This is a genomic window from Alishewanella maricola (assembly GCF_016343785.1).
Classification (GTDB): Bacteria; Pseudomonadota; Gammaproteobacteria; order Enterobacterales; family Alteromonadaceae; genus Alishewanella; species Alishewanella maricola.
Genome location: NZ_JAEINI020000001.1, coordinates 114,959 through 230,301, shown reverse-complemented (window position 1 = coordinate 230,301; position 115,343 = coordinate 114,959). Strand labels below are relative to the sequence as shown.

112 protein-coding genes and 1 tRNA gene (2 of these 113 running past the window's edge) are annotated in these 115,343 nt (G+C 46.2%); 44 read left to right on the top strand and 69 right to left on the bottom strand.

The annotated features are described in order from the left end of the window. The 10 genes from JAO78_RS01140 to tsaE form a co-directional block, all read right to left on the bottom strand. A protein-coding gene (locus JAO78_RS01140) for an adenylosuccinate synthase (RefSeq protein WP_226749515.1) crosses the window boundary here: on the bottom strand, positions 1–1,171 show its 5' portion. The gene continues 125 nt to the left of window position 1, outside the view; only the first 1,171 of its 1,296 coding nucleotides appear in the window; its start codon is at positions 1,169–1,171; the stop codon falls past the left edge of the window. 115 nt (positions 1,172–1,286) lie between these two features. Further along, positions 1,287–2,450 carry an aminotransferase class V-fold PLP-dependent enzyme gene (locus tag JAO78_RS01135; protein ID WP_226749514.1) on the bottom strand — a complete coding sequence of 388 codons (1,164 nt, stop codon included), beginning with the start codon at positions 2,448–2,450 and terminating at the stop codon, positions 1,287–1,289. Positions 2,451–2,555: 105 nt separating this feature from the next. Beyond that, positions 2,556–3,437 (bottom strand): protease modulator HflC, encoded by an 882-nt coding sequence (gene hflC, locus JAO78_RS01130; protein ID WP_226749513.1) that lies wholly within the window; start codon positions 3,435–3,437, stop codon positions 2,556–2,558. Positions 3,438–3,443: 6 nt separating this feature from the next. Further along, positions 3,444–4,601 (bottom strand): FtsH protease activity modulator HflK, encoded by a 1,158-nt coding sequence (hflK, locus tag JAO78_RS01125; RefSeq protein WP_226749512.1) that lies wholly within the window; start codon positions 4,599–4,601, stop codon positions 3,444–3,446. A gap of 54 nt (positions 4,602–4,655) precedes the next feature. After that, positions 4,656–5,936, bottom strand: a complete 1,281-nt coding sequence (hflX, locus tag JAO78_RS01120) for a ribosome rescue GTPase HflX (RefSeq protein ID WP_226749511.1) — start codon at positions 5,934–5,936, stop codon at positions 4,656–4,658. 18 nt (positions 5,937–5,954) lie between these two features. Beyond that, on the bottom strand, positions 5,955–6,212 hold the full coding sequence (hfq, locus tag JAO78_RS01115) for an RNA chaperone Hfq (RefSeq protein WP_226749510.1): 258 nt from the start codon (positions 6,210–6,212) through the stop codon (positions 5,955–5,957). A 90-nt stretch (positions 6,213–6,302) separates the two neighbouring features. Continuing rightward, positions 6,303–7,232 (bottom strand): tRNA (adenosine(37)-N6)-dimethylallyltransferase MiaA, encoded by a 930-nt coding sequence (gene miaA / locus JAO78_RS01110; protein WP_226749509.1) that lies wholly within the window; start codon positions 7,230–7,232, stop codon positions 6,303–6,305. Beyond that, positions 7,222–9,009: a DNA mismatch repair endonuclease MutL gene (mutL, locus tag JAO78_RS01105; RefSeq protein WP_226749508.1), complete on the bottom strand. Its 1,788-nt coding sequence runs from the start codon at positions 9,007–9,009 to the stop codon at positions 7,222–7,224. The genes miaA and mutL overlap by 11 nt, the downstream gene beginning before the upstream one ends. 1 nt (position 9,010) lies before the next feature. Further along, positions 9,011–10,387, bottom strand: a complete 1,377-nt coding sequence (locus JAO78_RS01100; protein WP_226749507.1) for an N-acetylmuramoyl-L-alanine amidase — start codon at positions 10,385–10,387, stop codon at positions 9,011–9,013. Beyond that, positions 10,374–10,847 carry a tRNA (adenosine(37)-N6)-threonylcarbamoyltransferase complex ATPase subunit type 1 TsaE gene (gene tsaE, locus JAO78_RS01095; protein ID WP_226749506.1) on the bottom strand — a complete coding sequence of 158 codons (474 nt, stop codon included), beginning with the start codon at positions 10,845–10,847 and terminating at the stop codon, positions 10,374–10,376. Before tsaE ends, JAO78_RS01100 begins: the two co-directional genes overlap by 14 nt. A 232-nt stretch (positions 10,848–11,079) precedes the next feature. Here tsaE and queG point away from each other — a divergent pair, with 232 nt between their 5' ends. Further along, positions 11,080–12,207 carry a tRNA epoxyqueuosine(34) reductase QueG gene (gene queG, locus JAO78_RS01090; RefSeq protein ID WP_226749505.1) on the top strand — a complete coding sequence of 376 codons (1,128 nt, stop codon included), beginning with the start codon at positions 11,080–11,082 and terminating at the stop codon, positions 12,205–12,207. Here queG and JAO78_RS01085 read toward each other — a convergent pair. The 3 genes from JAO78_RS01085 to orn form a co-directional block, all read right to left on the bottom strand. Next, the gene (locus JAO78_RS01085; RefSeq protein WP_226749504.1) at positions 12,176–12,379 is read right to left on the bottom strand and encodes a DUF1289 domain-containing protein; all 204 of its coding nucleotides are present in this window, start codon (positions 12,377–12,379) and stop codon (positions 12,176–12,178) included. The genes queG and JAO78_RS01085 overlap by 32 nt on opposite strands. Positions 12,380–12,504: 125 nt before the next feature. Continuing rightward, a tRNA-Gly gene (locus JAO78_RS01080) sits at positions 12,505–12,580 on the bottom strand. A gap of 74 nt (positions 12,581–12,654) precedes the next feature. Then, positions 12,655–13,203, bottom strand: a complete 549-nt coding sequence (orn, locus tag JAO78_RS01075) for an oligoribonuclease (RefSeq protein ID WP_226749503.1) — start codon at positions 13,201–13,203, stop codon at positions 12,655–12,657. Positions 13,204–13,331: 128 nt separating this feature from the next. On the opposite strand from orn, the gene rsgA reads away from it, so the two are divergent. The 3 genes from rsgA (at position 13,332) to JAO78_RS01060 (ending at position 16,149) form a co-directional block, all read left to right on the top strand. Then, on the top strand, positions 13,332–14,366 hold the full coding sequence (gene rsgA, locus JAO78_RS01070; RefSeq protein ID WP_226749502.1) for a small ribosomal subunit biogenesis GTPase RsgA: 1,035 nt from the start codon (positions 13,332–13,334) through the stop codon (positions 14,364–14,366). A gap of 21 nt (positions 14,367–14,387) precedes the next feature. After that, positions 14,388–15,245: an archaetidylserine decarboxylase gene (asd, locus tag JAO78_RS01065; protein WP_226749501.1), complete on the top strand. Its 858-nt coding sequence runs from the start codon at positions 14,388–14,390 to the stop codon at positions 15,243–15,245. 202 nt (positions 15,246–15,447) lie between these two features. Further along, the gene (locus JAO78_RS01060) at positions 15,448–16,149 is read left to right on the top strand and encodes a glycerophosphodiester phosphodiesterase (protein WP_226749500.1); all 702 of its coding nucleotides are present in this window, start codon (positions 15,448–15,450) and stop codon (positions 16,147–16,149) included. A gap of 74 nt (positions 16,150–16,223) precedes the next feature. On the opposite strand, the gene JAO78_RS01055 is transcribed toward JAO78_RS01060, so the two are convergent. Further along, on the bottom strand, positions 16,224–16,652 hold the full coding sequence (locus JAO78_RS01055) for a MerC domain-containing protein (RefSeq protein WP_255654319.1): 429 nt from the start codon (positions 16,650–16,652) through the stop codon (positions 16,224–16,226). Between the two features lie 132 nt (positions 16,653–16,784). Between JAO78_RS01055 and JAO78_RS01050 the strand changes: the two genes are divergently transcribed. After that, positions 16,785–17,090: a primosomal replication protein PriC gene (locus JAO78_RS01050; RefSeq protein ID WP_226749498.1), complete on the top strand. Its 306-nt coding sequence runs from the start codon at positions 16,785–16,787 to the stop codon at positions 17,088–17,090. A 70-nt stretch (positions 17,091–17,160) separates the two neighbouring features. Here JAO78_RS01050 and JAO78_RS01045 read toward each other — a convergent pair whose 3' ends face one another. From JAO78_RS01045 to JAO78_RS01015, 6 genes are all read right to left on the bottom strand, one after another. Continuing rightward, positions 17,161–17,661, bottom strand: coding sequence for a DUF3016 domain-containing protein (locus tag JAO78_RS01045; RefSeq protein ID WP_226749497.1), 501 nt, complete (start codon positions 17,659–17,661; stop codon positions 17,161–17,163). 656 nt (positions 17,662–18,317) lie between these two features. Further along, positions 18,318–19,277 carry a carbohydrate kinase family protein gene (locus tag JAO78_RS01035; RefSeq protein ID WP_226749496.1) on the bottom strand — a complete coding sequence of 320 codons (960 nt, stop codon included), beginning with the start codon at positions 19,275–19,277 and terminating at the stop codon, positions 18,318–18,320. Positions 19,278–20,292: 1,015 nt separating this feature from the next. Beyond that, a complete protein-coding gene (locus JAO78_RS01030; protein ID WP_226749495.1) occupies positions 20,293–20,532 on the bottom strand; it encodes a hypothetical protein in 240 nt (79 codons plus the stop codon). Positions 20,533–20,564: 32 nt separating this feature from the next. Further along, the gene (gene ltrA, locus JAO78_RS01025; protein ID WP_226749494.1) at positions 20,565–22,223 is read right to left on the bottom strand and encodes a group II intron reverse transcriptase/maturase; all 1,659 of its coding nucleotides are present in this window, start codon (positions 22,221–22,223) and stop codon (positions 20,565–20,567) included. Positions 22,224–23,355: 1,132 nt separating this feature from the next. Beyond that, on the bottom strand, positions 23,356–24,993 hold the full coding sequence (gene groL / locus JAO78_RS01020; RefSeq protein ID WP_226749493.1) for a chaperonin GroEL: 1,638 nt from the start codon (positions 24,991–24,993) through the stop codon (positions 23,356–23,358). 49 nt (positions 24,994–25,042) lie between these two features. Next, positions 25,043–25,333 carry a co-chaperone GroES gene (locus JAO78_RS01015; protein WP_226749492.1) on the bottom strand — a complete coding sequence of 97 codons (291 nt, stop codon included), beginning with the start codon at positions 25,331–25,333 and terminating at the stop codon, positions 25,043–25,045. Positions 25,334–25,504: 171 nt separating this feature from the next. Between JAO78_RS01015 and cutA the strand changes: the two genes are divergently transcribed. The 6 genes from cutA (at position 25,505) to prmA (ending at position 31,322) form a co-directional block, all read left to right on the top strand. Continuing rightward, a complete protein-coding gene (cutA, locus tag JAO78_RS01010) occupies positions 25,505–25,831 on the top strand; it encodes a divalent-cation tolerance protein CutA (protein WP_226749491.1) in 327 nt (108 codons plus the stop codon). Next, positions 25,824–27,758 (top strand): protein-disulfide reductase DsbD, encoded by a 1,935-nt coding sequence (locus JAO78_RS01005; protein ID WP_439647497.1) that lies wholly within the window; start codon positions 25,824–25,826, stop codon positions 27,756–27,758. Before cutA ends, JAO78_RS01005 begins: the two co-directional genes overlap by 8 nt. A gap of 259 nt (positions 27,759–28,017) precedes the next feature. Then, on the top strand, positions 28,018–28,476 hold the full coding sequence (gene aroQ / locus JAO78_RS01000) for a type II 3-dehydroquinate dehydratase (protein WP_226749489.1): 459 nt from the start codon (positions 28,018–28,020) through the stop codon (positions 28,474–28,476). A gap of 18 nt (positions 28,477–28,494) precedes the next feature. Then, positions 28,495–28,959, top strand: coding sequence for an acetyl-CoA carboxylase biotin carboxyl carrier protein (accB, locus tag JAO78_RS00995; RefSeq protein ID WP_226749488.1), 465 nt, complete (start codon positions 28,495–28,497; stop codon positions 28,957–28,959). A gap of 15 nt (positions 28,960–28,974) precedes the next feature. Continuing rightward, complete coding sequence (accC, locus tag JAO78_RS00990) at positions 28,975–30,318, top strand: acetyl-CoA carboxylase biotin carboxylase subunit (protein ID WP_226749487.1); 1,344 nt, start codon at positions 28,975–28,977, stop codon at positions 30,316–30,318. A 122-nt stretch (positions 30,319–30,440) separates the two neighbouring features. Next, on the top strand, positions 30,441–31,322 hold the full coding sequence (gene prmA / locus JAO78_RS00985; RefSeq protein ID WP_226749486.1) for a 50S ribosomal protein L11 methyltransferase: 882 nt from the start codon (positions 30,441–30,443) through the stop codon (positions 31,320–31,322). A gap of 12 nt (positions 31,323–31,334) precedes the next feature. Here the strand turns inward: prmA and JAO78_RS16825 are convergent, their stop codons facing one another. Then, positions 31,335–31,385 (bottom strand): AgrD family cyclic lactone autoinducer peptide, encoded by a 51-nt coding sequence (locus JAO78_RS16825; protein ID WP_226749953.1) that lies wholly within the window; start codon positions 31,383–31,385, stop codon positions 31,335–31,337. Positions 31,386–31,574: 189 nt separating this feature from the next. Between JAO78_RS16825 and dusB the strand changes: the two genes are divergently transcribed. From dusB to purH, 3 genes are all read left to right on the top strand, one after another. Beyond that, positions 31,575–32,546 (top strand): tRNA dihydrouridine synthase DusB, encoded by a 972-nt coding sequence (gene dusB / locus JAO78_RS00975; protein WP_226749485.1) that lies wholly within the window; start codon positions 31,575–31,577, stop codon positions 32,544–32,546. An 18-nt stretch (positions 32,547–32,564) separates the two neighbouring features. After that, entirely contained in the window at positions 32,565–32,855 is a 291-nt protein-coding gene (gene fis, locus JAO78_RS00970; protein WP_068228306.1) for a DNA-binding transcriptional regulator Fis, read from the top strand. 145 nt (positions 32,856–33,000) lie between these two features. Continuing rightward, positions 33,001–34,587: a bifunctional phosphoribosylaminoimidazolecarboxamide formyltransferase/IMP cyclohydrolase gene (gene purH, locus JAO78_RS00965; protein WP_226749484.1), complete on the top strand. Its 1,587-nt coding sequence runs from the start codon at positions 33,001–33,003 to the stop codon at positions 34,585–34,587. Between the two features lie 58 nt (positions 34,588–34,645). Here purH and JAO78_RS00960 read toward each other — a convergent pair whose 3' ends face one another. Further along, entirely contained in the window at positions 34,646–35,062 is a 417-nt protein-coding gene (locus JAO78_RS00960) for a gamma-glutamylcyclotransferase family protein (protein ID WP_226749483.1), read from the bottom strand. 222 nt (positions 35,063–35,284) lie between these two features. Beyond that, positions 35,285–35,623 (bottom strand): tRNA-binding protein, encoded by a 339-nt coding sequence (locus JAO78_RS00955; protein WP_226749482.1) that lies wholly within the window; start codon positions 35,621–35,623, stop codon positions 35,285–35,287. A 57-nt stretch (positions 35,624–35,680) separates the two neighbouring features. Here JAO78_RS00955 and JAO78_RS00950 point away from each other — a divergent pair, with 57 nt between their 5' ends. After that, entirely contained in the window at positions 35,681–36,424 is a 744-nt protein-coding gene (locus JAO78_RS00950) for a ferredoxin--NADP reductase (protein WP_226749481.1), read from the top strand. Positions 36,425–36,463: 39 nt separating this feature from the next. On the opposite strand, the gene traT is transcribed toward JAO78_RS00950, so the two are convergent. Both traT and JAO78_RS00940 read right to left on the bottom strand, forming a co-directional pair. Beyond that, entirely contained in the window at positions 36,464–37,285 is an 822-nt protein-coding gene (gene traT, locus JAO78_RS00945; RefSeq protein WP_226749480.1) for a complement resistance protein TraT, read from the bottom strand. Further along, positions 37,286–38,014, bottom strand: coding sequence for a complement resistance protein TraT (locus tag JAO78_RS00940; protein ID WP_226749479.1), 729 nt, complete (start codon positions 38,012–38,014; stop codon positions 37,286–37,288). It lies immediately after the preceding gene. A gap of 225 nt (positions 38,015–38,239) precedes the next feature. On the opposite strand from JAO78_RS00940, the gene suhB reads away from it, so the two are divergent. Both suhB and JAO78_RS00930 read left to right on the top strand, forming a co-directional pair. Next, positions 38,240–39,043: an inositol-1-monophosphatase gene (gene suhB / locus JAO78_RS00935; protein WP_226749478.1), complete on the top strand. Its 804-nt coding sequence runs from the start codon at positions 38,240–38,242 to the stop codon at positions 39,041–39,043. 149 nt (positions 39,044–39,192) lie between these two features. Continuing rightward, on the top strand, positions 39,193–40,479 hold the full coding sequence (locus JAO78_RS00930) for a mechanosensitive ion channel family protein (RefSeq protein ID WP_226749477.1): 1,287 nt from the start codon (positions 39,193–39,195) through the stop codon (positions 40,477–40,479). Positions 40,480–40,540: 61 nt separating this feature from the next. Here the strand turns inward: JAO78_RS00930 and JAO78_RS00925 are convergent, their stop codons facing one another. From JAO78_RS00925 to JAO78_RS00860, 14 genes are all read right to left on the bottom strand, one after another. Further along, positions 40,541–40,912 (bottom strand): rhodanese-like domain-containing protein, encoded by a 372-nt coding sequence (locus JAO78_RS00925; protein ID WP_226749476.1) that lies wholly within the window; start codon positions 40,910–40,912, stop codon positions 40,541–40,543. A gap of 59 nt (positions 40,913–40,971) precedes the next feature. After that, a complete protein-coding gene (gene secF, locus JAO78_RS00920; RefSeq protein ID WP_226749475.1) occupies positions 40,972–41,919 on the bottom strand; it encodes a protein translocase subunit SecF in 948 nt (315 codons plus the stop codon). Between the two features lie 10 nt (positions 41,920–41,929). Then, the gene (gene secD, locus JAO78_RS00915) at positions 41,930–43,786 is read right to left on the bottom strand and encodes a protein translocase subunit SecD (protein ID WP_226749474.1); all 1,857 of its coding nucleotides are present in this window, start codon (positions 43,784–43,786) and stop codon (positions 41,930–41,932) included. A 28-nt stretch (positions 43,787–43,814) separates the two neighbouring features. After that, the gene (gene yajC / locus JAO78_RS00910; RefSeq protein ID WP_226749473.1) at positions 43,815–44,150 is read right to left on the bottom strand and encodes a preprotein translocase subunit YajC; all 336 of its coding nucleotides are present in this window, start codon (positions 44,148–44,150) and stop codon (positions 43,815–43,817) included. A 26-nt stretch (positions 44,151–44,176) separates the two neighbouring features. Beyond that, on the bottom strand, positions 44,177–45,307 hold the full coding sequence (tgt, locus tag JAO78_RS00905; RefSeq protein WP_226749472.1) for a tRNA guanosine(34) transglycosylase Tgt: 1,131 nt from the start codon (positions 45,305–45,307) through the stop codon (positions 44,177–44,179). Positions 45,308–45,416: 109 nt separating this feature from the next. Continuing rightward, on the bottom strand, positions 45,417–46,442 hold the full coding sequence (queA, locus tag JAO78_RS00900; protein WP_226749471.1) for a tRNA preQ1(34) S-adenosylmethionine ribosyltransferase-isomerase QueA: 1,026 nt from the start codon (positions 46,440–46,442) through the stop codon (positions 45,417–45,419). A 425-nt stretch (positions 46,443–46,867) separates the two neighbouring features. Then, positions 46,868–47,788: a hydrogen peroxide-inducible genes activator gene (locus tag JAO78_RS00895; protein ID WP_226749470.1), complete on the bottom strand. Its 921-nt coding sequence runs from the start codon at positions 47,786–47,788 to the stop codon at positions 46,868–46,870. Positions 47,789–47,946: 158 nt separating this feature from the next. Beyond that, a complete protein-coding gene (locus JAO78_RS00890) occupies positions 47,947–49,212 on the bottom strand; it encodes an inorganic phosphate transporter (protein WP_226749469.1) in 1,266 nt (421 codons plus the stop codon). Between the two features lie 18 nt (positions 49,213–49,230). Further along, on the bottom strand, positions 49,231–49,908 hold the full coding sequence (locus JAO78_RS00885) for a TIGR00153 family protein (protein WP_226749468.1): 678 nt from the start codon (positions 49,906–49,908) through the stop codon (positions 49,231–49,233). 142 nt (positions 49,909–50,050) lie between these two features. Next, complete coding sequence (gene phoU / locus JAO78_RS00880) at positions 50,051–50,764, bottom strand: phosphate signaling complex protein PhoU (RefSeq protein WP_226749467.1); 714 nt, start codon at positions 50,762–50,764, stop codon at positions 50,051–50,053. Between the two features lie 47 nt (positions 50,765–50,811). Next, a complete protein-coding gene (gene pstB, locus JAO78_RS00875) occupies positions 50,812–51,585 on the bottom strand; it encodes a phosphate ABC transporter ATP-binding protein PstB (RefSeq protein WP_439647494.1) in 774 nt (257 codons plus the stop codon). Positions 51,586–51,629: 44 nt separating this feature from the next. Next, complete coding sequence (gene pstA / locus JAO78_RS00870; protein ID WP_226749466.1) at positions 51,630–52,982, bottom strand: phosphate ABC transporter permease PstA; 1,353 nt, start codon at positions 52,980–52,982, stop codon at positions 51,630–51,632. Continuing rightward, the gene (locus JAO78_RS00865) at positions 52,982–54,844 is read right to left on the bottom strand and encodes an ABC transporter permease subunit (protein WP_226749465.1); all 1,863 of its coding nucleotides are present in this window, start codon (positions 54,842–54,844) and stop codon (positions 52,982–52,984) included. Before JAO78_RS00865 ends, pstA (JAO78_RS00870) begins: the two co-directional genes overlap by 1 nt. Then, positions 54,841–55,812, bottom strand: coding sequence for a PstS family phosphate ABC transporter substrate-binding protein (locus tag JAO78_RS00860; protein WP_226749464.1), 972 nt, complete (start codon positions 55,810–55,812; stop codon positions 54,841–54,843). The genes JAO78_RS00865 and JAO78_RS00860 overlap by 4 nt, the downstream gene beginning before the upstream one ends. A 264-nt stretch (positions 55,813–56,076) precedes the next feature. On the opposite strand from JAO78_RS00860, the gene JAO78_RS00855 reads away from it, so the two are divergent. The 4 genes from JAO78_RS00855 (at position 56,077) to JAO78_RS00840 (ending at position 60,933) form a co-directional block, all read left to right on the top strand. Next, on the top strand, positions 56,077–56,574 hold the full coding sequence (locus JAO78_RS00855; RefSeq protein ID WP_226749463.1) for a glycine cleavage system transcriptional repressor: 498 nt from the start codon (positions 56,077–56,079) through the stop codon (positions 56,572–56,574). Between the two features lie 92 nt (positions 56,575–56,666). Continuing rightward, a complete protein-coding gene (gene ppk1 / locus JAO78_RS00850; RefSeq protein ID WP_226749462.1) occupies positions 56,667–58,799 on the top strand; it encodes a polyphosphate kinase 1 in 2,133 nt (710 codons plus the stop codon). Beyond that, positions 58,796–60,349, top strand: coding sequence for a Ppx/GppA phosphatase family protein (locus JAO78_RS00845; protein ID WP_226749461.1), 1,554 nt, complete (start codon positions 58,796–58,798; stop codon positions 60,347–60,349). The genes ppk1 and JAO78_RS00845 overlap by 4 nt, the downstream gene beginning before the upstream one ends. Beyond that, a complete protein-coding gene (locus JAO78_RS00840; protein ID WP_226749460.1) occupies positions 60,349–60,933 on the top strand; it encodes a DNA-3-methyladenine glycosylase I in 585 nt (194 codons plus the stop codon). Before JAO78_RS00845 ends, JAO78_RS00840 begins: the two co-directional genes overlap by 1 nt. A 33-nt stretch (positions 60,934–60,966) precedes the next feature. Here the strand turns inward: JAO78_RS00840 and phoR are convergent, their stop codons facing one another. From phoR to JAO78_RS00825, 3 genes are all read right to left on the bottom strand, one after another. Further along, positions 60,967–62,298, bottom strand: a complete 1,332-nt coding sequence (gene phoR, locus JAO78_RS00835; RefSeq protein ID WP_226749459.1) for a phosphate regulon sensor histidine kinase PhoR — start codon at positions 62,296–62,298, stop codon at positions 60,967–60,969. A gap of 6 nt (positions 62,299–62,304) precedes the next feature. Beyond that, a complete protein-coding gene (gene phoB, locus JAO78_RS00830; RefSeq protein ID WP_226749458.1) occupies positions 62,305–62,994 on the bottom strand; it encodes a phosphate regulon transcriptional regulator PhoB in 690 nt (229 codons plus the stop codon). A 61-nt stretch (positions 62,995–63,055) separates the two neighbouring features. After that, entirely contained in the window at positions 63,056–63,259 is a 204-nt protein-coding gene (locus JAO78_RS00825; RefSeq protein WP_226749457.1) for a hypothetical protein, read from the bottom strand. Positions 63,260–63,330: 71 nt separating this feature from the next. Here JAO78_RS00825 and JAO78_RS00820 point away from each other — a divergent pair, with 71 nt between their 5' ends. Together JAO78_RS00820 and JAO78_RS00815 are read left to right on the top strand one after the other, a co-directional pair. Continuing rightward, positions 63,331–66,015 (top strand): beta-helix domain-containing protein, encoded by a 2,685-nt coding sequence (locus JAO78_RS00820; protein ID WP_226749456.1) that lies wholly within the window; start codon positions 63,331–63,333, stop codon positions 66,013–66,015. A 102-nt stretch (positions 66,016–66,117) separates the two neighbouring features. Further along, a complete protein-coding gene (locus JAO78_RS00815) occupies positions 66,118–68,778 on the top strand; it encodes a TonB-dependent receptor domain-containing protein (protein WP_226749455.1) in 2,661 nt (886 codons plus the stop codon). Between the two features lie 130 nt (positions 68,779–68,908). Here JAO78_RS00815 and JAO78_RS00810 read toward each other — a convergent pair whose 3' ends face one another. From JAO78_RS00810 to JAO78_RS00780, 7 genes are all read right to left on the bottom strand, one after another. Next, a complete protein-coding gene (locus JAO78_RS00810; protein ID WP_226749454.1) occupies positions 68,909–69,127 on the bottom strand; it encodes a hypothetical protein in 219 nt (72 codons plus the stop codon). A gap of 271 nt (positions 69,128–69,398) precedes the next feature. Then, positions 69,399–70,310, bottom strand: coding sequence for a porin (locus JAO78_RS00805; protein WP_226749453.1), 912 nt, complete (start codon positions 70,308–70,310; stop codon positions 69,399–69,401). Positions 70,311–70,578: 268 nt separating this feature from the next. Next, a complete protein-coding gene (gene pstB / locus JAO78_RS00800) occupies positions 70,579–71,367 on the bottom strand; it encodes a phosphate ABC transporter ATP-binding protein PstB (protein ID WP_226749452.1) in 789 nt (262 codons plus the stop codon). Positions 71,368–71,410: 43 nt separating this feature from the next. Next, positions 71,411–72,781, bottom strand: a complete 1,371-nt coding sequence (pstA, locus tag JAO78_RS00795; protein WP_226749451.1) for a phosphate ABC transporter permease PstA — start codon at positions 72,779–72,781, stop codon at positions 71,411–71,413. 6 nt (positions 72,782–72,787) lie between these two features. After that, positions 72,788–74,182 carry a phosphate ABC transporter permease subunit PstC gene (gene pstC / locus JAO78_RS00790; RefSeq protein WP_226749450.1) on the bottom strand — a complete coding sequence of 465 codons (1,395 nt, stop codon included), beginning with the start codon at positions 74,180–74,182 and terminating at the stop codon, positions 72,788–72,790. A gap of 203 nt (positions 74,183–74,385) precedes the next feature. Then, positions 74,386–75,414: a substrate-binding domain-containing protein gene (locus JAO78_RS00785; RefSeq protein ID WP_226749449.1), complete on the bottom strand. Its 1,029-nt coding sequence runs from the start codon at positions 75,412–75,414 to the stop codon at positions 74,386–74,388. 327 nt (positions 75,415–75,741) lie between these two features. Next, entirely contained in the window at positions 75,742–76,032 is a 291-nt protein-coding gene (locus JAO78_RS00780; protein WP_226749448.1) for a high-potential iron-sulfur protein, read from the bottom strand. A 319-nt stretch (positions 76,033–76,351) separates the two neighbouring features. On the opposite strand from JAO78_RS00780, the gene JAO78_RS00775 reads away from it, so the two are divergent. Beyond that, on the top strand, positions 76,352–77,590 hold the full coding sequence (locus tag JAO78_RS00775; RefSeq protein ID WP_226749447.1) for a DUF819 family protein: 1,239 nt from the start codon (positions 76,352–76,354) through the stop codon (positions 77,588–77,590). A 62-nt stretch (positions 77,591–77,652) separates the two neighbouring features. Here JAO78_RS00775 and typA read toward each other — a convergent pair whose 3' ends face one another. Next, positions 77,653–79,488 carry a translational GTPase TypA gene (gene typA / locus JAO78_RS00770; protein WP_226749446.1) on the bottom strand — a complete coding sequence of 612 codons (1,836 nt, stop codon included), beginning with the start codon at positions 79,486–79,488 and terminating at the stop codon, positions 77,653–77,655. A 345-nt stretch (positions 79,489–79,833) separates the two neighbouring features. Between typA and glnA the strand changes: the two genes are divergently transcribed. The 4 genes from glnA (at position 79,834) to glnG (ending at position 84,439) form a co-directional block, all read left to right on the top strand. Further along, positions 79,834–81,243 carry a glutamate--ammonia ligase gene (gene glnA / locus JAO78_RS00765; RefSeq protein ID WP_226749445.1) on the top strand — a complete coding sequence of 470 codons (1,410 nt, stop codon included), beginning with the start codon at positions 79,834–79,836 and terminating at the stop codon, positions 81,241–81,243. Between the two features lie 131 nt (positions 81,244–81,374). Then, complete coding sequence (locus tag JAO78_RS00760) at positions 81,375–81,881, top strand: DUF4124 domain-containing protein (protein ID WP_226749444.1); 507 nt, start codon at positions 81,375–81,377, stop codon at positions 81,879–81,881. An 87-nt stretch (positions 81,882–81,968) separates the two neighbouring features. Next, complete coding sequence (gene glnL, locus JAO78_RS00755; protein ID WP_226749443.1) at positions 81,969–83,030, top strand: nitrogen regulation protein NR(II); 1,062 nt, start codon at positions 81,969–81,971, stop codon at positions 83,028–83,030. Beyond that, the gene (glnG, locus tag JAO78_RS00750; protein ID WP_226749442.1) at positions 83,027–84,439 is read left to right on the top strand and encodes a nitrogen regulation protein NR(I); all 1,413 of its coding nucleotides are present in this window, start codon (positions 83,027–83,029) and stop codon (positions 84,437–84,439) included. The genes glnL and glnG overlap by 4 nt, the downstream gene beginning before the upstream one ends. 32 nt (positions 84,440–84,471) lie before the next feature. Here the strand turns inward: glnG and JAO78_RS00745 are convergent, their stop codons facing one another. Next, positions 84,472–84,999: a Spy/CpxP family protein refolding chaperone gene (locus tag JAO78_RS00745; protein WP_226749441.1), complete on the bottom strand. Its 528-nt coding sequence runs from the start codon at positions 84,997–84,999 to the stop codon at positions 84,472–84,474. A gap of 138 nt (positions 85,000–85,137) precedes the next feature. Between JAO78_RS00745 and JAO78_RS00740 the strand changes: the two genes are divergently transcribed. The 3 genes from JAO78_RS00740 to JAO78_RS00730 are packed head-to-tail and all read left to right on the top strand — an operon-like array spanning position 85,138 to position 88,279. Then, entirely contained in the window at positions 85,138–85,836 is a 699-nt protein-coding gene (locus tag JAO78_RS00740) for a response regulator transcription factor (RefSeq protein WP_226749440.1), read from the top strand. Next, on the top strand, positions 85,833–87,236 hold the full coding sequence (locus tag JAO78_RS00735) for an ATP-binding protein (RefSeq protein ID WP_226749439.1): 1,404 nt from the start codon (positions 85,833–85,835) through the stop codon (positions 87,234–87,236). The genes JAO78_RS00740 and JAO78_RS00735 overlap by 4 nt, the downstream gene beginning before the upstream one ends. Further along, positions 87,236–88,279 carry an alpha/beta fold hydrolase gene (locus tag JAO78_RS00730; RefSeq protein ID WP_226749438.1) on the top strand — a complete coding sequence of 348 codons (1,044 nt, stop codon included), beginning with the start codon at positions 87,236–87,238 and terminating at the stop codon, positions 88,277–88,279. The genes JAO78_RS00735 and JAO78_RS00730 overlap by 1 nt, the downstream gene beginning before the upstream one ends. A 3-nt stretch (positions 88,280–88,282) precedes the next feature. On the opposite strand, the gene JAO78_RS00725 is transcribed toward JAO78_RS00730, so the two are convergent. Beyond that, the gene (locus tag JAO78_RS00725; RefSeq protein ID WP_226749437.1) at positions 88,283–88,747 is read right to left on the bottom strand and encodes a tRNA (cytidine(34)-2'-O)-methyltransferase; all 465 of its coding nucleotides are present in this window, start codon (positions 88,745–88,747) and stop codon (positions 88,283–88,285) included. A 169-nt stretch (positions 88,748–88,916) separates the two neighbouring features. Between JAO78_RS00725 and JAO78_RS00720 the strand changes: the two genes are divergently transcribed. Then, positions 88,917–90,800, top strand: a complete 1,884-nt coding sequence (locus tag JAO78_RS00720) for a putative bifunctional diguanylate cyclase/phosphodiesterase (protein ID WP_226749436.1) — start codon at positions 88,917–88,919, stop codon at positions 90,798–90,800. Here JAO78_RS00720 and gpsA read toward each other — a convergent pair. The 4 genes from gpsA to JAO78_RS00700 are packed head-to-tail and all read right to left on the bottom strand — an operon-like array spanning position 90,790 to position 93,005. Further along, entirely contained in the window at positions 90,790–91,803 is a 1,014-nt protein-coding gene (gene gpsA / locus JAO78_RS00715) for an NAD(P)H-dependent glycerol-3-phosphate dehydrogenase (RefSeq protein WP_226749435.1), read from the bottom strand. The two genes, JAO78_RS00720 and gpsA, sit on opposite strands and share 11 nt — an antisense overlap. Next, positions 91,803–92,291: a protein-export chaperone SecB gene (gene secB / locus JAO78_RS00710; protein ID WP_226749434.1), complete on the bottom strand. Its 489-nt coding sequence runs from the start codon at positions 92,289–92,291 to the stop codon at positions 91,803–91,805. Before secB ends, gpsA begins: the two co-directional genes overlap by 1 nt. Before the next feature lie 19 nt (positions 92,292–92,310). After that, on the bottom strand, positions 92,311–92,568 hold the full coding sequence (gene grxC / locus JAO78_RS00705) for a glutaredoxin 3 (protein ID WP_226749433.1): 258 nt from the start codon (positions 92,566–92,568) through the stop codon (positions 92,311–92,313). Positions 92,569–92,570: 2 nt separating this feature from the next. Beyond that, positions 92,571–93,005, bottom strand: a complete 435-nt coding sequence (locus JAO78_RS00700; RefSeq protein ID WP_226749432.1) for a rhodanese-like domain-containing protein — start codon at positions 93,003–93,005, stop codon at positions 92,571–92,573. 191 nt (positions 93,006–93,196) lie between these two features. Here JAO78_RS00700 and gpmM point away from each other — a divergent pair, with 191 nt between their 5' ends. The 3 genes from gpmM to JAO78_RS00685 all read left to right on the top strand — a co-directional run bounded on the left by gpmM (position 93,197) and on the right by JAO78_RS00685 (position 96,771). Continuing rightward, the gene (gene gpmM / locus JAO78_RS00695) at positions 93,197–94,741 is read left to right on the top strand and encodes a 2,3-bisphosphoglycerate-independent phosphoglycerate mutase (RefSeq protein WP_226749431.1); all 1,545 of its coding nucleotides are present in this window, start codon (positions 93,197–93,199) and stop codon (positions 94,739–94,741) included. Then, a complete protein-coding gene (locus JAO78_RS00690) occupies positions 94,742–95,899 on the top strand; it encodes a murein hydrolase activator EnvC family protein (RefSeq protein WP_226749430.1) in 1,158 nt (385 codons plus the stop codon). A 98-nt stretch (positions 95,900–95,997) separates the two neighbouring features. Then, the gene (locus JAO78_RS00685) at positions 95,998–96,771 is read left to right on the top strand and encodes a divergent polysaccharide deacetylase family protein (RefSeq protein ID WP_226749429.1); all 774 of its coding nucleotides are present in this window, start codon (positions 95,998–96,000) and stop codon (positions 96,769–96,771) included. 111 nt (positions 96,772–96,882) lie between these two features. Here JAO78_RS00685 and JAO78_RS00680 read toward each other — a convergent pair whose 3' ends face one another. After that, positions 96,883–97,254, bottom strand: coding sequence for a VOC family protein (locus JAO78_RS00680; RefSeq protein ID WP_226749428.1), 372 nt, complete (start codon positions 97,252–97,254; stop codon positions 96,883–96,885). Between the two features lie 69 nt (positions 97,255–97,323). Next, positions 97,324–98,655: a sodium-dependent transporter gene (locus tag JAO78_RS00675; protein WP_226749427.1), complete on the bottom strand. Its 1,332-nt coding sequence runs from the start codon at positions 98,653–98,655 to the stop codon at positions 97,324–97,326. A gap of 519 nt (positions 98,656–99,174) precedes the next feature. Between JAO78_RS00675 and JAO78_RS00670 the strand changes: the two genes are divergently transcribed. The 3 genes from JAO78_RS00670 (at position 99,175) to JAO78_RS00660 (ending at position 101,304) form a co-directional block, all read left to right on the top strand. Further along, positions 99,175–99,474, top strand: coding sequence for a hypothetical protein (locus JAO78_RS00670; RefSeq protein ID WP_226749426.1), 300 nt, complete (start codon positions 99,175–99,177; stop codon positions 99,472–99,474). Between the two features lie 216 nt (positions 99,475–99,690). Beyond that, the gene (locus JAO78_RS00665; protein WP_226749425.1) at positions 99,691–100,149 is read left to right on the top strand and encodes a DIP1984 family protein; all 459 of its coding nucleotides are present in this window, start codon (positions 99,691–99,693) and stop codon (positions 100,147–100,149) included. A 768-nt stretch (positions 100,150–100,917) separates the two neighbouring features. Further along, entirely contained in the window at positions 100,918–101,304 is a 387-nt protein-coding gene (locus JAO78_RS00660) for a hypothetical protein (RefSeq protein WP_226749424.1), read from the top strand. A 772-nt stretch (positions 101,305–102,076) separates the two neighbouring features. Here the strand turns inward: JAO78_RS00660 and rpoH are convergent. The 4 genes from rpoH to ftsY all read right to left on the bottom strand — a co-directional run bounded on the left by rpoH (position 102,077) and on the right by ftsY (position 106,098). Continuing rightward, positions 102,077–102,928 (bottom strand): RNA polymerase sigma factor RpoH, encoded by an 852-nt coding sequence (gene rpoH / locus JAO78_RS00655; RefSeq protein ID WP_226749423.1) that lies wholly within the window; start codon positions 102,926–102,928, stop codon positions 102,077–102,079. A gap of 127 nt (positions 102,929–103,055) precedes the next feature. Then, a complete protein-coding gene (ftsX, locus tag JAO78_RS00650; protein WP_226749422.1) occupies positions 103,056–104,036 on the bottom strand; it encodes a permease-like cell division protein FtsX in 981 nt (326 codons plus the stop codon). Beyond that, on the bottom strand, positions 104,033–104,716 hold the full coding sequence (gene ftsE, locus JAO78_RS00645) for a cell division ATP-binding protein FtsE (RefSeq protein ID WP_226749421.1): 684 nt from the start codon (positions 104,714–104,716) through the stop codon (positions 104,033–104,035). The genes ftsX and ftsE overlap by 4 nt, the downstream gene beginning before the upstream one ends. Positions 104,717–104,721: 5 nt before the next feature. Beyond that, complete coding sequence (gene ftsY, locus JAO78_RS00640; protein ID WP_226749420.1) at positions 104,722–106,098, bottom strand: signal recognition particle-docking protein FtsY; 1,377 nt, start codon at positions 106,096–106,098, stop codon at positions 104,722–104,724. A gap of 81 nt (positions 106,099–106,179) precedes the next feature. Here ftsY and rsmD point away from each other — a divergent pair, with 81 nt between their 5' ends. Then, entirely contained in the window at positions 106,180–106,770 is a 591-nt protein-coding gene (gene rsmD, locus JAO78_RS00635; protein ID WP_226749419.1) for a 16S rRNA (guanine(966)-N(2))-methyltransferase RsmD, read from the top strand. Here rsmD and JAO78_RS00630 read toward each other — a convergent pair. Further along, the gene (locus JAO78_RS00630; protein ID WP_226749418.1) at positions 106,759–107,385 is read right to left on the bottom strand and encodes a YjaG family protein; all 627 of its coding nucleotides are present in this window, start codon (positions 107,383–107,385) and stop codon (positions 106,759–106,761) included. The genes rsmD and JAO78_RS00630 overlap by 12 nt on opposite strands. A 350-nt stretch (positions 107,386–107,735) precedes the next feature. Here JAO78_RS00630 and JAO78_RS00625 point away from each other — a divergent pair, with 350 nt between their 5' ends. Then, positions 107,736–108,323: a DUF4136 domain-containing protein gene (locus JAO78_RS00625; protein ID WP_226749417.1), complete on the top strand. Its 588-nt coding sequence runs from the start codon at positions 107,736–107,738 to the stop codon at positions 108,321–108,323. Positions 108,324–108,340: 17 nt separating this feature from the next. On the opposite strand, the gene JAO78_RS00620 is transcribed toward JAO78_RS00625, so the two are convergent. Further along, complete coding sequence (locus JAO78_RS00620; RefSeq protein ID WP_226749416.1) at positions 108,341–108,916, bottom strand: DUF3833 domain-containing protein; 576 nt, start codon at positions 108,914–108,916, stop codon at positions 108,341–108,343. 105 nt (positions 108,917–109,021) lie between these two features. Between JAO78_RS00620 and JAO78_RS00615 the strand changes: the two genes are divergently transcribed. Beyond that, a complete protein-coding gene (locus JAO78_RS00615) occupies positions 109,022–109,639 on the top strand; it encodes a 2OG-Fe(II) oxygenase (RefSeq protein ID WP_226749415.1) in 618 nt (205 codons plus the stop codon). A gap of 3 nt (positions 109,640–109,642) precedes the next feature. On the opposite strand, the gene JAO78_RS00610 is transcribed toward JAO78_RS00615, so the two are convergent. Genes JAO78_RS00610 through JAO78_RS00600 form a run of 3 tightly spaced genes read right to left on the bottom strand, consistent with a single transcriptional unit; the run spans position 109,643 to position 111,482 of the window. Next, positions 109,643–110,083 carry a DUF192 domain-containing protein gene (locus tag JAO78_RS00610; protein ID WP_226749414.1) on the bottom strand — a complete coding sequence of 147 codons (441 nt, stop codon included), beginning with the start codon at positions 110,081–110,083 and terminating at the stop codon, positions 109,643–109,645. A gap of 5 nt (positions 110,084–110,088) precedes the next feature. Next, on the bottom strand, positions 110,089–110,967 hold the full coding sequence (gene ubiA, locus JAO78_RS00605; protein ID WP_226749413.1) for a 4-hydroxybenzoate octaprenyltransferase: 879 nt from the start codon (positions 110,965–110,967) through the stop codon (positions 110,089–110,091). Next, positions 110,964–111,482, bottom strand: coding sequence for a chorismate--pyruvate lyase family protein (locus JAO78_RS00600; protein WP_226749412.1), 519 nt, complete (start codon positions 111,480–111,482; stop codon positions 110,964–110,966). Before JAO78_RS00600 ends, ubiA begins: the two co-directional genes overlap by 4 nt. 153 nt (positions 111,483–111,635) lie before the next feature. Between JAO78_RS00600 and JAO78_RS00595 the strand changes: the two genes are divergently transcribed. Then, the gene (locus JAO78_RS00595) at positions 111,636–112,034 is read left to right on the top strand and encodes a flagellar basal body-associated protein FliL (protein ID WP_226749411.1); all 399 of its coding nucleotides are present in this window, start codon (positions 111,636–111,638) and stop codon (positions 112,032–112,034) included. A gap of 7 nt (positions 112,035–112,041) precedes the next feature. On the opposite strand, the gene glpG is transcribed toward JAO78_RS00595, so the two are convergent. Both glpG and glpE read right to left on the bottom strand, forming a co-directional pair. Continuing rightward, positions 112,042–112,851, bottom strand: a complete 810-nt coding sequence (gene glpG, locus JAO78_RS00590; RefSeq protein WP_226749410.1) for a rhomboid family intramembrane serine protease GlpG — start codon at positions 112,849–112,851, stop codon at positions 112,042–112,044. Beyond that, positions 112,838–113,161, bottom strand: coding sequence for a thiosulfate sulfurtransferase GlpE (gene glpE, locus JAO78_RS00585; RefSeq protein ID WP_226749409.1), 324 nt, complete (start codon positions 113,159–113,161; stop codon positions 112,838–112,840). The genes glpG and glpE overlap by 14 nt, the downstream gene beginning before the upstream one ends. Positions 113,162–113,312: 151 nt before the next feature. Between glpE and JAO78_RS00580 the strand changes: the two genes are divergently transcribed. Both JAO78_RS00580 and JAO78_RS00575 read left to right on the top strand, forming a co-directional pair. Beyond that, a complete protein-coding gene (locus JAO78_RS00580; protein WP_226749408.1) occupies positions 113,313–113,903 on the top strand; it encodes a LemA family protein in 591 nt (196 codons plus the stop codon). A gap of 3 nt (positions 113,904–113,906) precedes the next feature. Beyond that, positions 113,907–115,343, top strand: partial view of a M48 family metallopeptidase gene (locus JAO78_RS00575; RefSeq protein WP_226749407.1) — the 5' portion only. 372 nt of this gene lie beyond the right edge of the window; only the first 1,437 of its 1,809 coding nucleotides appear in the window; its start codon is at positions 113,907–113,909; the stop codon falls past the right edge of the window.

Here is a 115,343-nt window from a genome sequence, read left to right as displayed (position 1 = left end):
CCGATAACTGCTGTACACCAAAGGTGCTTTCTGACCAGCCAGGCATTTCTTCTAATACCGGCGTTACCTGCTCATAACCTTCAGCAGCATAAGGAGGTGTTTGTAACACTGAACCATCGGGTTGGCGATAGCCGACACAGATTTTCACGGTTTCAAGGCCATCCATCACATCCAGCTTGGTTAAACAGAAACCTGAAATACTGTTTAACTGAACTGCACGGCGCACAGCAACGGCATCAAACCAACCACAACGACGTTTACGACCTGTAGTCGCACCAAACTCGTGGCCTTTAACACCAAGGTGTTCGCCGATGGCGCAATCTAACTCGGTTGGGAACGGACCTGAACCCACACGTGTCGTGTAAGCTTTCACAATACCCAGAACATAATCTAAGTAACGCGGGCCAAAACCACAACCCGTAGCAACACCGCCCGCCGTAGTATTAGAAGAAGTGACATAGGGATAAGTACCGTGATCAATGTCTAATAAAGTGCCTTGAGCACCTTCAAACATGATCTCATCACCATTTTTGCGCGCTTGATCTAATAACTCAGTCACATCAACAACCAGCGATTTTAATAAATCAGCCATGGCTAAGGCGTTATCTAAGGTGGTTTGATAATCAACCGCATCAACTTTGTAATATTCGGTCAGCGTAAAGTTATGCAGATCCATCACTGTTTTCAGCTTTTCAGCAAACAAAGTAGGATTGAACAAGTCACCGACTCGTAAACCGCGACGGGCAACTTTATCTTCGTAAGCTGGGCCAATACCGCGACCTGTAGTACCGATAGGTTTATCGCCACGCGCAACTTCGCGCGCCACATCTAAGGCAACATGAAATGGCAGAATAAGAGGACAAGCTTCACTGATTAACAAGCGCTCTTTAACCGGAACACCACGCTGCTCTAGCATGGTCATCTCTTTTAAAAAGGCTTCTGGCGATAACACCACACCATTACCAATGACACATTTTACGTTACTACGTAAAATACCTGACGGGATAAGATGTAATACAGTTTTTTCACCGTCTATCACCAAGGTATGACCGGCATTGTGGCCGCCCTGATAACGCACCACATAACTGGCTTTATCGGTTAATAAATCAACAATCTTACCTTTACCTTCGTCACCCCATTGAGTGCCGAGCACAACGACGTTTTTGGCCATGGTTCCCACATCACACAAAAAATTAGGCGTGAATTTTAGCAAATTGACTGACAAGTTTCAGCCGTCCAGACGAAAAAAAGGCCAAATTTTTATTTGGCCTGAATAACTTGTTTATTTACAGTGCTTTAAGGCATGATAAATCAAACTGCTCGAGATTTTGATACAGGGCAAAACCAAAACGTAGCCGATCCCCACGAAAATCTGTTTCAATTTTGTGCTGTTTTAGCAAACCTGCCAGCTCTGCTACCTGACTACTGCTGCCTAATCGAAATGTAAAAAAGTGGCCATGATGCGCCTGATTGTGCATAAGCAAGTGCTCACGATTTAATAGCGGATGCTGTAACTGATCTAGCAACTGTAAGAAGCCCTGCTGTAATTGCTGCACATAACGATGCATGCGTCCTACCGTAATACCTTGCTGCTTATAAAGCAGTAGCGCCGCTTCTAATCGGTACAAGGCCGTGAAGTCCATCGTGGCACCGGCAAAGCGATAACCATCTTCACTGTATAACACCAACGCCGATTTGTCGGCGGCTAAGGTGCCAAACTCGGCAAACCAACCGGTATAAAGCGGTCGTTGTTCACTGCCCGCAGGCACTGCCATAAAACAGCACCCCTCACCACCTTGCGCATATTTATAACTGCCTGAAATATAAAAAATCCGCTCAGCAATCGTAGATAAGTCTGTCGGCAAAGCCATAAAGCCGTGATAACCATCAATTGCAATCATCGCCTCAGTAACGGCAGCCAATTGCTTTACAAAGTGGCTCAAATCAGCAATCGCATAACCTGAATTAAAGAAGACCTGACTGCAAAACACCATATCGTGGCCACCTTTTGCGGCCGCCTCAATAAAGCGCTGCTCAAAGCTAGCAAAAGGTTCAGTGGCAATCACCTCGACTTCAACACTCTCCCACTCGGCTAAACGTTTAACTTGCCGTTGAAAGCTATAAAACTCGCTGTCAGTAGTCAGAATTTTTAAGGGTTTTTGCCAATCGAAACAACTGAGTAAACGCATCACTAATTCATGGGTGTTAGGTGCAAATACTAGTTGTTCGGGCAACGGCAAATTCAGTACATCGGCAATTAATTGCTGGGTATACGGGATCTTAGTACCAAAAATGTAATGCCATTTTTGGTCAACTAAGCGGGCACTGTCATCCCAATAAGCGAGGGTTGCAGCGCGGGTCACATCAGGCCAGTAATGATGTGAATGACAGGCAAAATGTTGAGTACCTTGGTTCGCTTGTAAAAAATGCGAAAAAAACTGTTGATACATAATTGACCCCTAACGTGTATAAACGCGCTGCCGCTTTAGTTGAACAAAAGGCCCTTTCGGGCCTTTAAATGTTACGCAATATGTGTGGCTAAAGTAGCACAGCCATTAGTTTTGCGGCTCTTCAGTACGCATGTATTTGAAGAACTCGTTATCTGGTTGCACAACCAGGATATCGCTCTTCGAATTAAAGCTATTCCGATAAGCCTCTAAACTACGTACAAAAGAATAGAACTCGGCATTCTTGTTGTACATATCTGCATAGACCTTCGCTGCGACTGCATCGCCTTCACCTCGCACTGAACGAGAATTACGTTCTGCATCCGCGATCATGACCGTGACACGCGCATCGACATCAGCACGAATGATTTCAGCTTGCTCACGACCACGAGCACGGTGCTCATCGGCTACCGCTTTACGCTCAGCGCGCATCCGCGCAAAGATCGAATCGCTGATTTCAGTCGGTAAGTTAATTTGCTTAACTCGCACATCGATGACTTCAATGCCTAATTCATTTGCTGCTTGCGCGGCTTGTGATAGTGCACTTTGCATTAACTGGGTACGTTCACCTGAAACGATCTCTTGGATCGTTCTGGCACCGAACTCAGTACGTAAGCCGTTATTGATGTACTGTTTTAACAACACTTCAGCTTGAGACTTTATGCCACCCGTAGATAAGAAATAAGCACCAAAATCTTTGATACGCCATTTCACATAGCTATCAACTAATAAGTCTTTTTTCTCTGCGGTAACAAAACGGTCAGCCTGATCATCCAAGGTTTGGATACGCGAATCTAACAACCGCACCACTTGAATAAAAGGAATTTTGAACTGTAAACCCGGTTCATAAACGCGCACCTGGTTTTCAGCATCACGTTGGATCTTACCGAATTGAATCACGATCGCACGCTCACCTTCAGGCACTACAAACAGCGCTGAAGTGGCAACGATACCAAGCACGACGGCAATGGCAATAATAAAATTCTTCATTGGCGCTTATCTCCCACTTCCGGTTCGAGGCGAACTAGCGCGACTGGTTTCAGGGAACACTGGCGCGGTCGACACATCTTGGCTATTGCGCGCAGGTAATGGCGTCACGGCTTTACCTTGCGTTGCAGCTGCACCTTGATTTATCAACTTATCTAGCGGCAGATACATCAGGTTGTTGCTGTTTTTAACATCAACCAAAATTTTAGAGGTATTCGAGTACACGTATTCCATGGTCTCTAAATACATCCGATCACGTGTAACCTTAGGTGCAGCGAGATACTGCGGCAGTAATTGTTCAAAGCGTGACACTTCACCTTGAGCCCGTAATACGATTTGTTGCTTGTATGCTTCAGCTTCTTGCATCACCCGATTGACCTGACCACGAGCACGCGGTTCAATCTCACGAGCATAAGCGGTTGCTTCTTGCACAAAACGCTCTTGATCTTCTTGCGCTTTAATCGCGTCATCGAAGGCGTCACGCACTTCTTCTGGCGGTCTAGCATCGCGGAAGTTAACATCTACTAAGGTTAAACCCATGTTGTAAGGGTCGATGATGCTTTCTAACTCGATCCGCGTATCTTGACGAACCACTTCACGACCACGCGTTAACACATCATCCATAATAGAGTGACCGATAACAAAACGTAGCGCCGCATCGGTGGCTTCGCGCAAACTACTGTCGGCATCAACCACAGAGAACAAGTATTGGCGAGCATTGAAGATACGATATTGCACTTCAAAGGTCACTCGAACCAAATTTTGATCTTGCGTTAGCATAAAGCCATCTGCACGTAATGAACGTACTTCTTGGGTGTTCACTGGTGTTACAGTATCAATAAAAGTAGGTTTCCAGTGAATACCCGCGCCCACTTCTTCATGATATTGGCCGAAGCGTAAAATCACACCACGTTCTGCATCTTTAATGGTGTAAAAACCACTTAAAGCCCAAACCGCAATCGCAACAATTAACACCACTATCATCAAGATAGAGCTGCCACCGCTACCTGCGTTGCCAGAGCCACCGCCTTTACCACCAAAAACTCCGCCTAGTTTTTTACCTAAATTGCGGAATACTTCATCTAAATCGGGCGGGCCTTGATCACGACCGCCTTGTTTCCAAGGGTCGTTATTCTTGCCGTTATTGCCCGGCTCGTTCCAAGCCATGCTTAACTCCATTACCGTAAGTTGTCATTAAGGGTTAATGTATCAAAAAAGTGTCTAGCTGACGATATAGTTTTCGAGTTGCTGCTCACTTTGTTTTAACAAACGAGCCCACTGTGCTGCCGACAGCTGAATTTTTAACTGGCAACGGCCATCACTCAAAAAGGTTTCCTCTAACACAGCTTGCAGTTGATAAAGCCGTGCTCGCCAATTACCCGCCTCTGGCGGTAATAATAAGGTTAATTGCAAATGTTGTTGCGACAATAACATCGCTAAAGCTTGCTCAAGTAAGTCGAGCCCCACGCCGGCTAATGCCGATAGATAAACGGCAACCGGTAAACCGTCATCGTTGTATTCTATACGGGGCTGCTGGCCTAATTGGTCAATTTTGTTGAAAACCAATAACTGTGGCACATCTGCTGCGTCAATTTCTTGCAACACCAATTGAACCTGACGCATATTCTCGTCGCGCCGAGCGTCTGCCGCATCAATCACGTGCAATTGAATATCAGCATCCCGTGTTTCTTGTAAGGTTGATTTAAACGCAGCCACCAGATCATGCGGTAAATGGCGGATAAATCCTACTGTGTCAGCCAGAATCGCTTCACCAAAATTCGGCAAGTTAATTTTACGTAAGGTAGGATCCAGTGTCGCAAAAAGCTGATCAGCAGCATACACACTGGCACTGGTTAGCCGATTAAACAGCGTCGACTTACCGGCATTGGTGTAACCTACAATCGACAGCACAGGTTGTTCAGAACGTTGTCTAGCCCGCCGCCCTTGCTCCCGCTGCCGTGACATTTTTTGCAAACGCTGTTTTAACGCTTTAACCCGCTCACGCAATAAGCGTCGATCGCTTTCAAGCTGCGTTTCACCCGGCCCGCGTAAACCAATACCACCCTTTTGCCGTTCGTTGTCAAAACCACGGATCAGACGCGAAGCAAGATGCTGTAATTGGGCCAGTTCGACTTGCAGCTTACCTTCGTAGGTGCGAGCCCGCTGCGCAAAAATATCGAGGATCAAGCTGGTGCGATCAATTACTCGAACCTGACAATGTCTTTCTAGGTTGCGAGTTTGGCCAGGCGACAGCTCGTGATTAAAAATCACCACAGTGGCCGCGAGTTCTTCTACCAGCGCAGCCAATTCATCTGCTTTGCCGGTGCCAATAAAAAACTTTGCATCTGGCGCAGGCCGATTGCTTGAGAGGATTTGCAAGGTGGCAACGCCCGCAGACGACACCAACATCTGCAATTCTTGCAAATCTTCAGTTGACGCTTCCTGCGGAAAATTAACGTGCACTAATACGGCTTGTTCTGCAAGCTCAGAGAGTTCAAACAAGCGCTGCTACTCCGCTAATTATTCCGTTTCCTCGTCGTCATCACCTTGGCTACCGTGAGCAACCATAGTGTTAACCGCACGAGCAGGTACAACGGTAGAAATAGCGTGTTTATACACCATCTGACTTACCGTGTTTTTCAGCAAAATGACGAATTGGTCAAATGATTCAACCTGACCCTGTAATTTAATCCCATTCACCAAATAAATTGATACAGGAATACGTTCCCGTCTTAAGGTGTTCAAAAATGGGTCTTGTAAAGATTGCCCCTTTGCCATGTCGCGCTTTCCTTTTTTATTAATTAGGCTTTATATTGGTATTATTATTTTTATTTCAAGTTGTTAAACCTGAAATATTTGCTGCCTCTGTTAGCTTAGCGAAGAAATGACAGCTTGCAAGTTTTCCTCAAGTTTCACTTCACTTTTTAACCAATGTAATTCTGGCCAACTGCGCAGCCAAGTTAATTGGCGCTTCGCTAATTGCCGCGTTGCAGCAATGCCTTGAGCTTCCATCTCCTGATAAGTAAGCTTTCCAGCGATATAATCCCACATTTGCCGATAACCAACGCATCTTATTGATGGTAAATCAGCGTGTAAATCTGTGCGCTGTGTTAACGCACGCACTTCCTGCTCAAAACCTTGCGCTAACATTTGCTCGAAGCGTAATGCTATACGTTGATGTAATACCGCACGATCGGTCGGCGCAATGGCAAATTGGTGCACTTTATACGGAAAAGGTTCAGGTTTTTCCGCAGTTAATTCCGTTAAGCTGCGCCCGGTTAAGCGATAAACTTCTAAAGCACGATTAATCCGCTGTGGATCATTCGGATGGATCCGTTGTGCGGCTGCAGGATCCACGGCTGCAAGCTGTTGATGCAAATAAGACCAGCCATGTTCGGCCGCTTCAGCTTCCAGTGTAGCACGAATGGCCTTGTCAGCAGCGGGTAGCTCCGAAATCCCTTGGAGTAAGGCTTTAAAATACAACATGGTACCGCCGACTAAAATCGGCACATTGCCACGCTGCTGGATCTGCGCAATCAACTGTAACGCATCAGCACGAAAATCGGCTGCAGAATAACTTTCTGCCGGATCGCGAATATCTAACAAAAAATGTGGGGCTTGCGCCAACTCTGCAGGGGTGGGCTTAGCCGTGCCAATATCCATACCGCGATAGACTAAAGCGCTGTCTACGCTAATCAGCTCTGCGTTAACCAGTTGTTGCTTTAAAGCGATAGCTAAAGCGGTTTTGCCCGACGCCGTGGGGCCCATTAAACAAATGACCGGTAAATCAGTGGGCATCGTTAGCCTTCCGTATTTGCAGCGTTGCCGCATCAAAACTGAGCGCCAGCGCCCGGCGTTGCGCTTTGCTCAGTGCTGCGGGATACACACCTAACAATAAATCGGCTTGTAAAAAGCCTTGGCGCAACAACACATCGAGTAATGCTTCGGCTAAGCCGTCAGTTTGCACAGTAATTAGTGTAGACAAAAACTCACCGAACCATTGGCCTATTGCCGTGTGTCTTAGCCAAATGGGCACTGCGCGAATAATCACCGTGCGATCTTTTAACAGTAAATCGAAACCTAAAGCCGAAAAGTTGTCAGCCGCCGCGAGCAAGGGTTCAAATTCAGCCGACGCCACGGTTAAGCGCACCGGTAATAATAATGGGGCACTTTGTACCTTTAACTGCCACTGAATAGCAATACTGGCGGGCAAATCAACCATAAATAATTGCTCAGCCTCCTGACAAAGTGCAAACCGATTCTCTAACAAAAAGTAATGCGGTGTAGGGCTGGCAACTTGCTCAGTCGCGGCTTGCAACGTTGCTGCCTGATAATTGATTTGCGCTCGTACTGAAGCCACAGCAGGTTTAGCAGCTACGCTGTCATGAACAGCACGCGCCGTGACACGGCCTTGTTGCGGCTGATACAACGGCGCTTTCGTATATCCCGTTGCAGCATGTCGCGTGGCATAAGCGGCTTGTGCCGCTGCTGAGTTTGGCTGCGGCGATGCGACCTGCGTTTGCGAAGTAGTCATGCTAGGTGATTCAGCCGCTAAAGCAGGCTTAGGCTCGCTGTCTTGCCCTTGCGTTAAGGCATCGGCTAAAGCACTCACCACAAAATCATGCACCAAACGTGCTTGATGAAAACGGACTTCGTGTTTAGCGGGGTGCACATTGACATCCACGTCGTTAGCCGGCAGCTCTAGATAAAGTACAAAAGCCGGTTGTAGTTCAGCGGCTAACCAGTCACCGTAGGCTTGTCGGATCGCATGATTTAACAATTTATCGCGCATCATACGACCATTCACATAACTGTATTGGCCGCTACTGACCGCTTGGCAGGCCATCGCCGGTAAAATCCAACCACTGAGTTTGATCTCACCATATTGATTTTCAATCCACAGTGCTTGCTCAGCAAAGTTACGACCACAGATCAGCGCTAAGCGTTTTTGCTTGGCCGCAGCCGTATCAGCAACCGGTAAACGACGCACCACTTGGCCGTTATGGCTCAGTTGCCATGCCACATCAAAACGACTTAAGGCTAAGCGTTTGATTAACTCATCAATATGCGTAAATTCGGTTTTATCGCTTCTTAAAAAACGCCGACGAGCTGGGGTGTTAAAAAATAAATCAACCACGTCGATGCTCGTGCCATCGGGATGGGCGGCAGGTCGCAATTCTACTGCCATATCGCGGCCTTCAGCACTGGCTTGCCAAGCAGCGGCTTGCTGCGCCGGTTTTGATGTGAGGGTTAAACGCGCCACTGAACTGATACTGGCTAGCGCTTCACCGCGAAAGCCTAAACTCTCAATCTGTTCCAGATCCGCTAAGCTGCTAATTTTACTGGTGGCATGTCGACTTAGCGCCAGCACTAATTCCGCTTCAGCGATGCCCACACCATTATCGCGGATCCGGATCAGCTTGCTGCCACCCTTTTCTAATTCAATATCTATTTGAGTGGCTTGCGCATCCAAACTGTTTTCAACCAATTCTTTTACGACGGAGGCGGGGCGTTCCACCACCTCACCAGCCGCAATTTGGTTAGCTAATTGCGCGGGTAATAATTGAATGGGCATATTAGGGGATCCGCAACACCTGACCAATGCGAATGCTGTCGTTACGCAGTTCGTTATGGCGGCGTAACTCGTCTAGTGACACATTATAACGCTGTGCTAATAACGATAAAGACTCCCCTGCTTGCACGCGGTGCTCTTTCGAACGACGCTGCGCAAATAACGAATCGGCTGGAGGCGATAACTCAAAGTGACGGCGCAAACCATTAAATAATGACTGCACTAATTTTTGCTGATGCGAACTACTGCGCAATAAACGCTCTTCTTGCGGGTTAGAAATAAAACCGACTTCAACTAAGATGGACGGAATATCCGGCGCGCGCAACACCCCTAAGCTAGCAGCTTGCGGCTCTTTTTTGTGGAGAGTCGTCACTTTGCCCAATTCAGACAAGACCTGGTTAGCCACTTGATGTGCCGTTACCATCGAATGATTCATTGATAAATCGAGTACCGTTTGCGCTAAATAGCGCTCATTGGCCGAGTCTTTAATCACTTCCGCAACACCGCCTAACAACTCACCGTGTCGCTCCGTTTGCTCTAGCATGCGACCGACCTCTGAGGTCGCTCGACGTAACGATAACACCCATACTGAAGCCCCTTTAGGCTGAGGTGAAGTAAAGGCGTCCGCGTGAATGGATACTAACAAATCTGCTTGCATACGCCGCGCAATATCAGTGCGGCTATTCACATGCACATAGTAATCACCGGTCCGCACCATGGTGGCTTTCATACCGGGCTCACGGTTAATGGTTTCCAGTAATTGCTTGGCAATAGGCAGGGTTAAGTTTTTTTCATAAATGCCGCTGGGGCCAATGGAACCGGGGTCTTCACCACCGTGTCCGGCATCGATAGCAATGATGATATCGCGAGCGGCACGCACCGTCGCAGGAATCGCCTGGCGACTACTGGCGGTGTTTGCGCTGCTGTTCGTCACAGGGCGAGTCTCAACCGGCGCGCTACTGGCACTGCTGCTACTGGCTTTACTATCGGGTAAATCCACCACCAAACGATGGCCATAAGGCGGTGTCGGGGTCAGTGCAAAAATCGTCGGTTTAACTGCGCTGCTTAAATCGAGCACAATGCGCATGGTGTTTTTAGTGCCACTGCTGCGAATATCTCGGATCAGCGGGGCTTCACCGCTGATCGCTGGCAGTGTGGTCGCGCCCGTGACGCGACTTAAGTCAATGACTAAGCGTTCTGGGTTTTCTAAGGTGAAATATTTATATTCTGGGGCAGCAGCCAAATCAAATACCACGCGGGTATTGTCTGGCGAGGGCCAAATACGAATATTCTGCACCTGATTACTGGCAAACGCCACCGCACTTTGCAGTAACAGACAATACAAGATGAGATGAGCAAGCAGCGCGTTAGTTTTTTTCATTATCCGTCAATGCTGTCAATAAAGTTTGAACATGTGCGTTATGCGCCGTGATAACCAAATGACGCGAAGTGGCATCCAGCGAAAAAGCCAGCGTTAAATCAGGTTCAGGCAAACAGCCAAAACCACGTTCAGGCCATTCAATTAAACATAGGCTATCAGCATTAAAATAATCTCTGATCCCCATAAATTCCAGTTCTTCTGCATCATGTAACCGATACAAATCAAAATGATAAACTTGTAGGCCTAGCAAATCATAGGGTTCAACTAAGGTATAAGTTGGGCTTTTTACTTTACCCGAGTGGCCTAAGCTTTGAATTAAACCTCGAGAAAAAGTGGTTTTGCCCGCGCCTAAAGGCCCTTGCAGAAACAGAACTAAACCACCGTGCAGTTGCGCCGCCAGTTTTGCCGCGAACGCTGCCGTTTGCGCTTCGCTATCAATTTGTACCTTAAGTTCTACCACAGTAATAACTCAACACCCATCTTTAATTGCCGTTGGCTATGTTAACAAACTTGTAGGGCATGCAGGAAGAAAAACCGCTCAAGCGTGTGGTCAGACTGAGTAAATTGCTTCAAGTTCCCGCTAGTTAGCCACTTATAGCCATCGAGGTGAAGTCTAAATGCCAAAAGACCACTGACAATTTATGTTAAAGTAGCGCCTAGAAAAGCGCGATATGACAAATACAGAGTTCAGTATGGAAAAACAGCAGCTAGCAGATCAAATTAAACAATGGGCCGCTGAATTAGGTTTTCAGGCCTGTGGTATTACTAAACCTGACTTAGCTGAGCATGAAGCGCACTTACAGCAATGGTTAGACGCTGGCTTCCATGGTGAAATGCATTATATGGCGCAACACGGCATGTTGCGTGCCAGACCCACTGAATTACAACCCGGTACGCTCAGTGTCATTAGCGTACGCCTAGATTATTTACCGCAGCAAGCAGGTTTTGCCACTAACTTAGCCGATCCTAACTTGGCCTATATCAGCCGTTATGCGCTGGGGCGAGATTATCATAAATTAATGCGCCAACGTTTAAAGCAACTGGGCCAGAAGATTGCCACACTCAGTGCTGAATTAGCCGGCCGCCCTTTTGTCGACTCGGCACCCATTTTAGAACGGCCTTTAGCACAAAAAGCCGGTATAGGCTGGGTTGGCAAGCATAGCTTGGTGTTAGCCGAGCAAGCCGGTTCGTGGTTTTTCCTTGGCGAATTACTGGTGAATCTCGATTTGCCCATCGACACGCCACACAACGGCGATTGCGGTAGCTGCGTGGCTTGCATAACCAGTTGCCCAACTGGTGCCATAGTGGCGCCTTATGTTGTTGATGCCCGCCGCTGTATCTCGTATCTCACTATTGAATTAGCCGATGCGATCCCTGAACAGTTTCGAGCGCAAATCGGCAATCGTATTTATGGCTGTGATGATTGCCAATTAGTCTGCCCGATAAATCGAGCCGCGCCATTGAGTCAGGAAAGCGATTTTCAACGTCGTCCACACTGGCAAGATCAGTCACTGTTAGCACTTTTTCAATGGGATGAGGCGACCTTTTTGCAGTTAACCGAAGGCAGCGCCATTAGGCGGATTGGCTTTGAACGCTGGCTACGAAACATTGCCGTTGCGCTGGGCAATGCGCCTTATGACCCTGCTATTAGTGAGATATTACAGCAACGGTTGGCTGACGCCAGTGAGTTAGTAAAAGAGCATATTCGCTGGGCGCTAGCACAGCAAAAACAAAAAAGCTGGCAACAAGCCAATTTATTACCAAGAAGTACCGAACGTTTAGTACGGATTATTCAGAAGGGTCTGCCGCGAGATAGTTAAACTGATTAACAGGCCGCTCTGCTCGTCGTGCTGCCGCCTGCTCGACAATTTCCGTTTTTCGTTGCTCATTAGCCTGATGCCATTCGGTAATTTCAGCCAATAAACGGCCACATCCCAAACAGCAGTCGTGTTGGTCTAGACAGCAGTTTCTAACACATGGGGAGAGCGCCATTGCAAATCCTTAGCACTGTGTCTCAACATAACATTTTGCTAAGAATTGTTGTCTAAAAAAAGATATTTGGCAATATCGCAGATTCAGAAAAGCGAAAAGCAGCCACTAGGGCTGCTTTTCTAATTTGGAGCGAGTTACGAGATTCGAACTCGTGACCTCGACCTTGGCAAGGTAGCGCTCTACCAACTGAGCTAAACTCGCATCATGCTTGCAACCGAAGTTGCTTACTGATGGCGCGCATTTTACAAAACTGGCCAATCGATGCAAGCATTTTTTTAAGGAATTCGAAAAAAATGTGTGCGATAGGTCACTAATTCAGCAATTGACTCACGAATGTCGTCCATCGCCAAGTGGCTGTTGGTTTTTTGTACGTGTTTAATCACTTCAGGCGCCCAGCGTTTCGCTAACTCTTTTATCGTGCTGACATCGACATTTCGATAATGAAAGAAGCTTTCGAACTCAGGCGCATATTCTGCCAAAAAACGCCGGTCTTGCCCTATACTATTGCCACACATCGGCGATTTACCCGGGCTAACATAGCGACTTAAAAAGGCCAGTGTTTGCTCAACCGCGTCGGCTAGCGTGACGTCACTGGCACGACAACGAGCCGTTAAGCCACTCTTACCGTGTTGCTCAACACACCAAGGGTTCATATTCGCCAACACATCATCCGCGGTTTTAATGGCAAAGACCGGACCTTCGGCTAAGATATTTAACTCGCTGTCCGTCACAATAGTGGCCATCTCTAAAATAACATCGGTTTTTGGTTCCAGCCCCGTCATTTCTAAATCAAGCCAAACCAAGTTGCTATCATTCACTGTCATAATTATTCAGTACCTTTCTGAAGTGAGTGGGCTGAAACGTTTGCTGCTTTGTTACAACCCAGATTGCAGGTATGATACACGTCCTAAGCTTAACAGTAATAGCATCCTTTACAGAAAAACGGTAACCAGTGACCAAGAAAAAACATCTAACACAGCGCCAGCACGATCGAATTGCCAAAAATGAGCAGCGACGTTTACAACGTAATGCTAAAAAAGGTGCCGTCGACTGGGATGAACAACTCTTATTAGCGCCTGAGCCAGGTTTGGTACTCAGTCGCTTTGGTCAGCATGCCGACGTTGAAGATGCCCAAGGTAAGGTGATCCGTTGCAGTATGCGGCGCACCATCAGTTCGGTGGTTACGGGCGACACCGTAATATGGCGGCGCAGCACCCAGGCTACTGGCAGTATTGATGGCGTGATTGAAGCAGTCGAAGAACGCCGTTCGGTTTTGTTACGTCCTGATTTCTATGACGGCCTAAAACCTGTGGCAGCCAATATTGACCTGATGATTATTGTCTCTGCCATTCTTCCGGCATTGTCTTTTAATATTATTGACCGCTATTTAGTCGCGGCAGAGATGACCGGCATTAAACCCTTGCTCGTCATTAATAAAGCCGATTTACTCGATGAGACCGCGCAAGCAGAATTAGAACAGCAACTTGCACTTTATCGCCAACTCAATTACACCTGTTTGCTATTAAGCGCCAACAGCGGCCAGGGTATGAGTACACTGCAAGAGTATATTCACAGTGGTACCAGTATTTTTGTTGGTCAATCTGGCGTGGGTAAGTCGTCGTTGATGAATGCATTGATGCCAGGTTTGGCGGCAGTAACGCGTGAAGTGTCAACGCTTTCAGGGCTGGGACAGCACACTACAACCGTATCGCGGTTATATCATTTGCCAGAAGGTGGTGAACTGATCGACTCGCCAGGGATCCGCGAATTTGCTTTATGGCACTTATCACCTGAAGAAGTAACGCAAGGTTTTATTGAATTTCGACCTTGGCTGGGGCGCTGTAAATTCCGCGACTGTAAACATATCACAGACCCCGGCTGCGCCATTCAACATGCCGTAGCTGAAAACGCGATCAGCCAAGAACGTTACGACAGTTATTTAAAAATCCTGACCAGCATGACGCAGGATAAACCGAATCATTTTTAATTTTAAGAGTATCGACCCGCTATGGATAAACTAAAAATCACCCTGCAATATATGCTACCAAAGCATTTAATTTCCCGCTTAGTGGGTAAATTGGCCGCTGCCCGTTTAGGCTTTATCAGCCATGCGCTGATTAAACTGTTTATCAAAGCCTATAACATCAACATGCAGGAAGCTAAATTTGAACGCGCCAGTGACTATGCCAGTTTTAATGAGTTTTTTACTCGGCCGTTAAAAGACGGTATTCGCCCGCTGGACAGCGATCCGGCGATTATCGCCCATCCAGTGGACGGCGCCATTAGCCAGCTGGGTGAAATTGTCTCAGGCCAACTGGTGCAAGCTAAAAACCATAACTACAGCTTACAAAGCTTATTAGGGGGTAAAGAACAAACCGCCGCGCCTTTCTTAGGTGGTGAATTTGCGACCATTTACTTAGCACCGAAAGACTATCACCGTATTCATATGCCGGTAACTGGCGTATTACGTGAAATGATCTACGTGCCCGGCGAGTTGTTTTCGGTTAATCCATTAACGGCTGAAAACGTGCCTGATTTATTTGCCCGTAACGAACGCGTGGTAACGATTTTTGATACCGAGTTTGGCCCAATGGCCTTGGTATTAGTCGGTGCTACGATCGTTGCTAGCATTGAAACCGTCTGGGCCGGTACCGTCACGCCACCAGCGGGCAGCAGTATTTTCCGTTGGAATTATCCGGCGAGCGGTTTAAACAGTGTTCGTTTAGAAAAAGGCGCCGAAATGGGCCGCTTTAAACTCGGCTCAACGGTTATCTTAGCTTTCCCTGCTGGCAAAGTTGCATTTTTAGCCGATCAGCAACCCGGCACCGTCACTCGCATGGGTACGCCATTTGCTAACATAACCTAAACAGTCATACCTGAGCAGGATATACGGATGTCCTGCTCTTCTCTTCTTTCTCGTCACAACGCCCTTTTTCACTGCCTCCTCAGCTAAACCTCTCTAATCTTGGCTATTTACTTTCAGTTGCCCCGTCAAGCTGATGAAAAAAATCCGCAACCGGCCCTTTATCTGCAGTAAACTAAGTAAAAAGAGTTTTTAAGGAATGAGTATGCAAATCATCGCGCATCGTGGTGCCAGTGGTGAGTATCCAGAAAATACACTATTGGCGATTGAGCAAGCGATAGCTCAAGGCGCAGATGCTATTGAGATAGATGTGTTTGCACTGCAAGGTGAGTTGATCGTTATCCATGATCATCATGTGGCACGCACCACGAATGGGCAAGGCAGCTTATATCAGTTTTCTTTAGCCCAATTACAGCAGCTTGATGCCGGGCGCGGTGAGCGCGTACCGACACTGTGGCAAGTATTACAACAATTACAGCCATCTAAAGTCTGGTTAAATATTGAGTTAAAAGGCGCAGATACTGCCGAACCCTTAGTTAAGTTACTGCAGCGCGCCGAGCAAGAATTGGCTTTCGATTGCCAACGCTTGCTGATTTCTTCGTTTAATCACCATTTACTGCATACCATTAAACGCACGCAACCTAGTTTAAAACTGGGGGCGTTAACGGCCAGCTTACCGCTTGATTATGCGGCTTTTGCAGAGCAACTAGGGGCTTACTCGGTGCATTGTGATGTTAGCTTTACTAACCAAGCGTTTGTCGATGACGCCAAAACCCGTGGCTTAAAAGTCTATGTGTATACCGTGGATCAAGCCGATGATATTGCGCGGCTGCAGCACTATGGCGTAGATGGGATCTTTAGCAATTATCCGGCGCGCAGCCGACAGCGCCTTTCAGCGTCAAACTAAACGGCGCAAAAAGCAGTAAATCGTCAGAAACAAAAATCCCGCCGTAGCGGGATTTTAAAGATGCGTTTGCAGAATTAAGACGGTTGATGTTCGTCTTCGCAGCTATTGCAACTGTTACATAAGCGCATATTCATAACATGCGCTGACACCACTAAGGTGGCACCGACAATCAAAATAAGGTGTTCGTATTCGCTACCCCAAGCACCACGTTGCCAATAAATAAAACCACCTAAAAACAACGCATAAAATGGGTAAAGTTTACGATGATAACGATGAAAACCCACAAATAACGTGAAGAAACCTAAGGCCATGGTCAGCAGTAACACTATGCCTTCAAACGCATGGTTGTGGCCGGCAGTTAAACCTAACAAAGGTAGGATAGGCAGAATGACAGGTAGCATAATGCAATGAATGGCACATAACGATGTGACCATTATTCCTACCTTATCAAACAACACTCTCGCTTTGGCAATCACTGCGATATCCTTAAAACACGAAATCATATAAAAGATATAGTATAACAAAACATTTTATAATGGAATGGCTCGGCACAAATTATCTCTGTTTTGGACTCTGCTACCACAGCCTTTATGGCATAATAGCTCGCTAATTTTAATGATTTGAAAAGATGCGTTATGGATACTCTACTGGAACAACTGGATGACAATCTAAAAGAGCTTTATCGTAAAGCCCTCGATGCCGATGCACTGCTAGAGCAATTGCAACAAGAGGGTAAGGCTAATCATCAGGCGGTATTTGCTAAAGAAGCAGGATTTAGTGCGCAAAGTAATCGTTTTATGCCTTACTTAGCTGAAACTGCAGAACACATCGCGGCGATGCGGCAAAGCCAGCAATTCAATACCGCAACTTTAGAGCGTGTGGTTCGACAACTCAAACTGTTACACAAAACCTTGGCTGAGTTTCGACACATCATCAAATAACAAAAAAGGGGTAACCGCTTAGCCGTTACCCCTTTCACACATGGTTTGTGATTGACTACCGATACCGGTACTAGTCATTCAAAGCAGGCTTTACCGTTTTCTTAAACCAGTCTTCCAGCATTTTATGCTCAAATTCAAATTCTTTACGCGAATTGGCTCGGCCTAAGCGCTGCAAAAAGCCCATATCACGCTCCTTTACCTCGCCACTTAACACCGTCTGACCACTGGCATCGAGTAATTGGTGTGTAAAGCGAATAGCAGGCGAATGAATATCTTTAACAATGCGTAAAGCTTGACCGGCTGGCCCAGCAAAATAGTCAACATCACCCGCTAAATCAATATCGGTTACCGTGACTTGCCATTTATATCCGGCTGGCATTTCTGCGGCCAACTCGTTAAAGGAGTCAGTAAATGCCGCGACCACTCTTTCAGAATAGCGACTACGGGTATCATTAGTCGGCCTTACATCAGTAAAACCTTTGGGATCATCAAAGTTTAGTGTTAGCTCGGCTGCTGCGACACTAAGCCCTGACCACGCTAGCAGCGTCATTGCTAATATACTGTTACGCATTTTAACCTCCTCGAATAACTGATGAGTTATTACAACATTTAAAAGGTATAGGCTAAGTTAGCTTTATGCAAGCTGAACACAGCAACTGACAAACGGTATGCTGTTGCTTAACCGCATAAAATGGCCACACAAACTGACACTCCGCCTAAATAAAAGCGCTTCTCTTCATTCGAGCAAGCGTATCGCTCTGTAATTAGGCCACACTTTGACATGGTTACAGCCTCTTTCAAAGTTGGCTGCCAACACCTGACTTTACTTAATTACTATGCCACAGCGCTGCTAAGCACTAAATAATTCACCATCTGATGATCAAGTGAAAAGGATGGCCGAGCATATCCATGCAAAACACTATCCGATGCCAATACCTGTAATACCTACCAGCAAGCAAGAAAAAGAACAACTGTATTCACAGCGCGATGTGGCCAGTACGCTATTGCTGCGAGTGAATATAAAGTGTTGTCACTTTAAGGTGCTTTACGTTCAACCATGATCAACGGGTTGATCACCAACGAGTATACTGCGGAGCCTTTGCTAAGTAGCGACTAACCGCTTTGCCAATCAAGGTGATGCCATCACCGCCATTCACCGTGTTCCCCGCGCTGATGTTCATTACCCAGCAAGCACTGCCTGATGCAGGCTTGCGAGGTTACGCCTACTTACTTTTTAACAATAAAAGTACCGGCTTCTACTTCAGCCAATGTGGGTAATGCAGCCATTGCACCAATAGTGGCACAGACCAAACCACTCACTTTACCGGCAAAAGCCACGAAATCGGCAATTTGCTCACGATAAAAATGGTCGCCAGCCGCCGTTTTCGACATCTTAAACAATACCGCACCAATAAAAGAGTCACCCGCCCCTGTGGTGTCGATGGCGGTTATTTCATAAGCTGGCACTAAAGTCTGCTGCCCCAGATGTGAAATTAAACAGCCTTTAGGGCCCAAAGTAACCAGTACAATCTTCACGCCTAAATCATGAAAGTACTGACAGCCTTTTTGCATATCGGTTTCATTACTTAACAACACTAATTCGTCATCGCTTACTTTAACGATATCGGCCAGCGCAAAATAGTGCTCGCACTTAGCTTTGAATTCTTCTTCACGGTTTTGCCAAAGGCCAATTCTAAAATTGGGATCAAAACAAATGATATTACCCTTACGTTTAGCGGCAGTGGCCAAACGTAAATAACTGGCGCTAAGTTCGCCACCCAGTAAAGCCGTGGCTGAACCTAAATGTACAATGGCATCATCGGTTAATTGCTCAATTGCTGCATCGCTCAGGCACAGTTGCTCATCGGCACCGCGGTTAAACGCAAATTCACGCTCACCGTTATCCGCTAATGACACAAAAGCAAAAGTGGTCGACATCGGTAATGTCGACACAAAATCCGTGTTCACATGATAAGCTTTAATTTCTTCAGTTAAATACTGACCATAAGGATCGTTACCCACGGCCGCTACCAACGAAACATCCGCACCTAATTTACCAATACAGGCCGCCACATTCGCCGGCGCACCACCTGATTTTTTCACGTAATTTACGCCGTTAACTAAGCCTGCGTTCGTATCTGTACAAACAAAGTCAATTAACATTTCGCCGATGCACACAACTTTCATTTCGCTTCCTTTTATTAGGTTATTTACTGGATGCTTCGTTACAATTCAATTTAAACATCAATAAGTTAGATTTTTAGCTCGACTTTTTCCTACTGCGCCACAAGGCGTTTATTATAACAGAAGCCGTACAAAATTACGGCGAAAAACAGCATAAATATAATAGCGTTCAGCATTTTGAGTGTGGTGTAAAAAGAGCCAATAACCGTGATGTTTTAAGCAAAACCTCAGCTTAAAACACCTGCATTTAGGACTAAATGGGCAGGCTAAATGGGCCGAAAACACAAGAAAACAAAACCTATTTAGGGCAATACAATGGTTTTCATACAGATAATTAGCAGCTAAATGGAAAACCATATCAAGCGTGATGTAAATTTAAATCATTACAATGCGACTTAAAGCAGTGAATTTACCGATAAAAAAACCCGTAAAGCAGCGCTTTACGGGTTTTTAACACATCGAAAAAAGATGCTTGGGCAGATGTCGGGTAAGGAACAAGCATTACTGCTTGTCCCTCCCCTAAGAACCGTACGTGCGAGTTTCCCTGCATACGGCTCAAGCCTTTATAAGTCAGTACCTAAGTACCGACCAGCGACGTGAAAACCGATTGACCAACTGAAGTAAACACACTATCTTATTCCAGTTTCGACGATCTTAATCCCTTGTTGGAGGAAGTGGCGGACTCGGGCCATATCCGTTTCTTAGCCTGATGATGTTTTCAAGACAAGCTGAAAAGCTAGTTAGATAACACCTCGCCGGGTACTTCCGCGGGAAACCGTGAATTTTACCCAAACTTCAACCCCAACCTGTAAGGAGCTAAGATGAAAATCGAGTTGAAAGTCGAAATAGACCCAGTTTTAATCATCATCGTGCTGAAAATTGTTATGATGTTGCTGTAACTGTAAGTCGGTGGCGGGGGCAGAGGCGCCCCTCAGCCATTCCAAAACCTAAACAACATTATCAATAACACCTACAGCAAGTTTCCTTTTTTAATTAACTCAAGTAGTGTCGTTACCAGTTAAGTATTTTCCAGTGTCAGACGAAAAATAATATTGCCGTCAGTGACGCTAGTTGCAGTCAAACCACTTAGTTCAGCCACATATTTAGCATTTGAACCCGCCGTATAAACTTCTGAACCATCTATTCGATAGATAAGTTTTCCGCCTTTACGCACAAATTCATCACAGTCAACAACTCCTTCTTCTCCACCAGCAAAATACACGTGATACCGCGAGCCTTCTTTGAAAATGTTATTCATACAAACAATATCCCTATTTTGTTAAACACATCTCAATCTAGCACACTACTATGCAATTGCCTGTGACAATTAGGGTGCAACAACACTAAGTTATCCATTTCATCACTGCCACCTTTCACCCTTTCCACAATATGATGAATATTCCATCCTGTTTCTTTGGTGATCTTGTGACGGCAAATAGGACAACATTTCTGCTGTCTGAGCCAAAGTATCAGCAACCTACGTTGACCTTGCATTGAGTCACGCCAAGCTCGCTCTAGGCGCTGCTCAAAGTATTCCTCAAACGCCAAGTCATAGGGATTAGCTTCTCCTTTGATCTTAGTGTGTCGCTTTATCGCAGTATCATTGGTGTATACCAGCCGTTTAGTAAAGCCATCGACTGTCATACCTGAAAACACCCAATTTCGTGGACCTGCTGTTTTAAAGTATTTAGCTTTAATCCAGCGTTTCTGACGATTTTGATGTCGCCTACGGCACCACTGCCAGAGTAGTTTCCAAACCCGATAATCCACGTAGTTAAAAGTCTCCTTCGCCACAATGTGGCTATGGTAGTTAGCCCATCCTCGAAGAACAGGATTAAGCAGGCTTATCAGCGTTGCCGCCTTTACCGTCTTGTTACTTTTAACAATATCGCGAACCTTCTGAAGCATATTACGCAAGTTCTTACGGCTCGGCTTTATCAGCAATTTGCCATTGTATTTACGTACGTTTTGCCCCAGAAAATCAAACCCTTCATCAATATGCGTTAACACCGTTTTTTCTGGCGATAGCGTTAACCCGCGTTCGGCCATAAAGGCTTCTACCACAGGTTTAACTTCGTTGACCAACAGCTCTTTCGAGATACCAGTGATAATGAAGTCATCCGCATAGCGCACATAATTGACCTTGGTCTTGTAGCTGGCTTTGGTGTTCTTCTTCCCAAAATGGGATTCAAGCACTGCTTCCAAACCATCAAGTGCCATATTGGCCAATACAGGAGAAATAATTCCTCCTTGAGGCGTTCCCGCATCCGTTGGGTTTAACCTACCGGACTCCATAAAGCCTGCTTTCAACCATCGACTGAGCACTTGTTTGTCCAAAGGTATATTGGCAAGTAACCAATCATGGCTGATATTATCGAAGCACCCTTTGATATCGCCTTCCAGCACCCACTCCGAGGAGCTTTTACGACTCAGATTGACAAAACATTGCTCAATCGCATCGTGGGTTGAACGCATAGGACGAAATCCGTAGCTATTTCGATCGGCGGTTGTTTCCGACACTGGCTCCAAAGCTAGCAGATATAGCGCCTGCATAGCCCTATCGAGCATGGTTGGAATACCTAAAGGCCGACGTTTACCGTTAGCTTTAGGGATATAAATCCGCCTTAACGGTTTTGGCTTGTAGCCTTGCCGTTTCAATCGAAATACCGCCTGCCACTTAGTTTCAGGTGTACTCCATAACTCCCCATCGACACCGGGCGTCCTTTTGCCTCGGTTCTCAGTTACTCGTTTGACTGCCATTACTTTGCCAGCAAACGAGCGTACCAACATACGTTGCAAAGCCTTAACCTTGCGCCATTGTTGTTGCTTAGTCGCCTTCGCGATCCGTACTTGTAGCTCTCGCACCTGACGTTCAGCGGCATACCAATCAATGGTGTGCCAGCTGTTCGCTGGATGGGAGAACGCAGGTACAACTAATGCTGCACTCATCTTGCTTTTCTCCTGTTATCAATTGATCTAACAGAAAAAAAAGACAATCCTCCCCTAATGGGAAGAAATTGTTTCATTCCCATTAGGATCAGTTTATAAGACAGCTTTACACGTCTTTCACACGATTAAAGACCAGTTAGAAGTGGGCACTGTTTCCAGTTAAGGCATTTCGCCTCTATCCAAATCATTACAATTTGGCATTCGCTTTTTCTAACCTCCTATACCCGCTTATTCAACAGCTCGCCTTACGGTCTGCCTGCCCATTCACAGTAAATGAAGTGGCAAATAATCGGGCTTACCGAGTTCCATTGAAGTTACATGAGCAACTTAGATTCTGCCTATCCACCGACGGCCTTGTGACGACGTATTCCCAGATGTAAAAGGAATAACCAGCCGCATACCTTTTGGTTAGAGCGTATCAACAATCTTTCGCTCTTTGCGGTTGACGGTGTTTAACAGCAGTTCACATACGTTAACCTTATTGCCCAGCCTAGCCCTCAACCTGTTTATTGTTAACAAGTTATACCCACTCTCACGAGTAAAGCACTGCTCACGCAGAGGTACATTGTCAGGAAGCTTCGCACCATGTCGTTACCAACATCGCACTATCCCTAGGCTACTAACAGTCGCATGTTAGGTCTCACTTACTTGTTTAATGGAACAAGTCGAGACAATAACTTCAACAGCTGACACCGGAAGATCACTCCAGTAATCATTTGACACATGGAACAGGTAATCGAATAAAACAATCATAAGTACACAGGCAGGTTAATTAGACCCGCTAGAGTATTCATTGAATTGCTTTCTTAATTGGGAAGACACACTACGAGGATGGCGGAACGCCTTGCGGGCAGATATTAATCGCCCTTCTTTTTCCCGACTGCATAACTAGTCGACTAAAGTTTGTAGTTGTCTATTACGTGTTGTCGGCAGACTTGCGTCGCCGTTTTTCTTTAACCAATTGTATATAAACACAATTGCGCGACATCTTCAAGGAAGATTCCGGCAATCGGTTTATGCATACCGATTACCGGTGTCGACTACTAGTTTTGCAGGTGTGTAAGCAAGCACTTGTTAGTGCTTGCTTACGGTGTAGCCTGCTAGGTTAGTGACCTACACGACTCTCGTCGCACTACATCATGCCGCCCATGCCACCCATGCCGCCCATATCAGGCATTGCAGGCGCATCATCTTTTGGTAATTCAGTTACCATGGCTTCGGTGGTGATCATCAGTGAACCTACAGAAGCAGCAAACTGCAGTGCAGAACGCGTTACTTTAGTTGGGTCAAGGATACCCATTTCTAGCATGTCGCCATAAACATCAGTCGCGGCATTGTAACCGTAGTTACCTGTACCTTCTTTCACTTTGTTTACAACCACTGACGGCTCTTCACCGGCGTTAGAAACGATTTGACGCAGTGGTGCTTCCATTGCGCGTAGCGCAATTTTGATACCGTGCGTTTGATCTTCGTTTGCGCCAGTCATGCCTACTAAAGAAGCAGCTACGCGCACTAAAGCTACACCACCGCCAGGCACTACGCCTTCTTCTACTGCTGCGCGAGTTGCATGCAGCGCATCTTCAACACGGTGCTTTTTCTCTTTCATTTCGATTTCAGTCGCCGCACCGACTTTGATTACCGCTACACCGCCAGCTAGTTTCGCCAGACGCTCTTGCAGTTTCTCTTTATCGTAGTCAGAAGTGGCTTCTTCGATTTGCTGACGAATTTGCTTCACACGACCATCGATAGCCGCCTGATCACCGGCACCATCAATAATAGTGGTGTTATCTTTCGTGATAACCACGCGCTTAGCAGTACCTAAATCTTCCAGCGTGGCTTTTTCTAGCTCCATACCGATTTCTTCAGAAATCACAGTACCGCCAGTCAGTGTAGCAATGTCTTGTAACATGGCTTTACGACGATCGCCGAAACCTGGGGCTTTAACCGCAGAGATTTTCACGATGCCGCGCATGTTATTGACCACTAAAGTCGCTAAGGCTTCGCCTTCAACGTCTTCTGCAATAATTAACAATGGCTTGCCTGATTTTGCTACACCTTCTAATACCGGTAGTAATTCACGGATATTCGAAATTTTCTTATCAACAGCTAAGATGTAAGGGTTATCCAGTTCAACCTGGCCCGCTTCTTGGTTGTTGATGAAGTAAGGAGACAAGTAACCACGGTCGAATTGCATACCTTCAACCACGTCTAACTCGTTGTTCAGGCCTTGACCTTCTTCAACGGTGATCACGCCTTCTTTGCCTACTTTGTCCATAGCTTCGGCAATAATGTTACCGATTTCTTCGTCAGAGTTAGCAGAAATAGTCCCTACTTGCGCAATCGCTTTGCTGTCGGCACAAGGCTGAGAAAGTTTTTTCAGCTCTTCAACGGCAGCAATAACCGCTTTGTCGATACCGCGTTTTAAATCCATTGGATTCATGCCAGCAGCAACGGCTTTAACACCTTCGTTGATGATGTTTTGCGCTAGTACCGTTGCGGTAGTAGTACCGTCACCGGCTTCGTCATTGGCTTTAGATGCGACTTCTTTCACCATCTGTGCACCCATATTCTCGAACTTGTCTTCTAGCTCGATTTCTTTGGCAACAGAAACACCGTCTTTAGTGATAACAGGTGAACCGAATGACTTATCTAAAATAACATTACGGCCTTTTGGGCCTAAGGTAACGCGTACCGCGTTAGCCAGAATATTTACGCCTTTCAGCATTTTATTGCGAGCTTCGTCGCCAAAACGTACGTCTTTTGCAGCCATGTTGTATATCCTCAAATGCGATTAATAATTGATCAGAGAAGTGTGAAAATTAATCCAGAATGACACCTAAGATGTTGTCTTCTTTGGTGATAACATATTCCTGACCATCAATTTTTTCTGTGCGCTCTACATAAGCACCGAACAATACTTTGTCGCCAACTTTTACTTCTAGTGGCTTAACGTTACCGTTATCTAAGATACGACCATTGCCAACTGCAACGACTTCACCACGGGTAGATTTTTCGGCAGAAGCCCCGGTCAGCACGATGCCGCCAGCTGATTTGCTTTCAGCTTCGGTACGTTTGATGATGACACGATCATGTAATGGACGAATATTCATGCTCTATCTCCTAAAGCGAGTTTTATGTTTAACAAGGGTGTTAAATTGTGTGTTCGCTATATGGGGCGCTGACGAAAAAATTCCAAGGGCTGTTGTAAAAAAACCTGCATTTTTTTAAGGTCGCTTTCGCTTATAATCACTTTTCATTGTGCTTCAGATTGGGAACCGACGATGACGCCCTATTTATTGATTCTCTGTAATTGCCCTGATGACAGCAGCGCACAGCGCATCACCGAAAGCTTACTGTCCCAGCAGTTAGTCGCTTGTATCAATCGATTGCCGGATATTCGTTCCAGTTACCGCTGGCAAGGCCAAATTGAGCACAGTGTGGAAATACAATTGCAGTTAAAAGCACCAGCCGTTAACTTTACCGCAATAGAACAAGCCATCTTGGCCATTCACCCGTACACTGTGCCAGAAATTATTGCTTTACCGCTGACTCGGCTGCATGCACCCTACGGTCAATGGATAAATGAGGTAACCCTAGGTGATCATTAAACGTTTTTATTTTTTGCTTTTAAGTTTGGTTCTTACCCTAACCTTAACGGGCTTTGCCCAAGCACAACAAAGCAACGCACTAGCGAACAACAATTCGGTATTAAATAGCCTACTGCAAGCGCAGCCGCAATTTCTGCCAGTTGAACAAGCCTTTGTGTTGGATTACCGGCAACAAGATGGCGCTTTATTACTGAATTGGACTATCGCTGATGGCTACTACATGTATCGCGATAAATTTAAACTCGGCGGCGTAGCCGTCAGTTTTTCACACCCCAGCTACCCTGCCAGCATGACCATTGAAGACGAGTTCTTTGGCAAAACCGAGGTGTATTACCATCAATTGCAATTAAAGATCCCGTTAAGCGATATTGATGAAGACGCCATTTTTCGTGTGCAATATATGGGCTGCGCTGAAGCTGGTTTTTGTTATCCACCGAAAAGTGTTGAAATTCCTTTACAGCAATTCGATGCCATAGCCGAAGCAACCACTGCGAATGCCACTTCAGCGCCAGTGTCTAGCCAATATGATTTACTAGACCGCTTAACTGAAGGCTCATTACTGGCTATCCTTGGCGTGTTTTTCTTACTGGGCCTGGGGCTTTCTTTTACCCCTTGCGTTTTTCCAATGTACCCTATTTTAAGCGGTATCATTGTTGGCCAAGGTCAACAACTTTCAACCCGCCGCGCTTTTAGACTGTCGATGTCTTATGTGCAAGGTATGGCAATTACCTACTCCTTATTGGGTTTGGTCGTAGCCAGCTTAGGCGTTAAATTTCAAGCGTGGTTACAACACCCAGCTATTTTAATCGTCGCCTCAGTCATTTTTGTGTTATTAGCCTTAGCGATGTTTGGTGTTTTCAACTTACAGTTGCCTGCGCGCTGGCAAGAAAAAGTAGCAGGTATCAGCAATAAGCAACAAGGCGGCTCGTTAAAAGGGGCTTTTGTGATGGGTGCGTTATCAGGCCTAATTGCCTCGCCCTGCACCACAGCGCCGCTTTCAGCTGCACTCTTGTATGTGGCACAAAGCGGCGACTTAATGATTGGCGCAGTGACCCTCTATGTACTGAGTTTAGGTATGGGTTTGCCTTTGTTGTTACTAGGTACTTCAGGCGGGAGATTATTACCAAAAGCCGGCAATTGGATGAATGCCGTTAAAAATATCTTTGGCTTTTTGTTACTGGCCGTACCGCTTATTTTATTAGAACGTTTTTTACCTTTTAGCACCATATTAGTGTTGGGCACATTACTGACTCTTGCTCTGGTGTTTTATCTATACCGGTTAATTTTTACGTTAGAGAATATCAGCGGTAAAGCGATGATCGCGGTTGTAATCCAACTGTTGGTGCTAAGCGCGTTCTGGCTCAATTTACAAAACTGGAATCCAACTAAAGCTAATGAAACGCCTGCAAACTCGCAACAACTGTCGACGGAAGTATTAAGCGCTTTGGAAACTATTGAATCAGAAACCGCTAAACAACTGATAAAACTTGCCCTAAACCAGCAATTAACATTAGCGGATGACCTTGTTAACTCCCCGTCAGTATCTGCAGAATCAAAAAATGCGCTGGGCTTTATTGAAATAGAAACCGCAGAAGAGCTGGCCGAACAATTAAAACTGGCGGCTGCGGCGGGGCAATACACCATGGTTGATCTGTATGCGGAGTGGTGTGTCGCCTGCAAAGAGTTTGAGCAACTGACCTTCCCCAAACCTGAAGTGACGGCGTTAACGTCACAAATGCGCTTGATTAAAATTGATGTCACCACGATGTCACGTGCCGACGCAGCATTATTGGATAGCTACCAAGTACTCGGTTTACCCACCTTGTTGTTCTTTGCTCCTGATGGCACGGAACTAACCCAAAGCCGTGTTACGGGCTTTCAAGCTGCAGCGCCTTTTGCCGCGCATTTAAATAGCATCATCAATTAATGTCTGTCGGCGAACGATAGCGTTCGCCGCAACTTGCAAAACTGACGTTGCGGGCATCGCTCGCAACAGACATCCAGACAGCCACTGGCTGATAAGACCAGTATTTTGCTGCCATTTGCTGCGATTTCACTATAATAAGGCAGGTAACTGCCAGTTGGCTCTCGACAACCAGACCGGTTTCGCCCTAAAGTGCTGCATTAACTTCAGCAAACAAGGCGTTTGTTGGTGGTAGCAGCATTTTATAAGTGGATAGGGAAAGATGGCAGCAACTTTGCGCATATTACTGTTAAATGGCCCAAATTTAAATATGTTGGGCGTTCGTGAGCCGGCCACCTATGGTGCTGCCAGCTTAGCGGATATTGTTAGCGCACTGCAGCAACAAGCTGCTTCTTTAGATGTGCAATTACAAGCCCTGCAATCTAATGCAGAGCATGAATTAATCAACGCCATCCAGCAAAGCTATCAACAGCAAGATTTTATTATTATTAACCCAGGTGCTTATACCCATACCAGCATTGCACTGCGCGATGCGTTGTTAGCGGTTGCGATCCCTTTTATCGAAGTACACTTATCTAATGTACATGCGCGGGAAAGCTTTCGGCATCACTCTTATTTATCCGATATTGCCCGAGGCGTGATCTGCGGCCTCGGCGCTAAAGGCTATCACTATGCTTTAGACGCGGCAGTATCTTATTTACATTCACATAATCAAACCTAACTCAATCAGGCGAAAGACATGGATATTAGAAAAATTAAAAAATTAATTGAATTGCTGGAAGAGTCTGGCATTTCTGAATTAGAAATTACTGAAGGCGAAGAATCGGTACGCATCAGTCGCCATGGCCCCGCACAACATTATGCGCCACAACCTATGCATTATGCGCCAGCGCCAATGCAGGCGCCTGCTGCAGCTGCAGCGCCTGCGGCAGCCGCGGCAGCCGCAGTGGAAGCAAAACCGGTAGTCACGGGTCATGTTATGAAATCACCGATGGTGGGTTCTTTCTATCGTGCTGCATCGCCAACGTCGAAAAATTTCGTGGAAGTGGGTCAAGCCGTTAAAGTGGGTGACACCTTATGTATTGTTGAAGCCATGAAGATGATGAACCAAATCCAAGCAGATAAAGCGGGTGTGGTAAAAGAAATCTTGGTTGAAAACGGCGAGCCGGTTGAATTTGACCAGCCAATTTTTATTATCGAATAACATTAAGGCTGACTAATGTTAGAAAAAGTCCTGATAGCCAACCGAGGCGAAATTGCCCTACGCATTTTGCGTGCGTGCAAAGAACTCGGTATCAAAACGGTAGCAGTACACTCTACTGTTGACCGTAATTTAAAACACGTGTTGTTAGCTGACGAAACCATTTGTATTGGCCCAGCACCTTCACCGCAAAGCTACTTAAATATACCCGCATTAATTGCGGCTGCTGAAGTGACTAATGCGCAAGCGATCCACCCAGGCTATGGTTTCTTGGCTGAACGCGCTGATTTTGCGCAACAAGTTGAAGAAAGCGGCTTAGTGTTTATCGGTCCACATCCGGATTCTATCCGCCTAATGGGTGACAAAGTGTCAGCCATTGAAGCGATGAAAAAAGCCGGCGTGCCATGCGTGCCGGGCTCTGATGGTGCGGTAGGCGATGACGCTGCTGTTAACATGAAGATTGCGAAGCGCATCGGGTATCCGATTATCGTTAAAGCGGCTGGCGGCGGCGGTGGTCGTGGTATGCGAGTGGTGCGTACTGAAGAAGAATTAGTCAGCTCTATCGAGATGACGAAAGCCGAAGCGAAAGCCGCTTTTGGTAATGACATGGTGTATATGGAGAAATTCCTGGAAAACCCACGTCATATCGAAATTCAAGTTTTAGCTGATGGCCAAGGTAACGCCATCCACTTAGGTGAGCGTGACTGTTCAATGCAGCGTCGCCACCAAAAAGTGGTAGAAGAAGCGCCAGCGCCGGGTATTACCCCTGAACTGCGTGCCTTTATCGGTGGCCGATGTGTCGATGCCTGTAAAGTGATGAATTACCGTGGCGCCGGTACTTTTGAGTTCTTATTTGAAAATGGTGAATTCTTCTTTATCGAGATGAACACCCGTATTCAAGTAGAGCACCCGGTTACCGAAATGATTAGCGGTGTCGACTTAATTAAAGAACAACTGCGTGTTGCCTCGGGTATGCCATTGACCATCAAGCAAGAAGACATCGTTATCCGTGGCCATGCCATTGAGTGTCGCATCAATGCTGAAGATCCAGTGAGCTTTATCCCATCACCGGGTAAGATCACGCGTTTCCATCCACCGGGTGGTAATGGTATTCGCTGGGACTCGCACATCTATGCTGATTACACGGTACCACCAAACTATGATTCGATGGTCGGTAAGTTAATCACCTACGGTGAGACCCGTGATATCGCTCTGGCGCGGATGCGCAATGCCTTAGACGAGTTATTAGTGGAAGGTATCAAAACCAACATTCCATTGCATAAAGACATTATGCGCGATGCCGGTTTCTGTAAAGGCGGTACCAATATCCATTATCTGGAAAAGAAATTGGGTATTAAATAACAGCGTTTTACTCACGTGAAACTGAAAAGGGCCCGCAGGCCCTTTTTCTTTTGGCATTAATTGGATCTCTGCTGGTTGCTGGCGCTATAATAAGCGCCTTTTTTCGCTTGTAGAGAACCGCTATGCCTTGGATCCAATTACGCGTCACGACCACTGAAAAGAAAGCCGAACAGGTCAGCGACATGCTAATGAGCTGGGGGGCGCAGGCGGTCACCTTTCTGGATGCGCAAGACACACCGATCTACGAGCCGATGCCAGGTGAAGTGATTTATTGGGCCAATACCGTGGTGATGGGGCTATTCGATGCCGAACACCCGATGCAAAAAGTGATTGCGCAGCTTGAAAGCACTGCATTATTTAAAGAAGGCGTCAGCTACAAGCTAGAACAGTTAGAAGATAAAGACTGGGAACGCGAATGGATGGATAACTTTCATCCGATCAAATTTGGCGAGCGGCTATGGGTATGCCCTAGCTGGCGCCCCATCCCTGATCCTGCTGCGGTTAATGTAATGCTAGACCCTGGCTTAGCTTTTGGTACCGGCACTCACCCCACGACCGCACTGTGCATGCAATGGCTTGACGCACACATAAGCCATGGTCAAACCGTGGTCGACTTTGGTTGCGGCTCGGGTATTTTAGGTATTGCAGCGTTAAAACTGGGTGCCAGCCGTGTTATTGGCGTGGATATCGACCCACAAGCTATTATGGCTTCACGCGCCAACGCGGAACGTAACGATGTGCTGAATCAAATAGAATTGTACTTACCTAAAGATCAGCCACAACTTCAAGCCGATGTGGTGGTAGCCAACATTTTAGCCGGTCCTTTGGCTGAACTCTCTAGTATTATCAGTGCCTATGTAAAACCGGGGGGCTTATTGGCACTCTCGGGCATCTTGCAAAGCCAAGCACAAAGTGTGATCGATGCCTATGCCGCTGAGTTTACTTTTGACCCCATTGCCGAACAGGAAGAATGGGTACGTTTAAGCGCCAGAAAAAACGTTTAATTCAGCGTCTATTCAGCCAGGCTTTGGAATTTTGGGTTGGTGATAAAAACAACAGCAACTCAATTATCTTTTTAGCGACATCAGCACTGGCGCTAACATAAGCTTGAGAAAACACGGATTTTCAGCCTTTTAGGGAATGTCAATCCCTGAAAGGTCAAAAAAAAGCAGGTTTTGTTTAAATAATAACCTTTGCTTTAGTGACAAAAATCCGTAAACTTAGCGCCCCTTGGAGGTAGAGCCTTGGATTCAGTGGTGCGCATAGGTCCATATCAGTTAGCGAATAAGGTAGTTTGTGCTCCGATGGCTGGAGTAACCGATCACACTTTTCGTGAGCTTTGTCGGCGTTTCGGTGCAGCTTTAGCTGTGTCAGAAATGCTGTCGAGCAATCCGCTGGTCTGGCAGAGTGAAAAATCACAGAATCGTATGGGCCATCGTCAGGAGTCTGGGATCCGTTCGGTGCAAATTGCCGGCAGTGATCCTGAACAAATGGCGGCAGCAGCCCGTTATAATGTCGAGATTGGCGCACATATTATCGACATTAATATGGGATGCCCTGCCAAGAAGGTAAATAAAAAACTGGCTGGGTCTGCTTTATTGCAGTACCCCGAGTTGGTTGAACAGATTATCCAAGCGGTGGTTAACGCTGTTGACGTTCCTGTAACGTTAAAAATCCGTACAGGTTGGGATCCGGATAATCGCAATGGCGTGCAAATTGCGCGTATTGCTGAAGATAATGGCATACAGGCACTCGCGGTACATGGTCGTACCAAAGCTTGTATGTATAAAGGAGAAGCTGAGTACGACACTATTGCCGCAATTAAGCAGCAGGTATCGATACCAGTAATGGCGAATGGTGATATTACCACCCCGGAAAAAGCACGTTTTGTGCTGGACTACACCGGAGCTGACGCCGTGATGATTGGCCGTGCAGCTCAAGGTCGACCATGGATTTTTCGGGAAGTAGTACATTATTTGGCAACAGGACAGAAATTAGCCGCACCTTCAGTTTCAGAAGTGCAGCAAATCCTGTTGGAGCATGTGCAAGGCTTACACCAATTGTATGGTGAACACGCCGGTGCTCGTATCGCCCGCAAACATGTCGGATGGTACTTGGCAGAACATGATCCACAAGGAGTTTTTCGCAGTGAATTCAATGGCATTGAGCTGGCATTAACGCAGCTTGATGCATTAAATGACTATTTTCATAAACTAGCAGCCACCTAACGTAAAAGAGAAAAAGCAATGTTTAATTCGAACGTTACTTCGCCATTTATTACTAACGCCCACGTACAAACTCAGGAAAAGCCACAGGCTTTATCTAACGCCGCGCAAAAAGCCGTTGCTAACTATCTGCAACAGTTAAACGGCCAAGATGTTAACGACCTGTACGAGCTGGTTTTATCTGAATTAGAACGCCCGCTACTGGAAGAAGTGATGAAATATACCCGCGGCAATCAAACACGCGCCGCTAACTTAATGGGTATCAACCGCGGTACGCTGCGTAAGAAACTTAAACAATACGGCATGTCGTAATGCCCCGCAGGGTTCGGCCCTGCTACCAAGCACCTTCGGGTGCTTTTTTATTAGCTGGAACAGGGTAAAACTTCGCTGCTAAGCTCTGTTCCAGCCCGGCTTACGCCATGTCACTCTTTCTTTTAGCTACAACGAGATAATCCTGATGAGCACACTTCGTCCTGTCCGCCGCGCCCTTTTGAGCGTATCTGATAAAACCGGTATTGTTGAATTCGCCAAGGCACTCAGCGCCATGCAAGTAGAGATTTTATCTACCGGTGGCACAGCTAAATTATTAGCCGAGCAAGGTATTGCCGTAATTGAAGTTTCTGATTACACCGGCCACCCTGAAATTATGGATGGTCGTGTTAAAACGCTACACCCGAAAATTCATGGTGGTATTTTAGCGCGCCGTGGCATCGATGAAGCTGTGATGACGGCAAATAACATCGGTCCTATCGATTTAGTTGTCGTGAACCTTTACCCATTCGCTAACACCGTAGCCAAAGCGGATTGCTCATTGGCGGATGCAATTGAGAATATCGATATCGGTGGCCCAACCATGGTGCGTGCGGCCGCTAAAAATCATCAAGACGTGACAATTATTGTCAATGCTCACGATTACGCGATGGTACTGGCTGAAATGCAAGCACATGACGGTGCCACCACTCATGCTACGCGCTTTAGTTTAGCTATCAGCGCCTTTGAACATACCGCACAATATGATGGCATGATCGCCAATTACTTCGGCACCATGTTACCGGCATATGACACGCCCACCGCGCCGGCGAGCAAGTTCCCTCGCACCTATAATAGCCAATTCGTGAAAAAACAAGATTTACGTTACGGCGAAAACAGCCATCAAACGGCGGCGTTTTATGTACAAGCCGGCGCCAATGAAGCATCGGTTGCCAGCGCCACACAATTGCAAGGTAAGGCCCTGTCTTACAACAATATTGCCGACACCGATGCCGCTTTAGAGTGTGTAAAAGAATTCGCCGAACCGGCCTGTGTGATCGTTAAGCACGCCAACCCTTGTGGTGTGGCTATTGGTGAAAACATTCTGGCGGCTTATAACCGCGCTTATGCAACCGATCCTACCTCAGCGTTTGGCGGCATTATCGCCTTTAACCGCGAGTTAGATGACACCACGGCGAAAGAAATCGTTAGTCGTCAATTTGTCGAAGTGATTATTGCCCCTAGCGCCACCGCTGCTGCGGTCGCGGTTGTTGCCACTAAGCCGAATGTACGCTTATTAGTCTGTGGCGAATTTGCTGCCGCCAGTGCTGCCGTGGATATCAAGCAAGTCAACGGTGGCATCTTATTGCAAGACCGCGATCAAGCTACTGTAACAGCGGCTGATTTAAAGGTAGTGAGTCAGCGCCAGCCCACCGAACAAGAGTTAAAAGATTTATTGTTCTGCTGGAAAGTCGCCAAGTTTGTGAAATCGAATGCCATTGTTTATGTGAAAGACAGCATGACCATTGGCGTCGGCGCCGGCCAAATGAGCCGCGTTTACAGCGCAAAAATCGCAGGCATCAAAGCCGCGGACGAAAACTTAGAAGTCAAAGGCTCTGTCATGGCCTCTGATGCCTTCTTCCCGTTCCGCGACGGTATTGATGCTGCCGCTGCTGCTGGTATTACTGCGGTGATCCAGCCAGGTGGTTCAATGCGCGATGCCGAGGTCATTGCCGCCGCAGATGAGCACGGTATGGCTATGGTGTTTACCGGCGTTCGCCATTTCCGTCACTAAACATCTGCTTTAACTGTAAAAAGGCCGCATAGCGGCCTTTTCTATTACAAAGTCACGATCAGTTTCCAGCCAGCGTAAAATCACCTGATAAAATGGGCTTTAAATCATCCGTCGCGCGGTTGTAAACATAGACCCAAGCAGTAACCGCTGCACCATTTTGCAGGGTGACGGGTTGTTTAAGTCGCAGATATTCAGTGGGACTAGCAAAACCAGGGCCGCACTCTTCATAGGCATCCAGCTCTGTGAGTAAATTTGCAGCTTTCGCTAGCTGATAAACTTCACCAACAACCTGCCAAGCGGGGTCGTTACTTGGCACGGCACCGGGGTAATAATCGACCAAATACAGCTTAGCCTGCAAACCACCCAGCCCGACGAGGCTGGCATATTGCTGCAGTAACTGATAGCAACGATTGCCAGCTGCCCGACGCGGCGCATGTTGGCGCAGCGTGCCATAGACAAATAAATATTCTGCCATGAACAAAGCCCAGATTAACAGTAGCCTGCTATTTTTACATAAATTTAGCCTGAACTGCCCCTTCCAGCGCAAAGCTATTTCTCATGGCGCCGCAAACAAGCCAGCTTACCGCTGTGGTGTGGCAAATCCGCTAAGCAATTGGCTGATAAAAGCCGATATCTGCCTGACGCCACAACAACAAGCGCTGATTGGTGACTATGCTTCTTTAGTTAAGCAGTGGCGTTATCCCAACTTAGCCCCATTGGGCACCGGGCTGTCTACTGATACCAGCACGATAGCACCATCTTCTCTGGCAAAACCGGTAACCAAACACTCTGACTGCATAGGGCCGATTTGCTTAGCTGGAAAATTTACCACTGCCATGACCTGCTTACCCAATAATTGCGCTTTACTATATAAGCTAGTGATCTGGGCACTGGATTTTTTGATACCAATGTCGCTGCCAAAATCTAATTGCAGTTTATAGGCGGGTTTTCGGGCCTCAGGAAAATCGTCTACAGCGATAATGGTGCCTACCCGAAGTTCTACTTTGGCAAAGTCTTGCCAGCTGATGGTTTCCATTACACCCTCTGCGTTAAGCTGCTATGCTAATCAAATTAAAGTAAACCGGAGAACGCCATGGCGCAATGGTTAAATGCGACGATAGCGGAAACAATTCACTGGACCGGAAATTTATTCAGCTTAAAAGCCAAGACCGGGCCACTCCCTTTTATTGCCGGTCAGTTTGTCAGACTGGCCATTGATGGCCCTGAAGGAAGGATTCAGCGCGCTTATTCACTGGTTAACCCACCTGACAGCGAATATCAGGAGTTTTTAGTCAGCACCGTTGCCGATGGCTTGTTATCGCCATTATTACAGCAATTAACGCCTGGCGATACGCTGGGAATTAGTCAGCCGGCTACTGGTTTTTTTATTCTGGATGAAGTACCTGACGGCGACAACTTGTGGCTGATTGCCACTGGCACCGGCATAGGCCCCTATTTATCGATGCTAGCCACCGCTGAACCTTATCAGCGCTTCGCCCATATTATTCTAGTACACAGTGTCAGCAACGCAGCCGATTTAACCTATAAAGACCTGATAGCCAGCTTTGTGGCAAAGAATCCCGAGCAGTTACACTATCAGCCGATCGTTACCCGCGAAACCTACCCTGGTGCCCTGCAAGATAGGATACCCAAATTAATAAACAGCCAGCAGTTACAACAACAGTGCGGTCAGTTGCTAAACCCAAAATCACAGGTAATGCTTTGTGGTAACCCACAAATGATTACCGACACTAAAGCCTTATTGGAAGGCATGGGTTTAACCAAAAACCTGCGGCGTAACCCCGGCAATATTACAGTTGAGCAGTATTGGAAATAATGTTGCCTTGGCTTTGATAACGTTTTGAGCGTAACGCCGTTAAAAAATGCCGGCCAAAGATCGTAATATACCGTTATGCAAAGAGGGTTCGGCTTCTTCCCACGTTAAATTGGCTTTATTGGCAAAGCCTAGCAACTTCACCTGATACTTACGCCGATCGGTATGTTGCTCCCAGAGCAATTCTAACTGGCCACTATCCCCTTGCCATAAGCGCTGTTCGCTTTGGTCCAGCACAAGCTCATCGCTGTCTGGGGCAATTCGCTCGGCAATTTGAATATCGGCTAACAAGGTAAAGTATTTATCTTTCACCAACTGATTACCAACATATTCTGCGCCTACAATCACCGCAACCACGGCTAAAGCACGCACCACATCTTTGGTATCAATATCAGTAGAAAAGCCGGCATCGGCATAAACTACACCAGGGCCAGACGCGCGACGGCGCGTTGCCGGCGTGTTATTGGCAACAACACTGCTACCCGGGCGCATAAACTCGGCAATTTGTTGCTCACTCATGCCGTATTGTTCACGAAGCACTTGCTGCGGTGGTTGGTTTAATACGGTACGAATATTGACCTGCAACCAATACTGCGCAGCACTGGGGGCATTGACTAACTGATAACCGCGGGCGGTCAACAACGACGCCACATCGCGCATGAGTGGCCGTTGATACTCCGCCGCCGTTTGGCGGATATCTAAAAATACCGTGCGTAATTCGGCTTCAACCGGATCCAAATAAATGGTTTCGCTCATGCGCATTTGCACATCAAGCTTGCCCTTACTCACGGAGGTATGCAGCGCGCCGCAGCCGGATAACAGCAGTAAACCGCTTAAGATCGCGCCTTTGTAAAGCAACGACATTTAGAATAGCCCAGCTAAAGCACGCGCGACGCCATCGGTTAACGGCTGTGCCGCGGTTTCCCATTTTAGGTTTGCTTGATTAGCTGAACTGACAATGCGTGTTTGATATTTACGCATATTGGTTTGCTGAGAATAACTAGACCGAGTACTGCCACTATCACCTTGCAACAACGTATGTTCAGAACGCTCTTGTACTTGGCCAGCAAATCTCTCCATAATTTGGATATCGGTGATCACGCTGTAATAAACATCTTGTACCATGGCATCCACTACCGTACCGACCACGGCCCCCGCCACCGCTGCACCTGCCGTACCGCCAACAGACCCCCCTGTTGAACGATGGATCACCGCACCTGTTACTGCGCCACCAACCGCACCTGGGCCAGCAGCAAGCGCACCTTGACTATCCCGAGCATTGCTACGACCAACTTGTAACACATTTGCCTGTAACCAGTAGTGGGCTTTTGAGGGGCTATCAATGACTTGATAGCCGCGACTGCGCAGCGTCAAGATCACCTCTTCCCGCACATTAAACTCAGGCTTGTCAGAGGTATTACGAATATCAACATAAACCGTGCGTAATTCAGGATCGACTGGCTCAAGAAAAATACTTGAGCTCATTTTAGTTTGCACATCTAACTGGCGTTTAGCCACACTGGTATGCAGTGCGCCACAGGCAGTTAAACTTAGCAAAGCCGCTACAGCAAGCAATCGAGTCAGTAGGTTCATCAAGATATCCCAAAGGTTTTAAACAAGCATAAGCTTATTCTGCGGTTACTGGCTGAATATTATCTGAACAACCCCAGCAATTTATCACGTTTTTAACCTTTTACTGCAACAGACAAATTAAGAAACACCGAGGCAAATGCTTTACTTTTTTCAAGCAGCCGCTACAATATGCGCCGCTCTTTTGATTGTTCTTTATACAGCTCTTTTTAAAATAAGGTAATCGCTATGCATCCGATGTTAAACATCGCCATTCGTGCTGCCCGTACCGCGGGTAATATTATTGCACGAGCTTGTGGCCAGCTCGACATGGTTGAAAAACTGCAGAAAGGCAGCAACGACTTTGTTACCAACGTTGACCGCGAAGCTGAACAAGCTATTGTTGCGGTGTTAAAAAAATCTTTTCCAACCCATGGTATTGTCGGTGAAGAACATGGCGATTACGGTAACAATGACAGTGAATTCCAGTGGATTATTGATCCGTTGGATGGCACAACCAACTTCATCAAAGGCATTCCACACTTTGCCGTTTCTATTGCCTTAAAACATCAAGGTAAACTAGACCAAGCCGTTATTTTCGATCCGCTACGTGGCGAATTGTTCACGGCGTCTCGCGGTCGTGGTGCACAATTAAACGGTACGCGTATTCGGGTAAATAACCTGCCAGATATGCAAGGCAGTATTTTAGCCACCGGTTTTCCGTTTAAAGCCAAACACCATTTAGACAGCTACAGCAAAATCTTCAACGCGTTTTTTGCCGACTGCGCCGACATGCGTCGTACCGGTTCTGCCGCCTTAGATTTAGCTTATGTCGCTGCCGGTCGTTTTGACGGTTTCTGGGAAATTGGCTTAAAGCCTTGGGATATTGCCGCAGGTGAACTAATCATCCGCGAAGCCGGTGGTATGGTCTGTGATTTTGCTGGTGGCAATAACCACATGAAAAGCGGCAACATTGTTGCAGCCAGCCCAAAAGTATTGCAAGCTATGGTGAAAGGCATGCGGCCACACCTGTCAGAAACGTTAGCAAAATAAGTTACACGGCCAGCGCTGTGCGGCCATCGCCACAGCGCTGGTATAGCGGGTCATCTATCCGCTGATGGTTGCACTGCTCACAGGCCTGCTCACAGCCTGACTAAGCTGGACGCTTCAGCCTCCTTCTCTCAGCCAGTAAAAGGTTTAGCATGCAAGAAATCATTAGTACTGTCGCCTCGATAAAATCCTGGTCAGAGGCCAATCCTCACCTTGCCATGTGGTTAGGCATCGCGATTCTATTATCACTTTCTTGGCTAGCCAATTTTTTGGTTAAGCATATTCTGCTACGCAGCGTCTTCAGTTTATTAGGTTTAAAGAAAAGTCAGTGTGAACAACGCGGCTTAGATTTTCGTTTTGTTAATCGGCTTTCCAATGTGGTTCCTGCGCTGGTTATATCGACCTTAGTCAATCGTGTACCGCTTTTACCCGAACTGCTGGTGCAGGTTACCATTAACGTGACTAACGCCTTTATTGTGCTGACTATCGCTATTGCGCTGAGTAATCTGTTAACGCTGATTAACTCTTTATACGCCCGACGCGAAGATGCACGCAGTAAGCCGATTAAAGGCTATATCCAACTGCTGAAAATTGTGATTTACGCGGTCGCGGTGATTTTGATGATTGCCTCGTTGTTCGACCGCTCACCTTTGATTTTACTGTCTGGCCTGGGTGCGATGGCCGCAGTACTGATGCTGATTTTCCAAGACACCATCTTATCGTTAGTGGCCAGTGTGCAAATCTCTTCTAACGACGTGATCCGCGTGGGTGACTGGGTTGAAATGCCACAACTGCATGCCGATGGTAATGTTATTGATATCGCCCTACATACGGTAAAAATACAAAACTGGGATAAAACCATCACGACTATCCCCACACGCCGCTTTATGACCGATCCGTTTAAAAACTGGCGTGGCATGCAAGACTCTGGCGGCCGACGCATTAAACGTAGCTTAATGCTCGATCAACAAAGCGTGCATTTTTTATCAGAAGAGCAAATCAAAAAGCTCTGTCGTTTTCGGTTATTAACTCAATATATTAGCGATAAGCAGGCTGATATTGCGGCGTGGAATGCTGAACTCAAAGAGCAAGGTCGCGAGCCGGTGAATACTCGGCGTATTACCAATTTGGGCACTTTCCGCGCTTATGTTACGCAGTATCTAAAAAGTCATCCGCATGTGCATCAAGACATGACCATGATGACGCGCCAATTAGCGCCCACCCCAGAAGGCTTGCCACTGGAGATCTATTGTTTTACCAATACCATTGCTTGGGTTGCCTATGAAGGGATCCAAGCGGATATTTTCGATCATCTGTTCGCGATCTTGCCCGAGTTTGGATTACGTGTTTACCAGCACCCTAGTGGCAAAGACTTACAAATGTTACGTCTGTCATCAGGCCAAGCCCCCTCGCCAGCATCACAGCAAATTGCCGAGTAACGCTAAAACACAGGCTATGGCGACAGTGTATGCTGCGCCATGGCATGCATTCAAGGCTTAATCATAAAGGCTTAATCAGCGGTAACTGACGCTCTTGCCATTCACGAAACCCACCCGCCAAGCTGAACACCTGTTGATAGCCCATCTGCTGCAGGGTTAACGCCGCTAAAGCAGAGCGGTAACCGCCACCACAATACAGTACAATTTTTTGTTTTTTATCGGCAACAGTTTGCTCAATATCACGCTCAATAATCCCTTTGCCCAGATGCATCGCTTCAGGAAAGTGCCCCTGTTGCCATTCGTGATCTTCTCGAATATCTAACAATACATATGGCTGTTCATGAGCTAAAAGCTCATCGATACTGATTTCTTTGATCTGTTGTTTGGCGGCTTCAACCAGTGCGATAAAGCCTGCAGCATGTTGCTTACTCATATTTTACCCATAAAAAATGCCAGTCATTGACTGGCATTTTTAACACAGATTTCGCGAAATTACATTAACGGTTCGGTACCTTCACCTTCTTTCTCAGGTGGTGGTGGTGGTAACATATCATCGCGGTTTAAGCCCAGTTGTACCGCAATACCACTGGCCACAAAGATAGAAGAGTAAGTACCAATGGCGATACCAAATAACAGTGCAGTGGCAAAGTTATGGATCAAGGCGCCACCCATGTAAAACAACACAATCAATACAATAATCGTGGTTAACGACGTAACAACCGTACGGTTTAATGTTGAGGTTACTGCGTCATTGACGGTTTCTTCCGGCGTGCTATCACGTAATTTGCGGAAACTTTCCCGGATCCGGTCAAACACCACGATAGTATCGTTAATTGAGTAACCAATCAGCGCTAGAATCGCCGCCAGTACCGTCAGGTCAAACTCAAGTTGTAACAAGGAGAAAAGACCCAAGGTAATAATGACATCGTGTCCCAACGCTAATACGGCGCCTAATGACAAGCGCCACTCAAAGCGCATCCCCACGTACAACAAGATACCAATTAACGCCGTCAGCATGGCTAAGCCACCCTGCTCTTTTAATTCGTCACCCACCGAAGGGCCAACAAATTCAATACGACGCATTTCAATCGGCGTAGCAGAGGTTTCGGATAACGCCGCCATAATCTCATTCGAGATCCGGCTTTGCTCTACCCCTTCTCTTGGTGCAATACGTATCGCAACGTCTTGGCTTGAGCCAAAATATTGCACTACCGCATCGGCATAACCGCGTTCGGCTAAAATGGCACGCACTTGGGTCAGATCAGCGTTTTGGGTGTAACCCACTTCGATAACCGTACCGCCGGTAAAATCCAGCCCCCAATTGATGCCTTTTGTGAACAACAAGCCAAACGAGCTTAGCAGTAACACGATAGACAGCATCAGCGCTGGCATCTTAAAGCGCATGAAATTGAGAGGTTCGTTAAAACTAAATATTCTCACACCAAGCTCCTTACATCGGTAACGACTGTACGCGACGGCCGCCCCAGATTGAATTAACCAGCAAGCGGGTACCCACTACTGAAGTAAAGATCGAGGTTAAAATACCGATAGCTAAAGTGATGGCGAAGCCTTTCACTGGACCAGTACCAATTCCAAACAGGATCAGGGCCACTAATAATGTGGTGATATTCGAGTCAGCGATTGTCGCAAAAGCACGGTCATAGCCTTGATGGATCGCTTGTTGAATCGAGCGGCCTTCGGCAATTTCTTCACGGATCCGTTCAAATATCAGTACGTTAGCATCAACGGCCATACCGACAGTTAACACAATACCCGCCATACCCGGTAAAGTTAGGGTGGCACCGGGGATCATCGACATAAAGCCAATAATTAACACCAGGTTAGCGACCAACGCCAAGTTAGCAATTAAACCGAACACACGGTAGTAAATCACCATAAAGATTAAGACCACCACCATACCCCACATAATGGCCGTCATACCTAAATCGATATTTTCCTGACCGAGGCTTGGCCCTATGGTGCGTTCTTCGATGATTTGCGTAGGTGCAATCAGTGCACCGGCACGCAGTAACAAGGCGAGATTTTGTGCTTCAGCAGGGTTACCAATACCGGTAATGCGGAAACTGCGCCCCAAACGCGCTTGAATGGTCGCGGCATTGATCACTTCTTCCTGCTTAATCAACACAGGCGTGCCATCAGCTTGTAATTGCTCACCGGGCTTATATTCAATAAACACGGTCGCCATACGCCGACCAATCGAATCACGAGTGGAGGTTGAAAGTAAGTTACCGCCTTGTGCATCCAGAGAAATGTTAACCTGTGGCTGGCCCATTTCATCGTAACTTGAGCTGGCATTGGTGATGTGCTCACCGGTCAGCATCACGCGGTTTTCCAGTAAGAAAGGTTGGCCACTGCGGTCATAATACAAACCTGAACCGGGTGGTAAACGACCATTCAAGGCCGCACCTAAGTCACCTTGCTCGTCGACTAAACGAAACTCGAGTGTTGCCGTTGCGCCCAAAATCTCTTTAGCTTGCGCCGGATCTTGTACGCCAGGTAATTGCACTATAATACGATCAGCGCCTTGACGCTGTACCAGCGGCTCAGCTACCCCAATTTCATTCACCCGATTACGGATAATGGTGATGTTCTGCTCAAGTGCGTATTCACGAATTTCGCGCAGACGGATTTCGCTTAAGGTCACTTGTAGGCTAAATTCAGCAGGGCCGTCAGTAAACACTAACTCACGGTCCAGTTTGCCTAAGGCCGAGCGAGCCGCTTGCACATCTTCCGCTGAGCGCAATTGCAGTTGCACCATGCCGCGTTCAACATCTGCAGAAACTGAACGGTAGCGCACTTTAGCTTCACGTAAGTCGGCACGAAACGCACCCACCATGTCATTGATGTTTTTATCAATGGCCGCTTTCATGTCTACGGCCATTAAAAAATGCACACCACCACGTAAATCTAAGCCTAACTTCATTGGTGTTGCACCAATGCCAGCCAGCCAATCGGGGGTGGTGGGCACTAAGTTTAATGCCGTAACATAGTTAACAGTACCCAATAAATTAATGGCAATTTGCCGCGCTCGCAGCTGATCTTCAGCAGATTGAAAGCGCGCTAACACCTGACCATTTTCCAGTGTTACCGATTTTGGCGTAACACCTTCACTGATAAAGCTTTGCTCTAACTGTTGGCGAGTGCTTTCTAACACCACGCCCCCACGGGTTGCATTAATATTCAGCGCCGGATCTTCCGGGTATAAATTTGGCATTGCGTAAACTAATGCCAGTAGCAGTACCCCGATAACGACCAGGTACCGCCAGAGCGGATTTTGGTTTAACACGAATACATCCTTTCGTTAGCAGTGCCGCTTATAACGACTTTAAAGTACCCTTAGGTAATACCGCACTGATAGCGGATTTTTGTACTGTGACTTCAGTACTGTCATTTAATGCCACAACGACAAAGTCTTTATCTTCCGCAATTTTAGTAATGCGACCGACAATACCGCCTTGCGTCAGCACTTCATCACCTTTACCTAAAGCCGACATCAGGTTGCGATGTTCTTTTACACGCTTGGCTTGTGGGCGGTAGATTAAAAAGTAAAAAATCAAACCAAACGCCAACAACATAATAATTAAATCCCAACCACCACCTTGTGGTGCGGCAGCGGTATCGGCATAGGCTTGGTTAATGAATAAACTCATGGTTGTCCCCTTAATGTTAAAATCAGTTATTCTGTTAATTCTGCGTCCAGCGATGGTACTGGCATACTTCTTTTTGCGTAAAATTCTGCTACAAAGGCTGACAAGTTACCAGCGGCAATAGCTGCGCGCAATCCCTGCATCAGCTTCTGATAATGATGCAGGTTATGAATGGTGTTTAAACGCGCGCCTAAAATCTCGTTGCAACGATCTAAATGATGTAAATAGGCCCGAGAATAATTTTTACACGTGTAACAATCACAGTCTTTGTCTAACGGCGCGGTATCGGTTTTATGCTTGGCGTTGCGGATTTTAATCACGCCATCACTAACAAACAAATGACCATTACGCGCATTGCGTGTCGGCATGACGCAATCAAACATATCCACGCCACGGCGTACCGCTTCAACTAAGTCTTCTGGTTTGCCTACGCCCATTAAATAACGCGGTTTGTTCGCTGGCATTTTATCAGTGGTGTGGTTCAGAATATTAATCATATCGGCTTTGGGTTCACCTACCGATAAACCGCCGATGGCATAGCCGTCAAAACCAATCTCTTCTAAACCGGCTAATGAAATGTCTCGCAAATGCGGATACATGCCACCTTGGATAATACCAAACAACGCTGACGGGTTATCGCCATGCGCATCTTTTGAACGTTTCGCCCAGCGCAGCGATAATTCCATGGACTTACGAGCTTGTGGCTCGGTAGCCGGATATGGCGTACATTCATCAAAGATCATCACAATATCTGAACCCAGATCGCGCTGCACTTCCATTGAGCGTTCTGGCGTTAACATGATGCGTTCGCCATTTAGCGGCGAGCGGAACTTAACGCCTTCTTCGGTGATTTTGCGCAGTTCGCCAAGGCTAAATACCTGAAAACCGCCTGAGTCAGTTAAGATGGGTTTATGCCAATGCATAAAATCATGCAGGTCACCGTGTAACTTAATAATGTCAGTGCCCGGACGCAGCATTAAGTGAAAGGTGTTACCTAAGCAAATTTGCGCACCGGTGGCATCTAACTCTTCTGGTGTCATGCCTTTTACCGTGCCGTAAGTCCCCACGGGCATAAAGGCAGGGGTATCCACCACACCACGATCAAAAATAAGTTGGCCACGACGGGCTTTACCGTCAGTAGCAAGTAATTCAAATTTCAAAATTTACCTCTTCTGGCCGGAAAAACAGTCCGGCTCGTCATTATTAGCGTTTTGCCGCAATATGGCCGCGCGCAATCGGCGGCCATTATAGCAGTATTCAGCCAGCGGCTTAACTAATAAACATCGCGTCGCCATAGGAATAAAAGCGATATTGCTCTGCAATAGCCGTTTTATAAGCCTGTAATACATGTTGTTGGCTACTAAAGGCGGACACCAGCATAATCAGTGTCGATTCGGGTAAATGAAAGTTGGTGATTAGTGCATCAATGACTTGAAAGCGATAACCCGGGTAAATAAAAATTTGGGTATCGCCACTGTAAGGTTGCAGCTGACCGCCATGCTGTGCCGCAGCGGATTCAAGCGAACGCACTGAGGTAGTACCGACGGCTACTACCCGATTGCCGCGCGCTTTACATGCTGCAACGGCATCCACCACCTCTTGCTCCACTTCAATATATTCAGCATGCATTTTATGCTCTAGCACCGAATCAACGCGTACCGGCTGAAAAGTACCGGCGCCAACATGCAAAGTCACAAAAGCAAATTGCACGCCTTTGGCCGCTAATTGATCTAACAAGGGCTGGTCAAAGTGTAAACCTGCTGTAGGTGCAGCCACGGCACCGGGTTTTTTGTTATACACCGTTTGATAACGGGCTTTATCTTCTTCGGTATCAGGGCGCGCAATGTAAGGGGGTAACGGCATATGTCCTAGCCTGTCTAGCATGGCAAATACCGGCTCATCACCCAGTAACTCTAATTCAAATAAGGTATCGTGCCGTTGACGCATCAGCACTTTAGCGGAATTTTCTAACAATAATTCTGTGCCGGGTTTTGGCGCTTTACTGGCACGAATATGCGCTAAAAAACGCTGTTGGTCCAAGACACGTTCGACCAACACTTCAACCTGGCCGCCTGAGGCTTTTTGACCAAACAAACGGGCGGGGATCACGCGTGTGTTGTTAAACACTAACAAATCCCCAGGGTTAAGCAAATCAAGCAGTTCTTTGAAGATATGATGGTGCAGTTCACCCGTTTGGCGCTGCATGGCCAGTAAACGACTGGCTGAGCGCTCAGCCTGTGGTTGACTGGCAATTAGATGTTCAGGTAACTCAAAACTAAAATCTTTCACTAACATAGCGTTGTCCTTGGCTTTACCGGCCAAATCCGGCGGCGCTATGTTAGCAAATTTATCCAGGGCTTGTTGACATTTGATGGTTGTTTTTGCAGCTGAGTGGCTGGTATTTATACAAGGCAGAGCTTGTGCCGTGTAGTTATTCTACATAAACAAGCGACCCGTTTGTCTGGAACAAACGGGAACACCTCTGCTGGCCAAAGGCGAAATATAGGATATATTTCGTATAACGCAGTAGAAATGCCAGCCACACGCTGCCCGAAGGGTTCGTCTGGCGATGCTTTGTTCTTTGTGGCCTACATGGATGTAGGTCAGGGGCGAGAGCAGGACGCGGTAGCTTCTCTCGTCGTTTATTTAGAATAACTAAACTGCACTCCTCGTTTCGCGATCAAAACACCGCCAAACGAACAAAATCTAAACAGCAAACGTCAACAAGCCCTTGCTCGACACTTTTTTACCAGCACTTCACCGATTAACGCGGCCATTTGCTGATAACTACGCGCTTTACTTGACGTTGGACGCCACGCAACGCCGATATCCCGATATGCCTGCCCTGCAGAAGCCGGCTGACTGATTAACTCGGTGCCCTCTAAAACACCACTATTAATCGCCATCTGCGGCATAAAGGTCACCCCCAGTTTGTTATTCACCATTTGCGTAAGGGTATGTAAGCTGGTAGCGAAAAAAGGATTCACCTTACGGCTGTCTTCTAATTCACAGGCTTTTACCGCATGACCCGTTAAACAATGCTCGCGCTCTAACAAGAAGATACTCTCATCCGGCCATTGGTTAATATCTTGATTAAAACCGCGATCTTGCCAATCCTTATGCAGCACTAGATTAAACGCGTCTTGTTGCAGTACTTCCGTGTGCAATACGCCCGTTTCATAGGGTAGCGCCAGCAACACCATATCTAGGCGGCCTTCACTTAACGCATGCAACGAGTTATCTGAAGTGTCTTCACGCAATAATAGCTGCAACTCGGGAAAACGCTCACGGCACAGTGTCATGACTTCACCCAGCACAAAGGGCGCAATAGTCGGGATACAACCCAACCGAAAAGGCCCGGTCATCGGTTTACCCTGAGATTTAGCAAAATCGGTTAGCTCTTCGCATTGCTCAATAATATGACGTGCCAGCCTAACAACATCTTCACCTAGGGCGGTGAAAATAAAAGTTTTATGGTCACGCTCTAATAATTGCGTTTCCATGGTCTCCTCCAAACTGGCAATGGCCGCGCTGAGTGTCGATTGCCCAACATAGCAAGCATCGGCAGCACGGCCAAAATGCTGATGCTCATGCAAGGCGAGTAAATACTGTAATTGTTTAATACTGGGCAGACGTTTCATGCTTAACCTTTCGCTACAATCGAATTGCTAAAACTTACCTTTTTTAATCGATTTAAGCAATTAGCATCAGTGGCATGATGAAAGAAATATAAGGTGCAGGCAGACAAGACTGGCTATGTTAGCTGCGACAGCCCTGCTGTCGCAGCTAACACAAAAGTTTAACTGAAAATCGCTTTTAAGATGTAGAAGAACACGATGGCCAAACCTGCGCCGACCGGTAAGGTAATAACCCAAGAAATAAAGATATTACGCACTACCCCCAGGTTTAAGGCCGCAATACCCCGTGCTAAACCCACGCCGAGTACAGCACCTACTAAGGTTTGCGTGGTAGAGATGGGTAAACCCGCACCCGAAGCAATAACCACGGTAGAAGCAGCAGACAGCTCTGCCGCGAAACCACGGCTGGGTGTTAAATGCGTAATCGCCGTACCGATTGTTTTAATAACACGGGCACCTAAGGTCGCTAAACCAATAACGATACCGATGGCACCTAAAGGCAACACCCACACGGCTAACGTTGCTTTAGCCGCAATTTCACCGCCAGAGGTCACCACACTGACTACCGCCGCCACTGGGCCGATAGCATTCGCCACATCGTTCGAGCCGTGTGCAAAGGCCATACAACATGCGGTGGTAATCATTAAAATACCGAAAATACGCTCTACGTTGTTGTAGTGCATCTCTTTGTCGGCTTCTGGGTCAATTTGAATACGCGAAATGGCGATCTTACCAATAACCGCTACAACCACACCGACGGCAATCGAGATATAAATACCATTGGCGGTAGAAATATCTAAACCAACATGCTTTAAGCCTTTTTGCACGGTAACCAAGGTCATCATTAAACCGGCGAAAAACATATAGAAAGGTACATAACGCTTGGCGTTTTCTAAAGGGTTATCGGTATCAAAAATTAAGCGTTGCGCACTCATAAAGATTAAATAAGCCAACACCCCCGCCAACATGGGTGTCACGACCCAGCTACCAACGATGCCACTGACTTTATTCCATTGCACGGCTTCAGTGCCGGCAGCAACTAAAGCAAAACCGATAATAGCACCGATAATCGAGTGAGTGGTGGAGACTGGCCAACCAAAGTAAGACGCTGCTAGCAACCAGGTACCGGCAGCTAATAAAGCAGCGATCATACCAAACACCATAAATTCAGGTGTATCGGCAAAGTAACCGGCATCAATAATACCCGAGCGGATTGTTGAGGTAACAGAACCGCCTGCTAAGTAAGCGCCAGCGAATTCAAATATCGCTGCAATCAAGATAGCTTGTTTAATCGTGAGGGCTTTAGAGCCAACAGAGGTACCCATGGCATTTGCCACATCATTGGCACCGACACCGTAAGCCATAAAAAAGCCAAATACTGCGGCCAAAATAATCAGGATCAGGCCGTAAGATTCTAAAATTGCCATAAAAAATTACCTATTAGGTTAGCGGGCTAGCATAATTTCAAGACGGGAACCAACACGTAAGGCGACATCTGCTAAATCGCCCAACCATTCCAGTGTGCGATATAAAAACATCACATCGACTGGGTTAAGATCCTTCTCGGCTAGCCGCAACTTCTTACGTAATTTAATTTGCATTTCATCGGTATCGTGCTCGATAGCATCCAATTGCTCGACCATCTTAATCACTAGATTAACTTCACGGCCACGAAAGCCCGTTTCCAGCAATTCATCTAGTTCATTAATTACCTGAGAAGCCATCTCGGTGGCATCAATACAACGCTGCACATAAGCAGTAAATTCAGTTTGGATTGTTTCAGGAATTTCTAATTCACGACCCAACACGCGGCCAGAAATATCTTTTGCTTTATTAGCAATTTTATCTTGTTGCGATACCAATTCTAAAATATCGGTGCGGTCAACAGGTAAAAACAAACCTCGCGGTAAGTTAATCCGAATTTCACGTTTTAAGCGATCAGCATCTTTTTCAAATGCAACGATGCTCTTACGCACTTCCGCTGCCTGGGTCCAATCTTTTTGATAAACCGCCGCAAAGAATGGCAGTAATTGCTCACTGGCTTGGTGTACTTTGCGAATATGCTCTTCAATCGGCTTTATTGGCGATTTGGCAAATACGGACAAAAAAGTATTAGCGGGCATAGAGGGCCTCATTGATGTTAAGTGACTGTAGTCGGCGAACATTGTAACCGCAATGCCAAAGTAATAAAAATGAAATGTCGTTTCAAAAAAAATGCCCCTGCTAGAATACCAGCAGAGGCACGGCAAAACATTTTACTAACAGCTAGTCGCCACGAACTTCCTGCTCGAGCTTTTCGTGGCTGGCATGTCTAACAACCTTACCTTTAACAAAGAAAATAATGTATTCCGACAAGTTCTTACAGCGATCGCCAATGCGTTCTAACGAGCGAGCCGACCACAACACGTTCATCACTTTAGGAATAGAGCGCGGATCTTCAATCATGTAGGTCATTAATTGCCGCGTAATCGCTTCGTATTCACGATCCACTTTTTTATCTTCTTTATGCACGGTTAACGCTGCTTCAACGTCCATTCGAGCAAAAGCATCTAACACATCGTGCAACATTTGCGCGACATGTCGCCCCAGATTGTCTAGGTTTACCAGCAAGTCTTGTTGATCACTGTTAAAAGACTCCAGCGCCACTTTGGCAATGCGCCGTGTTTCATCACCGATCCGCTCTAAATCGTTAATGCTTTTTAATATCGCCATTATTAAGCGCAGATCGCTAGCAGCAGGCTGACGCTTGGCAATCACTCGGGTACATTCTTTATCTATCTGTAATTCCCAGTCATTGACCTTCAGATCATTGGCAATAACCTGCTGTGCCAATTCACTATCGCTATTGGCAATGGCGGCTAAGGCATCATAAAGTTGCCGCTCAATTAGGCCGCCCATCGACATCACATGATTTCTAATTTGCTCCAATTCTTCGTTGAACTGGCTGGAAATATGCTTCGATAAATTTAATTTATCCATCCTGTTAGTCTCCGTGGTCCTATTCTGGCTTAGCCAAAGCAATTCAGTTAACCGAACCGCCCAGTAATATAATCTTCTGTTTGCGGCTGGCGTGGATCGGTAAAGATCTTGTTGGTGGCATCAAACTCAACCAACTGCCCTAAATTCATAAACGCAGTAAAATCCGATACCCGCGCCGCCTGCTGCATATTATGTGTCACGATAACGATGGTGTATTGCTGCTTTAACTCATACAGCAATTCTTCAATTTTTAGGGTTGAAATCGGATCCAACGCTGAAGCCGGTTCATCCAATAACAACACCTCGGGCTCAATGGCAATAGCACGGGCAATCACTAGCCGCTGCTGTTGACCACCCGATAAGGTCAACGCATTGTCATATAAACGATCTTTCACTTCATGCCAAAGTGCGGCTTTTTGTAAGGCCGCGGCAATTAACTCGTCTAACTGCCTAGCACTGTTAATCCCCTGCAAACGCAAGCCAAAAGCGACATTTTCATACACCGACAATGGAAACGGATTGGGTTTTTGAAACACAATGCCAACCCGTCGACGTAACTCGGCTAAATCGACACCCGTTTGATAAATATTCAATTCATCTAGCAACACCTGCCCTTCGGTGCTGGCATCATCAAGCAGTTCATTCATGCGATTGAAGCTTCGCAATAACGTTGATTTGCCACAACCGGATGGCCCAATCAGCGCCGTGACACGATTAGCCGGAATGTCTAAACTGATTTGATCCAGCACTGTTTTACCGGCCAAACTGACCGACAAGTTTTGTGCTGACATTTTCGTACTGACATCCGTTAATGCGGCCATTGTATTCCTCATTTATGACACTTTTATGAAAATAAGACGTATTTTTAAGCACCCTGACTGCGTGTCTTTGCCCGATAGTAACGGCGTAAGCGCATCGCTAATAAATTCAGGCTACCAATTAATAACAGCAACACCAGAGCAATAGCGTACACCCGAGGTTCAGCTGCGTCGGCATTCGAGCTTTGCAAGCCAACATCATAAATTTGCAAACCCAAGCTCATAATTTGCTGATCAAGCTGCACAAACGGCCATTCGCTCCGCAGTGGTAATACCGGTGCGTATTTCACCACCCCAACAAAAATTAACGGAGCAACCTCGCCGGCGGCACGTGACATCGCCAGCACCACACCCGTGATCATGGCAGGAATAGCAACCGGTAAAATAAGCTTACGTAATACTTCCGCTTTGGTCGCACCTAAGGCATAACCACCTAAGCGCAAACTTTGGGGTATGCGTGCCAGCCCCTCTTCTGTGGCGACAATCACCACGGGTAAGGTTAATAATGCTAGGGTCAGGGATACCCATAGCAAGCCGGGGGTGCCAAAAGTCGCTTGAGGGAGTTGTTCCGCGTAAAACAACTGATCAATACTGCCACCTAACACATAAACAAAAAAACCTAAGGCAAACACGCCAAATACCACAGAGGGCACCCCAGCAAGGTTGTGTACACTGAGTCGCACCAAACGCACTAAGCGGCCATCTTTGGCATATTCATGTAAATAAATACCCGCCATAATACCAATCGGCGCAACTAACAAAGCCATTAATAATACCGATAATACCGTACCCATAATGGCCGGTAAGATCCCGCCCGCGCTATTTGCTTGCCGAGGTTCAGTACTCAAAAACTGCCACCACTGCGCCGCAAACAGTTGCAACTTACCCCATAACGACAACTGATTGGGTGAAATCACCCGTTCAATATCGCGACGCTGAAAGGTTCTGCTGCTGTTATCGCTTAAGCGTAATTGCAGTTCAGTCGCATTCTCTTGCGTCACGACACCATAAAACTCGCCTTGGCTAAAATGCCGCAGCAAACTTAGCTGCGCCGGCGTTTGCCAATCGTGGCTCAAATGCTGCCAATACCAACGAAACGCCGTTTGTCCTGCCATCTGGCCTTGTTTGATTAACACACGCTGTGCCTGGCTGTGGCTCGGTAGGCCCGCAGCAGCAAGTTGCTCAGCATTAACTTGCTGGCGAGACACCACCTCACCAAACACTTGCTGCATTTGGCCTGAGATGGGGTATTGAAACTGCACGACTTCGGCTGGCCAAAATAACCGTAAACCACGGCTTAAAATTAACAAACACAATAAAAAAAACGTGAGTAGCGTTAAAGCGGTGGCTAATGCCGAAAAGAAATAGAGTCGCCGCCCGGGCTGCCGATTCGTGCTCATTATTCCAACCTCTGTAAATTACGGCGTAAACGTTGGCGCACTAAGTCAGCTAAGGTATTTGCAGCAAAGGTGAAAACAAACAACAAAATAGCCACTAAAAACAACACGCGATAATGGCTGCTGTCGACCGCAGCTTCGGGGAGTTCGATGGTCAGCGTGGCCGTTAAACTGCGCAGCCCTTCGAACAGATTAAAATTGGTGATGGGGTTATTGCCGGTCGCCATCAAAATAATCATCGTTTCACCAATGGCACGACTTAACCCCAACATCACGGCCGCTAGAAACCCGGGCATCGCCACCGGTAACATAATTCGCCGTACAATTTGCCATTGATTGGCCCCCAGCGCATAGGCACCGGCCGTCAGTTGTTGCGGAATTTGTGCTAAAGCATCGTAGCTTACTGTATAAATGACCGGTAGCACGGCAAAACCCATCGCCAGACCAATCACTAAAGCATTACGCTGCTGATAATCTACGCCTTGTTGATCTAACCAAAAACGTAAGCTGTCTTCAAACAGTAAGCTTTCAAACCAAGAGCCTAAACCCAACGCCACCCAGGCACCAATCAGCAATATCGCACTCATCAGTATTAACGTGGCACCACTGCTATTTAAATGCTGCCAACGGCGGGGTAAATAATGCCAATAATAGGCCAATGCCCAAACAGCCGCCGGCACTAACAGTAAATACAGTAATAAAGAGAGCAAATGTTGCTCTAAGGCTGGGGCCAGCCAAATAGCCGCTAAAAAGCCAATAATGACTGTAGGAAATAACGCCATCAGTTCAATCATGCTACTTAAGTGGCTGCGAACCGGCTCTTGCAAAAAGCACACACTAAAAATGGCGGCCAAGACAGCTAAGGGTACCGCCACCAATAACGCATAAAAAGCCGCTTTTAGGGTACCGACGGTTAAGGGTACCAAAGAGTATTTACCTTGATAAAGCTCATAACCCCCACCGCTTTGCCAAACATATTCGGGTTGTTGCCAGCTTTCGTACCAGACTTTTTGCCACAGCGTACGCCATGAAATTTCGGGATGTCGATTATTAATGGCTAAAAAGCCTTCGGCCTGCTGCGCGCTGAGCAGCCACAAACCGTCATTATTAGGGGTAAAACGTAATTCGGTCACGCCTTTCTGCGCCAAAGAGAAAGTTGCATACTGTGCCTGCCAAATAGCTGAACTTAACGCACTATAAAACACACTGAGGCCACCGTTAGCATCTAATACTGCAAAGCCACGACGGCCTCGTTCGGCAGCAATAGCGACAATAGCCGCAGCTTGCTGGCTAAATGGTTTAACCCAACTCAAGCGAAGTTGCCCCGCCGCATCAGCAATCAAATACCATTGTTTTAATTGGCCACTGCTATCGCCGGTAATTAAGCTTTGTTGGCCTGCTAACCAAGTGGCGGCGGTTAACTGCACCGTGCGATCAGTAAGAGATAAACGCTGCTGACAGCCTTGTGACAATGCCGCACGCAGCAACACACAGGCTTCGCCATCGCGTTTAGCGAGTATAATGACGCGCTTTAACCCATCAATTAACTGAAAATCAGCGGCAAAACCCGCTTTTGCAGCAGCCATAGCCAAATCGTCATCGGCTATACTGGGTAGTATTAATGCCGGTGGCGGCGTGCTAGCAGCATGCGGCTGTAACTGAGCCGATACCGGTTTAAACAATGGCAGCACTTCTAGCAACAAATAAACAAAAATGGCCAATAACGTGGCGATCACACTGACCCCAGCCAAGGTGATTAACGCATGCCAGCCACGGTCTAACCAACGCCGATGGCGACTTCGTCGCTGACGTTGCTGCGCATTCGGTAAATGACTGCCTGTAGGCTTTTCTGAGTTAGGCGTCATAAGCCTAAATCCTCAAACACTTGCTGTTTTAAAGGTAACGGGATTGGCACTAAGCCATCACTTTCTAATAGCTGCTGCCCCGCTGCGGATAAAATAAAGCGGAAAAATTCACGCTCGGCTGCAGCTAACGGCTGATTAGGGGCTTTATTAACATAAATATAGAGTAACCGAGCCAACGGGTAAGCCCCAGATAAGGCATTCTCCGGACTGGGCATAATGGCCGCTTCTTCTGCGCCTTGACTGATCGCCAACATTTTTACCCCAGCAATCTGCTGCCCCACCCCAGAGTAACCTAGGCCGTTCTCACTTAAACTTACCGACCTAACTACAGCAGCAGCGCCCGCTAGCTGCGCGACTTTTTGCTGAAAATCGTCGTTACAAAGCGCCTTTTGCCGAAAAAAAGCATAAGTCCCTGACGCTGGATTACGACCATAAGCGGCAATAGATCGTTGCTGCCATCGCCCCGCTAAACCCAAATCGCCCCAACGCGTGATCGCAGAATGAAGCGCACAACGCCGATTTTGCGAAAAAATTGCTTCAAGCTGCGCCATACTGATTTGTTGTAACGGGTTATCTTGATGCACATAAATTGCCAGCATATCCAGTGCAACAGGCACAGCATAGGCTTCATAGCCAAAACGACGGCGAAAACGATCTTGTTCAGCCGTTAACATGACGCGGCTCATCGGCCCAAGATTGGCGGTGCCCTCAACCAAAGCGACAGGGGCGGTAGCCGAACCACTACTTTGTATTTGAATATTTAATTGCGGATGTTTCAGCACAAATTCACGCCGCCAAACCATCATCATATTATGCAAGGTGTCAGAGCCGGTGCTGGATAAGGTGCCAGTTAAGCTTGCGGTTTGGCTAACACTATTCGGTCGAGTTTCAGTGCTACACACCAAGGGTGTAATCACTAATAACAGCACACTACAGAGGTGGCTTAAGCGCATGCGCAGGGTATCCATTGCTATCGAACCTAGTCCAGATGAGTTGCAATCTTAACGTGCCTAAGCAGCAACCCCAAATAAAAATTTAGTATTTACTTTAAAACCATCTGCTTGCAGCTACACTCTATAACAAGTATTCGACAGATTTTACCATGGGGGTGTTGACCTTACCGTGGCAAATCTTGTTTACTGCGCTGCTTAGAAACATATTACAGCATTAATCGGGCGTTAAGCAGCGGCTATAAATACTTACCCAAACCGGACCTAATGAGGAATAACAGAATGAAGCAGTTAGTACTTACCGTGATCGGTAAAGATAAAGCCGGTTTAGTTGAGCAACTCGCAAAAGTCATCAACGATAATCAAGGTAACTGGATGGCCAGTAACCTAAGCCATTTGGCCGGTTACTTTGCCGGTATAGTGCAAATTGAAGTGGCAGAGCCAGATCTCGCGCAATTAACCGCAAGTTTGCAGCAACTGACGGATCTGGATATTCGTGTACAGCACGGCGAACACATTGAACTCGATAAAAATCAGCAAATTCGTTTTGTGATCACCGGTAACGACAGACCCGGCATTGTGCGGGAATTATCGGCTATTTTAAGCCATAAAGGCGCTAATATTATTGCCTTTGAGAGCAATAAACAAAGCGCACCGAATTGGGGCGTACCGCTATTTCATGCTGAAGCGACCGTGCAACTGCCTGCTGGCTTGCATCGGGATGATGTTATCGAAGCACTCGAAGGGATAGCGACCGATATCGTCGTCGATTTGGAATAATCCGTTATTTTCACGATGCCGTGCGGATGTCATCGTGTTGTCATTAAACTGACATAGTGTGCTTTGCAGGAAGTAAGCAGGAGCAAAATCTAATGGAACAAACCATCCTCCCAGCGAAAACGGAAGATTATCCGCTTTATGCACGAGAGTTAAGCTGGCTGGCATTTAACGGCCGGGTGTTGCAAGAAGCCGCCGACACCCGAAACCCACCGATTGAGCGTTTACGCTTTTTAGGTATTTACTCTAATAACCTTGACGAATTTTTTCGGGTGCGTGTGGCCGATGTGAAACGGCGCATCCTCTTAAAAAAATACCAAACGTGGGAGCACGAAGACGCAGAGCAATTGCTGAGCGAAATTCAAAATCGCGTGCTAGAACTGGGTAAACAATTCAACAAAATCTACTTAGATATTCAGCTAGAACTGCGCAAACACAATATCGAGTTAATCGATGACAGCAAGCTCACCGAATTACAGTCTGGCTGGGTGCGTAGCTATTTTAATAGCGAAGTGAAAAAACACATTTCTCCGATTATTCTCTCCAGCGCTGATGCCTCTTTAAGTAAGATTTTAGAAGATAACACCACCTATTTATTGGTTGAAATGACTGGTCAGAGCAAACCTGAATACGCCATCGTGCAAGTGCCTACCGCTGAAGTATCACGCTTTACTGAATTACCCTTACATCTCAATACTCGGAAAAAGAACGGCCATTATCGCCGGCAAATTTTGTTATTAGACGATATTATCAATCATTGTATTGCCGATTTATTCCAAGGCTTTTTTGAGTTTGAGCATATCTGCGCTTTTTCACTGAAACTGACCCGCGATGCCGAATACAATATCAGTGACACCCTTGATCAAAGCCTGATTGATAAAATGTCCAAGGGGATCCGGCAACGCTTAAAATCAGAGCCCACTCGTTTGGTGTATGACGCCGCCATGCCAGAGCAAATGCTTAAAGTGCTGACCAAACAATTAGGCACAAGCTCCGCCGATGCGTTGATTGCCGGTAGCCGTTATCGCAATTTTAAAGATTTTATTGGTTTTCCCAATTTAGGCCATCAAAGCATGGAGTTTCCGCCGCTACCGCCGCTACCCAGCGTCGATTTTGAGCAGCATCCCACCACCTTTGATGCCATCAAAAATAGTGATATTTTGCTGTACTACCCCTACCACAGCTTTGGTTATTTTACCGAGTGGGTACGACAGGCCTCGTTCGACCCGAAGGTAAGCCATATTAAAATCACTATGTACCGAGTAGCCAAGCATTCACGAGTGATCCACTCGTTGTTAGATGCGGTGCGTAACGGCAAAAAAGTCACAGTGGTGGTGGAATTAAAAGCCCGCTTTGATGAAGAAAATAATATCAACTGGGCGCGGCGCATGACCGAATCGGGTATTGAAGTGATCTTTGGGCAAACCACGCTGAAGATCCACTCCAAGATCTGTTTAATTACCCGCCAAGAAAAAGGCAAAGCGGTGCGCTATGGTCATATCGGCACCGGTAATTTTAATGAGAAAACGGCCCGTATCTATACCGATATGAGCTTATTTACCTGCCATCCGGAAATTACAGCGGAAATTGAACAGGTCTTCGAGTTTATTCAATATTCGTATCGCCCGTTCCAATTTAAACATCTTATTGTGTCACCCACGTGGAGTCGCCCCAAGTTGATGTTGCTAATTCAACGCGAGATTGATTTCGCCATCAGTGGTCGCAAATCCGAGATCTTTCTTAAAGCCAATAACTTGGTCGATGAAGAAATTGTGCAATTATTGTATCGTGCCAGCCAAGCCGGTGTGAAAATTCGCATGATTATTCGGGGTATGTGTTCATTAGTCCCAGGCGTACCTGGTATGAGCCAGAATATCAAGATCATCAGTATTTTAGATCGGTTTTTAGAGCATGCCCGGGTGTATGTGTTTCATAATGGCGGGGATACTGATGTCTATATTTCCTCAGCCGACTGGATGACTCGCAATATCGATCAACGCGTTGAAGTGGGCGTGCCACTGTTTGATGCTAAGATTAAACAAACGGTGATCTCCACGTTAGATATGCAATGGCGTGATAACGTTAAAGCCCGCAATATTGACGCAAAACAAACCAACACCTATGTTAAACGCGGCAACAAGCGTAATATTCGTTCGCAACAGAATATCTATGACATCTTTGCGGCACAGGCCCAACAGCTAATTAAACAGGTTGATTCCGAGCATTGACAACAACAACTGAACAAGAACAAGGCCAAGCGCCCTATATAGCCGCCGTCGATTTAGGCTCTAACAGTTTTCATATGGTGATTGCCCGAATTGTAAAAGGTGACATCCAATTACTGCATCGCGAAAAACAAAAGGTGCAATTGGCTGAAGGCTTAAGTGATGATTTGGTGCTAAGTGAAGATGCAATTGAGCGCGGCTTAAATGTGCTGCGCCAATTTGCGGATACGCTGCAACCCTTTGCCCCGCAATCGGTGCGCGTGATTGCAACTTACACACTACGCCGCGCGAAAAACTCTGCCACGTTTTTACGTCGTGCCAAAACCTTGTTCCCGTTCCCGATTGAAGTGATTTCAGGGCAAGAAGAAGCGCGTTTTATCTACCAAGGGGTGGCACATTTTGAACACTTTAGTGGCCGTCGCTTAGTGATTGATATTGGTGGAGGCAGTACCGAGTTTGCCTTAGGTGAGGCCGAGCAACCGCTGCGTTTAAGTAGCCGCAATATGGGCTGCGTCAGTTACGGTAAAAGTTTATTCCCGCAGGGTAAAATTAGCAGCCGCCGTTTTAATCGCGCCATTGTGCAAGCCGAGCAAGAACTCGAACCTATCGTTAATAGTTTTCGCACCGTGGGTTGGCAACAAGCGGTGGGCACTTCGGGATCCGTCAAAACCATTCGCGATATCGTGGTTGGCTTTGGCTGGAGTACTAACGCGCTAGAATTATCGCACTTACTGCAACTGCGTAATTACCTGTTAAAGTTTGAAAACTGCCAAGACTTAGAATTACCCGGTTTAACCGATGATCGCAAACTGCTGTTATGCTCTGCGTTGAGTATTTTGATTGCGGCGTTTCAGATGTTACATATAGAACAACTGGTTTACGTTGATGCAGCACTACGCGAAGGAGTGCTCTATGAAATGAGCGATCGGATGCAGCATTTGGATATACGTGAACAAACCATGCAAAGCCTTGTGCAGCGCTACGACATCGATCAAGCGCAAGCACAGCGCGTTCGCAGCACCGTATTAACCTTGGTAGCACAGGTAAAAGACAGTTGGCAACTGAATGAAGAAGATGCGCTGTTACTCAGCTTTGCCGCAACCGTAGCAGAGATTGGTTTGCACATTAACTCGTCAGGGGTACAAAAACACTCTGCCTACATTTTGCAAAACGCCAACTTGCCTGGTTTTAACCAAGAACAGCAGAACTTATTAGCCTGTTTAGTGCGCTTTCATCGACGAAAAATCCGCGCTGACGAACTACCCTACTTTAGCTTATTTGAACTATCTAAAGTGATTAACTTATTAATTATCTTGCGTTTAGCCGTATTGCTTAATCAAAAACGCCGAGATGATTTTCTACCGACTTTAGTGGTTGAAGCCGGGGCGCAAAGCATAAAATTAGATTTACCCTTGTCTTGGTTGCAGCCACAAAACGTGTTGGCTGCTGATTTACTACAAGAACAAAAAATCTTAAAGAAAATTGCCTTTAAATTAGATATCCCAAGTTTAACAGAGTTATCTAATCAATTGCTGGTAGAGAGCAGCAGCTAATGTGTCGTTGCCCATGGTTAGATATGAGTAAGCCTGATTATGTGGCCTATCATGATACTGAATGGGGCGTGCCGCTATTTGATGATACAAAACTGTTTGAATTTTTAACGCTAGAAGCAGCGCAAGCGGGTTTGAGTTGGTACACCATACTTAAAAAACGTGATAATTATCGCCAAGCCTTTGCTGATTTTGATGCGGCAAAGGTAGCGGAGTTTGATGAGACACAGGTTCAAGCCTTGCTACAAAATGCCGGTATTATTCGCAACCAATTAAAAATTCGCGCCACCATTAACAATGCCGCTCGGTTTTTAGAAGTGCAACGCGAGTTCGGCAGCTTTAGTGCTTACCAGTGGGCCTTTGTTGGCCATCAACCCATCGTTAATGAACCACGGCAATTAGCTGACTATGCAGCACGTAGCCCCGAATCAGACGCCTTTAGTGCTGATTTAAAACGCCGCGGTTTTAAGTTTATTGGTTCGACTATTATCTATGCGCATATGCAAGCCTGTGGCATGGTAAATGACCATAGTGCGACCTGTTTTCGGCGCCAGCAAATTATTGAAAGCTACCGAAGACCTTTCTGACCAACCCATCAGCTTAAGCCTCAATGAAAAGTGTTAATTTGGCTTAGAGAGTCTTTTCGTACTTTGCATATTCAGCACTAACTCTGGCGGCAGTGCAAAAGAAAAAGTACTGCCTTCACCCGGCTCTGAAAAAATCATTAGCTGGCTATTATGACGTGACAGCACATGTTTAACGATAGCTAAGCCTAAACCGGTGCCCCCGGTATGACGAGCACGCGCCTGATCTACGCGGTAAAAGCGTTCGGTCAGTCGTTTCACATGATTGGCGGCAATACCTTCACCATTATCGGTTACAGTAAAAAGTGCTTTTTGATGCTCACGCTGCCAACTAATATGAATAATGCCGTTAGCCGGTGTGTATTTAATCGCATTGGTCACTAGATTCGAGAACGCACTGCGTAATTCTTCCGATACCCCCGTCACTTTTAAGCTGTCATCAATATTAAAGTGTAATTGATGCTGTTTTTCTCGGTTCAAAGTTTCGGCTTCGTGTTCAATTAAATGCAGCATGGCGGGTACATCAACCTCTAATTCAAACTGCACTCTTGCCGCCGCCTCAATCCGCGATAAGGTTAATAACTGCTGCACTAAACTGTCCATGCGCCGCGTTTGTTCTAGCATAACAGTATGGGCTTTAGGCCAGATCGCCGGTGGCGGTTGGCAATCGGCATCCATCATTTCTAAGTAGCCTTGCAGCACGGTCAATGGCGTACGTAACTCATGCGATACATTGGCGACAAAGTCTTTGCGAATTTGCTCTAACTGCTTTAATTGGCTGATATCGCGGACGATCAGCAGAAATTGCGCCTTACCGTAAGGCATCATTTTACATTCAAGCACCAGATTGGATGAGGTAGGCGACAAGACTTCTAACGGCTGTTGAAAACGTTGTTCTTTAAGGTATTGATGAAACTCAGGCGAGCGAATTAAATTATCAATACGCTGCCCTTCATCGCTTGGCCAGCGTAAGCCCATCAGTATTTGCGCCAGTTTGTTACACCAAATGATACTCCAGTCTTCACTAAGCACCACCACTGCCTCAGGCAGGGCTTCAGCGCCATCTCGAAAACGCCGGACTAACGTCCGTAATTCTTTGCGTTTACGCCGCTCGCGCCGTTGCTGAAAATAAATACCGTCGAAGATTTGTTGCCAGCTACCATCGCCGGCAGGAGGGGTGAGTTTACGATCGCGCCACAACCATTTATCTAATAAAAAGATATGTTTATACTGCCAGGCTAGCTGAAATACACTGACAACCAGCAAAGCCAGTAATATTTCACCAAAGATCCAACCGACAAAAGCTGCCAAACCATACTGCAGCAAGGCTTTGCTTAGCAGTGTCTTTTTAGACAGCAATAAACGCATGGGCGCTTACTTAGCCGAAAAGCGGTAGCCAGATCCGCGCACTGTTTGCACTAACCTGTCATGACCGTTAAAGGCGATAGCTTTACGTAATCGACGAATATGCACATCCACAGTGCGATCCTCAACATACACATTAGTGCCCCAAACATGATCCAGTAATTGTTCGCGGCTGTAAACGCGCTCAGGGTGTGTCATAAAGAAATGCAATAAACGAAACTCAGTTGGCCCCATGTCTAAAGGCTGTTCGGCTGAGGTGACGCGATGCGATACCGGATCCAGCTTTAACCCCTGCACTTCAATCACATCATCTAAACTGGTGGGTGCAACCCGACGGATCACCGCCTTAATGCGTGCCATCAACTCTTTAGGTGAAAATGGCTTAGTGACATAGTCATCCGCACCCACTTCTAAACCTCGAATTTTATCTTCTTCTTCACCGCGTGCCGTTAACATAATGATCGGGATAGTGCGGGTGATCTCATGCTGCTTCATTTTCTTGGCAAACTGAATGCCACTGCCACCTGGTAACATCCAATCGAGTAAGACGAGATCGGGATAAGGTTCAACCAACATCTCTACCGCACTGTTGAAATCAACGGCAGTAGCGGCTTGGTAACCATTTTGCTCTAGTACAAAACACAACATATCTCGGATTGGAGCTTCATCTTCTACAACGAGAATTTTACGCGACGACATTTATTCACCTGTGTAATGGTTATTTACCTAAGTGCCAGTATCCAATCAAAATATGACATTTTTATGAAATATAACACCCTTTCTGTTTTTGCTCACCCACTTGCTTGATGACGCTAACAAACACCTCAAGGGTTTTACCAAAAATGCGTAGAAATTTATGACAGTTACATGAATTATTTATGGCAAGCAGGGCTGAAAGCCTTGATATATCTGCATGTTCCAATTTCATCCCCCCCCTCTCGCTCATCTGTAATAAAAGCGTCATAGCCGCAAGCTAAGTTAGCCGCACATTCATTCTTATTGCTCACTCATCAAAATAGATACGGAGAAATCTTCATGGCTTTACGCAAATTATTAAAACTGAGCGCAATCACATCCGCACTCATTCTCGCAGGGTGTGGTGGTGATTTAGTTGTTAATACCGGCGCAACAGACAATGCAACAGATGGCGGTGGCAATACCCCTCCTCCGGTAATCAGTAATTGCCCAACGTTTGCGACACAAGCTAGTAGCTTGGCCGGTGTAACCAAAACTGTTTGCGAAATCAGTGGTGCTATTACCAGTGATGTGCGCTTAACCGCCGATATTGCTTGGTCACTCAGTGGCAAAGTGACCGTGGGTAATGACAATAGCAATAGTGCTACCCTGACTATTGAACCGGGCACTTATGTATTTGGTAAAAGCGGCGCCGATTATTTAGTGGTCGCTCGGGGTTCAAAAATTCAAGCCATCGGTACAGCTGCAGCCCCCATCATTATGACATCGGTAAACGATATGTTAGGACTGTCTGATGAAGAATCAGCTGCTGATTGGGGTGGTTTAGTCATACTCGGTAAAGCCCCAACGAATAAATGTGATCAAGCCAACTTAGCCAGCTGTCAGGTTGAAGCAGAAGGCGAAGCCGGCCCCTATGGCGGTAACGATCCAGAAGATAACAGCGGTGCACTACGTTATGTGCAAGTGCGTTATGCTGGTTTTGAAGTGATCCCAGATAACGAGCTAAATGGTATTACCTTTGCCGGTGTAGGTCGCGGGACCACAGTAGAATATATTCAGGTGCATAATAACTTAGATGACGGCGTTGAATTTTTCGGCGGTACTGTCGATGCTAAATATGTGGTGTTAACCGGTAACCGCGATGACTCTTTAGACTGGGCTGATGGCTGGCAAGGTCGTATGCAGCATGTATTGATCCGCCATAACCCAAATGATACCAAGGCCAACCGGGGCATCGAAGCGGATAATCAATCTGGTAACTTCACCGCCACACCGGTGTCTAAACCGCAAATTGCTAACCTGACCATCATCGGCAACAACTTTGATGGTGAAGATGATTCTGAAGGTATCTTACTGCGCGCTGGCACTGCCGGTGAGTTATACAATGTCATTGTTACTGGCCCAACGGGTATGGGCGAATGTTTTGAAATCAACTCTGACGAAACCATCACCAACGCGGGTAATGGCGAAATCGTCTTCCGTAATTCTATTCTTGATTGTGCCGAGCCATTTAAAAACTCGGTTGATGCTAGCGGCAACGTTACCTTAAACGCTGAAACCTGGTTTCGCGCTCAGCCTGGCAATATGGTTACAGACGCATTGTTAGGCGGCTATATTCCTGCACCTAACTCACCTGCCCTAGGTAATGGCTACAACGTGGCGAATAACGTTGACCCTTGGTTTGATACTGTAAATTACATTGGTGCTTTTGATGGCATGAATGATTGGACAACTGGTTGGACAATTGGCTTACACCCCGATGACGACTTAGCAGCCTGCCCAGCAGGGACCACTGCTGTCAACAGCTTAACGGGTCGTTTAAATTGCCAGTTGTCTGGCGATATTACAGCGAATGTTACGCTTGCAGCCGGTGCAGATTATGTATTAAACGGCCGAGTGCGTGTTGGACAAGATAATCAAAACAACGCCACGTTAACCATTCAACCGGGTGTCACCTTATACGGTAAGTCGGGTGCTGACTTCTTAGTGGTCAGTCGTGGTTCAAAAATTAATGCCAATGGCACCGCGGCAAACCCTATCGTTATGACGTCAGTGCAAGATGTGATTGGCTCACCCACAGCCGCAGGCCAATGGGGTGGCTTAGTCTTACTGGGTAATGCACCTAGCAACAAATGTGATCAAACTAACCTGACTAATTGCCAAGTTGCTGCAGAAGGCGATGCGGGCAACTACGGCGGCGCTAACTGGGAAGACAACAGCGGCGTGTTGAATTATGTGGTGGTGAAACATGCCGGCTTTGAAGTTATCCCCGATAACGAATTAAACGGTATTACTTTCGCCGGCGTGGGTTCAGCTACCCAATGTAGCAATATCCAAGTGCACCAGAACGTCGATGACGGTGTCGAGTTCTTCGGTGGCGCGGTTAGCTGTAAGAATGTGGTGTTAACGGCTAACGGTGATGACTCGGTTGACTGGGCCGACGGCTGGCGTGGCAACATGCAGTTTGTCATTGTTAAGCATGCTGCCGACGGTGCGAAAGCGAACCGCGGTATCGAAGCGGATAACCAATCAGGTAACTTCGGTGCCTTGCCCATATCAAACCCTGTTATTGCCAACCTAACCATTATCGGCAATACCTTTGACGGTGATGATGATTCTGAAGGCGTATTGCTTCGCGCTGGCACTAATGCACAGTTAGCAAACTTTGTGATTACTGGCCCAATGGGCATGGGTGAATGTTTAGAAATTGAATCAAATGAGTCACGCGCGTTAGCGGCTGCCGGTTCACTCACTCTTACCAACAGCGTTATTGCTTGCCCCACTGAAGCGACCAAAGGCACTGTCGATAGCAACACCACGACAGAGCAATGGTTTTTAAATCAAGCAGGCAACAGCTTCGCGTCTAATCAAGCGGCGGTGTTGGACGGTATTTTCACTATCGACACTACCACACCTAAAGATATGACAGCCGTTAGCAGCTTCTTTGAAGCCGTTGACTTTATTGGTGCTGTTAAGGCCGGTAACGATTGGACCGCAGGTTGGTCAGTTGGCTTAGACGACTAACTCCCTTGCAGCACAACCCAAATGACGCGGTTGTGCTGCTCTTTTTAGGCCATCTCAAGGCCATCGCCAGTAACGTTTAAAAGCTGATAGGACAATGTTCAGATGAGCAGCAAACAAAAATTAAGTTTAAGTCGTGTAGGCCTGAGTGTCATGCTGGCCCTGAGCACCACGACAACCTTATTACCCATACATGCCAAGGCGCAAGATAGTGCTCCTGCACCTCAAACTGAAACTGAGGAACTTGAACGGATCTCCGTATCAGGCCGCTTGATGAGCTCCGCTGCAGCCGCCGCGGCAGAGCGTAGAGAACAGCCCTATGTCGCAGAATTACTGGGTATGGAGCAAATTTCACGCGCTGGTGATAGCAATGCCGCCACCGCACTGCGTCGTGTAACCGGTTTAACACTGGTTAAAGACAAGTTTATTTATGTTCGCGGTTTAGGCGAACGTTACTCTAGCACGCTGTTAAACGGTGCCTTGGTACCCAGCCCAGATCCAACCCGTAACGTGATCCCGCTGGATATGTTTCCGGCTGGTATTATCGAAAGCTTGGTGGTACAAAAAGCCTATTCTCCTGAACTTCCTGCTGCCTTTGGTGGCGGTAATGTCAATATTCGCACCGCAGCAATACCCCTGCAAACCACCTTTAACGTTGCGGTAGGCACAGGCTATAACAGCTTAAATAGTGCTGATGGCTTCAGCTATGCTGGTGGCGGCGATGATTGGCATGGTAAAGATGATGGCACTCGCGCTATTTCTGCCGACCTCGCCACAGCACAACGTCAATTTGGGATATTAACCCCAATAAAAATTGCTGAAGCGCTAGGTGGCATCAACGCCAGCAATCTTGCCCAAGCCGAAACCATCGTGCGTGAACTGGGTACTGCATTTAATCGTGATATCGATATTCACCGCACCTCAGTTAAACCCGACTTTGATGGCAGTGCCTCTTTTGGTAGTCGGTTTGATCTGGCAAAAAATGTCGTATTTGGCGTAATGTCGGGCTTTAGCTACGATCGTGCCACCCAAAATATTGAAGAACAAGAGCGTTATTACTCCATTTCAGGTGAGTCGTTAACACCGCTAAATCGCTACGACGACATCCGCGGCACAGAGCATCAGATCAAAATGTCAGGCATGCTTAATTTTGGTTTAGAACTCGGCGTCGATCATCGTTTAGAAACCTCAACGATTTATCTGCGCGATACTAAAGATGAAATTAAGATCAAAAACGGTGACAGTATCGAAACCATCAACGAAACCAACCGTTTTAATACCGACACCAGCCTAACTTATGAAGAGCGCACCATGCTGAGCAATCAGTTACGTGGCCGACATAATTTACCGTCACTGTGGGACCTGGCAATTGACTGGCAATATACCGATGCCAAGGCACGGCGTTATGCCCCAGGTCAAGTTGAATACCGTTACTTAAATGAAACGCAAGCCGACGGCTCAGTATTTTCGTTTTTACGACGCAATCAAAATGCCGTCACCTACAGCTTTGGTGATATGCAAGATAATACTGAAAACTTAAGCTGGAATGCACACTTACCCATGACGCTGGGAAAAGCAGAAATCACTTTCTCGACAGGTTACAATTATTTTGAACGCAATCGTGATGCCCAAACCGACCGCTTTAATTTTGATACCGTTGGTTTTAGCCTTCAACAGTTATCTGGCAGCTTTTCCGATATTTTTACTGATAACAATATCTTAGATTCGAGCAATCGCTTTAAGATATCAAACGTCACTACTCAAGCTGATGATTACTTAGCCGCCCAAATGATCGATGCGGGTTATGCCGCACTAGAGATAAATTACGACTATCTGTTCCGGTTGAATCTAGGCGTACGCTACGAAGACTTTAAACAAGTGTCGCTACCCTTAACAGCTGATGGGCAGATTAGCGGTAATGTCACCGATTCGGTGTTAGTAGAAGATGGGTTTTATCCCGCGCTATCACTAACTTGGTTTGTGAATGACGATTTACAAGCGCGCTTTGGTTACAGCAAAACGGTTGTACGGCCCGATCTACGTGAAGTTACACCAGTATTGTATGTCGACCCGCTAACCGACTTTAAAGTGACGGGCTTTAGCGGTTTAACCAGTACCGACATAAACAGTGCCGATGTGCGTTTAGAGTGGTATTACGATAACAGTAACTACAGTGTAGGTTTGTTCTATAAAGACTTGGATAACCCGATTGAAGCAATTGAACTATCCGGTTCTGACGGTAACTTACTGATGTCATTTCGAAATGCCGAAAGCGGCAAATTATATGGCGTCGAAGCCGAGTTTTTACAGCAGCTTGATATGTTTAACGGCTCAATCGGTCAGATTGCCGATAACTTTTTCCTAGCAGGCAACTTAACGTTGAGTGAGTCAGAAATTACCATTCAGCGCTTCCCTGGGGCAAATTTAACCAATTTAGAGCGGGGTTTAAGTGGTCATTCTAAGTATGTCGCCAATTTGCAGCTTGGCTTTGATTCGGATAACGATAAGCACAATGCAACCCTAACCTATAATGTGTTTGGCAAGCGTATTGCTTTTGCTGGGGTCAATGGTAAAGACGATGCTTTCGAACAGCCGTTTAATTCGTTAGATGTGACATACAGCTATGCACCGAATAGCAATATCAGCGTTAAATTAGGCCTGAAAAATCTGCTAGATGAAGATGTCGAAATCTTACAGCAAGGCGAGATCTTACAAAAGCGTACAGAAGGCCAAAGTTACTCGTTGAGCTTTTCCTACAAATATTAAGCAAAAAACTCAGCCTGCAGTTGGCACAACCTTAACTTTTCCCTGTTTTACGGTTGTTTACTGCGGGCTTTATTTTTACTAACACTTATACCGATACCTTTGAATTAGCCTCTAGCTTCAACTTACTTTTTTACTGCTGCTTAGCGGTATCTGTTACTTTTACTCGTTTTTGTGGCGGATTTAACCAAACAACATGGCCAACATGTGGGCTAGTGCGCGTTAACGCGGTTGCCTCTTGCAGCCGTTGTTCATCTGTTTCATAGGCATAATCAGCAGTGCCGATAGTTGAACAGCCGGATAATAGCGCTAGGGTAGAAACGACCATTACTACAGGAAGATATTTTTTCATTGGCTAGACCTCTGTTGTTAACCTGAAATCACTATAAACAGAGACATCGCTGTTGTCTAACACAGCAATATGACAATTTGATGAATCCTGAAAAATATAAACCTTTGAAAAAAATCAATATTTTAAAATAGCTATTTTGAGGATGACACAATTAAGACGGTTTAAGAACAGCGGGTTATAGATAATTGTGTTGATAAAAGAATTTGGTTTAAAAAGCAGGTAAAGAAGTTAATAAAAAGCCGGTCTCAGACCGGCTTAGAAGGGATTGAAATCAGAATTTATGCTTAATACCCACCGCTAAATAATCACGGTCAGGAGAATTTACATCAAAGTTAAAGCTGCTGTACCACGCGAAAAGTGTCGTATTTTTACCAGCTTTGTAATCGACACCGACACTGACGGCGTCATCATCTTCTAATGTTTGATACTGTGCTTTCAGTTCAGTTTTACCCACTGGGTAGGCGGCGCTAACTAACCAACCATCTTGCTCTACACCCGTGGTGATATTCTCTTGTGAATGGAACATGGCGCCCAGTTTAAAATCAGCAGCCTTCACTTGTGTTTGTAAACGCAGAGTATCATAACCCGCAACCTCAGAATCCATTGATACAGCAGCATAATAATCGCTGTCTTTCAGGTTTTCGTCACCGTAATAAACTGATGCAGAGAAAGCATCTTCAGCATCTGCTGCATCTTCCATGACATAAGTTAAATGCATGCCGAAACCATTAAATTTAGGGGTGTAATAAGTCACTGAATTGCTAGCTCGTACTTCACCACGCCACAACGCTTTTACGTCAGCTTCGTAATCACTGAATAAGTCAATTTTACCTTGCGCATCTTTTAGTGCTGTATCATGACGCCCTAAACGCACTTCACCAAAGTTACCTTTTAAACCAACATATTGATTTCGAGACGTAATGTTCTCGCCACCGCTAACATCAGCCAAATCAACTGCCCACTCCACTTGGTACACTAAAGTCATGCCACCGTCTAATGCAAAATCACCTTTCAAACCAAATCGTGAGCTGTTGCTTTTCAGTTCAGAGAACCGCCCTTCCCCTTCATCACTGGATTGTGCTGAAACATTCAGTTGACCATAAACGGTAAGTGGCTCAGCGTAAGCGACAGTGCTAACGGCTGAACCTAAAACTAATGCTACTGCAATTGATGATTTTTTCATGTTATCTACCCGAGTTAGTTAGGTTTCTTGTAGCTAATGCTCACAACCATAGTATTGATGACGGAGTGCATAATAAGAATTTTTTATGACAAACAAATGACAGTATAACATTTATATTGCGTTTATTTAGATTAGCCTGGACTGACCATAAAAATATGCATTAATAGACGAGCATGGCTACAGGGATAACACAAGCGCAGTCCGTCAATGGGTTCAGCAAACAAGAAAGGCGCTTTCGCGCCTTTCTTTTTTTACCAACAATCTAGGCTTAACCATAACGGCCTGTAATATAGTCTTCGGTTTTTTTCTGCTTCGGGTTGGTAAACACATCGTTGGTGCCACCAATTTCAATTAAGTTACCTAAATGGAAAAATGCCGTGCGATCAGACACCCGGGCAGCTTGCTGCATATTGTGCGTCACAATCACAATGGTAAAGTTTTGCTTTAATTCATCGATTAACTCTTCAATAATCGATGTGGCTATTGGATCGAGTGCTGAACAGGGCTCATCCATCAAAATCACTTCCGGACTTACCGCGATGGTACGCGCAATACACAAACGCTGTTGCTGACCACCCGATAAACCGGTACCCGGTTGATGCAAGCGATCTTTTACTTCTTCCCATAAACCAGCACGGCGCAGGCTGGATTCAACAATGTCATCTAAATCAGATTTTTTACTGGCTAAGCCATGCAACTTAGGGCCATAAGCAATATTCTCATAAATCGATTTTGGAAAAGGATTCGGTTTTTGAAACACCATACCGACCTGGGCGCGAAGCTGCACCACGTCTAAGGCCGGATCATAAATGTTGTAGCCATCTAACGCGATGTTGCCGGTTACTTTACAAATGTCGATGGTATCGTTCATCCGATTTAAACAACGTAAAAACGTTGATTTACCGCAACCTGACGGGCCGATAAAAGCAATCACTTCGTTTTCAACGATATCCATATCAATGCCATGGATTGCCTGATTGTCGCCATAAAACACTTTGACATCTCGCGCGGTCATTTTGATTTTTTCGGCGTTGTTCAACATGGTTACTTCACTCATAGTTTAATCCTGTTCGTTCAATTCTTAGGCTGTTTGCTACTTATTACCAACGCACTTCGTAGCGTTTGCGTAACCAAATCGCCAAACTGTTCAGAGATAACATCATCACCAATAACACGATGATAGCGGCCGATGTTCGGGCCTCAAAGAAATTCCGTAATTCGTTGCCTTGCCATAGGTAAATTTGTACCGGTAAGGCCGTTGCTTGATCCATGGCACTTCCCGGCACTGATGCCACAAAGGATTTCATGCCAATCAACAGTAAGGGGGCAGTTTCACCTAAGGCTTGTGCCACACCAATAATCGAACCGGTTAAAATACCTGGAATGGCTAGCGGTAACACATGATGAAACACCGCCTGCGTTTTAGACGCGCCTAAGCCTAAGGCCGCTTGGCGGATCGACGGTGGTATCGCTTTTAATGTCGAACGCGTGGCAATAATAACAGTAGGCAGTGTCATCAGTGTTAGCACTAAGCCACCAACTACCGGCGCGGACATCGGCAAATTAAACCAACCGATAAAAATAGAGGCCCCTAATAAACCAAACACAATAGAGGGCACCGCGGCCAAATTGTTAATGTTCACTTCGACCAAATCGGTCAGGCGATTTTTCGGCGCAAATTCTTCTAAGTAAATCGCCGCGGCAACGCCCATCGGGATGGCGAGCACAATGACGACGAGCATCATATAAAGTGACCCCATAAAAGCACCAGCTAACCCCGCCGAGGCCAGTGAACTGCGCGAATCGGGGTTCATAAACAAGGCAAAACTAAAGCGATTGCTTATTACGCCTTGCTGTTTTAAAGCATCAACCCATTCGCGAACTTTGGCACTGAGCTGCTGTTGATCGTCGGGTAAACTGCGATCAATATTCCCTTTTAACCAAACATCAATATTAGCATCTGTGAGCAAGTGTAAGGTTTTGGTTTGACCGATAATCGAAGGGTCAGCAATCACTAAATCACGCAACGCGAACCGCTCACCGGAGGTGACGATACGTTGTAATTCACGCCGATGTTGCTGAGCATCAGGGATCACTTGCTGTAATGCCGGGAAAATAAGCCGATTAAAGTTTACTAAACCCACTTCTGAACGCCACGCCAAATCACGCTGCCGAAACTCGTTCTCTGTTTCTCCTGCTTGCGGTTGCGGCTTTTCGCTGATCTTGACTATGGCAGGATCAAAGTAAATATCCAAGGTAATACTGTGCTGCCAAAACGCCGGTAGCCCTTTGGCAAAAATATTCACAAACAGTAAGATCACCAATAAGATACTGGCCGATACCGCCAATAAACCTGCGGTTCTAAATAGCTTTTCTTGGCGATGGCGTTTTTTTAACGAGCGCACCACTTGTTGCTGTACTTTGCTGTAAGCCTTGTTCGCGTTGGTTACGGTGTTAAGTTCAGTCGTCATTTGGGATCACTCGTATTGTTCACGGTATTTACGCACAATCACCAATGCCACGATATTCAGCAGCAAGGTAATGGCAAACAGGGTTAAACCTAATGCGAAAGCCACCAAAGATTGCGGGCTAGCAAAGTCGTTATCACCCGTTAATTGATTAACAATGGTTACGGTAACGGTCGAGACGGCTTCAAACGGGTTAGCGGTTAAGCTTGGGCTGTTACCTGCGGCAAGCACCACGATCATCGTTTCGCCAATCGCCCGGCTCACTGCCAGTAACACGGCCCCTACAATGCCGGGTAGCGCCGCCGGTAACACGACTTGCCGAATGGTTTCAGACTTTGTTGCACCCAAGCCTAAAGAACCATCACGCAAGGATTTTGGTACCTGAGTTAAAATGTCGTCGGATAACGATGAAATAAACGGGATAATCATAATGCCCATTACCACCCCGGCCGTCAGTGCTGAGGTCGCACGAATCGTCATACCGATGCTTTGCCCGAACTCAGCGAAAAAAGGGCCAACCGTTACCAGTGCAAAAAAGCCATAGACAATCGTAGGAATACCGGCCAACACTTCGATAATCGGTTTAACGGTATTTCGTACCCGCTGTGGGGCGTATTCGGCTAGATATATTGCCACCATCAAACCTAGTGGAATGGCCACTAACATGGCAATCAAAGCCACCAATAAGGTGCCCGATAACAAAGGGAGTAAACCAAAGCTCCCTTGGCTTCCGGTTAACGACCCTTCGGCTAAACCGACGGTAGAAAAACGCGGATTCCAAGTAGTGCCAAAGAAAAAGTCTGCAGGGCTGATAAATGAAAAGAATTTTAAGGTTTCGCCCACCATCGATAACACAATACCCACCGTGGTTAAAATGGCGACGGTTGAGCAAAGCAATAACACGGCCATCAAGGCTTTTTCAACTTGATGACGCGCACGGAGTGACGGTTGGATCTTTTTAAAGCTGAGCAATAAGCCTAGCGATGCCAAGATAAACATTAACGCGGTTAACATTAAGGCGCTTTTCTGCTGCAATGCCGACAGATAACTCGCTGCAGCCACTTCCCAATCAGCGGCTTCGGCAACTACCCCAAAATTACTGGCTAAATTACTAATACGGCGCATCAATACCGCAGCTTGTTCGCTATCGGTTAACAGTTCTGCAGGCACCGTCGCTAACGTCAGCGTTTGCAGCACACCGGGCGCCAGCCAATTCCACAATAATAACAACAGAAATGGCGGTAACACCGCCCATAAGCCGACCATCATGCCGTAATGATGTGGCCGAGAATGCATACTGGCACTGTTCTGACCGCCCGCCATGCGCCGGCTCCGAGTCATGCCAAATTGATAGGCAATCGCCATGAAGATCAGCAGTACAAAAATTAAAGACAGATTATTCATCAAAGCTCCGCTTTCGCACAGAGGACAATTAAGTGGGGGGCAGGATAACGCGCTAAAGTTGCAGTTTTATGACAGTCACAGCAAACAACCCTATTGTTTAGCACAAACTAAAAAAAACCACCTTTACAAGTATGCTGATCAGTTAGCGGTGAGGCTTAACTGACCTGCATTAACCTTGCGGTGGTTTTATTAGAATACTGAAATTACAGTGACTTTTTACTACGAATCGCCGCTAAAATTTCAGCACGCTCGTCATCCGCCAATGGGATCAGACCGGCAAATTCTAGCGGGCTGGCTTCACCCGAGGCCGCATCCGATACAAAGTATTCAGCAAATTGCTGTAAACCAGGGATCACGCCAATATGCTCGCCTTTCACATAGAAAAACAGTGGCCGAGAAACCGGATAAGCACCAGAAATAATGTTTTCTACCGTTGGAACAACACCGTCAACTGTAGCAACTTTGATGCGATCACGGTTTGATTCATAGAAGCTTAAACCAAATACGCCCACCGCGTCTTTTTGTGCTTGTAAACGCGCTAAGGTTTCAGTGTAGTCACCCGCAATTTCAACTACGGCACCGTCAGTACGCATGGCTAAACAAAATTCACCCTGCTGATCCTTTGACATGGTTTTGATTTCAGGCAAAGACTTACACCCTTCTAAAACCACTTTTTCTTCGTACACTTCGCGCGTACCATGGTTAGAACCGGGGATGGCTAACAAGATACTTTGATCAGGTAATGACTTATCAATTTGCGACCAACGTGAGTAAGGGTTCGCCACCATTTTACCGTTTTGTGGCACTTGCGCTGCTTGCGCTAGAAAAACATGTTCAGGTTTTAAAGCAAAGGTTCCGGCATCCACTCGTGAGGCAAATACAATACCGTCGTAGCCTATTTTCACTTCAATAATATTTTTAACACCATTGGCGTTACACGCCTCTACTTCCGCAGGGCGAATTTTCCGCGATGAGTTTGCTACATCAATAGTATTGGTACCAACGCCTTGGCAAAACTGACGCAAACCACCTGAAGAACCGCCTGAGCCCACAACAGGCGTCTTGAACTGAGCAAAGTTATTGCCAAATTCTTCTGCCGCAATAGATGAGAATGGCAGCACGGTAGACGAGCCAGCAATTTGAATGGTGTCACGGGCACTTTGCGCAGTTGCCGCAAAACTGATACTTAAAGCAGTGATTAGAGCCAACTTAGAAAACGATTTGACCTGCATAGATTCAATCCTCAATTGCATGGGTTTATGTTCAACGAGGTCAGTGTGCCAAGGTTGTATTGCATAAATATGACAATGCAAAAAATATTGTCATTTATCTATATCAGTATTGTCGTGAGAGACGCGCTTTAAAAGAGTGAATTTAGAAACAGGCTACGGGGTCGCAATATCTGCCATTAACAGATCAAAATAGTGGATCACATTTACACAAAAGATAAAAATAAAGCTTTTTTGTTAAGCTTACTGTCTAAAAAAACTCAACAATATAAGCCTAGTAAAGTTAACACCGGTTGACTTCACTAGGCTCAAACACTTGTGCCGCTTGCGTTAAGCTTTTTTAACCCAAGCAGAACACCAGCCTTCAGAGGCCACTAATTTACCTGGGAAAATAGCACATGGGCGCCATTCATCACCATCGGCGCCTTGCGCTAAACTACAGTTTGCACATTTCTGATCGGCTTTCTCAGACTTGTGCGTGTATTTCATTGCGGCCGCTAATGGATCATCTAACTTTACCGGCTCGGCAGCAAAAGCTCTTAAGCTAACGCCACCCACGGTCATACCAATCACTGCACCGGCAGAGATCTTGAAAAAATTGCGACGATTAATATTATTCATGTTGTTTCTCCTGCATTGTTGCTTATTATAATACTGATGAATGCGCGTTGTGGATTTGATAAGCATCAAGTTTCCACTGAGTTGTGCCACGCCATCTTTGGTTTAACTATTGCCATGCTAAATTCAGTGTAGATGATTTCGTATTTATTAGCGCATAAATTTTTGCTTTGCAGCCCTCACCGCCATCAAACCTCGTTTTTACCGCTTTGGTCGATTTTTCAATAGCGATCAAAAACGCATGCTAGCCAGCCCCACCCTGTCTGCGTTATTGTTGTTTTAAGACGTAATAGGAAGCAAAAGACTTCAGGAAAACCACACCATGCAAAACTCTGCTGTTCTGTTTAACAATGATGCTGTGTTATTTGGCGTCATTACGGTCATTCTGGGGGTGGTATTTTATACCAGCCACAGCAGTCACCGTTATTGCCAAGCGTTTTATCGTTTTGTTCCCGCCTTGTTACTTTGCTATTTTTTACCGTCACTGTTAAATACTTTTGGGTTAATCGATGCAGAAGGCTCGTCGATTTATCATGTCGCTTCACGTTACTTACTCCCCGCTAGCTTGGTGCTGTTTACATTAAGCGTCGACTTTAAAGCGATTTTAGGGCTAGGGCCTAAAGCCTTAATTATGTTTTTCACAGGTACCTTGGGCATTATGATCGGTGGGCCCATCGCGTTATTAATTGTTGGTAGCCTTGCGCCTGATGCCCTAGGTGGCGATATTTGGCGTGGCATGACCACCATTGCCGGTAGCTGGATTGGTGGTGGCGCCAATCAAACCGCGATGAAAGAAGTGTTTGAAGTGGATAACACGATTTTTTCGGTGATGATCACCGTTGACGTGATCATGGCGAATATTTGGATGGCGGTGTTATTAATTTGGGCCAGTCGCGCTGAGAGTTTTGATAAGAAAACCGGAGCGGACACCAGCGCCATTCGCGAGTTAAAACAACGTATCGAACACTATCAAGCGCAGCATGCACGGATACCGCAACTGCATGATTTGATGTTGATTATTGCGGTAGGTTTTGGTGCCACAGCCATAGCACATTTTGCTGCCGATGGTATTGCGCCTTGGATAGCCAAAGAAGCGCCACAATTAGCCATGTACAGCCTGACCAGTACCTTTTTCTGGTTGGTGGTGGTAGCCACGACGCTGGGGTTATTATTATCGAACACCAAACTCAGAAAACTGGAAGCCGTAGGCGCATCTAAAATGGCTTCAGTGTTTTTATATATACTGGTGGCCAGTATTGGTATGCAAATGGATATCCGCGCTATTTTAGATTACCCCATTATGTTTGTAGTTGGCGTAGTGTGGATGGCCATTCATGCCGGTTTACTGGTCATTGTGGCAAAGTGGATTAAAGCGCCATTGTTTTATCTGGCTGTGGGCAGCCAAGCGAATGTCGGGGGTGCGGCCTCGGCTCCCATTGTCGCAGCGGCCTTTCACCCGTCACTCGCGCCGGTCGGGGTATTATTAGCGGTACTCGGTTATGGTGTCGGCACTTATGGTGCTTACCTGTGTGGGCTTATGCTGCAGTTTGCTGCGCCTTAAGGTTGCTTTCTACACATAAAAAAAGCCAGCTTTCGCTGGCTTTTTTATTACGGCTCTACCGATTAATCGGCTTTACGATTTGCACGCTTACGGTCGTTTTCCGTTAAATGACGCTTACGGATCCGGATTGACTTTGGCGTCACTTCAACTAATTCATCGTCGTCAATAAACTCTAACGCTTGCTCTAAAGCATAACGAATAGGTGGGACTAAGTTGATCGCTTCGTCAGTACCTGAAGCACGTACGTTAGTTAACTGCTTGCCTTTTAAACAGTTAACCGTCAGATCGTTGCTACGACTATGAATACCAATAACCTGACCTTCATACACTTCTTCAGCATGACCGATAAACATACGGCCGCGCTCTTGCAAAGAGAAAATCGCATAACCCGCGGCTTTACCCATCGCATTGGAGATCATCACGCCGTTCATACGTTGACCGATAGAACCGCCTTTATGCGGGCCATAATGGTCAAAGCTGTGGTACATCAAACCGGTACCAGAAGTAATCGTCATAAATTCAGTACGGAAACCGATTAGACCGCGGCTTGGCATCAGAAAGTCCATACGGTTACGACCTTTACCATCTGGTTGCATGTTGGTCATTTCGGCTTTACGTTCGCCCATCTTTTCCATGATGGTACCTTGATGCTGTTCTTCACAGTCAATGGTCACGTTTTCCATAGGTTCCATTTTCACGCCGTCTATGGTTTTCATAATCACTTCTGGCCGAGAAACCGCTAACTCAAAACCTTCACGACGCATGTTTTCAATTAATACACCTAAGTGTAATTCACCACGGCCTGACACTTTGAATTTGTCACCGTCTTCGGTTTCTTCAACGCGTAAAGCTACGTTGTGTTTCAGTTCGTTTTGTAAACGCTCTAAAATCTGACGTGAAGTCACAAACTTACCTTCTTTACCCGCGAAAGGTGAAGTGTTGACTTGGAAAGTCATGGTAACGGTGGGCTCATCAACTTGTAACGCCGGTAAAGGTTCAACCTTAGTGGTGCTACAAATGGTGTCAGAAATTTTTAATTCGCCTAAGCCGGTAAAGGCAACAATATCACCCGCTTGCGCTTCTTGTGTTTCGATACGCTCTAAGCCTAAGTAACCGAATACTTGGCCTACTTTACCGTTACGCTTGGTACCATCAGCACTCACAATCGTCACTTGCTGGTTCGGTTTTAATGAACCACGCTTGATACGGCCGATACCGATAATGCCTAAGTAGCTAGAGTAATCTAACTGAGAAACCTGTAATTGAGTTTCGCCATTTAATTCAACGGCTGGAGGGGCAACATACTTGACGATAGCTTCAAATAAATCTGTGATGTCGTCTTTTTTAACGTCGGCTTCTAATGAAGCCCAGCCATTCAGACCTGACGCATAAACAATCGGGAAGTCTAATTGATCATCAGAAGCGCCTAAGTTATCGAATAAATCGAAAACTTGGTCGATAACCCAATCTACACGAGCACCTGGCTTATCAACTTTATTGATAACAACGATAGGCTTTAAACCATGAGCGAAGGCTTTTTGTGTTACGAAACGCGTTTGTGGCATGGGGCCTTCAACCGCATCAACTAACAACAATACCGAGTCAGCCATTGATAAAACACGTTCTACTTCACCACCGAAATCAGCGTGTCCTGGTGTATCCAGAATATTGATATGGTAACCGTTCCAACGTACAGAAGTGTTCTTGGCCAGGATAGTAATACCCCGCTCTGACTCCTGTGCATTTGAATCCATCATCCGTTCTTGTAACTTAGCACGGGCATCGAAGGTTCCGGATTGTTGCAACAGCTTGTCAACCATGGTTGTTTTACCGTGGTCGACGTGGGCAATAATAGCGATGTTACGTAATTTATCTAAATATGAAGCGGTAACGCTCATGAATATGTATCCTCTGTGGCACTAGATGACCATAATGACCACCAGGCAAACGCATTTTAAACTTAAGGGCGCATATTCTACTCTTTATTTGTCTGAAAGAAAAATTCCATGCGTGCTTTTACTGATTTTTTTTCAGGCGGTTAATTTTCCGCTACACTGAGAGCGAGCCCGCGAAGCACCAACTTGATGCAGTAAAGCACCATTTTAGTGCAAAGCTATCAACTGGCCGTGCTGATTTTTTTAAATAACTAATAGATACATAAACTTAGTATCTTGGCATATATCTGGCATTTAACAGGGCAACATACAATACAACTGCTCAAATTGGTTCACTTGGAGGACTGCATGTCTGTAGAAAACGTTCTGAAACTTATCAAAGAAAACGATGTAAAGTTTATCGATCTGCGCTTTACCGATACCAAAGGTAAAGAGCAACACGTCAGTGTACCGGTTAGCCAAATTTCTGAAGAGACATTTGAAGACGGTAAAATGTTTGACGGCTCTTCTATTACCGGTTGGAAAGGCATCAACGATTCAGACATGATTTTAATGCCAGACGCTTCTAGCGCTGTATTAGATCCCTTCTTTGAAGAAACCACGTTAAACATCACTTGTGACGTTATCGAACCAAGCACCATGCAAGGTTACGATCGTGACCCACGTTCAATCGCTCAGCGCGCTGAAGCGTATTTAAAATCAACAGGTATTGCTGACACAGTGTTGTTTGGCCCTGAACCAGAATTCTTTATGTTTGACGACGTGCGTTTCCACACGGACATGTCAGGTTCTTTCTTCAAACTGAACTCTACTGAAGCCGCGTGGAACTCAGGCACGAGTTATGAAGAAGGTAACAAAGGCCACCGTCCGGGTGTTAAAGGCGGTTATTTCCCGTTACCACCAGTAGATTCAGGCCATGATATTCGTAGTGCCATGTGTATGGTGCTTGAAGAGATGGGCCAAGTTGTTGAAGCGCATCACCACGAAGTGGCCACTGCGGGTCAAAACGAAATCGCAACGCGTTTCAATACATTAACTAAAAAAGCAGATGAAGTTCAACAGCTTAAGTATGTAATTCACAACGTAGCACATATGTACGGCAAAACAGTTACCTTTATGCCTAAGCCATTAGTAGGCGATAACGGTTCTGGTATGCACTGCCACCAGTCTTTAGCTAAAGATGGCGTTAACCTGTTCGCAGGTGACAAATACGCTGGTTTGTCTGAAATCGCACTTTACTACATCGGCGGTATCATTAAGCACGCTAAAGCCATCAATGCTTTCACTAACCCATCTACTAACTCTTACAAGCGTTTAGTGCCACATTTCGAAGCGCCTGTGATGTTAGCGTACTCAGCGCGTAACCGTTCTGCGTCAATCCGTATCCCTCTGGTGCCTAGTGCAAAAGCACGTCGTATCGAGTGTCGCTTCCCGGATCCAGCAGCTAACCCATATTTAGCCTTCACTGCACAATTGATGGCGGGTTTAGACGGCATTCAAAACAAGATCCATCCTGGCGATGCCATGGACAAAGATTTGTATGACTTACCTGCTGAAGAAGCAGCCAACATTCCACAAGTGGCTACCTCTTTAGATGAAGCGTTAAACGAATTAGACAAAAACCGCGCGATCTTCACTAAAGGCGGCGTTATGTCTGACGAAATGATTGATGCTTATATTGGTATCAAGCGCGCGGAAGCCCGCAAAGTTGCAATGGCTGTGCACCCGCTTGAATTTGAATTGTATTACAGCGTGTAATATCAGTTAATTAAGTTTTTTCTGTGCTTTAAAAGCTCACTTCGGTGAGCTTTTTTTTGTAGAATATTTAAGTATTTCCAGCTAAAGTTAAAAGAAGCGTCAGGAAGACGGAACTCAGGAATACAACATTAATGAAATTACTTTGGCTGTCACTGACATTATTACTCGTTGCCAACTCAACTTTGGCGCAAGAAAAGAAGATATTTGTCGGTCGTGATGCCAATGGTGTTTTGGTTTTTTCAGATAGCCCGTTACCCGGCTCAGAAGAAGTCAGTTTGCAAAGCCGACCTAATATCATGGAAGCAACAGACACACGCTTACCTGAAAAAAAGCCACCAGCCCCTGAGCCTTATACTGTCTCAATTACCCAACCTGAAAATGAAGCCACCGTTCGCGACAACACCGGTTCAGTTTATATCTCCGGCCGTATCAGTCCTCGTTTTCAGCGTGGCTTTCGCGTCAGGCTATTATTCGATGGTAAACCGCATGGTGAGCCACAGAACAGTGCGGTGTTTGTGTTGCGTGATGTTTATCGTGGAGAACACAATGTACAAATCGAACTTCTAGACCAAAACGGCAAGCTAATTGCAACAAGTCCTCTTACCATCTTCTATATGCATAGAACTCGTATAAATTAACCAAATTAGTGCATTGTCAGTGAAATTCAGGTTGTTCTGAGTTAAGCTTCACTTCCATAGCACCAAATTGGTGCAATAGGTAAGTTTATGACTCAGGACTCGTTTGCGATCTCACTGGTTGATCAGCTCACTACCGCGGTAATGGTGTTAGATGAAACGCTCAGCGTGTGTTATTTTAATACCGCCAGTTGTGCTGTTTTAAGCCTTGGCGAAAAAAAGCTTAAGCAACAGTTCTTTCCCGGTTTATTTCAACACATCGATTTAAAAGCTAATCATTTGTATAACGCGATGCAAAGCAAACAAGCTTTTAGCGTCAGTGACGTACAGGCAGTATTAATTGATGGTCGTCATTTATTGTTAGATATCTCAGTCACTATTATTGAGCAACAGCCGATATATTTGCTGCTGGAGCTACGCCAAGTTGATCATCAACGTAAGATCAGTATGGAAAGCCTGCAACAACATCAGCATCTAGCCGCCCGTGAATTGATCCGAGGTTTAGCCCATGAAATTAAAAACCCCTTAGGCGGTTTAAGGGGTGCTGCACAGCTGCTAGAAGAGTCACTGGATGATGAACAAAAAGAATACACCCAACTGATTATTGCCCAAGCGGATCGTCTTCGTAATTTAGTCGACCGTTTGCTCGGCCCTTATCGGCCCCCAAGTTTACAACAAAGTAATTTGCACCAGGTTGCAGAGCAAGTTCTTAAACTGGCGAACATGGATAATCCACAACAAATTTATTTTCAACGTGATTATGATCCCAGTATTCCCGATTTTATGTTCGATCCTGAATTGTTAGAACAAGCCTTATTAAATATCGTACGAAATGCACAACAAGCACTCGTCGATGGCGGTCAAATCACGCTACAAAGCCGTATCTTGCATCAGCACACCTTGCACGGTAAGCGCTATAAGCTGGTTGCCTGCATTAAAGTCATCGATAACGGTCCGGGTATACCCGTGGCCATTCGCGACACATTGTTTTATCCAATGGTTAGCGGCAAAGCGGGTGGCACAGGCTTAGGCTTATCCATTGCGCAAACGCTGATCCATCAACAACGCGGTTGGATAGACTGTGAAAGCTGGCCGGGACATACCGGTTTTATGATTTATTTACCTATTTCAGACTGTGAGGATGATGTATGAATCAATTTGTCTGGATCATTGATGACGATAATTCCATTCGTTGGGTCTTAGAAAAAGCCTTAGCACGTACCGATATCCAATGTGAAAGCTTTGCCTCAGCCGATTTAATGCTGCAACGCTTAGAGTATGAACAACCGGCGGTTGTTGTATCGGATATTCGGATGCCAGGCACAGATGGCATGGCGTTACTTAGCAAGTTGCAAGAACTTAGCCCTGATTTACCCGTAATCATAATGACGGCGCATTCTGACCTAGACAGCGCCGTCAACGCCTTTAAACGAGGTGCTTTTGAATACTTGCCTAAGCCCTTTGATGTTAACGATGCTGTCGCCCTGATCAGTCGCGCTTTAGAGCACAGCAAAAACCAATTAGCCAAACAGCAACCGCTGCCACCGGCACTCAACCCAGAGATTATTGGTGAAGCGCCGGCCATGCAGGAAGTGTTTCGCGCTATTGGCCGCTTAGCCCGCTCCAGTATCAGTGTACTGATTAATGGGCAATCAGGTACTGGTAAAGAGTTGGTTGCGCGCGCCTTACATAAACACAGCCCCCGCTCAGAAAAACCCTTTATTGCCTTGAATATGGCTGCGATCCCAAAAGATCTGATTGAATCTGAGCTATTTGGTCATGAAAAAGGCGCGTTTACCGGGGCCAATACGCAACGTAAAGGGCGTTTTGAACAAGCCGATAGCGGCACCTTATTTCTGGATGAAATTGGCGATATGCCGCTTGATGTACAAACACGTCTGTTACGGGTATTAGCCGATGGCCAATTTTACCGGGTCGGCGGTCATCAGGCTGTCGGAGTAGATGTCCGTATTATTGCGGCCACCCACCAAAATTTAGAATTGCTGGCTCAAGAAGGTAAGTTTCGTGAGGATTTATTTCATCGTTTAAACGTGATCCGCGTGCATTTACCTACTCTAAAAGAGCGCCGCCAGGATATTGCTAAGCTGGCACGCCACTTCTTACAGCAAGCCGCAACGGAGCTTAATGTTGAAGCGAAAACGCTGAGCAAAGAAGCAGAATTATTTCTGACCGATTTAGATTGGCCAGGTAACGTGCGGCAATTAGAAAACACCTGTCGTTGGCTCACCGTGATGGCCAGTGGCAAACATATTGTGGTGGCCGATATGCCGCCAGAATTAACACAAAGCGGTAAAAACAGTTATAACTCGGTTACCGACGCAGTTCATGGTGATTGGCAAAGCTTGCTCGCGCAATGGGTGACGGAACGCTTAGCCGCAGGTGAAGAAAATATTTTGGCCGAAGCGGGCCCCGCTTTTGAGAAGATTGTGTTACAGCAGGCGCTGCATCATACGCATGGTCATAAACAAGAAGCCGCGCGCAAATTAGGCTGGGGCCGAAATACGCTAACGCGCAAATTAAAAGAACTGGGCGTCGAATAGACGCCCAGCTGCTTATTTCAGCAGAACGTGCCTTAAGCTGAGCGCTCTGCTTTAGTACGACGGCCTTCAGGTTTACCTTCACCATCATGACCCTCGCCTTTACTACGGCGTTCTTCACGTTGGTTTTTCAATTGCTCACGTTGCGCAACAGTTAAGATCTGGTTGATTTGATGACGTAATTGCAGCAAATGCAATTGACGCTCTTCTTGCTTAGCACGACGCTTTTCTAGTAAAAGCTTTGCCGTTGTTTCATCAAACTGTGGCGCATCCATCAGTGCTTGCCAAGCTTGTTTGTCGGCCGCTCGATCTGCTGCATCGCCTTGATTAGCACGGTGTTCGGCTAAGACAGCCGCAACGGCTTGCTTTTGTTCAGCAGACAAATCTAAGCTGGCTAACTGGCGCTTTAGCATGGCACCCGGTGCCATTTGTTGCCGCTTGTGTTGTTGCTGTTTATATTGATGCGGTGCTTTTTCTGCTGAGTCTGGTGCTGCAGCCATACTTGCAGAAGAAAAGGCGACAAGGGTGCTCAGGGTAAGTAATAAGGTTTTCGCTTTCATCATTTGCTCTCCGCTTAGTTGACTGTTACAGCTTAACTCAGCCAATGCAAAGCAACGCAAAGGACAGGTAAAGATTCTGTAAAGAGCCTGACAGTCTGAAAGTGACCACGTAAACTGACCTAAAGCAACAGGAGTAGTAGCATGCCAAAGATCTTGATGATTGATGACGACACTGAACTGTGTCAGCTAGTGGCGGAATATCTCGCACTAGATGGGTTAAGTTTCGAAGCAGTACACGATGGCCAAGCTGGGCTTGAACGTATTCAAACTGCTGCAGCCGATCTGATTTTATTAGATGTTATGCTACCCACTTTAGATGGCTTATCAGTATTAAAAGCATTGCGGGCCGGCCCCTACTGCCCCGTGCTAATGCTGACCGCCCGTGGAGATGACATCGACCGGATCCTAGGTTTAGAACTCGGCGCTGATGATTATTTGGCCAAACCGTTCAATCCACGAGAATTGGTCGCCCGCATTAAGGCCATCTTACGCCGGGTTGAATTACTGCAACAAGAGCCGAGCCATGCAGTAAGCCTTATACATATTAATGATTTGAGTTTAAACACACAAAATCGCCAAGTATTGTGCGCAGAACATCCGGTAAGCCTCACTGCCACCGAGTTTCAATTACTGGAAATGCTGATGCGCAAAGCAGGCGAAGTGATTTCTAAAGAAGAGTTGAGCAAAGTCGTGCTCGGTCGCCGATTACAAATGTATGACCGCAGTTTAGATATGCACATTAGTAATATTCGTAAAAAACTGGCGCAATTTAGCCCAAACGAAAAAATTCAAACCCTGCGGGGCAGTGGTTATTTATTTTTAAGTGAAGGCAAAGGATGAAATTACACTGGCTTAACCCGGTTAACTCGCTAGCCGGTCGCATCTTTATCTGGTTTTGGTTAGTGCTGATCCTGACAGTATCAAGCACCTTATTTTTAAGTAGACAATTGCTTGAAGATACCAAAATTCATCGCTTACCCAATAATATTGTCACGCAATTACAGCAGCAGATGAAACAATTTCAGCGCGCCGAGTCGGTCGACAAGCTGCTCCGTTACTTAAAACGGCAACAAAATCCACGCTGGGTCGTCGTTGATTTAGCACAAAATCAGGTATTAACACCCGATGCCTTACCTCGTAACTTTGATCAAAACTGGTTATTTGAATTAAACCAGCTAAATCGGCCCCGACTGTTGCGGCATAATAATATGCATCTGGCGGGGCCTTTTATGCTAGAAATCGGCGAACAAACCCTAGCGCTTTACCAACAGCGTAACATGCCGAGTCAACCTTGGTGGAGCCTGCGCGGTTTATCCGAACCCATTCTGGTGCTGCTACTGCTCTTAACTTCGGCGGCAGCCAGCTTTATTTTAGCTATTTCCATTTCTAAGCCATTACGTGAACTGGTGCAACAAAACCTGTTGTTCGCTTCCGGTAAGCTGGATAGCCGAGTACCACGTTTAGCAAAACGTAAAGATGAACTAGGCCAACTTGGCCGCAGTTTTAATACCATGGCCGAGCGGATCAGCGCCTTATTGCATAATCAGCAACGCTTGATGCGGGATATTTCACATGAATTACGCTCACCCTTAGCGCGCGCGCAGTTGGTGTTGGGTTTAACCGAACGCCAACAAGATCTGCAACAATTACCGCGTTTAAAAAATGAATTAGAGCGGCTCGATGTGATGCTAGATGAACTTTTGACCTACAGTCGTTTAGACGCAGGGCAATACCAACTGGATATCCATGCCTGTGATTTGGTCGCGTTAACCGAAGATGTGCTGCATTTAAATCAAGTCGATGCCGATGCTAAACAGCAACAATTACGCTATGTTGGCCCAGAGCAACTGTGGCTGCAAGCCGATAGCCGCCTGTTAGGCCGTGCCATTGAAAATATTTTACGTAATGCGCTTAAATATAGCCCCGAGCAAAGCACTATTGAATGCAGCATAAGTGCGCAGGCTAGCAGCGTAACCTTAACTATTCGCGATCATGGTTCGGGGATCCCGGCAGAACAGCTCGACAAAATCTTTTTACCGTTTTATCGGATCAGTGATAGCCGCACCAGCACCACCGGCGGTACGGGTTTAGGTTTAGCCATCGTGGCACAAATTATTCGCCAGCATCAAGGTGAGGTTGTGGCTAGCCTGCCCTCTGGTGCAGGCTTGCAAGTCAGTGTTACACTGCCGCTTACGCAACAACCGCCCACAGCGAAAACGGACGAACACGAAACCACCTAATGGCAGACGTTACTTTTAACCCGATCCAGCCGCTTGCCACTGAACAGCAGTTAGCCAAATACTGGCCAGACACCTTATTGCCGTTTTGGCGACAAATGCAACACGGCCAGTTTGCTGGAGTGGCCGGTGTGCCGATACATTACAGTTATCATTTAACCCCCGGTGCGCACACGGCGTGGGTGATCAGTAGTGGCCGCATTGAAACGGCAATTAAGTACAGCGAATTAATGCTCGAATTAACCACTGCCGGTTATAGCGTGTTTATTTTAGATCATCGCGGACAGGGGCGTTCCGGTCGCATGTTACCCGACTCACAACTGGGCTATGTTGCAGATTTTGCTGATTATCAGCATGATTTAGAGAGTTTTTTACGGCAAGTGGTCAAACCGGCGGCACATCAAAAACATGTATTACTGGCCCATTCAATGGGCGCAGCTATTGCCGCAGGCTTAATTACTCAGCCACCTTGGCAGGAATGGCAGTCGTTTTTCTGCGCAGCGATCCTTTGCTCGCCGATGTTCGGCATTTATACTGGCATGGTACCTTCTAACGTAGCTGAACCGCTCGCCCTGCTTTATTGCCAGTTACGGCGCTGGTGGCAGCCTAATGCGCCGCGTTATTTTCCGATGCAGTTAGCTTACAAAGATAAAGCCTTTGCCCATAATGAATTAACTCAAAGCCAAGCACGCTATCAAGCTTTACGTCATTGTTATCAAACCGAGCCACAACTGCAACTGGGTGGCGTAACATGCACTTGGTTACATCAAGCTATTTTGGCGATGAAACGTTTACGCCGCAGCGCGCACCACTGCCAAACACCGGTCTTGTTGTTACAAGCCGGCGCCGATCAAGTGGTGGCTAACCGCGCGCAACTGGCTTGGTTTAAGCAATTACCTAAAGCGCTACCACATAGCTTTAAAATAATTGAAGGTGCCAAGCACGAGCTTTTGATGGAGCAAGACAACCTACGCCAACAAGCCCTGGTTCACATCAATCAGTTTTTACAACAGCTACCCACTTTCGCGAACAAGGCGCTGAAATAAGACTTAAACCCCCGCCAGAAAATCATGCTGTCGCCACGCTTCGTAGCTAACAATAGCGACACTATTGGCCAAATTTAAGCTGCGCGCCCCCGCCTGCATGGGAATGCGAATTTTCTGCTCGCTGGGTAATTGATCGCGTACTGCATCAGGTAACCCGCTGGTCTCAGAGCCAAATAACAACACATCATCTGGCTGATATTGCACTTGATGGTAAAAACGCGTGCCTTTAGTGGTGACTGCATAAATGCGCCGCCCCTGCATTGCCTCGGCAAATTGCTGATAATTGGCATAGCGCGTGACACGCGTTAAATCGTGATAATCTAAACCTGCGCGGCGTAATTTCTTCTCTTCAAAATCAAAGCCCATTGGTTCAATGATATGCAATTGACAGCCATTATTCGCCACTAAACGAATGATATTGCCCGTATTCGGTGCAATCCGCGGTTCAAACAATGCCACATGAAACATTACTAATTAATCCTTGTTGTCTTTGTAGTACAAAGGTACTATCTGGAGTTGACCACGCAATGCGTATTGCTAGAAATCCAACTGTTATTTCTAGTTTACACACTGTACCCGCTGAGCAAAAAGCTCTATAGTTAAAGTTGGTCAGAAATTAACCTAGGAAAGTTTCGCAATGACCCACCTTAAAAGCACGTTTTGCGTAGCGTTATTTAGTATCAGTTTGCCTGCTACAGCGGCAAACCAGCCTATTATGGAAGGCGCTTTTTTGCTCTCTACCTTGACAATCTGTCTACTGGTAGTGGCCTTGATCTTAACCATGCGCAGCTTGGCGATAAAAAGTCATAAGCTCAAGCAATTTCGCACCAGTTTTAGTGATCTGCTCAGTGAAACTTCAGGCGTTATTGCTGTATTGGATAAAAACTTGGTGCTGCGCAATGGTAGCGGCACGCTAAAGCGTTTATTAAAAGCCGATGACAGCGCAACTATTTCTGCTCCGCTCAATTTATATGCCGATCCTGATGGCAAAACATTATTGGACAACGACATTAAACTGGCTTTACGCACAAATGGAAAGTGGCAAGGCGAAGCTTGGCTATTAAATGAGCGGCAACGCGAAGCCTTTGAGTTAAGTATTCACAGTGTGCAGCCAGATAACGTGCGTAATACAACTTACCTTATGTATGGCCAAAACATCAGCGAACTGCGCAAAGAAAATCAATTACAGTTGCAGCAACAAACCCGTGATAGTTTGACCTTATTACCCAATAACAAAGTGTTTGATGAATTACTGAAAATGGTATTACAAAGCTGTGATGCTCATTATCCTTCAGCCGCGGTTATTTTTATTCACTTAACACCCAGCTATGACAACAAACACAACGAAGCCAAATTACAGCAACAACTGCCAGAAATTGCGGCCAAGCTACAACAGGTGCTACCACGAAAACTGCTGTTAGCTCGCTATAAAACCGATGGCTTTGTGGTCTTAGTACCGCCCCATCTGTGTAACCACAACAGCAGCATTTATTTAAACCAGCTAGCACACAAAATTTTAGCCGGCATTAATCAGCCCGGCAGCGATGACAGCAAGGCTATTGAGGTCTTTGCCCACCTAGGTATCAGTATCAGCCCGAACGACGGTATCGATGCCGAAAGCCTCTTGAACAGTGCTGAAAAAGCGGCGTATAAAGCTTCACAACAAGGCCAAAACAATCTGTGCTTTGCCGATAGCGGCAGCCAAGAACAAGCCCCAGATTATTTAGCCATGGAAACCGAATTATATCGCAGTGCTGCCCAAGGCGAATTCGAGTTGTATTACCAACCTAAGTTCAGCATTAGCAGTAATCGGATTATCGGTTACGAAGCCCTGCTACGCTGGCCTAGCCCACGTCGCGGCATGTTACCGCCACCAACCTTTATGCCCTTAGTAGAAGAAACCGGCCTCATTATTAGTTTGGATCGCCTGGTGTTCCGTAAAGCCTGTCAGCAAGTGAAATACTGGCAACAAACCGGGTTAATGCGTGGCCGTTTAGCACTAAACATTTCTAACCAACAATTCGAGCAAGCTGACTTCTTGCGCTTTATGCAAAACACCTTGCAAGATGCCGAGGTTAGCGCCAGTTTATTTGAATTAGAATTACCCGAGACGATTTTTACTCAACCCACGGTGTGGTTACGTGAACGGATGCATAGCTTGGATAAGATGGGCTTTCGTTTAATTTTAGATAACTTTGGTGAAGGGGTGTCCTCTTTAACCCAGTTACGGCAACATCCACTGCATGGTGTGAAATTATCGCCCACGCTAACCAAGTATATTGAACAGCAAGAACAGCAACGTAATATCTGCGCAACGTTAATCCGCTTAGCCAATTACCTGACTCTGGATGTTACCGCGACGAATATCGAAACAGAGATGCAGGCATATTTGCTGCATGTGATGGGCTGTGATAATCAGCAAGGTCACCGCTTTAGTAAAGCCGTGCCCGCTGATGAAATTGGTCAATTATTACTAAAAGAAAATAACCTGCTGAACAACACGAACCTGGCTAGTGGCTAGTTTCGTCTTTGCGCTCGCGGCCTAACAAGTGTTGGGCTGCTAAGCGCGCATCCTTACCTTCATACAACACCTTGTACACTTGCTCTGTTATGGGCATTTCCACGCCCATACGTGCAGCTAAGTTAAACACCTCTTTGGTATTGCGGTAACCTTCAACCACTTGGCCAATGCTCTCAATGGCTTCAGCGACAGACTTACCCTCGCCTAACAATAAGCCGAAACGCCGATTACGCGATTGATTGTCGGTGCAGGTTAAGACTAAATCGCCTAACCCGGCCATACCCATAAAGGTATCTTTTTGCGCCCCCATAGCACAGCCTAAACGACACATCTCGGCTAAACCACGGGTAATCAGTGCAGTCCGCGCATTGGCACCAAAGCCAATGCCATCGGCCATACCTGCGCCAATGGCAATAACATTTTTTACCGCACCGCCCAACTGCACACCAATAAAGTCGGGGTTGGTATAAACGCGAAACGTTTTCGCGCAGTGCAATAAATCAGATAATTCTTGAATAAAAACAGCATCGCTGGAAGATAATGAAATAGCGGTAGGTAAACCTGCGGCCATCTCTTTTGCAAAGGTAGGGCCGGATAACACCGCTAAAGCAATTTGCTCACCCAAGATATCGCGGGCGACATCTTGTAATAAACGCCCAGTATCAGGCTCCAAGCCTTTTGTGGCCCAAGCCACTCGGGATTTTGCAGTGAGTAATGGCTTAATTTGCTGAAGCGTAGCGGCGAAAGCATGACTAGGTACTACCATCAAAATATCATTGCTCGTTTGCACGGCAGCCGTTAAATCCGCGGTCACTTGCAAAGTTTTCGGTAAGGCAATGCCAGGCAGATATTTTTGGTTTTCACCTTGTTGCTGCATTAAAGCCATTTCGGCGGCGTTACGACCCCACAAGGTAATAGGGTTGCCGTTACGCGCCAAACAAATAGCAAGCGCGGTGCCATAAGACCCCGCGCCAATAACGGTAATAGCAGAAGGCTGCAACATTACGCGTTCAGTTGTGGTGATTCAGCCTGACGTTGCTGCAAATATTGCGCAAATAAGGCATCAAAATTCACTGGCGCTAAGTTTAACTGTGGGAAAGTACCACGGTTAACTAAGTTTGAAACAGCTTCACGGGCATAAGGGAACAAAATGTTCGGGCAGAATGACGCTAACATGTGAGCCATTTGCGCTTCTTCCATTTCACCAATAGAGAAGATACCCGCCTGTTGCACTTCGCATAAGAAAGCTGTTTCATCACCGACAGTGGTGGTTACTGTTAAAGATAAAATAACTTGATAAACGTTATCTTCAATTTTGTCGCTGCGGGTATCCAGATCTAACTTAACTTCTGGTTTCCATTCTTTACGGAAAATAGCAGGTGCGTTTGGTGCTTCAAATGAAACATCCTTAACAAAAATACGCTGAATGGCAAATTGTAGACCCTGTGCAGTTTGATCTGCTGCAACGCCGTTTGCTTGTTGTTCGGCCATGATAAATCCTATGTTAATGTTATGCTTGTAGTAATGAGTCGAGTTTGCCAGCTGATTCCAGCGCAAACATATCGTCGCAACCGCCAATATGCTGATTGGCAATAAAAATTTGTGGTACGGTACTGCGTCCACCGGCGCGTTCGATCATTTCAGCTCGACGCTCGGTTTCAACATCAATTCTGACTTCTTGATACGCAACTTTCTTCTCGCGTAATAACATGATAGCCCGAACACAATAAGGACAATACGCCTTAGTGTAAATAGTCACTTCTGCCATTATTACCTCTTCGATTTCACTACGGGTAAGCTAGCGCCTGTCCAAGCACTCATACCACCTTGTAGCGTAGAGACTTTGGTAAAGCCTTGCTTAGCCAGAGCTGATGCCGCTCGATTTGCGGTCATGCCGGTTTGACATACTACAATAATGGGCGCATCTTTTTGCTTTTCAAGGCCTGCCAGCTGTTGCTTATCAATTTGTGCCTGCGTTAGGTGCTTGGCATCGGTAATATGCCCTTTAGCAAATTCAGCTTCTGTGCGGATATCGACTACTACGGCATTTTCACGGTTTACCGCTAAAGTCAGTTGGGTTGGCGACACCGGCTTAATGGCAGAAAGCAACGAACTGATCCAGCTGCCCACAATTAACACCACCAATAATGCCCAAACGCCGCTCAGCAGCGGATGATTGCTGATAAATTCGATAACTTGATCCATAACGTCAATATTCTTCTCGTTGAAAACAAAACAGCGCTGAGTATACCGATTTTACATAAAATCCACAGCTAAAAATCGGTTTAAAAGCACTCAGCAAGCGTTAGAAAACGAATGATCACTGGAGAATTAACAAAAAATCGGTAAGATAATGGCTCATCCTCATTACCTGCTATTTTGTTCATGGAGTTTGTATGCACCCAGCTAAAAAACCTTTAGTCTTATTAATTCTCGACGGTTGGGGTTATCGCGAACAAACCGACAACAACGCCATTGCTCAGGCTAATACCCCGGTGATGGACAAACTATGGCAAGACTACCCTCACAGTTTAATTTCAGGCTCGGGTTTAGATGTTGGTTTGCCCGATGGGCAAATGGGCAATTCTGAAGTGGGCCACGTTAACTTAGGTTCAGGCCGTATTGTTTATCAAGACTTTACTCGCATTACCAAAGCCATTGCCGATGGTGATTTCTTTGAAAACCCCACTTTAGTAACAGCGGTGCAAAAAGCCGTGGCCGCAGAGAAAGCGGTGCATATTATGGGGCTGCTATCACCCGGTGGTGTGCACAGCCACGAAGAACACCTACTGGCCATGGTAAAGTTGGCTGAACAGCAAGGCGCCAGCCGCATCTATGTGCATGCGTTTTTAGATGGCCGCGATACCCCTCCTCGCAGTGCTGAGGCTTCAATCAAAGTGTTTGAAGAACACTTTGCCACTTCGGGTAAAGGACAAATTGCTTCAATTATTGGTCGTTACTATGCCATGGACCGCGACAAGCGCTGGGACCGTGTGCAACAAGCCTATGACCTACTAACCCAAGGCAAAGGTATTTATCAATATGATAGTGCCTCTGCAGCACTTGACGCCGCTTATCAGCGCGATGAGAACGATGAATTTGTTAAAGCCTCTGCCATCCGCACCGGCGATCAACAAACCATCAGTATGCAAGACGGTGATGCCCTCATTTTTATGAATTTCCGCGCCGATCGGGCCAGACAATTTAGCCACGCCTTTGTGGATGCCAACTTCGATGGTTTTGTGCGCCAGCATCAGCCTAAACTCAGCAGCTTTGTCATGCTGACCGAATATGCTGCCGATATTCCCGCGCCGGTCGCTTATCCACCAGAAAGCCTTAATAATGTGTTAGGCGAATGGTTAGCCAAGCATCAAAAAACGCAGTTGCGTATTTCTGAAACGGAAAAATATGCGCACGTTACCTTCTTCTTTAGCGGAGGACGTGAAGACCTTTTTGACGGCGAAGAGCGGATTTTAATTCCATCGCCGCAGGTCGCGACTTACGATCTGCAGCCAGAAATGAACTCAACCGAATTAACCGACAAACTGGTCGCGGCCATTCACAGCGGTAAGTTTGATGCGATCATTTGTAATTATCCGAATGGCGATATGGTTGGCCATACCGGTATTATGAGTGCCGCAATTAAAGCCGTTGAAGCCGTTGATCGCTGTATTGGCAGAGTGGTAGCCGCCTTGCAAGAAGTCGGTGGCGAATGCTTAATTACCGCAGATCATGGTAACGCTGAAATGATGCAAGATCCGCAATCTGGTCAAGCTCATACCGCCCATACCAGCGGTCCAGTGCCGTTAATTTATGTAGGGCGTCAAGCTAAAGTTATCGAAGGCGGTGTACTCAGTGATATTGCACCGACCATGCTGCATCTGATGGGTATGCCAAAACCAGATGAGATGACCGGCAAAGTGTTGATGCAAGTTAACTAAATGCCACCATCGCACAGCAAGACACCCTTTATTATTTGGCAGCTTGGGCTGCTGGTGTTTTGCTGTGTGTTTTTCAGCACGGCGCAGGCGCAACAAAAACCGCAAGCCGAGCGTGAATTACAGCAACTGCAAAATCAAATTAAGCGTACCGAACAGCAAGTAAAACAGCAGCAACGCCAATTGCAACAAGCGGAGCAAAAACTGCAACAAGCAGACAAAGCCCTGGCGGAGGCTTCAGGCAAAGTTCGGCAAACCAGCCAACGTAAACAACAGCTTGAACAAGAAAGCGCTAAGCTAGAAAAACAACAAGCTAAATTGCAGCAACAATTAAATGAACAACAAACGCTACTGGCCGCCCAATTAAAAAGTGCTTACAGTATGGGGCAGCATGATTATTCTCGTTTGCTGTTGAATCAACAAGATACCGGCAAATTAGAGCGCGTACTGACTTACTATCAGTACTTTAACCAAGCACGCATTCGGCAATTAGCCAAGATCAATCAAACGGCGCAAGATTTGGCCCATATTATGGCCAAACTCGATGAGCAGCAGCAATTATTAGCCCGCGAATTAAGCGCCTTAGAAAAGCAGCAGCAACAATTACAAAGTGCACGTAGCAGCCAACAAGATTCAGTTCAACAATTACAAGCCTTACTGAAACAACAAGGCAATCAGCTTAGCTACCTACGCCAAAATGAAAGCAGCCTGCAAAATACGATCAACGAATTACGCCGCCTTGCTGATCTGAACAAAGATATGAGCGGCCTCAGCAGTGGTAAAGGTCGTTTTCCATGGCCTTTAAAAGGTCAGTTGTTGCAACGTTTTGGGCAAAATCGGCAAGGTGGTATGCCCTCTCGTGGCATCCTGATCCGCGGCATAAATGGCAGTAACGTGCAAGCTATCGCCGATGGCCGTGTGATTTATGCTGATTGGTTAAAAGGCTATGGCTGGGTTATCGTATTAGATCATGGTGCAGGATTTATGTCGTTATACGGCCATAATCAAAATCTGTTAAAACAACCAGGAGCACAGGTAACGAGTGGTGAAGCGATTGCATTGGTCGGCGCCAGTGGTGGCCAAGCCGACGCGGGGTTATATTTCGAGATCCGCGAAAAAGGCGAAGCGGTTAATCCCTTAAGCTGGCTTTCTCGTCAATAAATAACTGTTTAAAATCATCTTTAACGCTTACTATTCGCCATAATCTATTAAAGTGTTAAAGCTGTCGGAGTCCCGGCATTAAAAAGGAAAGTGTTGTCGTGCGTTTGAGTTTGTTGCTGTCTGCTGTTTTACTTTGTGTGAGCTCGGTTACCGCAGCAGCACCCCGCATTGCCATTATCATCGATGATATTGGCTATCAACGTAACGATCTGAAAATGGTCGAATTACCCTATCAGCTAACTTACGCCGTATTACCGCATACCCCTTATGGCAAACAAGCGGCCGAACAAGCCTTTATGTTACAAAAAGACGTGATGCTGCATATGCCGATGGAAGCCACTCATCGTAACAGTTTAGGCCCTGGTGCCTTAACGCAAGAAATGTCGAAACAGCAAGTGCAACTGACGCTGCAACAAGCGCTGGCTGATATTCCTTATGCGATTGGTATTAATAACCATATGGGTAGCCTGTTTACTGCCTTAGAGCAACCCATGGCGTGGACCATGGAATATTTGCAACAACGTCAGCTATTTTTTATTGATAGCCTTACCACACCGCAGAGCACCGCACGCCGTTATGCGAAACAATACAACGTGACCATTTTATCGCGGCATGTCTTTTTGGATAACGAACAAAACCAACAAGCGCTAGAAAAGCAATTTAAGCAATTGCTGCAAATTGCCCGGCGCCATGAAACCGCTATTGCTATCGGCCACCCCTACCCTGAGACTTATCGTTTTTTACAACAACGCTTACCGCAGCTACAAGCAGAAGGTATCGAATTAGTTGGGATCTCCGCACTGTTACCTGAAAGTCATCAAGTGATCGCTGCCGGTTTTACCGAGCCTGCAAGTTATAGCCCTGAAGAATAAACTAAAGCCCATTTCACGCGCCCTGCTATCAAGCCTAAAGGCGTCAATGCGCTGCAGTAACGCCGTTTACCCACTTAACGCCTACGTGCAGCCAGAATGGTCTGTTGCGGTTTAAACGTGTTGATCAAACAAGATAGTATTACCATCAGGATCGGTCACTGCAAAACTGCCTGGGCCACGTTCATTTTTCAACTGCTGTTGCCTAAGCTCGATGCCTTGCGCCGTTAATTGCTCAGCAATTTGACGCACATCCCTAAAACTGGACAACGCTTGCGCATGTTGATCCCATCCCGGATTAAAGGTCATGATGTTGTGTTCAAACATACCTTGAAACAGCCCAATATTGGTGTCGCCATTTTTCATAATAAGAAAACGGTGCGCCAGCTCACCGGCATACACCGTAAAACCTAGCTTTTCATAAAATGCTTGTGATACCGCTAAATCTTTTACCGCTAAACTGATTGAAAAACAGCCGACATTCATAAAAAAGCTCCATTAAAAAAAGCCTAAGCAATGGCTTAGGCCTGGTTAAATAAGCTTAGCAGATCGCCATTATAACGACCGGTAAAACATCACCGCGATCACCAGCGGACAAACGAATTTCACATACCATGGCCAAATGCGCCAGAACCAACTGTATTCCGCATTCGCATCGGCGGTTTTTAAGTCTTGTAAAATGTCATTACGATGCCAGATCCAGCCAGCAAAAATGCACAGCATTAAACCGAGCAGTGGCTGGCTGTAACGCGTAGTTAGGGTAATCACGAAGCCAAACAAACTGTCAAAATTCAGCAAAATAGTCGCGCTAGCAATAAAAATAATCGCTGCGACTAACCATACGGCTTTCTTACGAGCCACTTTTTGGTGTTCAACCACGTAAGATACCGGTACTTCTAACATTGAAATAGACGATGTAAGGGCCGCAATCGACATCAATAAGAAGAACGTTAGGCCAACGAACAACCCGACCAAGCCCATCGTGTTAAACAGTGACGGTAACACGGTAAAAATTAAGGTATCTTCAGCGAGCAACTGACCGCTTGCATTAAAAATTTCGACTCCGTTATTAAGTGCTACATACATAGCAGGAATAATCACTAAGCCTGCTAGTACCGCAACACCGATATCAATTAAGGATACGGCCGCCCCTAAGCGCGGTAAGTTTTCACTATGGCTCACGTAAGAGCCATAAATCAGCATAGTACCCACCCCTAATGACATGGAGAAGAAGGCTTGGCCCATCGCGCTGATCAGCAAGTTAGGATTAAGCACCTCGGCAAAGTCAGGCAACAGATACACTTTTAAACCATCCATTGCGCCGTCTTGCGTCATAACATAAGCAAACAACAACAACATAATGACGAACAAGGTTGGCATTAAGCGAACTGACCAACGTTCGATACCATCTACCACGCCGCCGCTGACAATACCCACGGTTAGCAACATAAAGAACGCACAAAATAGCAGGTTGCGCTCTAACGAAAAGGTGACCAGCCACTTAGCCAAGTCAGTTAAACCAGCAATATTAGCGACGGCTTCCAGCGCATAGGAAATCATCCAGCCACCGACAATGCCATAAAACGCCAAAATCAGTGATACCGTGATCAGACCCATCACCCCGACTGCTCGGCCAGAAATACCCCGCGATACCTGACCTAAGGCATCGACCACATTCGACTTGGTGGCACGGCCAATTAATAACTCTGCCATCAATACTGGGTATGCCAATAAAAACGCTAATAGTAGGTACATTAAAACGAATGCGGCGCCGCCATTACTGGCTACCTGCGATGGGAAACCCCAAATATTTCCCAAACCAACAGCTGAACCTGACGCTGCCAGCACAAAGCCGATCCTCGATGAGAACTCTCCGCGTATAGCCATAAAACAACCTTTTTTATAATTATGTAATTAACCTGAACTTGAGTTGTGGTGGGTCGCGCTTTGCGCCAACCGGGTGTTAAGTTGCCACACCCTGCAATAAAACTGTTTTTATCTGTATTTATTTTTTGCTGCTTGAATATATCGCATAACGCCAACGTGTTCTATGGAATGTTCAAGCACAATGCCAGTATTACGCTGATTTTCGTCGCTACTGCGACGACTAAACCCAAGCAACGCTATCACAAGACAACAGCAATCAAGTTATGGCCTGAAATAAGCTCATTCAGGCACCCTCATTTTTATTAAATGCGATTATTGGCCTGTGTGCCGCTGGTGAGTCAGCAGCATTATGGTGAATTTTAAGTGAATTAAATACTTAGCATGCCTTTCAAGTTGTTTACTTTAAGTAAACTTATAAGTATAAACTTACTTGGCCTTGCAGATACGACTAAGAGATCAACATAAGACCTGATGGGTTAATTAAAATTATATTTTTGATTATTTAAATGGACTTGTTTAATGCTTAAATTGATTTTGTTTATTATTGTTTGCGCCAATATTGGTTGCCTAATTTGTTACAGAAAGTATCAATCGTATTTTGAAAAGGTAGCATATTACAATGCTATCGCTGGTCTTATAGTCCTTCCTGTTAGTATCGTTGGTGTGTTTTTATCTGCAACCAATATTCAAGGAATACACGGCGATACATCAATTTATGGTTTGGTCATCTTTATTTGGGCTATCACAGTGTTAATCTCACTAGTTGCGGTAGTTAATCTAATTCTCAAAAATATAAAAAATAACCTAACAGGCTGTTAAATCAAGACGAATAACAGTTGGCTTTTGCGCATACATCGCTTGTGTTAGCTGGTTCAAAGGCGTTGGTATTGAAAATCACGTTAGGATGTGGAATTGAGTCTGTATTTTTTGGTGCATCCATATAAATTCGTTTCGGCCAAAGAAGCGTGGCTTTCACTAGACAGCCTTCGCTGCAGCAGCAAAATAGCAAAGCGTTAGCCTTTTAAGGAGATAAATTTGAAACTCGCAGAAGCATTAAGTATCAGAGCCGACTTACAAAGAAAGGTAAACCAATTAAAAGAACGGATCTTGAGGAATGCAAAGATCCAGGTTGATGAAAAACCTGCTGAAGATCCAAATGAGCTACTTTTAGAGTTAGATCAGGCTTCGAAAGAGCTAGTTGTATTGGTAAAAAAAATAAATAAAACAAACAATGTTTTGAAGTTTGAGCAAAATAATACAATGGCTGACATCCTAGCCGAGCGAGAGCAGCTGGCTTCTTTGCGAGATCTCTACAGAGAGTTAGCCAAACAGGCTACCGTTTCTCAAGATCGTTATAAAAAGCTAGAGATCAAGTTTATGCCTGCTGTAGACGTCAAGAGTATTCAGAAACAGGCTGACGACTTTGCTAAGCAGTTCCGTGAGCTTGACGTAAGGATACAAGCATTAAACTGGACTGAAGATTTGATCGAGTAAAGAAGTACGATAGGTTTGTATTCGGGCGAATGTTTCCCGTCAACTGGGTTAAGTTGTAATACGGTGAGGTGTAGGGGCATGCCTCGAAGGTTCGACTCCTTCAGTTATTGTTATCCCCTGTATTGTGTACATTAGAACAGAGTACTCATTACTGTTACTCCCAAAAACATTGACGTTTACACGCTGAGGGTGGGTATGGGGTCTTCTTTAACTTAGCAAGGTTGAACTTAAGATAAGGCAATCATGATGAATCGTCATTTAGGATCAAATACTAAACATTAGGTGGTTTTAAATGCATGGCCTGCGGTCGCTTGGCTAGCAACAAGTTACAGTGCTATGTTTTTTTACAAGGAAAAGTGATTTGAACAAAATAGATAATATTTTAAAAATAGGCATAGTTTTGGCTACTTTTGTTTTCATTAATGGTTGCGCCGCTCACCTTAACAAAGACACGTTCACCTCATCGGAATTAGTGAAAAAGCATGCAACAATGGCAATAGCAGCTTGCGGCCAAGGCAATGTTAAGAAAGTTTCTACCGAGGGCTACGAGTGTCATATCTAGCATGGTGCTATCGGCGCCGCTCCGATGTGCTCTAGCTAAACTTAATTTTGCTGATAAGTACTATGATAAACGCCTTATCGATGAGCGTTGCTTTAACGCTACAAGCAAACTGCTCTATATTTGACATGGGTAATTTTATGCACCTTGTATGATGTATTAATCGATTGCTGTGTAAACCTTTTCGTAACGTCAGTAGGGTAACTTTTATGGACACCGCGCATGGTAATTATTCACTGTCGGTCAATGGACAGATTATTTTCTGTGATTACTCACAAGGGTTTAACATCGAAGGGGTGAGAAAACTTACCCATGATATTCTGGTATTGGCATCGAGCATGGATGAGTGGGTACTGTTCCAAAACCCTGAAGAATCTGCAGGTATTGTCCATAATGCTATCGTAGAAATGATGTCAAGTTACGTCAAACTGCAAAATGCAGGCTGTAAGGCAGTGGCAATTGTTGAAAACAGTATTTTTGTGAATGCCGGAATCCGATATCACCCTAAAGAGTTAACCATGCCCATTCGAATTAATAAAGATGGCAAAATGCTGCTGGCATGGTTAGAAACCGAACTAAAAAAGCCATGTGAATGATCTATAAATACTGAAAAACGTTTTTAAATTGGTCATTAAATCCACTCATCATATTTTGCTGTTAACACCACTTTTAACGATAGGGTCTTTGAAAACACCCTTTAATTATTCGCCCATAACGTTGTAAGCCGAGCAAGTTTGCGCGCCTTAGGTGTTAAGACGAGGGGTGTTTGAACGAGGCGAGGTAGCGCCGAGCGAGTTACCTCGTCGCCTTGGGTGGGCAAAATTTAACGGGCGTTGCCGCAACGTGAGCCTGTAATATCTTTGGTGACTTTCTTTTGGCGAAACAAAAGCAAGTTACTCGCCAACGGCGAAAACGTTAAACGCTGCGTAAAGCTTCGGCTGGAGCACGCTTTAAATACATCCTTGTACGCTCCTCTTTTTCATCCCTGAAAAAGACGTCTCCAGCCAAAGTTTACTTCGCTGTTGTCGCCCGCATCAATCCGAAGTGTCTATGCTGTTAATCCCATTACGTTGTAAGCCGAGCAAGTTTGCGCGCTCAAGGTGTTAAGACGAGGGGTGTTTGAGTGAGAAGCGGTAGCGCCGAGCGAGTTACCTCGTCGCATTGGGTGGGCAAAATTTAACGGGCTTTGCCGCAACGTGAGCCTGTAATATCTTTGGTGACTTTCTTTTGGCGAAACAAAAGAAAGTTACTCGCCAACGGCGAAAAGGCTTAATAATGAACCAGATAATTAATTAATAAAAAACCCGCGCATAACTCAGTGATTATCGCGGGTTTATCTTTTTAGTGCTGCTTTACAGCACAAAAAACTTAACTAACTAAAGCTTGATGCAGCTTTTTCATGGCGTTTTTCTCTAGCTGGCGAACTCGCTCAGCAGATACTTGATAACGCTCAGCTAACTCTTGCAGAGTGAGTTTTTGATTGTCTAACCAACGTGCGCGCACGATATCTTGGCTACGGTCATCAAGAGTGCGCATAGCCGCCTGTAAACGATCCACTGCGGCAGTATCCCACTGTTCATCGGCAACTTGCTCGGCCAGATCAGAACTTTTATCTTGCAGATAATACACCGGTGCCGTGTAACTACTATCATCATCTTCATCAGGGGCATCAAACGGCATATCGTAGTTACTCATACGAGATTCCATTTCACGCACTTCGTGCTCGGCTACCCCTAGCGACTCAGCAACGTTTTTTACTTCGTCTTGGTTAAACCAACCCAGATGCTTTTTCGATTTGCGCAGGTTAAAAAATAATTTACGCTGGGCTTTGGTAGTGGCAATTTTCACAATGCGCCAGTTTTTCAGCACATATTCATGAATTTCGGCTTTAATCCAGTGCACAGCAAAAGACACTAAGCGTACGCCTACTGCAGGATCAAAACGCTTAACGGCTTTCATCAGGCCAATATTGCCTTCTTGAATTAAATCACTTACCGGTAAACCATATCCTGAATAGCTACGCGCAATGTGCACTACAAAGCGTAGGTGAGACATAATAAGTTGACGGGCAGCTTCTAAATCGCCGTCTTCATGAAGACGCTCTGCCAGATGGCGCTCTTGCTCAGCCGTTAGCATTGGAATTGAACTAACAGAATGAGTGTAGGCTTCCAGACTACCGCTGGCAGCTACAGAAAGTGGCATATAAGCTGATTGTGTCATGGTTTTGCGCATCCTTAAAACAAACTATGGGAAGATATTAGCACTCTTTACGAGAGAGTGCTAATCCTAGATCAGCTTTTTTAAGATCTGCTTTTTATAACTAATAACTTTTTAAGCACTTTTAGTACTATGGGCCAGATGGCTCAATCGCCCGAATATGTCGGCGTACCGAAAGGTAAGAACCGCCAACACCTAAGGATACCGCCAGTAAAATAACACCGAAAAATTCGTATAGATTCATCGCCTGTAATTGAAAGTCGCTCTGATAAAGACTGGTGATATCACTGATGGCTCCCCGTAACCCCCAAAGCAAGGTTTCAGAAACCAAAAACGCTAATAAGCCGCCTAGCACACCAAACCATAAACCCGTGTATAAAAAGGGGCGCTGAATAAAACTATCAGTGGCGCCGACCAATTTCATCACTTCAATTTCAGCTTGTTTGCTGATAATCGATAAACGAATAGTATTACTCACAATAAACAGAACTGCGCTGAGTAAAAGTAATGCGATGGCAATCACGGCTTGCTGCATCAAGCGCACCACCGCTTCTAAGCGGGTTAGCCACTCCAAATCCAGTTTAGCGAACTCAACGATGCGCTCAGCCGCTAATTGTTGCATTAAGGCCCGCGCTGCCGCAGGCTCAGTGTTCGCGGGCATAACCACTAACACATCTGGCAACGGATTTTCTGTCAGGTAATTCAGGGCTTCACCAAAGCTAGAGGCGGCTTGAAATTCAGCCATCGCATCGGCTTTATTGATATGCCTAACCGCGGTGATCTGTGGGTCGGCTTTTAAAATAGTTTGCAGGCTTTGAATTTGCGCCGCCGATGCGTCCTCCCGAATAAATAAATTAATTTCAGCAGCTTTAGCAAAGCTATTACTGATTTGCTGGGCGTTCTTGACCAATAAGTGCAACGTAACCGGTAAGGTTAAACTGAGCCCCAGCACAATAATGGTTAAAAACGAAGCCGCAGGCGTACGCCATAACTCACCTAAGCTACTTAAAGCTTGGCGGATATGATGCACAAAAAACATCAGAAAACGGCGCACCAAGCTAATACGGTTAGCCTTCGCTCCCGTAGCGCGGCCACTGAACAAAATACTCATACTTGAATCCTCGTTGGGTTCAGATCATCGTTGATCATGCGCCCTTGCTTTAAGGTCAAAGTACGATAACGCATTCGCGCAATCAGCCCCAAATCGTGGGTTGCTACCAATACAGACACACCAACCTGATTAAAAGCTTCAAAGACTTGCATAATATCGCGTGATAATTCGGGATCAAGGTTACCGGTAGGCTCGTCTGCGAGTAACAGCGGCGGCTTATTTACTACCGCCCGAGCAATGCCGACACGTTGTTGCTCACCGCCTGATAAGGTTTCAGGCAAACAACGTTGCTTATCTAACAGCCCTACTTTATCGAGAGCGGCATGCACACGTTTAACCATCTCTTTGCCCGTAAAGCCTTCGATAACTAAGGGTAAGGCGACATTATCAAAAACGGTATGATTCATTAATAAGCGGTGGTTCTGGAAAATAATACCTACATCACGGCGAACATAAGGAACTTGGCTGCGCTTTAAACGGCTTAAATCAATATTATTGATCATCACCCGCCCGGTGCTAGGGCGCTCGATCATGCTAATCAGCTTTAAAATGGTACTTTTACCCGCACCAGAATGGCCGGTTAAAAACACCATTTCGCCTTTGGCGATGCGGAAATTGATACGCTCAAGCGCCACAAAACCGCCGGGATAACTTTTGCTGACATGATCAAACTGCAACATGAGGTTTAGTCCTTATTAAATAACGCCCGGATAAAATCTTTAGCTGCAAACTGCCGCAAGTCATCAATGGCTTCGCCTACACCGATAAAACGGATCGGCACTTTAAACTGATCCGCAATTGCGAAAATCACCCCGCCTTTGGCTGTGCCATCTAGCTTAGTTAAACTAATGCCCGTTAGCGGCACAGCCTCATTAAATAACTTGGCTTGGCTTAGCGCATTTTGGCCGGTGCCAGCATCTAACGTTAGCATCACTTCATGTGGTGCCTGCACATCAATTTTTTGCAGCACGCGTACGATTTTCTTCAACTCTTCCATTAAGTGCGCTTTGTTTTGTAAACGCCCTGCAGTATCAGCGATTAAAATATCCACTTTACGTGCTTTAGCCGCTTGATAAGCATCAAAAATAACAGAGGCACTGTCGGCACCGGTATGCTGTGCAATAACGGGGATCTTGTTACGCTCTCCCCACACTTGCAATTGCTCTACCGCAGCGGCGCGAAAGGTATCACCAGCGGCTAACATTACGCTCTTACCTTGCTGTTTAAATTGCTGTGCCATTTTTCCGATAGTGGTGGTTTTACCCACACCGTTAACGCCAACCATTAAAATAACAAAGGGGCCACTGCTGTTTTCTGGGATTAAAGGCTGTTCCACATCGTGTAATAACGTTGCCATATCCAGTTGCAGTTTATCAAATAATAAACCCGCATCTTTTAATGCTTTGCGATCGGCATGTGTAGTGAGTTGTTTAATCAGCTTTTGTGTCGTGTCCATGCCCACATCAGCCAGTAATAGCTGCGTTTCTAATTCTTCGTACAACTCTTCATCGATTTTCTTACCGACAAACAAACCCGCTAAACCGGCGCCGAGGTTTTGGCTGGTTTTTGCTAAGCCTTGTTTTAAGCGTGTGAAAAAGCCCGGTTTTTTCTGTGTCTGTGCGGCAGCGATGGGCTCTGCATTGTTTTCACCGCTGACTGCAACATCAGGTGAAACTGCAGCATGCTGGCTTGAAGTCTCCACCTCGGCATGAGGTTTCGTGGCTGCTTGCTCAACCTCGGCAGATTTTACAGGAGCGGCTTCGACAGGCGTTGGCTCTGCGACGCTCTCTGCTGGTTTTAACGCCGCCGTCACAGCAGTGGGTTCTGACAGTACTTGCACATCAGATGCTGGAGTGGCATCCGTTACGGCAGGCTCTGCAGCAGCCGTCTCTGGTGATTTATCTGCGTTAGGCTGGGTTAGCGTTACCAAAGGCTCAGCAGCAGGTTCAACTGCCGCAGGCGTTGCATCGTTTTTGTTGGTATCCGCCGCAGGGGCATCGGCCGGTGGGTTATTTTTCTTACCAAAACCTAACCAGGAGAAGAGTTTATTTTGTTTTGTCATATGCTTTTGTGTCAGAGTCGGAAAACTAGGATAAAATTGGCTTTATACTAACACCTTTATCAGCAAGGCAAAATGCAATAGATGAAACAACTGAAAACGCATGCGGCTAAGGCAGCACAACCTGGCTTTGTCAGAATTATCAGTGGCAAATGGCGCGGTAAAAAGCTGCCGGTAGCCGATGCTCTGGGTTTGCGCCCAACCACCGATCGAGTAAAAGAAACGCTATTTAACTGGTTGATGCACGATACTGCACAAAGCACTGTGCTAGATTGTTTCGCCGGCAGTGGCAGTTTAGGTTTAGAAGCCCTATCGCGGCATGCGGCCTTTGTAACCTTAGTTGAAAAGGCGCCCAACTTGGCTAAACAATTACAGCAGCATTTACGCCAGCTCGACGCCAGCAACGCTGAGGTGTTAAATCAAGATTGTTTATTGTGGTTACAGCGCCCGGCGCTACGCCAATATAATTTAGTGTTGATTGACCCACCCTTTCGCCAGAATTTAGCGCAGCCATGCTGTGCAGCATTAGAACAACAAGGTTGGTTGGCTGAAAATGCGCTGATTTATCTGGAAACAGAAAAGGAACTGACATTAGAAAGCATACCGGCGAATTGGCGCTTATTAAAAGAGAATATCGCCGGTCAGTTAGCGTATCGCTTATGGTTAAGAGGCTGATGAAGGATTTTGGGGCAATTCCATCGCTAGGTTGGTCAGCCCCTGCTCTTTTACCCAGGCCTTAAGGCTTTGCATTTGCTCACGACCTATCACGGTCATCGGTGTTACTAACGCGATAAGCTCAGCTAAACACTCCATTTCATAGCACATTAGCGGATCTTCACGCACAATCTTCTTCAACTCGGCTTCGGTAGTAATATCTTCATCAACCGTGTTGTATTCAATTAAACGCGCCACTGTCGCTTGCGAAATTTTAGCGACATTGAGAAACTCTGCGGCATCTAGCTGACAAATACCATTTAACATCATATCTAACGCCGTGGCGCAATCAACCGCCGGATAAACACCGAACATATCAAAATGATTCACTTCTGGCGTCACCAACTCGAGCTCTTCCGCTAAACGCTCAAAGTTAATTTTAACTTTTTTTACCGTTAACCATTCCCAGCACAGATCTAAAATATTGCGTAACAACTTGCTGTCACCAAACTCGCTTACTTCAGCAAACAACTGATAGTTCGGTAACATTCTTTCCATTAACGTCGCGGCAATCGCGGCTTGTTGATATAACGATAATTCGCGCATTAATTGAAAGTTATTCGCTTTTTGATTCATAAAGATCCTGCTAAGGGTACTGACAAAGACAGCGTGGTTAAGTGAGTTGTCGATTATAGCCTAATGTTAGCGATCGATGTTGCAAGCATCGGCGAGAATATTCGACTATTTACACTGACCGCATGTTGGCCTCGAAATATTTTTGCACCATGCCTTACGCCAAGGTCGGCGCAGTGTATGATAACTATGGCTCAGTATTATGGCGCAATTCGCTATAATAGGAACCTTTAAGTAGTTTTAACAGTCATACCCTGTGCAGATAATGCCAGATCCAGTCGATGCTAAGTGCTGATCGCACTTGGGCATTTTGCAGTAAAATACTTTGTATCAGTAACGGTAAGCAGGTGTTTATGAACAGACAATCTTTTTCAACCATGTGGCGTACTTTAGTAACAGCGGGCAGTTTGCTGCTCCTTAGTGCCTGCGCGACTGGCCCTACCGTACGCTCAGATCAAGCCCCCGATGCCAACCTGGCTAATTACCAAACCTTTGGCTTTATGACCGAGTTAGCCACTGACCGGGGCGGTTATACTTCGCTGGTGACACAACATCTGAAAGCCGCGGTCACAGCTGAAATGACTGCACGCGGTTATCGCTTCTCTGAAGAAAGCCCGCAGTTATTAGTCAATTTTAATTCGAACGTGGAGCAACGCACTGATATTCGCACTACCACTTCTGCCGCGCTTGCGCCTTATAGCTATTACCACTACCGTCGTGGTTTTTACAGCCCGTTTCCTTACTATCAAAAAGAGGTAGAAACCGTGCGTTACAAAATTGGCACCGTCAATATCGACGTGGTTGATGCGGCACGTAAGCAATTAGTGTGGGAAGGGGTTGCTGAAGGCGTGTTAAAAAGACAAGATTTAGAAGAGCCACGCCAAGCAATGGCTCAGGTTGTTGCGAATATTTTCGACAAGTTCCCACAACCGCGCCGCTAAGCGGCGCGCTAGCTGCTTTAGCTTTTACTGGCCAGTTCAGCAACCTGCTGTTTGAGGTTACTGCAACTGGCTTGCGGATTTAGCTGTTGAATAGACAAGGTTAATTCCGCCACCTTAATTCCAAACTTATGCATTGTTGTGCGGTTAATCAGGTTTTGTTGATCCACCAAGTACAACCAATCTTTAACCGTAACATCTAATTCATCACCGTTATACGGAATACGCAATACATACTGCCAATAAAGGCTATTACCGGCCAACTGGCCATTTGCTGCACCCACGACATCCCCTGCAGAACCGGTTATGCGACCATCGGCAAATTGCGTTAACTGCCAATGCCGCTGCTCAACTCGGCCATCGCTAAAATAAAAGACTTCATATAAGTCACCTTTATCACCCTGCCACTCACCGCACAAGTCTGCAGTAAAGCGTAATGTTTGCTTACCGCGCCAATCGTGCAGTACCCCATAAGCCTTGCCACTGCCTAAGAAAAATTCTTTTAACGAAAGCTTGGGTGTTTCGGCTTGATACTGCTGCACCGACTGACTACAACCGGCCAGCAATAACGCCGCCGCCATGATACAAATACGCATATCGGATCTCCTGATAAACCTTGCTTAAGCATACGCCAATAACTACCGTCTGGCTCAGTACTATGGCAAACTAGCACCCCGTTACTCTTGCCAAGAAGACTCTTCATGTTCAGAATTGACCCTGCGCAATTTGCCCCCTTATTGGACAAATTTAACCAACAGGGATGGGTATTAGCCCCTCACTTTGTGCCTGCGGCTTTAAATCAGGCGCTATTAGCGGATTTGCAGCAACAACAGTTGCAGCATGCGGGCGTAGGACGACAGCAAGCGCATAGCATCAACGCAGACATTCGGCGTGATAAAACGGCGTGGTTTGATGGGCAAAGCACCGCGCAACAACAGTACCTGCAATTAATGCAAGCCTTACAACAGGCGTTTAATCGGGCATTTTTTTTAGGGTTATTTGATTTTGAGTGTCACTATGCGCGTTATAGCCAAGGCGACTTTTATCACAAACACCTTGATGCATTCCGCGGCCGCTCTAACCGGGTGCTGACCACCGTAAGCTATTTGAATACGGTCAGCCAAGGTGGCGAACTACAACTGTTTAGCGAAGAGGGTCAACTTATCAGTAGTATTGTGCCAACGGCAGGCAGTTTAATTTTGTTCGAAAGCGAGCGTTTCCCGCATCAAGTATTACCGGCCGTAGACGAGCGTTACAGTATTGCCGGTTGGTTTAGACGCAATAATAGCCTGCAAGGACACATTGATCCGCCTAATTAACATTTAAGGTTTTGCTTCTGCGGCCAGTAAACGTACAGGAGTACCTTTACCTAGGTTTTGTGCAGCAAACCAACCTTGCGGCATTTCTAATGCCGCAATAATGGCAATCTCAGAGGGTACCGGCGTTTCATCAAATGGTTGCAGCTGACGAATATGGTGGATGGTCCAATCTTCGGTAATAAAGGCAACATCCAACGGCATGCTGGTGTTGCGCATCCATAAACTGATTGCTTGTGGTTCGGTATAAAGCAGCAACATACCGGGTTCAGCCTGTTGTTGAAACATTAAACCCTGGGCGCGCAACGCAGGAGTATTGGCCAACTGCACCGGTACTGTTACCGTGTCTAACTGCAAACGCGCAGCGGGAAAAGTCAGCAGCGTCGTCTGCGTTATCGCGGCACAACTGGTTAATAACAAACAGAAACTCAGTAACCATGCTTTCATGCAAATCACCCCTGGCTTTGTTGAGCAAAGCTCACAAAAAGCCCAATAAAAATAATTAAACCCACATAGTGGTTATGTAAAAAGGCTTTAAAAGCACCTTGCCTGCTGTTATACGCTAACCAGTGCTGGTAAGCAAAAGCCGGTAGCGTAGCAACAATAGCCAGATAATACGGCCAGCCTAATAATAATTGCCAGCCAATCCAGCTTAATAGGCTTAAGAAGATCAGTTGCAGCACGGCAATAATCGGTAACGCGAAGGCACCAAACAAAATCGCAGTAGATTTTACGCCAATCTGTAAATCGTCTGGCCGATCGACCAGCGCATAGTAGGTATCATAAGCCACTGTCCAACATAAATTAGCTAAATACAACGCCCAAGCATAACCGGGGATCTCGCCCTGATAGGCCATAAATGCCATCGGAATCCCCCAACTGTAAGCCGCACCTAAAACCACTTGCGGTAAATGAGTGTAGCGCTTCATAAAGGGGTAACAACTGGCCAGCAGCACAGCCACTAATGCCAATAATTGGGTGGCCCTATTGAGAAACAGCAATAAGCTAGCCGCCAGCACCAGCAGTAGGACAAACAATTGCAACGCTTCGCGGGCGGTGACCGCGCCAGTGGCAAGCGGTCGGTTTTTCGTGCGTTCTACCTGACCATCGACTTTACGATCAGCATAATCATTAATCACGCAACCGGCTGAGCGCATTAAAATCACCCCTAATGTAAAAACCAGCCACATGCTAAAAGACGGTATACCTTCGGCTGCGAGCCACAGCGCCCACCATGTTGGCCATAGCAGCAAATAAATACCAATAGGTTTATCTAGTCGCATTAACTGGCTATAAAAAGCCCGATGCTGCCAACGTAACTGCCAACTCATAAATTTAGTACCCCGGGCAAAAAGACTTCTGCAACCAATAACGGTTGCTCTGCTACTGAAAATACCGAGCGTCGCGCCCAAAAATACCCCGGTGACACGCCAGCAAAACCTTTAGTTAAGGCTAATTGTGCGACTTCAATAGCGCTTCTACTGACATCATCAAATTGAAATAGCAACTCGCCCAGCGGCTGTTCCCCTAGCGCAACTAAGGCTTGGATGTGCTGCATACTTTGCTCCGGTAACCAGCTTTGAGCATAAACGACAGGTTGTTCGTTACACCACATTAACACTTCTCGGCACACACACTGCTGCACTGGCTTTGGAAAACTCGCTTGTAGAAAATGCGGCAGTACAGCAGTAGTCTCGGCAATAACTTGTAAGCGAAAAGACGTACTGTGCGCTTTTAATCTGGCGGTTAAAGAACCCGACTCTAACAGCCAAGGCGCTAAAGATGTGGGTAAAAGCGACGTGGCCGCATGCTGCCAAGCCTCTTCTAATGATAAAACAACACTCATCGTTTTCTGCTATCAAGCCCTTATAAAAAGTTGCCGCATCATAGCAACTGCTTAAATTTTTTTCAGCTCAAATTGCCCGTGCACTAGGTGATTTCAGGATCTGCTGATATTATTAAAACACGTTATCTCTTTACGGTTACGGAATTTCTGCCTTTGAAATCAATTCTGCAAAGTCTATGCTTCGCCCTGTTGCTGTCTGGTACTGCAGCGGCGCAACAAACAACTACCGAAGTGGTTTATTACGGTTTTGAGCCGGATATCGTGACGAATTTTGTCTCGGAAAATCGCCGAAGTTTAGGCTATGTGCGAGTCTCCATTGAGTTGATGTTGCCAAATAAAGAAATGCTCTCAGTGATCGAGTATCACGAGCCGATGATCTTAGACACCATTATTGGTATTTTAAGTAAACAGCCTGAACAAAAAATTAAATCAATTACCGGTCGTGAAGAAATCCGTTTAGAGATTTTTGAACAGTTAAAAGTGGTATTGAAACGGGAAACCGGCCAAACCATGGTGCAAGATATTTTATTTACAAAGTATCTTTACCAATAAGCCCGCTTTACACGGGCTGTTTTGAATGACGCAATACAGCCCAAATCAGGCCACACGCCAACCCGCCTAAGTGTGCCCAATTGGCCATATTAACCCACAGCACATCCATAAATCCTAAGGCTAACCACAACACCATAAACGCCGCTAAACCATCGGTCACCGGGTAATGGTGTTTTCCGGCCAACTTATCACTCAGCCAACAATAGCCAAACAGCGCATACACCACGCCCGATAAGCCACCAAAATCAGGGCCAACTAACGCCAACTGCAAACCATTTGATAATAATGCACTACTCAAGGTTAATTGAATAAGCAACGCACTGCCCGCTCGCTGTTCGATTTTTTGCCCAAGCAAAAACCACCAACACAAATTAAACACGATGTGCGTTAGCGAAAAGTGCAGCAGTATTGGTGTTATCCAACGCCAAATTTGCGCCGGCTCTGTTAACATCAGAGCGCTATTGGCCGCTTGAAAACTGAGTTGTTGCCATAAATATATTAGGCATACCAACAGCACGATGAGTGAGGTAACAGGAGATTGCAGTAACTGTGACCAACGCAAACTTGGCCGCTTACCGCTTGTTGCTATGGTTCGGCTTTGTTGCCAAGCGGCGGCTTGATAACGGGCGTGCTCGGGTTCAGTCAAAAACTGCTTTAATAACGGCTCAATTTGGCTCAGTTGCTCGGCCGGTGCGGCTAAGGTGGTTGTTTGCCCTTCCTGCGCCAGCTCTACCTGCAAACCTTTGCTGGTGCAATAGTCTGCAAATAAACGCGCAGGAATAGCCGACTCAAACGCGACAAACTTATGCATTGTCATCAGTGACAACCGGATATTCGGCACGCCAAGCTGCAACGCCACCGTCCATGCTGTACACCTCTTCATAGCCTTGTTGTGCTAAATATTGCGCGGCACCTTGGCTAGAATTGCCGTGATAACACACCACAACCACGGGCTGCTCAAACGGAAACTGCTGCATAAATTGCACAATACTGCCATTTGTTAAGTGATAAGCGCCTTCGATATGACCGGCAGCAAAACTGTTTTCATCCCGAATATCCGCAATAATGGCTTGCTGCGTGATCAGCTGTTGAGTTTCGGCCACCGAGATACGTTTAAAATCGCTCATTTTCACCTCATTCAGAAAAGGCCTTATCATAGCGCAGCGCTTTGTGAATAGCAGCCTTGATAACAAACTTTACACGCATTAACCGAAGAACTGCTGGACAATCAGTTAAACCTTCGTTAACAATAAACCAAATATATTGTTGGAGTAGGCTATGGCACCCCTTATCATTTTAGCGCTGATCGCGGCTCTGGTGTTTTACATCATCAGCATCTTTAATCAGCTGGTAAAACTCAGAAATCGTTTTCAAAACGCCTTCGCACAAATCGAAGTGCAGCTGAAACGTCGTTACGATTTAATCCCGAATTTAGTCGAAACCGCGAAAGGCTACATGAAACATGAGCGCGACACGCTTGAAGCGGTGATTGCAGCGAGAAATACCGCGTTAGCGGGGCTAAAAGTGGCTGCCAATAATCCAGGTGATGCCGGAGCAATTGGCCAACTGGCTGTTGCTGAAGGGGCATTACAAAGCTCAATGGCGCGCTTTAGTATGGTGATGGAAGCTTACCCTGACTTAAAAGCCAGCGAAAATATGCAGCAATTATCAGAAGAGCTGACCAGCACAGAAAATCGTATTGCTTTTGCCAGACAAGCGTTTAATGACGCGGTAACAGACTACAACAGCTACAAGCAAAGCTTTCCGCCGATGTTTTTCGCAGCCAGTTTTGGCCATAGCAAAGATGCGGTGTTATTAGAGTTTGCTGATAGCGCAGCCATTCAAGCGGCACCGAAAGTTAGCTTTTAAATAATGGCGACAAACTTTTTTCAGCAGCAAGATTTAGCACGTCGCAATACCCGTTTGTTGGTGGTGATCTTTGGTATGGCGGTGTTGTCGCTGATTGTGCTAACTAACTTGCTGGTGATGATTAGCCTGGGTTTTGTGCAAGACGTACAAAGCAGCTTTATGCTGCCATGGGAAGTGATCAGCAGTATCAGTTTAGTGGTCATTGCCGTGGTCGGTTTAGCTATTATGGCTAAGTGGCAGCAGCTAAAACAAGGTGGCCGCACTATTGCCGAGGCGCTAGGTGGTATTCGGGTAACCCCTGATACCGCAGATAGCGCAGAGCGCCGTTTACTGAATGTGGTAGAAGAAATGGCCCTGGCGGCTAATTTGCCTGTTCCCCCCGTTTATTTGCTACCTGAAAGCGGTATCAATGCCTTTGCCGCCGGTTACAGCCAGTCTGACGCGGTGATTGGTATCACCCAAGGTAGCTTGCAACAACTAAGCCGAGACGAATTACAAGGCGTTATCGCGCATGAATTTAGTCATATTTTAAATGGTGATATGCGGATGAATATCCGCTTGATTGCCATTTTAAATGGCATCTTGTTTATTGGTCATATTGGCTATTATTTATTGCGCTCTGGTCGCGGTAGCAGCGCACTGATGAGTAGCCGCACACGCAATAAGAATGCTGGTGGCTTATTACTGTTTGGCATTGGTTTAGTGGTGATCGGCTATCTAGGTTCATTTTTTGGTAATTTAATTAAGGCTGCGGTAAGTAGACAACGCGAATATTTAGCGGATGCTTCTGCGGTTCAATTTAGCCGGAACCCTTTGGGTATCAGTGGCGCCTTGAAACGGATTGGCGGCTATCAAGCAGGTTCAAAAATTAACCACCCGAACGCGGATGAAATGAGCCATCTCTTTTTTGGCGAAGCACTGAGTCGCTGGACCAGTATCTTTGCCACTCACCCGCCTTTAGCAAAACGTATCCAACGCTTAGATCCCACTTGGAATGGTCGTTTCGCGGCAGCAACGAGTACAAAAAAAAACAGTACAGAACAAGCCACGAGCGACTCGCCGGGATTATCCGCGCGTCAGAGCATGCTCGCTGCCCTGCCGTTGCTATTAAGCCAAAGTAGCCATCAGCTATTACCCGCTAAAGCCATTGTTTGTGCCATGTTACTGACCCCAGAGCAATTGGCTACACAATTAGCTATGATTAAAAACCAAGGCTCACCCACCCTTTTACAACAAGTGGATCAACTGGCCGATGAGGTAAGCCGTTTACCACTGGCGCAACAGGTGCAATTACTGCAACTGACAATCCCTACACTGAAACAACTCAGCGCCAGCGAGTTTCAGCAATTTTCAGCGCTGCTACAACAATTAACCGCCAACAACCCCAGCTTACAAGCTTGGCTATGTTTAAATTTTATTCAGCATACTGTCGCCAGTCAG

Bases quoted from the DNA above. Each gene is read 5' to 3' on its own strand.
- JAO78_RS00620 (WP_226749416.1), bottom strand. From the start codon at position 108,916: ATGCGTATTTGTATCATGGCGGCGGCGTTATTGCTGGCCGGTTGTAGT.
- JAO78_RS00925 (WP_226749476.1), bottom strand. From the start codon at position 40,912: ATGAGTAAGCAACATGCTGCAGGCTTTATCGCACTGGTTGAAGCCGCC.
- JAO78_RS00865 (WP_226749465.1), bottom strand. From the start codon at position 54,844: ATGACGCCTAACTCAGAAAAGCCTACAGGCAGTCATTTACCGAATGCG.
- JAO78_RS00820 (WP_226749456.1), top strand. From the start codon at position 63,331: ATGGCTTTACGCAAATTATTAAAACTGAGCGCAATCACATCCGCACTC.
- typA (WP_226749446.1), bottom strand. From the start codon at position 79,488: ATGAGCGTTACCGCTTCATATTTAGATAAATTACGTAACATCGCTATT.
- yajC (WP_226749473.1), bottom strand. From the start codon at position 44,150: ATGAGTTTATTCATTAACCAAGCCTATGCCGATACCGCTGCCGCACCA.
- asd (WP_226749501.1), top strand. From the start codon at position 14,388: ATGGATAAACTAAAAATCACCCTGCAATATATGCTACCAAAGCATTTA.
- JAO78_RS00760 (WP_226749444.1), top strand. From the start codon at position 81,375: ATGAAATTACTTTGGCTGTCACTGACATTATTACTCGTTGCCAACTCA.
- JAO78_RS00775 (WP_226749447.1), top strand. From the start codon at position 76,352: ATGCAAAACTCTGCTGTTCTGTTTAACAATGATGCTGTGTTATTTGGC.
- ppk1 (WP_226749462.1), top strand. From the start codon at position 56,667: ATGGAACAAACCATCCTCCCAGCGAAAACGGAAGATTATCCGCTTTAT.
- rpoH (WP_226749423.1), bottom strand. From the start codon at position 102,928: ATGACACAATCAGCTTATATGCCACTTTCTGTAGCTGCCAGCGGTAGT.
- gpmM (WP_226749431.1), top strand. From the start codon at position 93,197: ATGCACCCAGCTAAAAAACCTTTAGTCTTATTAATTCTCGACGGTTGG.
- groL (WP_226749493.1), bottom strand. From the start codon at position 24,993: ATGGCTGCAAAAGACGTACGTTTTGGCGACGAAGCTCGCAATAAAATG.
- JAO78_RS00780 (WP_226749448.1), bottom strand. From the start codon at position 76,032: ATGAATAATATTAATCGTCGCAATTTTTTCAAGATCTCTGCCGGTGCA.
- rsmD (WP_226749419.1), top strand. From the start codon at position 106,180: ATGAAACAACTGAAAACGCATGCGGCTAAGGCAGCACAACCTGGCTTT.
- prmA (WP_226749486.1), top strand. From the start codon at position 30,441: ATGCCTTGGATCCAATTACGCGTCACGACCACTGAAAAGAAAGCCGAA.
- JAO78_RS00610 (WP_226749414.1), bottom strand. From the start codon at position 110,083: ATGAAAGCATGGTTACTGAGTTTCTGTTTGTTATTAACCAGTTGTGCC.
- ftsY (WP_226749420.1), bottom strand. From the start codon at position 106,098: ATGACAAAACAAAATAAACTCTTCTCCTGGTTAGGTTTTGGTAAGAAA.
- JAO78_RS00960 (WP_226749483.1), bottom strand. From the start codon at position 35,062: ATGGCAGAATATTTATTTGTCTATGGCACGCTGCGCCAACATGCGCCG.
- JAO78_RS00810 (WP_226749454.1), bottom strand. From the start codon at position 69,127: ATGAAAAAATATCTTCCTGTAGTAATGGTCGTTTCTACCCTAGCGCTA.
- JAO78_RS00840 (WP_226749460.1), top strand. From the start codon at position 60,349: ATGTGTCGTTGCCCATGGTTAGATATGAGTAAGCCTGATTATGTGGCC.
- pstA (WP_226749451.1), bottom strand. From the start codon at position 72,781: ATGACGACTGAACTTAACACCGTAACCAACGCGAACAAGGCTTACAGC.
- phoR (WP_226749459.1), bottom strand. From the start codon at position 62,298: ATGCGTTTATTGCTGTCTAAAAAGACACTGCTAAGCAAAGCCTTGCTG.
- JAO78_RS00735 (WP_226749439.1), top strand. From the start codon at position 85,833: ATGAAATTACACTGGCTTAACCCGGTTAACTCGCTAGCCGGTCGCATC.
- glnG (WP_226749442.1), top strand. From the start codon at position 83,027: ATGAATCAATTTGTCTGGATCATTGATGACGATAATTCCATTCGTTGG.
- JAO78_RS01100 (WP_226749507.1), bottom strand. From the start codon at position 10,387: ATGAAAAAAACTAACGCGCTGCTTGCTCATCTCATCTTGTATTGTCTG.
- queG (WP_226749505.1), top strand. From the start codon at position 11,080: ATGGAAAAACAGCAGCTAGCAGATCAAATTAAACAATGGGCCGCTGAA.
- JAO78_RS01030 (WP_226749495.1), bottom strand. From the start codon at position 20,532: ATGAATAACATTTTCAAAGAAGGCTCGCGGTATCACGTGTATTTTGCT.
- JAO78_RS00825 (WP_226749457.1), bottom strand. From the start codon at position 63,259: ATGACGCTTTTATTACAGATGAGCGAGAGGGGGGGGATGAAATTGGAA.
- JAO78_RS01050 (WP_226749498.1), top strand. From the start codon at position 16,785: ATGGATACTCTACTGGAACAACTGGATGACAATCTAAAAGAGCTTTAT.
- glpE (WP_226749409.1), bottom strand. From the start codon at position 113,161: ATGAGCGATTTTAAACGTATCTCGGTGGCCGAAACTCAACAGCTGATC.
- purH (WP_226749484.1), top strand. From the start codon at position 33,001: ATGAGCACACTTCGTCCTGTCCGCCGCGCCCTTTTGAGCGTATCTGAT.
- orn (WP_226749503.1), bottom strand. From the start codon at position 13,203: ATGACAGTGAATGATAGCAACTTGGTTTGGCTTGATTTAGAAATGACG.
- pstA (WP_226749466.1), bottom strand. From the start codon at position 52,982: ATGAGCACGAATCGGCAGCCCGGGCGGCGACTCTATTTCTTTTCGGCA.
- JAO78_RS00860 (WP_226749464.1), bottom strand. From the start codon at position 55,812: ATGGATACCCTGCGCATGCGCTTAAGCCACCTCTGTAGTGTGCTGTTA.
- JAO78_RS00630 (WP_226749418.1), bottom strand. From the start codon at position 107,385: ATGAATCAAAAAGCGAATAACTTTCAATTAATGCGCGAATTATCGTTA.
- JAO78_RS00950 (WP_226749481.1), top strand. From the start codon at position 35,681: ATGGCGCAATGGTTAAATGCGACGATAGCGGAAACAATTCACTGGACC.
- JAO78_RS00890 (WP_226749469.1), bottom strand. From the start codon at position 49,212: ATGGCAATTTTAGAATCTTACGGCCTGATCCTGATTATTTTGGCCGCA.
- glpG (WP_226749410.1), bottom strand. From the start codon at position 112,851: ATGACAATGCATAAGTTTGTCGCGTTTGAGTCGGCTATTCCTGCGCGT.
- JAO78_RS00615 (WP_226749415.1), top strand. From the start codon at position 109,022: ATGTTCAGAATTGACCCTGCGCAATTTGCCCCCTTATTGGACAAATTT.
- traT (WP_226749480.1), bottom strand. From the start codon at position 37,285: ATGTCGTTGCTTTACAAAGGCGCGATCTTAAGCGGTTTACTGCTGTTA.
- hflC (WP_226749513.1), bottom strand. From the start codon at position 3,437: ATGAAGAATTTTATTATTGCCATTGCCGTCGTGCTTGGTATCGTTGCC.
- JAO78_RS00855 (WP_226749463.1), top strand. From the start codon at position 56,077: ATGAAGCAGTTAGTACTTACCGTGATCGGTAAAGATAAAGCCGGTTTA.
- phoB (WP_226749458.1), bottom strand. From the start codon at position 62,994: ATGTCGTCGCGTAAAATTCTCGTTGTAGAAGATGAAGCTCCAATCCGA.
- aroQ (WP_226749489.1), top strand. From the start codon at position 28,018: ATGGCAGCAACTTTGCGCATATTACTGTTAAATGGCCCAAATTTAAAT.
- JAO78_RS00805 (WP_226749453.1), bottom strand. From the start codon at position 70,310: ATGAAAAAATCATCAATTGCAGTAGCATTAGTTTTAGGTTCAGCCGTT.
- ltrA (WP_226749494.1), bottom strand. From the start codon at position 22,223: ATGAGTGCAGCATTAGTTGTACCTGCGTTCTCCCATCCAGCGAACAGC.
- cutA (WP_226749491.1), top strand. From the start codon at position 25,505: ATGACGCCCTATTTATTGATTCTCTGTAATTGCCCTGATGACAGCAGC.
- JAO78_RS00660 (WP_226749424.1), top strand. From the start codon at position 100,918: ATGGACACCGCGCATGGTAATTATTCACTGTCGGTCAATGGACAGATT.
- fis (WP_068228306.1), top strand. From the start codon at position 32,565: ATGTTTAATTCGAACGTTACTTCGCCATTTATTACTAACGCCCACGTA.
- JAO78_RS00930 (WP_226749477.1), top strand. From the start codon at position 39,193: ATGCAAGAAATCATTAGTACTGTCGCCTCGATAAAATCCTGGTCAGAG.
- hfq (WP_226749510.1), bottom strand. From the start codon at position 6,212: ATGGCAAAGGGGCAATCTTTACAAGACCCATTTTTGAACACCTTAAGA.
- gpsA (WP_226749435.1), bottom strand. From the start codon at position 91,803: ATGTTGCAGCCTTCTGCTATTACCGTTATTGGCGCGGGGTCTTATGGC.
- JAO78_RS00725 (WP_226749437.1), bottom strand. From the start codon at position 88,747: ATGTTTCATGTGGCATTGTTTGAACCGCGGATTGCACCGAATACGGGC.
- JAO78_RS00740 (WP_226749440.1), top strand. From the start codon at position 85,138: ATGCCAAAGATCTTGATGATTGATGACGACACTGAACTGTGTCAGCTA.
- JAO78_RS00720 (WP_226749436.1), top strand. From the start codon at position 88,917: ATGACCCACCTTAAAAGCACGTTTTGCGTAGCGTTATTTAGTATCAGT.
- suhB (WP_226749478.1), top strand. From the start codon at position 38,240: ATGCATCCGATGTTAAACATCGCCATTCGTGCTGCCCGTACCGCGGGT.
- JAO78_RS00600 (WP_226749412.1), bottom strand. From the start codon at position 111,482: ATGAGTGTTGTTTTATCATTAGAAGAGGCTTGGCAGCATGCGGCCACG.
- mutL (WP_226749508.1), bottom strand. From the start codon at position 9,009: ATGCCCATTCAATTATTACCCGCGCAATTAGCTAACCAAATTGCGGCT.
- hflK (WP_226749512.1), bottom strand. From the start codon at position 4,601: ATGGCTTGGAACGAGCCGGGCAATAACGGCAAGAATAACGACCCTTGG.
- JAO78_RS00675 (WP_226749427.1), bottom strand. From the start codon at position 98,655: ATGGCTATACGCGGAGAGTTCTCATCGAGGATCGGCTTTGTGCTGGCA.
- queA (WP_226749471.1), bottom strand. From the start codon at position 46,442: ATGTTAGTGAAAGATTTTAGTTTTGAGTTACCTGAACATCTAATTGCC.
- ftsX (WP_226749422.1), bottom strand. From the start codon at position 104,036: ATGAGTATTTTGTTCAGTGGCCGCGCTACGGGAGCGAAGGCTAACCGT.
- accC (WP_226749487.1), top strand. From the start codon at position 28,975: ATGTTAGAAAAAGTCCTGATAGCCAACCGAGGCGAAATTGCCCTACGC.
- JAO78_RS00680 (WP_226749428.1), bottom strand. From the start codon at position 97,254: ATGAATGTCGGCTGTTTTTCAATCAGTTTAGCGGTAAAAGATTTAGCG.
- JAO78_RS01055 (WP_255654319.1), bottom strand. From the start codon at position 16,652: ATGATTTCGTGTTTTAAGGATATCGCAGTGATTGCCAAAGCGAGAGTG.
- JAO78_RS01045 (WP_226749497.1), bottom strand. From the start codon at position 17,661: ATGCGTAACAGTATATTAGCAATGACGCTGCTAGCGTGGTCAGGGCTT.
- JAO78_RS00625 (WP_226749417.1), top strand. From the start codon at position 107,736: ATGAACAGACAATCTTTTTCAACCATGTGGCGTACTTTAGTAACAGCG.
- JAO78_RS00745 (WP_226749441.1), bottom strand. From the start codon at position 84,999: ATGATGAAAGCGAAAACCTTATTACTTACCCTGAGCACCCTTGTCGCC.
- phoU (WP_226749467.1), bottom strand. From the start codon at position 50,764: ATGGATAAATTAAATTTATCGAAGCATATTTCCAGCCAGTTCAACGAA.
- JAO78_RS00955 (WP_226749482.1), bottom strand. From the start codon at position 35,623: ATGGAAACCATCAGCTGGCAAGACTTTGCCAAAGTAGAACTTCGGGTA.
- pstB (WP_439647494.1), bottom strand. From the start codon at position 51,585: ATGGCCGCATTAACGGATGTCAGTACGAAAATGTCAGCACAAAACTTG.
- JAO78_RS01015 (WP_226749492.1), bottom strand. From the start codon at position 25,333: ATGAATATTCGTCCATTACATGATCGTGTCATCATCAAACGTACCGAA.
- JAO78_RS01135 (WP_226749514.1), bottom strand. From the start codon at position 2,450: ATGTATCAACAGTTTTTTTCGCATTTTTTACAAGCGAACCAAGGTACT.
- JAO78_RS00895 (WP_226749470.1), bottom strand. From the start codon at position 47,788: ATGAAACGTCTGCCCAGTATTAAACAATTACAGTATTTACTCGCCTTG.
- ftsE (WP_226749421.1), bottom strand. From the start codon at position 104,716: ATGTTGCAGTTTGATCATGTCAGCAAAAGTTATCCCGGCGGTTTTGTG.
- miaA (WP_226749509.1), bottom strand. From the start codon at position 7,232: ATGCCCACTGATTTACCGGTCATTTGTTTAATGGGCCCCACGGCGTCG.
- secB (WP_226749434.1), bottom strand. From the start codon at position 92,291: ATGGCCGAACAACAAGCAAACGGCGTTGCAGCAGATCAAACTGCACAG.
- JAO78_RS00940 (WP_226749479.1), bottom strand. From the start codon at position 38,014: ATGAACCTACTGACTCGATTGCTTGCTGTAGCGGCTTTGCTAAGTTTA.
- ubiA (WP_226749413.1), bottom strand. From the start codon at position 110,967: ATGAGTTGGCAGTTACGTTGGCAGCATCGGGCTTTTTATAGCCAGTTA.
- JAO78_RS00785 (WP_226749449.1), bottom strand. From the start codon at position 75,414: ATGCAGGTCAAATCGTTTTCTAAGTTGGCTCTAATCACTGCTTTAAGT.
- JAO78_RS01060 (WP_226749500.1), top strand. From the start codon at position 15,448: ATGCAAATCATCGCGCATCGTGGTGCCAGTGGTGAGTATCCAGAAAAT.
- JAO78_RS00815 (WP_226749455.1), top strand. From the start codon at position 66,118: ATGAGCAGCAAACAAAAATTAAGTTTAAGTCGTGTAGGCCTGAGTGTC.
- glnL (WP_226749443.1), top strand. From the start codon at position 81,969: ATGACTCAGGACTCGTTTGCGATCTCACTGGTTGATCAGCTCACTACC.
- JAO78_RS00690 (WP_226749430.1), top strand. From the start codon at position 94,742: ATGCCACCATCGCACAGCAAGACACCCTTTATTATTTGGCAGCTTGGG.
- pstC (WP_226749450.1), bottom strand. From the start codon at position 74,182: ATGAATAATCTGTCTTTAATTTTTGTACTGCTGATCTTCATGGCGATT.
- glnA (WP_226749445.1), top strand. From the start codon at position 79,834: ATGTCTGTAGAAAACGTTCTGAAACTTATCAAAGAAAACGATGTAAAG.
- JAO78_RS00885 (WP_226749468.1), bottom strand. From the start codon at position 49,908: ATGCCCGCTAATACTTTTTTGTCCGTATTTGCCAAATCGCCAATAAAG.
- JAO78_RS01035 (WP_226749496.1), bottom strand. From the start codon at position 19,277: ATGAAAGTTGTGTGCATCGGCGAAATGTTAATTGACTTTGTTTGTACA.
- JAO78_RS01085 (WP_226749504.1), bottom strand. From the start codon at position 12,379: ATGGCGCTCTCCCCATGTGTTAGAAACTGCTGTCTAGACCAACACGAC.
- JAO78_RS00670 (WP_226749426.1), top strand. From the start codon at position 99,175: ATGCTTAAATTGATTTTGTTTATTATTGTTTGCGCCAATATTGGTTGC.
- accB (WP_226749488.1), top strand. From the start codon at position 28,495: ATGGATATTAGAAAAATTAAAAAATTAATTGAATTGCTGGAAGAGTCT.
- grxC (WP_226749433.1), bottom strand. From the start codon at position 92,568: ATGGCAGAAGTGACTATTTACACTAAGGCGTATTGTCCTTATTGTGTT.
- pstB (WP_226749452.1), bottom strand. From the start codon at position 71,367: ATGAGTGAAGTAACCATGTTGAACAACGCCGAAAAAATCAAAATGACC.
- JAO78_RS00700 (WP_226749432.1), bottom strand. From the start codon at position 93,005: ATGGATCAAGTTATCGAATTTATCAGCAATCATCCGCTGCTGAGCGGC.
- JAO78_RS00580 (WP_226749408.1), top strand. From the start codon at position 113,313: ATGGCACCCCTTATCATTTTAGCGCTGATCGCGGCTCTGGTGTTTTAC.
- JAO78_RS00730 (WP_226749438.1), top strand. From the start codon at position 87,236: ATGGCAGACGTTACTTTTAACCCGATCCAGCCGCTTGCCACTGAACAG.